The sequence below is a fragment of the Ectothiorhodospira shaposhnikovii genome, assembly GCF_022227765.1.
In the GTDB taxonomy this organism is placed as follows: Bacteria; Pseudomonadota; Gammaproteobacteria; order Ectothiorhodospirales; family Ectothiorhodospiraceae; genus Ectothiorhodospira.
In genome coordinates this window covers 1-112,700 of sequence record NZ_JAJMLZ010000001.1, presented here as the reverse complement: position 1 = coordinate 112,700, position 112,700 = coordinate 1, and the positions used below count along the sequence as shown (strand labels likewise).

At 65.5% G+C, this 112,700-nt stretch carries 102 protein-coding genes, 1 tRNA gene, 1 other RNA gene and 2 riboswitches (1 of these 106 running past the window's edge); of the genes, 32 read left to right on the top strand and 72 right to left on the bottom strand.

The window, feature by feature from the left end; translation table 11 throughout:
* From LQD11_RS00520 to LQD11_RS00510, 3 genes are all read right to left on the bottom strand, one after another.
* Positions 1-1,198, bottom strand: the 5' portion of a protein-coding gene (locus tag LQD11_RS00520) for a glycosyltransferase family 4 protein (RefSeq protein WP_238615774.1). It extends 41 nt beyond the left edge of the window; the window shows 1,198 of its 1,239 coding nt (coding positions 1-1,198); its start codon is at positions 1,196-1,198; its stop codon lies beyond the left edge, outside the window.
* A gap of 331 nt (positions 1,199-1,529) precedes the next feature.
* Positions 1,530-2,300 (bottom strand): lysophospholipid acyltransferase family protein, encoded by a 771-nt coding sequence (locus tag LQD11_RS00515; RefSeq protein ID WP_238615773.1) that lies wholly within the window; start codon positions 2,298-2,300, stop codon positions 1,530-1,532.
* The gene (locus tag LQD11_RS00510; RefSeq protein WP_238615772.1) at positions 2,275-3,108 is read right to left on the bottom strand and encodes a GNAT family N-acetyltransferase; all 834 of its coding nucleotides are present in this window, start codon (positions 3,106-3,108) and stop codon (positions 2,275-2,277) included. Before LQD11_RS00510 ends, LQD11_RS00515 begins: the two co-directional genes overlap by 26 nt.
* A 121-nt stretch (positions 3,109-3,229) precedes the next feature.
* Between LQD11_RS00510 and LQD11_RS00505 the strand changes: the two genes are divergently transcribed.
* Genes LQD11_RS00505 through LQD11_RS00485 form a run of 5 tightly spaced genes read left to right on the top strand, consistent with a single transcriptional unit; the run spans position 3,230 to position 7,097 of the window.
* Positions 3,230-3,709 carry a protease complex subunit PrcB family protein gene (locus LQD11_RS00505; protein WP_238615771.1) on the top strand — a complete coding sequence of 160 codons (480 nt, stop codon included), beginning with the start codon at positions 3,230-3,232 and terminating at the stop codon, positions 3,707-3,709.
* 44 nt (positions 3,710-3,753) lie between these two features.
* A complete protein-coding gene (locus LQD11_RS00500) occupies positions 3,754-4,956 on the top strand; it encodes a class I SAM-dependent rRNA methyltransferase (protein WP_238615770.1) in 1,203 nt (400 codons plus the stop codon).
* Positions 4,957-4,976: 20 nt separating this feature from the next.
* Positions 4,977-5,774, top strand: a complete 798-nt coding sequence (gene lgt / locus LQD11_RS00495; RefSeq protein WP_238615769.1) for a prolipoprotein diacylglyceryl transferase — start codon at positions 4,977-4,979, stop codon at positions 5,772-5,774.
* Positions 5,767-6,600, top strand: coding sequence for a thymidylate synthase (locus LQD11_RS00490; RefSeq protein WP_238615768.1), 834 nt, complete (start codon positions 5,767-5,769; stop codon positions 6,598-6,600). Before lgt ends, LQD11_RS00490 begins: the two co-directional genes overlap by 8 nt.
* Positions 6,597-7,097, top strand: a complete 501-nt coding sequence (locus tag LQD11_RS00485) for a dihydrofolate reductase (RefSeq protein ID WP_276315640.1) — start codon at positions 6,597-6,599, stop codon at positions 7,095-7,097. Before LQD11_RS00490 ends, LQD11_RS00485 begins: the two co-directional genes overlap by 4 nt.
* 4 nt (positions 7,098-7,101) lie before the next feature.
* Here the strand turns inward: LQD11_RS00485 and znuB are convergent, their stop codons facing one another.
* Both znuB and znuC read right to left on the bottom strand, forming a co-directional pair.
* The gene (gene znuB / locus LQD11_RS00480; RefSeq protein ID WP_090202843.1) at positions 7,102-7,914 is read right to left on the bottom strand and encodes a zinc ABC transporter permease subunit ZnuB; all 813 of its coding nucleotides are present in this window, start codon (positions 7,912-7,914) and stop codon (positions 7,102-7,104) included.
* Positions 7,907-8,755, bottom strand: a complete 849-nt coding sequence (gene znuC, locus LQD11_RS00475; protein WP_008931124.1) for a zinc ABC transporter ATP-binding protein ZnuC — start codon at positions 8,753-8,755, stop codon at positions 7,907-7,909. The genes znuB and znuC overlap by 8 nt, the downstream gene beginning before the upstream one ends.
* Positions 8,756-8,852: 97 nt before the next feature.
* Here znuC and znuA point away from each other — a divergent pair, with 97 nt between their 5' ends.
* The gene (znuA, locus tag LQD11_RS00470) at positions 8,853-9,824 is read left to right on the top strand and encodes a zinc ABC transporter substrate-binding protein ZnuA (RefSeq protein ID WP_238615767.1); all 972 of its coding nucleotides are present in this window, start codon (positions 8,853-8,855) and stop codon (positions 9,822-9,824) included.
* A gap of 12 nt (positions 9,825-9,836) precedes the next feature.
* Here the strand turns inward: znuA and LQD11_RS00465 are convergent, their stop codons facing one another.
* From LQD11_RS00465 to LQD11_RS00405, 13 genes are all read right to left on the bottom strand, one after another.
* Positions 9,837-10,664, bottom strand: a complete 828-nt coding sequence (locus LQD11_RS00465; RefSeq protein WP_238615766.1) for a UDP-2,3-diacylglucosamine diphosphatase — start codon at positions 10,662-10,664, stop codon at positions 9,837-9,839.
* Positions 10,665-10,777: 113 nt separating this feature from the next.
* Positions 10,778-11,293, bottom strand: a complete 516-nt coding sequence (locus tag LQD11_RS00460) for a GlcG/HbpS family heme-binding protein (RefSeq protein ID WP_050814189.1) — start codon at positions 11,291-11,293, stop codon at positions 10,778-10,780.
* Between the two features lie 133 nt (positions 11,294-11,426).
* Positions 11,427-11,786: a diacylglycerol kinase gene (locus LQD11_RS00455; protein ID WP_238615765.1), complete on the bottom strand. Its 360-nt coding sequence runs from the start codon at positions 11,784-11,786 to the stop codon at positions 11,427-11,429.
* Positions 11,786-13,240: an aminomethyl-transferring glycine dehydrogenase subunit GcvPB gene (gene gcvPB / locus LQD11_RS00450; RefSeq protein WP_238615764.1), complete on the bottom strand. Its 1,455-nt coding sequence runs from the start codon at positions 13,238-13,240 to the stop codon at positions 11,786-11,788. Before gcvPB ends, LQD11_RS00455 begins: the two co-directional genes overlap by 1 nt.
* A 313-nt stretch (positions 13,241-13,553) precedes the next feature.
* Positions 13,554-14,054 (bottom strand): thiol peroxidase, encoded by a 501-nt coding sequence (tpx, locus tag LQD11_RS00445; protein WP_238615763.1) that lies wholly within the window; start codon positions 14,052-14,054, stop codon positions 13,554-13,556.
* 127 nt (positions 14,055-14,181) lie between these two features.
* Positions 14,182-15,549: an aminomethyl-transferring glycine dehydrogenase subunit GcvPA gene (gene gcvPA, locus LQD11_RS00440; protein WP_200173107.1), complete on the bottom strand. Its 1,368-nt coding sequence runs from the start codon at positions 15,547-15,549 to the stop codon at positions 14,182-14,184.
* 47 nt (positions 15,550-15,596) lie between these two features.
* Positions 15,597-15,989, bottom strand: a complete 393-nt coding sequence (gene gcvH / locus LQD11_RS00435; RefSeq protein WP_238615762.1) for a glycine cleavage system protein GcvH — start codon at positions 15,987-15,989, stop codon at positions 15,597-15,599.
* Positions 15,990-16,058: 69 nt separating this feature from the next.
* A complete protein-coding gene (gene gcvT, locus LQD11_RS00430) occupies positions 16,059-17,165 on the bottom strand; it encodes a glycine cleavage system aminomethyltransferase GcvT (protein WP_238615761.1) in 1,107 nt (368 codons plus the stop codon).
* A gap of 55 nt (positions 17,166-17,220) precedes the next feature.
* Positions 17,221-17,310: riboswitch (glycine riboswitch) on the bottom strand.
* Position 17,311: 1 nt separating this feature from the next.
* A riboswitch (glycine riboswitch) is annotated at positions 17,312-17,403 on the bottom strand.
* Positions 17,404-17,483: 80 nt separating this feature from the next.
* Positions 17,484-18,089: a class I SAM-dependent methyltransferase gene (locus LQD11_RS00425; RefSeq protein ID WP_008931133.1), complete on the bottom strand. Its 606-nt coding sequence runs from the start codon at positions 18,087-18,089 to the stop codon at positions 17,484-17,486.
* Positions 18,090-18,155: 66 nt separating this feature from the next.
* Positions 18,156-19,361, bottom strand: coding sequence for a UbiH/UbiF/VisC/COQ6 family ubiquinone biosynthesis hydroxylase (locus tag LQD11_RS00420; RefSeq protein WP_238615760.1), 1,206 nt, complete (start codon positions 19,359-19,361; stop codon positions 18,156-18,158).
* Between the two features lie 30 nt (positions 19,362-19,391).
* Positions 19,392-20,582: a 2-octaprenyl-6-methoxyphenyl hydroxylase gene (gene ubiH / locus LQD11_RS00415; protein ID WP_238615759.1), complete on the bottom strand. Its 1,191-nt coding sequence runs from the start codon at positions 20,580-20,582 to the stop codon at positions 19,392-19,394.
* Between the two features lie 37 nt (positions 20,583-20,619).
* Positions 20,620-21,924, bottom strand: coding sequence for a Xaa-Pro aminopeptidase (pepP, locus tag LQD11_RS00410; protein WP_238615758.1), 1,305 nt, complete (start codon positions 21,922-21,924; stop codon positions 20,620-20,622).
* 37 nt (positions 21,925-21,961) lie between these two features.
* Positions 21,962-22,510 carry a UPF0149 family protein gene (locus tag LQD11_RS00405; protein WP_008931137.1) on the bottom strand — a complete coding sequence of 183 codons (549 nt, stop codon included), beginning with the start codon at positions 22,508-22,510 and terminating at the stop codon, positions 21,962-21,964.
* A 146-nt stretch (positions 22,511-22,656) separates the two neighbouring features.
* Here LQD11_RS00405 and LQD11_RS00400 point away from each other — a divergent pair, with 146 nt between their 5' ends.
* The 6 genes from LQD11_RS00400 to LQD11_RS00375 all read left to right on the top strand — a co-directional run bounded on the left by LQD11_RS00400 (position 22,657) and on the right by LQD11_RS00375 (position 24,946).
* Positions 22,657-22,890 (top strand): TIGR02449 family protein, encoded by a 234-nt coding sequence (locus tag LQD11_RS00400; RefSeq protein WP_008931138.1) that lies wholly within the window; start codon positions 22,657-22,659, stop codon positions 22,888-22,890.
* Positions 22,887-23,192: a cell division protein ZapA gene (locus tag LQD11_RS00395; protein ID WP_008931139.1), complete on the top strand. Its 306-nt coding sequence runs from the start codon at positions 22,887-22,889 to the stop codon at positions 23,190-23,192. Before LQD11_RS00400 ends, LQD11_RS00395 begins: the two co-directional genes overlap by 4 nt.
* Before the next feature lie 48 nt (positions 23,193-23,240).
* A non-coding RNA gene (gene ssrS / locus LQD11_RS00390) (6S RNA) lies at positions 23,241-23,428 on the top strand.
* A 13-nt stretch (positions 23,429-23,441) separates the two neighbouring features.
* Positions 23,442-24,074 (top strand): 5-formyltetrahydrofolate cyclo-ligase, encoded by a 633-nt coding sequence (locus LQD11_RS00385; protein ID WP_238615757.1) that lies wholly within the window; start codon positions 23,442-23,444, stop codon positions 24,072-24,074.
* A complete protein-coding gene (locus LQD11_RS00380) occupies positions 24,059-24,514 on the top strand; it encodes an EVE domain-containing protein (protein ID WP_008931141.1) in 456 nt (151 codons plus the stop codon). The genes LQD11_RS00385 and LQD11_RS00380 overlap by 16 nt, the downstream gene beginning before the upstream one ends.
* A gap of 102 nt (positions 24,515-24,616) precedes the next feature.
* Positions 24,617-24,946: a hypothetical protein gene (locus tag LQD11_RS00375; RefSeq protein WP_238615756.1), complete on the top strand. Its 330-nt coding sequence runs from the start codon at positions 24,617-24,619 to the stop codon at positions 24,944-24,946.
* Positions 24,947-24,961: 15 nt separating this feature from the next.
* Here LQD11_RS00375 and ilvA read toward each other — a convergent pair whose 3' ends face one another.
* Positions 24,962-26,479 (bottom strand): threonine ammonia-lyase, biosynthetic, encoded by a 1,518-nt coding sequence (ilvA, locus tag LQD11_RS00370; RefSeq protein WP_238616134.1) that lies wholly within the window; start codon positions 26,477-26,479, stop codon positions 24,962-24,964.
* Positions 26,480-26,651: 172 nt separating this feature from the next.
* Between ilvA and rpiA the strand changes: the two genes are divergently transcribed.
* Entirely contained in the window at positions 26,652-27,311 is a 660-nt protein-coding gene (rpiA, locus tag LQD11_RS00365) for a ribose-5-phosphate isomerase RpiA (protein ID WP_008931144.1), read from the top strand.
* A 61-nt stretch (positions 27,312-27,372) separates the two neighbouring features.
* On the opposite strand, the gene LQD11_RS00360 is transcribed toward rpiA, so the two are convergent.
* From LQD11_RS00360 to LQD11_RS00350, 3 genes are all read right to left on the bottom strand, one after another.
* On the bottom strand, positions 27,373-31,215 hold the full coding sequence (locus LQD11_RS00360) for a DUF3683 domain-containing protein (RefSeq protein ID WP_238615755.1): 3,843 nt from the start codon (positions 31,213-31,215) through the stop codon (positions 27,373-27,375).
* A 175-nt stretch (positions 31,216-31,390) separates the two neighbouring features.
* Positions 31,391-32,515, bottom strand: a complete 1,125-nt coding sequence (locus LQD11_RS00355) for a porin (RefSeq protein WP_238615754.1) — start codon at positions 32,513-32,515, stop codon at positions 31,391-31,393.
* 238 nt (positions 32,516-32,753) lie between these two features.
* A complete protein-coding gene (locus LQD11_RS00350) occupies positions 32,754-34,073 on the bottom strand; it encodes a sigma-54 interaction domain-containing protein (protein ID WP_238615753.1) in 1,320 nt (439 codons plus the stop codon).
* A gap of 253 nt (positions 34,074-34,326) precedes the next feature.
* Between LQD11_RS00350 and LQD11_RS00345 the strand changes: the two genes are divergently transcribed.
* A complete protein-coding gene (locus LQD11_RS00345) occupies positions 34,327-35,349 on the top strand; it encodes a porin (protein ID WP_238615752.1) in 1,023 nt (340 codons plus the stop codon).
* 159 nt (positions 35,350-35,508) lie between these two features.
* Here the strand turns inward: LQD11_RS00345 and LQD11_RS00340 are convergent.
* From LQD11_RS00340 to LQD11_RS00320, 5 genes are all read right to left on the bottom strand, one after another.
* Positions 35,509-35,582, bottom strand: a tRNA-Gln gene (locus LQD11_RS00340).
* Positions 35,583-35,719: 137 nt separating this feature from the next.
* A complete protein-coding gene (gene rpsI, locus LQD11_RS00335) occupies positions 35,720-36,112 on the bottom strand; it encodes a 30S ribosomal protein S9 (protein WP_008931148.1) in 393 nt (130 codons plus the stop codon).
* 58 nt (positions 36,113-36,170) lie between these two features.
* A complete protein-coding gene (gene rplM, locus LQD11_RS00330) occupies positions 36,171-36,599 on the bottom strand; it encodes a 50S ribosomal protein L13 (RefSeq protein ID WP_008931149.1) in 429 nt (142 codons plus the stop codon).
* A gap of 83 nt (positions 36,600-36,682) precedes the next feature.
* On the bottom strand, positions 36,683-37,324 hold the full coding sequence (gene coq7 / locus LQD11_RS00325) for a 2-polyprenyl-3-methyl-6-methoxy-1,4-benzoquinone monooxygenase (protein ID WP_238615751.1): 642 nt from the start codon (positions 37,322-37,324) through the stop codon (positions 36,683-36,685).
* Positions 37,325-37,542: 218 nt separating this feature from the next.
* Positions 37,543-38,772 (bottom strand): (Fe-S)-binding protein, encoded by a 1,230-nt coding sequence (locus LQD11_RS00320; RefSeq protein ID WP_238615750.1) that lies wholly within the window; start codon positions 38,770-38,772, stop codon positions 37,543-37,545.
* A gap of 107 nt (positions 38,773-38,879) precedes the next feature.
* Between LQD11_RS00320 and LQD11_RS00315 the strand changes: the two genes are divergently transcribed.
* From LQD11_RS00315 to LQD11_RS00295, 5 genes are all read left to right on the top strand, one after another.
* Positions 38,880-39,605, top strand: coding sequence for a DUF481 domain-containing protein (locus LQD11_RS00315; protein WP_238615749.1), 726 nt, complete (start codon positions 38,880-38,882; stop codon positions 39,603-39,605).
* Between the two features lie 44 nt (positions 39,606-39,649).
* A complete protein-coding gene (locus LQD11_RS00310) occupies positions 39,650-39,955 on the top strand; it encodes a (2Fe-2S) ferredoxin domain-containing protein (RefSeq protein ID WP_040404944.1) in 306 nt (101 codons plus the stop codon).
* Between the two features lie 285 nt (positions 39,956-40,240).
* Positions 40,241-41,818: a bifunctional phosphoribosylaminoimidazolecarboxamide formyltransferase/IMP cyclohydrolase gene (gene purH, locus LQD11_RS00305; RefSeq protein ID WP_238615748.1), complete on the top strand. Its 1,578-nt coding sequence runs from the start codon at positions 40,241-40,243 to the stop codon at positions 41,816-41,818.
* Between the two features lie 26 nt (positions 41,819-41,844).
* On the top strand, positions 41,845-43,125 hold the full coding sequence (gene purD, locus LQD11_RS00300; RefSeq protein ID WP_238615747.1) for a phosphoribosylamine--glycine ligase: 1,281 nt from the start codon (positions 41,845-41,847) through the stop codon (positions 43,123-43,125).
* A 163-nt stretch (positions 43,126-43,288) separates the two neighbouring features.
* The gene (locus LQD11_RS00295; protein ID WP_238615746.1) at positions 43,289-45,760 is read left to right on the top strand and encodes a glycogen/starch/alpha-glucan phosphorylase; all 2,472 of its coding nucleotides are present in this window, start codon (positions 43,289-43,291) and stop codon (positions 45,758-45,760) included.
* 122 nt (positions 45,761-45,882) lie between these two features.
* Here LQD11_RS00295 and rho read toward each other — a convergent pair whose 3' ends face one another.
* Together rho and trxA are read right to left on the bottom strand one after the other, a co-directional pair.
* Positions 45,883-47,142: a transcription termination factor Rho gene (gene rho, locus LQD11_RS00290; RefSeq protein ID WP_238615745.1), complete on the bottom strand. Its 1,260-nt coding sequence runs from the start codon at positions 47,140-47,142 to the stop codon at positions 45,883-45,885.
* A 230-nt stretch (positions 47,143-47,372) separates the two neighbouring features.
* Positions 47,373-47,699, bottom strand: a complete 327-nt coding sequence (trxA, locus tag LQD11_RS00285) for a thioredoxin TrxA (RefSeq protein WP_008931158.1) — start codon at positions 47,697-47,699, stop codon at positions 47,373-47,375.
* Positions 47,700-47,843: 144 nt separating this feature from the next.
* Between trxA and rhlB the strand changes: the two genes are divergently transcribed.
* Positions 47,844-49,295: an ATP-dependent RNA helicase RhlB gene (gene rhlB / locus LQD11_RS00280; protein WP_238615744.1), complete on the top strand. Its 1,452-nt coding sequence runs from the start codon at positions 47,844-47,846 to the stop codon at positions 49,293-49,295.
* Positions 49,296-49,338: 43 nt separating this feature from the next.
* On the opposite strand, the gene LQD11_RS00275 is transcribed toward rhlB, so the two are convergent.
* The 6 genes from LQD11_RS00275 to LQD11_RS00250 all read right to left on the bottom strand — a co-directional run bounded on the left by LQD11_RS00275 (position 49,339) and on the right by LQD11_RS00250 (position 56,874).
* Entirely contained in the window at positions 49,339-50,277 is a 939-nt protein-coding gene (locus tag LQD11_RS00275; RefSeq protein WP_238615743.1) for a dimethyl sulfoxide reductase anchor subunit family protein, read from the bottom strand.
* A gap of 6 nt (positions 50,278-50,283) precedes the next feature.
* Positions 50,284-50,979, bottom strand: coding sequence for a 4Fe-4S dicluster domain-containing protein (locus tag LQD11_RS00270; protein WP_008931161.1), 696 nt, complete (start codon positions 50,977-50,979; stop codon positions 50,284-50,286).
* Positions 50,980-51,015: 36 nt separating this feature from the next.
* Complete coding sequence (locus LQD11_RS00265; RefSeq protein ID WP_238615742.1) at positions 51,016-53,916, bottom strand: molybdopterin oxidoreductase family protein; 2,901 nt, start codon at positions 53,914-53,916, stop codon at positions 51,016-51,018.
* Positions 53,917-54,065: 149 nt separating this feature from the next.
* Positions 54,066-55,844: an aspartate--tRNA ligase gene (gene aspS / locus LQD11_RS00260; RefSeq protein ID WP_238615741.1), complete on the bottom strand. Its 1,779-nt coding sequence runs from the start codon at positions 55,842-55,844 to the stop codon at positions 54,066-54,068.
* 91 nt (positions 55,845-55,935) lie between these two features.
* Complete coding sequence (locus tag LQD11_RS00255; protein WP_238615740.1) at positions 55,936-56,580, bottom strand: DUF502 domain-containing protein; 645 nt, start codon at positions 56,578-56,580, stop codon at positions 55,936-55,938.
* Between the two features lie 6 nt (positions 56,581-56,586).
* Positions 56,587-56,874 carry an FmdB family zinc ribbon protein gene (locus LQD11_RS00250; protein WP_008931165.1) on the bottom strand — a complete coding sequence of 96 codons (288 nt, stop codon included), beginning with the start codon at positions 56,872-56,874 and terminating at the stop codon, positions 56,587-56,589.
* A gap of 143 nt (positions 56,875-57,017) precedes the next feature.
* On the opposite strand from LQD11_RS00250, the gene LQD11_RS00245 reads away from it, so the two are divergent.
* Positions 57,018-57,395: a DsrE family protein gene (locus tag LQD11_RS00245; RefSeq protein ID WP_238615739.1), complete on the top strand. Its 378-nt coding sequence runs from the start codon at positions 57,018-57,020 to the stop codon at positions 57,393-57,395.
* Positions 57,396-57,405: 10 nt separating this feature from the next.
* Positions 57,406-58,257 carry an SDR family oxidoreductase gene (locus tag LQD11_RS00240; protein WP_276315639.1) on the top strand — a complete coding sequence of 284 codons (852 nt, stop codon included), beginning with the start codon at positions 57,406-57,408 and terminating at the stop codon, positions 58,255-58,257.
* Positions 58,258-58,286: 29 nt separating this feature from the next.
* Here the strand turns inward: LQD11_RS00240 and LQD11_RS00235 are convergent, their stop codons facing one another.
* Together LQD11_RS00235 and LQD11_RS00230 are read right to left on the bottom strand one after the other, a co-directional pair.
* Positions 58,287-61,556, bottom strand: a complete 3,270-nt coding sequence (locus LQD11_RS00235) for an efflux RND transporter permease subunit (protein ID WP_238615738.1) — start codon at positions 61,554-61,556, stop codon at positions 58,287-58,289.
* Positions 61,553-62,602, bottom strand: a complete 1,050-nt coding sequence (locus LQD11_RS00230) for an efflux RND transporter periplasmic adaptor subunit (protein ID WP_238615737.1) — start codon at positions 62,600-62,602, stop codon at positions 61,553-61,555. The genes LQD11_RS00235 and LQD11_RS00230 overlap by 4 nt, the downstream gene beginning before the upstream one ends.
* A gap of 209 nt (positions 62,603-62,811) precedes the next feature.
* On the opposite strand from LQD11_RS00230, the gene LQD11_RS00225 reads away from it, so the two are divergent.
* The gene (locus LQD11_RS00225) at positions 62,812-64,530 is read left to right on the top strand and encodes a proline--tRNA ligase (protein ID WP_238615736.1); all 1,719 of its coding nucleotides are present in this window, start codon (positions 62,812-62,814) and stop codon (positions 64,528-64,530) included.
* 253 nt (positions 64,531-64,783) lie between these two features.
* Here the strand turns inward: LQD11_RS00225 and LQD11_RS15795 are convergent, their stop codons facing one another.
* The 6 genes from LQD11_RS15795 to LQD11_RS00195 form a co-directional block, all read right to left on the bottom strand.
* Complete coding sequence (locus LQD11_RS15795) at positions 64,784-66,130, bottom strand: ATP-binding cassette domain-containing protein (protein WP_238615735.1); 1,347 nt, start codon at positions 66,128-66,130, stop codon at positions 64,784-64,786.
* A gap of 37 nt (positions 66,131-66,167) precedes the next feature.
* A complete protein-coding gene (locus LQD11_RS00215; protein WP_238615734.1) occupies positions 66,168-66,977 on the bottom strand; it encodes an ABC transporter ATP-binding protein in 810 nt (269 codons plus the stop codon).
* A 4-nt stretch (positions 66,978-66,981) separates the two neighbouring features.
* Positions 66,982-67,998: a branched-chain amino acid ABC transporter permease gene (locus LQD11_RS00210; RefSeq protein ID WP_238615733.1), complete on the bottom strand. Its 1,017-nt coding sequence runs from the start codon at positions 67,996-67,998 to the stop codon at positions 66,982-66,984.
* Complete coding sequence (locus LQD11_RS00205) at positions 67,998-68,873, bottom strand: branched-chain amino acid ABC transporter permease (protein ID WP_008931174.1); 876 nt, start codon at positions 68,871-68,873, stop codon at positions 67,998-68,000. Before LQD11_RS00205 ends, LQD11_RS00210 begins: the two co-directional genes overlap by 1 nt.
* Positions 68,874-68,948: 75 nt before the next feature.
* The gene (locus LQD11_RS00200) at positions 68,949-70,109 is read right to left on the bottom strand and encodes an ABC transporter substrate-binding protein (RefSeq protein WP_008931175.1); all 1,161 of its coding nucleotides are present in this window, start codon (positions 70,107-70,109) and stop codon (positions 68,949-68,951) included.
* Between the two features lie 98 nt (positions 70,110-70,207).
* Positions 70,208-72,565 (bottom strand): DUF1631 domain-containing protein, encoded by a 2,358-nt coding sequence (locus LQD11_RS00195; protein WP_238615732.1) that lies wholly within the window; start codon positions 72,563-72,565, stop codon positions 70,208-70,210.
* Between the two features lie 133 nt (positions 72,566-72,698).
* On the opposite strand from LQD11_RS00195, the gene LQD11_RS00190 reads away from it, so the two are divergent.
* The gene (locus tag LQD11_RS00190) at positions 72,699-73,580 is read left to right on the top strand and encodes an HDOD domain-containing protein (protein ID WP_238615731.1); all 882 of its coding nucleotides are present in this window, start codon (positions 72,699-72,701) and stop codon (positions 73,578-73,580) included.
* Positions 73,581-73,594: 14 nt separating this feature from the next.
* On the opposite strand, the gene LQD11_RS00185 is transcribed toward LQD11_RS00190, so the two are convergent.
* The 3 genes from LQD11_RS00185 to LQD11_RS00175 all read right to left on the bottom strand — a co-directional run bounded on the left by LQD11_RS00185 (position 73,595) and on the right by LQD11_RS00175 (position 74,981).
* A complete protein-coding gene (locus LQD11_RS00185; protein ID WP_238615730.1) occupies positions 73,595-73,882 on the bottom strand; it encodes an acylphosphatase in 288 nt (95 codons plus the stop codon).
* A gap of 76 nt (positions 73,883-73,958) precedes the next feature.
* Positions 73,959-74,546, bottom strand: coding sequence for a LysM peptidoglycan-binding domain-containing protein (locus LQD11_RS00180; RefSeq protein WP_008931179.1), 588 nt, complete (start codon positions 74,544-74,546; stop codon positions 73,959-73,961).
* A 129-nt stretch (positions 74,547-74,675) separates the two neighbouring features.
* A complete protein-coding gene (locus tag LQD11_RS00175; protein ID WP_238615729.1) occupies positions 74,676-74,981 on the bottom strand; it encodes a DUF4398 domain-containing protein in 306 nt (101 codons plus the stop codon).
* A 142-nt stretch (positions 74,982-75,123) separates the two neighbouring features.
* Between LQD11_RS00175 and wrbA the strand changes: the two genes are divergently transcribed.
* Entirely contained in the window at positions 75,124-75,744 is a 621-nt protein-coding gene (gene wrbA, locus LQD11_RS00170) for an NAD(P)H:quinone oxidoreductase (protein ID WP_008931181.1), read from the top strand.
* Positions 75,741-76,082 carry a DUF2069 domain-containing protein gene (locus tag LQD11_RS00165; protein WP_238615728.1) on the top strand — a complete coding sequence of 114 codons (342 nt, stop codon included), beginning with the start codon at positions 75,741-75,743 and terminating at the stop codon, positions 76,080-76,082. Before wrbA ends, LQD11_RS00165 begins: the two co-directional genes overlap by 4 nt.
* Before the next feature lie 9 nt (positions 76,083-76,091).
* On the opposite strand, the gene hda is transcribed toward LQD11_RS00165, so the two are convergent.
* Genes hda through LQD11_RS00150 form a run of 3 tightly spaced genes read right to left on the bottom strand, consistent with a single transcriptional unit; the run spans position 76,092 to position 78,419 of the window.
* Complete coding sequence (gene hda, locus LQD11_RS00160; protein ID WP_238615727.1) at positions 76,092-76,787, bottom strand: DnaA regulatory inactivator Hda; 696 nt, start codon at positions 76,785-76,787, stop codon at positions 76,092-76,094.
* A 34-nt stretch (positions 76,788-76,821) separates the two neighbouring features.
* Positions 76,822-77,379 (bottom strand): CDP-alcohol phosphatidyltransferase family protein, encoded by a 558-nt coding sequence (locus tag LQD11_RS00155; protein ID WP_008931184.1) that lies wholly within the window; start codon positions 77,377-77,379, stop codon positions 76,822-76,824.
* Positions 77,376-78,419 (bottom strand): DUF2066 domain-containing protein, encoded by a 1,044-nt coding sequence (locus tag LQD11_RS00150; RefSeq protein ID WP_238615726.1) that lies wholly within the window; start codon positions 78,417-78,419, stop codon positions 77,376-77,378. The genes LQD11_RS00155 and LQD11_RS00150 overlap by 4 nt, the downstream gene beginning before the upstream one ends.
* Before the next feature lie 281 nt (positions 78,420-78,700).
* Here LQD11_RS00150 and purM point away from each other — a divergent pair, with 281 nt between their 5' ends.
* Genes purM through LQD11_RS00130 form a run of 4 tightly spaced genes read left to right on the top strand, consistent with a single transcriptional unit; the run spans position 78,701 to position 82,586 of the window.
* Entirely contained in the window at positions 78,701-79,756 is a 1,056-nt protein-coding gene (gene purM / locus LQD11_RS00145; protein ID WP_238615725.1) for a phosphoribosylformylglycinamidine cyclo-ligase, read from the top strand.
* Positions 79,756-80,418: a phosphoribosylglycinamide formyltransferase gene (gene purN / locus LQD11_RS00140; protein ID WP_238615724.1), complete on the top strand. Its 663-nt coding sequence runs from the start codon at positions 79,756-79,758 to the stop codon at positions 80,416-80,418. Before purM ends, purN begins: the two co-directional genes overlap by 1 nt.
* On the top strand, positions 80,369-81,175 hold the full coding sequence (locus LQD11_RS00135; RefSeq protein WP_238615723.1) for a DUF3108 domain-containing protein: 807 nt from the start codon (positions 80,369-80,371) through the stop codon (positions 81,173-81,175). Before purN ends, LQD11_RS00135 begins: the two co-directional genes overlap by 50 nt.
* Positions 81,162-82,586, top strand: coding sequence for a dihydrolipoyl dehydrogenase family protein (locus LQD11_RS00130; protein WP_238615722.1), 1,425 nt, complete (start codon positions 81,162-81,164; stop codon positions 82,584-82,586). Before LQD11_RS00135 ends, LQD11_RS00130 begins: the two co-directional genes overlap by 14 nt.
* Positions 82,587-82,608: 22 nt before the next feature.
* Here LQD11_RS00130 and LQD11_RS00125 read toward each other — a convergent pair whose 3' ends face one another.
* The 3 genes from LQD11_RS00125 to pmbA all read right to left on the bottom strand — a co-directional run bounded on the left by LQD11_RS00125 (position 82,609) and on the right by pmbA (position 86,318).
* On the bottom strand, positions 82,609-83,625 hold the full coding sequence (locus tag LQD11_RS00125; protein ID WP_008931190.1) for a peptidoglycan -binding protein: 1,017 nt from the start codon (positions 83,623-83,625) through the stop codon (positions 82,609-82,611).
* 44 nt (positions 83,626-83,669) lie between these two features.
* A complete protein-coding gene (locus tag LQD11_RS00120; RefSeq protein WP_238615721.1) occupies positions 83,670-84,821 on the bottom strand; it encodes a flagellar motor protein MotA in 1,152 nt (383 codons plus the stop codon).
* Between the two features lie 153 nt (positions 84,822-84,974).
* Positions 84,975-86,318: a metalloprotease PmbA gene (gene pmbA / locus LQD11_RS00115; RefSeq protein ID WP_238615720.1), complete on the bottom strand. Its 1,344-nt coding sequence runs from the start codon at positions 86,316-86,318 to the stop codon at positions 84,975-84,977.
* A gap of 68 nt (positions 86,319-86,386) precedes the next feature.
* On the opposite strand from pmbA, the gene yjgA reads away from it, so the two are divergent.
* Complete coding sequence (gene yjgA / locus LQD11_RS00110; protein WP_238615719.1) at positions 86,387-86,902, top strand: ribosome biogenesis factor YjgA; 516 nt, start codon at positions 86,387-86,389, stop codon at positions 86,900-86,902.
* On the opposite strand, the gene tldD is transcribed toward yjgA, so the two are convergent.
* From tldD to leuS, 13 genes are read right to left on the bottom strand one after another with little or no spacing between them, the layout of a single operon-like run.
* Positions 86,896-88,341, bottom strand: coding sequence for a metalloprotease TldD (gene tldD / locus LQD11_RS00105; RefSeq protein WP_238615718.1), 1,446 nt, complete (start codon positions 88,339-88,341; stop codon positions 86,896-86,898). The two genes, yjgA and tldD, sit on opposite strands and share 7 nt — an antisense overlap.
* Before the next feature lie 26 nt (positions 88,342-88,367).
* Positions 88,368-89,189: a carbon-nitrogen hydrolase family protein gene (locus tag LQD11_RS00100; RefSeq protein ID WP_040404900.1), complete on the bottom strand. Its 822-nt coding sequence runs from the start codon at positions 89,187-89,189 to the stop codon at positions 88,368-88,370.
* A 24-nt stretch (positions 89,190-89,213) separates the two neighbouring features.
* Positions 89,214-89,561, bottom strand: a complete 348-nt coding sequence (locus tag LQD11_RS00095) for a hypothetical protein (RefSeq protein ID WP_008931196.1) — start codon at positions 89,559-89,561, stop codon at positions 89,214-89,216.
* 43 nt (positions 89,562-89,604) lie between these two features.
* Entirely contained in the window at positions 89,605-93,438 is a 3,834-nt protein-coding gene (locus LQD11_RS00090) for a YhdP family protein (RefSeq protein WP_238615717.1), read from the bottom strand.
* A gap of 37 nt (positions 93,439-93,475) precedes the next feature.
* Entirely contained in the window at positions 93,476-94,954 is a 1,479-nt protein-coding gene (rng, locus tag LQD11_RS00085; protein WP_238615716.1) for a ribonuclease G, read from the bottom strand.
* A 10-nt stretch (positions 94,955-94,964) separates the two neighbouring features.
* On the bottom strand, positions 94,965-95,546 hold the full coding sequence (locus LQD11_RS00080) for a Maf family protein (protein WP_238615715.1): 582 nt from the start codon (positions 95,544-95,546) through the stop codon (positions 94,965-94,967).
* A 59-nt stretch (positions 95,547-95,605) separates the two neighbouring features.
* On the bottom strand, positions 95,606-96,076 hold the full coding sequence (rlmH, locus tag LQD11_RS00075) for a 23S rRNA (pseudouridine(1915)-N(3))-methyltransferase RlmH (RefSeq protein WP_238615714.1): 471 nt from the start codon (positions 96,074-96,076) through the stop codon (positions 95,606-95,608).
* Between the two features lie 6 nt (positions 96,077-96,082).
* Positions 96,083-96,481: a ribosome silencing factor gene (gene rsfS / locus LQD11_RS00070; protein WP_008931201.1), complete on the bottom strand. Its 399-nt coding sequence runs from the start codon at positions 96,479-96,481 to the stop codon at positions 96,083-96,085.
* The gene (gene nadD / locus LQD11_RS00065) at positions 96,463-97,125 is read right to left on the bottom strand and encodes a nicotinate-nucleotide adenylyltransferase (protein WP_238615713.1); all 663 of its coding nucleotides are present in this window, start codon (positions 97,123-97,125) and stop codon (positions 96,463-96,465) included. Before nadD ends, rsfS begins: the two co-directional genes overlap by 19 nt.
* 18 nt (positions 97,126-97,143) lie before the next feature.
* Positions 97,144-98,418, bottom strand: coding sequence for a glutamate-5-semialdehyde dehydrogenase (locus tag LQD11_RS00060; RefSeq protein ID WP_238615712.1), 1,275 nt, complete (start codon positions 98,416-98,418; stop codon positions 97,144-97,146).
* Positions 98,419-98,423: 5 nt separating this feature from the next.
* The gene (gene holA, locus LQD11_RS00055; RefSeq protein WP_238615711.1) at positions 98,424-99,455 is read right to left on the bottom strand and encodes a DNA polymerase III subunit delta; all 1,032 of its coding nucleotides are present in this window, start codon (positions 99,453-99,455) and stop codon (positions 98,424-98,426) included.
* Positions 99,452-99,928, bottom strand: coding sequence for an LPS-assembly lipoprotein LptE (locus LQD11_RS00050; protein ID WP_141565247.1), 477 nt, complete (start codon positions 99,926-99,928; stop codon positions 99,452-99,454). The genes holA and LQD11_RS00050 overlap by 4 nt, the downstream gene beginning before the upstream one ends.
* A gap of 59 nt (positions 99,929-99,987) precedes the next feature.
* Entirely contained in the window at positions 99,988-102,444 is a 2,457-nt protein-coding gene (gene leuS / locus LQD11_RS00045) for a leucine--tRNA ligase (RefSeq protein ID WP_238615710.1), read from the bottom strand.
* A gap of 354 nt (positions 102,445-102,798) precedes the next feature.
* Here leuS and LQD11_RS00040 point away from each other — a divergent pair, with 354 nt between their 5' ends.
* Positions 102,799-103,323, top strand: a complete 525-nt coding sequence (locus tag LQD11_RS00040; protein WP_008931207.1) for a zinc ribbon-containing protein — start codon at positions 102,799-102,801, stop codon at positions 103,321-103,323.
* On the opposite strand, the gene lnt is transcribed toward LQD11_RS00040, so the two are convergent.
* From lnt to uvrA, 7 genes are all read right to left on the bottom strand, one after another.
* Positions 103,320-104,882, bottom strand: coding sequence for an apolipoprotein N-acyltransferase (gene lnt / locus LQD11_RS00035; protein ID WP_238615709.1), 1,563 nt, complete (start codon positions 104,880-104,882; stop codon positions 103,320-103,322). The genes LQD11_RS00040 and lnt overlap by 4 nt on opposite strands.
* A gap of 4 nt (positions 104,883-104,886) precedes the next feature.
* Positions 104,887-105,765: an HlyC/CorC family transporter gene (locus tag LQD11_RS00030; RefSeq protein WP_008931209.1), complete on the bottom strand. Its 879-nt coding sequence runs from the start codon at positions 105,763-105,765 to the stop codon at positions 104,887-104,889.
* Positions 105,766-105,786: 21 nt separating this feature from the next.
* Complete coding sequence (ybeY, locus tag LQD11_RS00025) at positions 105,787-106,233, bottom strand: rRNA maturation RNase YbeY (protein WP_238615708.1); 447 nt, start codon at positions 106,231-106,233, stop codon at positions 105,787-105,789.
* On the bottom strand, positions 106,233-107,219 hold the full coding sequence (locus LQD11_RS00020) for a PhoH family protein (RefSeq protein WP_238616132.1): 987 nt from the start codon (positions 107,217-107,219) through the stop codon (positions 106,233-106,235). The genes ybeY and LQD11_RS00020 overlap by 1 nt, the downstream gene beginning before the upstream one ends.
* Before the next feature lie 78 nt (positions 107,220-107,297).
* Positions 107,298-108,668, bottom strand: coding sequence for a tRNA (N6-isopentenyl adenosine(37)-C2)-methylthiotransferase MiaB (gene miaB / locus LQD11_RS00015; protein WP_238615707.1), 1,371 nt, complete (start codon positions 108,666-108,668; stop codon positions 107,298-107,300).
* 180 nt (positions 108,669-108,848) lie between these two features.
* Positions 108,849-109,334: a single-stranded DNA-binding protein gene (gene ssb / locus LQD11_RS00010; protein WP_238615706.1), complete on the bottom strand. Its 486-nt coding sequence runs from the start codon at positions 109,332-109,334 to the stop codon at positions 108,849-108,851.
* Between the two features lie 313 nt (positions 109,335-109,647).
* Positions 109,648-112,485, bottom strand: coding sequence for an excinuclease ABC subunit UvrA (gene uvrA / locus LQD11_RS00005; protein ID WP_238615705.1), 2,838 nt, complete (start codon positions 112,483-112,485; stop codon positions 109,648-109,650).
* Positions 112,486-112,700: the final 215 nt, after the last annotated feature.

Here is a 112,700-nt window from a genome sequence, read left to right as displayed (position 1 = left end):
GCGCTTCCAGCCGATCATGGATACAGCGCCAGTCCAACGACTCGGCCACGGATCGGGCCTGTTGGCCCAGGTCCCGGATCCGCGCGGGATCGGTGATCAGCTCCCGTGCCAGACCAACGAACCGATCCCGGTCCCCCAGGGGCGGCAACAGTCCGCTCTCACCGTGGCGCAGATGCTCCCGCGGCGCCGCATAATCGAAAGCCACCACCGCCAGTCCCGAGGCCATGGCCTCCAGGACCACGTTGCCGAAGGTGTCGGAGGTGGAGGGAAACAGAAAGATATCGCCGCTGGCGTAGTGACGGGCCAGGTCTTCCCCGGTCCGGGACCCCACCAGGATCAGGTCCGGATGCAGGCGCCCCAGCTCCCCGGCCTCGGGGCCGTCACCCACCAGGATGAAGCGCGCCCGGGGCTGATGGGACTGCATGGCCCGAAAGGCCTCCACCGCCAGGGAAAGATTCTTCTCCGCCGCCAGGCGCCCCACATGGATCACTGCCGGATCCCCCTCCTCCAACCCCCACTCCCGGCGTAGCGCCGGATCCCGACGAGCGGGATTGAAAAGCGCCGTATCCACTCCCCGGGCCAGTACCCGGCAGTTCAGATATCCCTGCGCCGTGAGATGGGTACGCAATGACTCGGTCGGCACCAGGGTGCAGTGGGTACGGTTATGGAAGCGGCGGAGAAAATGGCCGATGGCGGGTTCCAGAAACCCCACCCCGTAATAGCGGCTGTAACTGTGGAAGTTGGTATGAAATCCGCTGATCACCGGGATATTCAGGCGGCGGGCGGCGGCCACCGCCGAGCCTCCCAGGGGGCCCTCCGTGGCCACATAGATCACATCCGGTGGGTCCTCGCGCCAGACATCCAGGATCGCGCCGCGGGCGGGCAGGCCGAAATGCAATCCCTTGTAGCCGGGCACGGGAAGACCGGCCGTGGCCTGCTCCCGTAGCGCCCCCTGCCCGCCCCCGACATCATGCCGGTGCTGGCGAGGCCGGATGAGATGGACCTGATGTCCCCGTGCCAGCATGCCCTGCACCATGTGATGCAGGGTGTGGGCGACGCCGTTGATTTCCGGGGGATAGGTCTCGGTCACCACGGCGATGCGCAGCCGGGGCACCTCATCGTCATCGGGTGAGTCCTGGAAACCCTCGGCGAAAATCCGGTCCCAGTGCGGGGATGAGGCGCGCCCGGCGGCGTTCATAGAACCTCCGCAAGGAAACCCGCGATTTCAATCGCGGGAGGAATTGCGGTTGGGCGAAGCGCACCCTGTGGTAGAATCAAGCCACTTGCATTCAAGTCGCTGTGCATGGCTCCCAATCCAATGGTGCGCACCGGGGTTCCCGGTGGCCGGCATCCCAGGTTACCGCAAAGTGGTGGGAGTACAGGATCTGTAGCCGTTCTCCACCGAGGCGCCAATATCGGCGGATTGGCGAGACTGCCGTCTCGCCAAGGGCTGCTGTAAACCGGCCTGATGTCGGGGATAGGCATTGTCTCGTCCTACGATAAAACCTGCGACTTCAGTCGCGGGTTGTTTACGAGGGGGAATCTCTTTTAATGGGTGGCGGAAGGCTGTCATGGAACGCCTCCCTGACGGCCTCTTCGGCCGCCCGGGACAAGCCGCGACGATCCGTACCGTCGACAGGGATCGGCGGCATGAAACTAAGCGCCACATCGACCCGCGGCATGGCCAGCAGGCGCAGGGCATGGGTGAGGAAATTCTGGTTATCCACGAAGGCCGCGGCATGATCCGCGGGAGGCAGGTAGCGGATGGACACCGGCTGTACCGGACAGCCTGCGCTCTGGGCCGCCTGGAACAGCCGGGGATGAAAGCGTCGCACCTCCTTGCCCAGGGTGGTCGTCCCTTCCGGAAACACATGCGCCGAGTGGCCGCCACCCAGATGCCCGGCCATCTGATCAGACACCTGGGAGGCGGCGCCGTTGACGCCGCGATGGATGAAGAGGGTGCCGTTACGCCCGGACAGCCAGCCGATCAGCGGCCAGCGCCGCACCTCCGACTTGGACAGGAAACCCACCGGGGCATACGCCCCCAGCACCGGGATGTCCAGCCAGGAGATGTGATTGGAAACGGACAGCACCGGTCCGTCGGAGGGTTGGCCGCGCACATGGATACGGACGCCGAAAAGACGACAGAAAACCCGGTACCACCACTGAATGACGCGCCGGAACCGCTGATCGGGCATCCCGGCCTCGTTGGGCCGTCCCAGCAGCAGGGTCAGGATCACGGCAATGAACAGGTGGAGGACCAAGGGGATCAGCCTATAGATGCATCTGAAGGTTTTCATGACATTCCGCGGTTAAGGGTGTCCGCAGAAAATGCCGCTGGTAGCGGGCGGGCACAAGCCCCGCATCCAGAAAAATGAACACGTCGGCCACGTTGAAGTCCGGGTCCCAGCACGGTTCGCCACCGATGCGCGCGCCCAGCCGCAGGTAGGCCTTGAGCAGGGGCGGCATGATCACGCCCCCCTCGTACGCCGTCACCGGTTCGGGCAACCGCAGGCGAGGCCTCGCCTGCAGGGTGTCCGGCATCGAATGACGGCCCTTGAGCCTTTCCATGATGGCGTGGGCCTGATGGCCGCCATCCTGAAGCCCGATACTGGCGCAGCCGATCAGATAGCCGATGCGGTGGGTGGTCATGAACCGCCCCAGCCCCGACCAGAGCACGGCGATGGCCGTGCCGCTGCGATAATCGGGATGAACACAGGTACGACCGATCTCCATGATCCGTCCGGGCAGGCGATCCAGCCCGTCCAGTTCGAACTCATCCTGGGAGTAAAAGCCGCCGGCCAGGCGGGCCTCGGTGTCCTTGAGGATGCGGGTGGAGGCCACCACGGCCCCGGTGAGGACGTCACGGACCAGCAAATGATGGCAGTAGCGGTCATAGCGATCCTGATCCAGACCCAGGCGGGCCGCCGCTTCGGGCAAGGTGGCCCCCATCTCCCGGGCAAAGACCTGATAACGCAGACGCTGGGACGCCAGCACGTCATCATCACTGGCGGCCAGGGACACGCTCAGCCCCGGGCGTGATACATTCCAGTCATTGGTCACGAGCGTGTCGGCGGTCTGCATGGCCTTGCGGTTCTCCATCGTCATGCGGCCATGCTAGGCGGCCCGCCTTTCAGGGATGTGAAGACACGGTGACGATTCCGTGACCCGGACAGGGCACGCAACCCAGGGGATAACGCGGATGGCCGTGGAGAAGAAAACCTGCCTCATGATCCTCCTCACCCTGCCGTTCTGGATCACGGCAACCGGCTGCCGTGCCCCGTGCATCCAGGGATCAATGGAGGTCGCCGCCGTGCGGGTACTGGCTGCCGGTGCCCATTGCGGCCACGACGACCCCGCCCCGCGTGTCCGGATGGCCGATACCCTGGCCGACCTGGAGCGACTGCTGGCCGACACCGGCCTCGGACTGGCCGGCTCGCCGCCCGATCCGGCCCGGGAACGGTTCATCCTGGTTCATCAGGGGCTTCGGCCCACCCTGGGCTATCGCCTGGAACTGGCCGGGGATCATGCCCGGCTGGAAGGGGAAACATGGGTCATCCGTGTCATCCACCATGAACCACCCCCGGATGCCGTCACCGCCCAGGCCCTGAGCAGTCCCTGCCTGCTGCTGGGCATGGAACGGACGCAAGACCGGCCGGTTCGCGTCGAGGACCAGGACGGCAATCCCATGCACGGCCCGTCGAAGTGAAGTCCGCGGACAACGGCTATAATGGGCGTTTTGCCGGAGTCCCCATGGAAACCCTCGACTACGTCCCCCTGCGCCTGAAGAAAAACGAAGAACGGCGCCTGCTGGCCGGCCACGCCTGGATCTTCAGCAATGAAGTGGACGTGGAGGCCACCCCCATCCGCCCCCTGGAGCCGGGCCAGCCGGTGACCCTCCAGGACAGCCGGGGGCGCACCCTGGGCACGGGCTACGCCAACCCCAATTCCCTCATCTGTGCCCGCCTGGTGACCCGGGACGCGGATCACCCCTTCGGCCCCTCCCTGCTGGTCCACCGCCTCAAGGTGGCCCTATCCCTGCGGGAGCGTTTGTTCGAGGAACCCTTCTACCGACTGGTTCACGGCGAGAGCGACGGCCTGCCGGGTCTGGTGGTGGACCGCTACGGCGACGTGCTGGTGGCCCAGATCACCACCGCCGGCATGGAACGCCTGCGGGATGCCCTGCTGAGCGCCTTCGAGAAGGTGCTGCGCCCGAGCGCCGTGCTCTGGCGCAACGACAGCCCGGTGCGCAGCCTGGAAGGCCTGGACCTCTATGTGCAGCCCGCCACCGGTCCCATCCCGGAGACCGTGGAGATCACCGAAAACGGCGCCCGCTTCCAGGTCCCCCTGCTGGCGGGCCAGAAGACCGGCTGGTTCTATGACCAACGGGACAACCGGGTCTGGCTGCGGCGCCTCTCCACCGGGGCTCGGGTGCTGGACCTGTTCAGTTACGCGGGGGGCTGGGGCATCCAGGCGGCCATGCACGGGGCTGAACAGGTCACCTGCGTGGACGCCTCCGCCGATGCCGTCGCCCAGGTGGAAGCCAATGCCCGCCTGAACCGGGTGGATGACCGGGTGCAGGCCCTGGCGGGAGATGCCTTCGAGGTGCTGCGCCGACTGCGGGAGGAACGGGCTCGTTTCGATCTGATCATCGTCGACCCGCCGGCCTTCATCAAACGCCGCAAGGACCTCAAGGAAGGGACCGCCGCCTACCGGCGCATCAACCAGATGGCCCTGCAGGTCCTGGCCCGGGACAGCTTTCTCATCGCCTGTTCCTGCTCCCAGCACATGGCGGCCGATGCCCTGGAAAAACAGGTTCATGCCGCCGCCCGCCATGTGGACCGACAGATGCAGATCCTGTCCCGCGGCGGTCAGGCCAGTGATCACCCCATCCACCCGGCCATGCCGGAGACGGCCTATCTCAAGGCGATCCTCTGTCGCTGTATCGGACAATAACCACAGGTTAGAATCCACCGATGACGCCTACACATCCCTTCATCGATCCCGTGGCCCTGAGCCTGGGTCCCCTGCAGATCCACTGGTACGGCCTCATGTACCTGCTGGGCTTTGCCGCCTTCTGGGCCCTGGGCTGGCTGCGGGCCGGCCAGCCCTGGAGCCCCCTGAACCGGGAGCAGGTCTCCGACCTGCTCTTCTACGGCGTCATCGGCGTGATCGTGGGGGGGCGACTGGGTTATGTCCTGTTCTACAACCTGGACGCCCTGGCCGGTGATCCGCTGATGCTCATCCGGCTCTGGGAAGGGGGCATGAGCTTCCACGGCGGTCTGATCGGGGTGCTGGTCACCTGCTGGCTCTATGCCCGCAAGCTGGGTTGCCGCTTTTTGCAACTCACCGACTTCGTCGCCCCCCTCATCCCCATCGGCCTGGGGGCCGGACGCATCGGCAACTGGATCAACGGCGAACTCTGGGGCAAACCCACGGACCTGCCCTGGGGCATGATCTTCCCGGCCGCAGACCTGCTGCCCCGTCACCCCACCCAGCTCTACCAGGCGGCCCTGGAGGGGCTGGCCCTGTTCCTGATCCTGTGGTTCTTCTCCCGACGCTGGCGACCGGTGGGGGCGGTGTCCGGCCTGTTCCTGGCGGGTTACGGGGTGTTCCGCTTCCTGGTGGAATTCTGGCGCCTGCCCGACGCCCACATCGGTTATCTGGCCTTCGGCTGGCTCACCCTGGGTCAACTCCTCACCCTGCCCATGATCCTGGCCGGCGTCATCCTGCTGGCCTGGGCCTGGCGGCGGGAGAAAGCACGTCATGCATAGTTATCTTCAGCTCCTGCAACAACTGCTGGAACAGGGCACGGAGAAATCCGACCGCACCGGCACCGGCACCCGTTCCCTGTTCGGTCACCAGATGCGCTTCGACCTGGCCCGGGGCTTCCCCCTGGTGACCACCAAGAAGCTGCACCTGAAGTCCATCATCCACGAACTGCTCTGGTTCCTCAAAGGTGACACCTCCACCGCCTATCTGCAGGCCAACGGGGTGCGCATCTGGGATGAATGGGCCACGGCGGACGGCGATCTGGGGCCGGTCTACGGCCGGCAATGGCGGTCCTGGCCCCTGCCCGGCGGCGGTCACGTGGATCAGATCAGCCAGGTGGTGGAACAGATCCGCACCCGGCCCGACTCCCGGCGCCTGATCGTCAGTGCCTGGAACGTGGCGGACCTGCCGGACGAGGGAGTCTCTCCTCAGGACAATGCCCGCGCCGGACGCATGGCCCTGGCACCCTGCCACTGTCTGTTCCAGTTTTACGTGGCCGACGGGCGGCTGTCCTGCCAGCTCTATCAGCGCAGCGCCGACATCTTCCTGGGGGTGCCGTTCAACATTGCCTCCTACGCCCTGCTCACCCTCATGGTGGCCCAGGTCACGGATCTGGAACCGGGGGAGTTCATCCATACCTTCGGTGACGTGCACCTGTATCTGAACCACCTGGATCAGGCCCGTGAGCAGCTGGCCCGCGAACCCTATCCCCTGCCCCGGATGGTGCTCAATCCGGCGGTGAAATCCCTGTTCGACTTCCGTTACGAGGACTTCACCCTGCTGGATTACCAGGCCCATCCCCACATCAAGGCCCCGGTGTCCGTATGACCGATTCCCAACCGCTGCTCACCGCCGTGGTCGCCATGGACCGCAACCGGCTCATCGGCGCCGACAACCGCCTGCCCTGGCACCTGCCGGCGGATCTTGCCCACTTCAAGCGTCTGACCATGGGCGGCTGCATGCTCATGGGGCGCAAGACCTTCGAGTCCATTGGTCGCCCGCTGCCGGGCCGACGCAGTCTGGTGATGACGAGGGATCCGGATTTCCAGGCCCCCGGCTGCACGGTGGTCCACGACCTGGACCAGGCCCTGGCGGCCGCCGGGGCGGTGGAGGAGATCTTCGTCATCGGCGGGGCGGACCTGTTCCGGCATCTTTTGCCGTTGTGCCGGCGGATGCACCTGACGGTGATCGAGCATGCCTTCGAGGGAGACACCTTCCTGCCCCAGCTCAACGAGACCTGGCAGGAAGTGGCCCGGGAAGCCCATGATGCCGATGACAAAAACCCCTATCCCTACACCTTCCTGACCCTGGAGCGCCGCCTCTAGCCGGCTAGGACGGCGTACGGAGCCGACGCAGCAGGGCAGCCCCCGGCAGACTGAAGATCACGGCAAACAGCAATGCCGCCGCCACCACGATGGAAGGTCCGGCGGGGGTATCCCAGGTCAGGGACCCCCACAAACCGCCGGCCACGGCCAGACAGCCGATCAGGGCCGCGAACAGGGCCATCCGCTCCGGCGTGGACGACAACCGCCGGGCCGCCGCCGCCGGAATGATCATCAACGAGGTGATCAGCAAAATGCCCACCACCTTCATGGCCACGGCAATGACCAGGGCCATGAGCAGCATGAAACCCATGCTCACCAGGGTCACCCTCACCCCCTCCACCCGGGCCAGATCCTCATGCACCGTGATCGCCAGCAGGGGTCGCCACAGGGCCGCCAGCATCCCCAGGGCCAGCACGCCACCGAGGAAGATCCATATCAGGTCCTCATGGGACACCGCCAGGATGTCGCCGAACAGGTAGGCCATCAGATCAATCCGGACCCCTTCCAGAAAGGCCACCGCCACCAATCCCAGGGACAGACTGCTGTGGGCCAGGATGCCCAGCAGGGTGTCCGTGGCCAGCCGTCGCTGCCGCTGCAGCAACATGAGCACCAGGGCCAGGGTTACACAGAGGATGACCACGGTCAGATTCACGTTCAGACCGATGAGAAAACCCAGGGCGACTCCCAACAGGGCGGAATGGGCCAGGGTATCGCCGAAATAGGCCATCCGGCGCCAGACCACGAAGGAACCCAGCGGCCCCGCCACCAGGGCCACGGCCATGCCGCCGAGCAAGGCCCGGACAATGAAATCATCCATGGTGCCGATGGGCCTCCGACCCGGGGCAGCCGCGCCCGGGCGGCCCTTCCCCCTCAAACGCCACCACGTCGCCGTGCAGATCATGGCGGTGATCGTGATGATGGGTGTACAGGGCCATGCCCGCTGGCATGGTCTTGCCGAACAGTTTGAGATAGGCGGGATCACGGCTCACCACGTCCGGCTTGCCGGTACAGCACACATGCTGATTCAGGCAGATCACCGAATCGGCGGCGGCCATGACCAGGTGCAACTCGTGGGACACCATCAGCACCCCGCAGCCGTAGCGGTCGCGCAGGCGGGCGATGAGCTGGAACACCTCCCCCTGCCCGGCCACGTCAACCCCTTGGGCGGGCTCATCCAGCACCAGGAGATGGGGTTCCCGCAACAGGGCGCGGGCCAGCAGGATGCGCTGCATCTCCCCGCCGGACACCGACTGTACGGGCTGTTCCAGCAGATGGGCGCAGCCCACTTCCGCCAGCACCCGGGCCAGTCGGTCCCTGGGAAAGCGCCCCCCCAGCCCAAGGAAGCGACGCACGGTGATGGGCAGGATCTCATCCACCTGGATGCGCTGGGGCATGTAGCCGATACGCAGCCCCGGCCGGCGCAGGACCTGGCCGCCGGTGGGTGAGAGCAGCCCCAGCAACACCTTGAGCAAGGTGGTCTTGCCGGCGCCGTTGGGACCGATGAGGGTGACGATCCGGCCGGCTTCCACCGCCATGTCCACCCCGTCCAGAATGCGCCGCCCCCCCGCCACCAGACCCACCTGCCGCGCCGCCACCAGGGCGCCGCGAGCCGGCACGGCATCATCACGGGATCGGATCAGACGGGACAGAGGGAACATGGCAACCGGACTCGGCGCAGAGAAAGGATGGAAGTGTTTTCCGGGAAGATTGTTATAGTATTACATAACCCACATCAACCATGGAGTCCATTCACCCATGCGCAGCCGCCGATTGCTTGCGGGCCTCACGGCCCTGGTACTGGTCATGCTCCTGCCGACGGTGTTGCAGGCAGCCCCTCGGGTCGTGGTCAGCATACCCCCGATCCACAATCTGGTCAGCGGGATCATGGAAGGCGTGGCAGAGCCGGTGCTGCTGGTGCCCGGCGGGGCCTCTCCCCATGACTACGCCCTGCGTCCTTCGGACATGCGGCATCTGCAGTCGGCCCAGGTGGTGATCTGGGTGGGCCGCGACCTGGAAGGTTTTCTGGAGCGGCCTCTGGCCAGACTGCCGGAATCCGTGACAAAAGTCACCCTGCTCAAGGACGCCGACCTGGTGCGTCATGAACTACGGGAGGGAGGCATCTGGGATCGCCATGACCACGGCCACGGTCATGACCACAACCATGGTCATAGCCATAGCCATAGTCACAGCCATGGTCACGATCATCACCATGACGTGGACAGCCATGTCTGGTTATCGCCCGAGAACGCGGCCCGTATCGTCCGCCATGTGGCCGACGTCCTGGCCGACAAGGACCCCGACCATGCTGACCGCTACGGGGAAAACCGGGATCGCATCCTGGCCCGCCTGGAGACCCTGGATGCCACGCTTCAGGCCCGGCTGGAGCCGGTGCAGGGACACCCCTTCATCGTGTTCCACGATGCCTATCAGTACTTTGAAAGACACTACGGTCTGACCCCGGCGGGTTCGGTGACGGTGGATCCCGCCCGCCCGGCGGGTGCGCGCCGGATCCAGGAGATCCGTCAGCGGATTCAGGATTCCGATGCCATCTGCGTCTTCAGCGAACCCCAGTTCCGGCCGGCCATCGTGGAAACCCTGATCGACGGCACCGGGGCACGCACCGGCGTGCTGGATCCGCTGGGCGCGGACCTGCCGGCGGGCGTGGAAAGCTATTTCCACCTGCTGGAAAACCTGGGGCAGAGCCTGGTGGACTGCCTGAGTCGCTAAGCAACCCGGTCTTCAGGGGACGGCGACACCGATCCGGGCCGCCAGCGGCAGATCCGCCGCGGCGGCCTTGGACGGCACCGGGTGGATGACCTCGGTGCGGATATGGTCCGACCAGTGCAGCAGATGCAGATTGCCCTGGAAATCCTCGGTCAGGGCGGTGCAATGCTCCACCCAGTCGCCGTCGTTGCAGTAGAGCACCCCGTCGATGGACTCGATACCGGCCTTGTGGATGTGGCCGCAGATATAGCCATCGTAATCGCGATGCACCGCCTCGCGGGCCGCGGCCTCCTCGAAGTGACGCATGTAGCGCCGGGCCCTGGTCACCCGGTTCTTCACATGGGCGGACAGGGACCAGTAGGGATGCCCCATGTATCCCCGCCAGCGATTGTAATGCCGGTTCAGTCGCAGCAATACCTGATAGGCGCCGTCCCCCAGGGTCTTCACCAACCGGTTGTGCCTGACCAGGGCATCGAACTCATCCCCATGGCTGACCAGGAAGCGACGACCGTCGGCAGTCAGATGCTCCGCTTCCAGACGCACCTGGATGCCCTGGAATTCCGTCCCGGCAAAGACGCGCAGGGCGCCGTCATGGTTGCCCGGGATATAGATCACCCGGGTGCCCGCGTGGGCCTTGTCCAGGATCGCCTGGATCACGGCACTGTGCTCGGCGCTCCAGTACACCCGGCGGCGCATGCTCCACAGGTCGAAAATGTCTCCGACCAGATAGAGATGATCGCAGTGGGAGGATTCCAGAAAATCCAGCAGGTACTCGGCGCGACACTCCCGGGTACCCAGGTGGACGTCGGAAATGAAGATGCTGCGGCATTCGATGGCGGCCATGGCGGTGCTGTCCCCTGTTCTACACAGGAGACAGGGTGACCCGGCCGGATGACAGGACGATCACGGCACGGTGAAGGAAACATGGCACGGTGACTACGTGACCGGCCCCGGGCTCAGGGCTGAACCATTTCCAGATCCATCCGGATCTCGTCCAGCCCCTTGCGGGCGCACATCTCGTCAGTCTCCCCGGACGGGGCGCCGCTCACGCCGATGCCGCCAATGATCCGGCCCGCCGCATGGATCGGCAGTCCGCCGGCGGAGAACACCACACCGTCCACCTTGCCCACCTGGAAGGGCTTGGTGAAGCGGTCCTCCATCTCCGACAGGGGGCCATTGAAGGACATGGCCGTATAGGCCTTCTGTCGGCTGATCTCCAGGGTGAGATCCACCGCCAGGGTATCCCGCAGGACCACCTGGGTGTTGCCGCCACGGTCCACCACCGTGACCGCCACGTTGACGCCCGCCTCGCGGCAGGCCTCCAGGGTGGCCCAGGCCAGCCGCGAGGCGGTATCCAGGGTCATGACCTTGATGTTCATGGTCACCGGGGCCTCATCGGCCTGAAGGGGGGCGGCAACCAGGCCGAGGGTCAGGGCGGTGGCGGCCAGGGTGGCGGGCAGTTTCATCGACATCGGCTTTCACTCCATGGTGGTGGCAAGGACCGGCGGGGCCGGTCGGATGCCGGCCCCTTGTTGTGATGTCCTTGAGTGTAGACCCGAACGGCGGGAAATACCCAGTCGCCGGCAGACCGGCTCCCGTGGAGGCTTACAGGAGTACCAGCAGCCACACCACCACGGCATGGAGGATGGACAACAGCACCGCCGCCGACCCCATGTCCTTGGCCCGGGCCGAAAGATCATGGTAATCCCGACCGATGCGGTCGATGGCCGCCTCGATCCCGGAATTCAGCAACTCCACGATGAGGATCAGGAACAGGCTGCCGATCAGCAAGGCCCGCTCCACGCCGTTGTCCCCCAGCCACAGGGCCAGGGGCACCAGGACGATCATCGCCAGCAACTCCTGACGAAAGGCGGCCTCGTGGCGGAAGGTGCTGCGCAGCCCCTTCCAGGAATATCCGGCCGCCTTGATGATCCGGGTCAGGCCCCGGTTGCCGCTGTAGGCCATCAGCAGGCCTCGGGTTGCCAGGCCACATCCAGTTCCCTGGCGGCCCGTACCTCGTCAAAACGCCGGTTGGGCTGAGTATAGGGAGCACCCTTCACCTTCTCGGGCTCGGCTGCCGCCTCTTCCAGGATCTTCGCCATGGCCTCCACGTAGGCGTCCAGGGTCTCCTTGCTTTCGGTCTCGGTGGGCTCGATCAACAGGCACTCGGGCACCAGCAGGGGGAAATAGGTGGTGGGCGCATGGAAGCCGTAGTCCAGCAGACGCTTGGCCACGTCCATGGCGGTCACGCCCTGCGCCTTGGCCTGACGTCGCAGGGTGACGATGAACTCGTGGGTGGCACGACGTTCCGGGAAGGCCAGGTCATAGCCCAGTGACCGCAAACGGGCCATCACGTAGTTGGCGTTCAGGGTGGAGTAGTCCGCCACCTTGGGCATGCCCTCCCGACCCAGCAGACGCATGTAGACGTAGGCCCGCAGCAGCACCCCGGCATTGCCGGCGAAGGCGGACAGGCGGCCGATGCTCTGGGGCAGGTCCCGCTCCGTGAGCCAGCGATAGCGTTCCCCATCCCGGCCCACCACCGGGATGGGCAGGAAGGGCTTGAGCCGCTCGCTCACACCCACCGCACCGGCGCCGGGACCACCGCCCCCATGGGGGGTGGAGAAGGTCTTGTGCAGGTTCATGTGGATGACGTCGAAGCCCATGTCGCCGGGACGCACCTTGCCCAGAATGGCGTTCAGGTTGGCGCCGTCGTAGTACAGCAGGCCACCGGCGTCATGGACCACCTTGGCAATCTCGTGAATGCGGCGCTCGAACACCCCCAGGGTGGACGGGTTGGTGAGCATGATCCCCGCGGTGGCGGGCCCCACGGCGGCCTTGAGGGCCTCCATGTCCACGTCGCCGGAGGCGTCGGTGGGGATCTCGCGCACGGCGTAGCCGCACATGGTGGCGGTGGCCGGGTTGGTGCCGTGGGCGGCGTCGGGGACCAGGATCTCGGTACGACCTTCATCCCCGCGGGCCTTGTGATAGGCGTGGATCATGGCCACTCCGGCGAACTCGCCCTGGGCCCCGGCCATGGGGGTCAGGGACACAGCCTGCATGCCGGTGACGTCCTTGAGCATCTCCTGCAGTTCGAACATGCAGGACAAAAAGCCCTGACTCACCGACTCGGGGGCGTGAGGATGGCGACGCAGGAAGCCCGGCAGCATGGCCAGGCTGTTGCACACCCTGGGGTTGTACTTCATGGTGCAGGACCCCAGGGGATAGAAATGGGTGTCGATGGAGAAGTTTTTCTGGGACAGGCGGGTGTAGTGACGCACCACGTCCAGTTCGGACACCTCCGGCAGCGGCGCCGGACGACGGCGCCGGAAGCGCTCGGGCAGCGCGGCGACATCCGCGCGACCGGCCGGGGCCTGGCTGGGGGTCCGGCGACCGGGACGGGAACGTTCAAAGATCAGCATTGCCTGGCTCCTGCAAAGACATTCGATATGAGTTCAAAATTCCTTCCCCCGGGAAAACCGCCGACGGCCACCGTCTGCAGGGCACGCGTCGACAGCCCCTCCCCGAGGGAAGTTAAAAAAAGCCGATTGCCGTCATTCCCGCAAAGGCCCCCTTGGTCGTCACTCCCGCGAAAATTCCCTTAGCCGTCACTCCCGCGAAAGCGGGAGCCCAGGGGGGGGGCACCTCGCCACTGGATTCCCGCTTGCGCGGGAATGACGGGGGCAGACGCGGCAATCGCGGGTACACACGCGGGAATCACCGGCTCGGGACGAATCAGCCCAGTTTCGCGTAAGCCGCGTCGTAATCCGGTTCCTGGGCGATCTCGGGCACCAGCTCGGCATGGACCACGTGATCATGGGTGTCCAGCACCAGCAGGGCCCGGGCGGTGATGCCCGCCAGGGGACCGTCCACGATCAACACGCCGTAATCCTTGGCAAAGTTGCGGGAACGCATCATGGACAGGGTCTTCACCTTGTCCACGTCCTCGGCACCGCAGAAACGACCCTGGGCAAAGGGCAGGTCCGCGGAGACCACCAGCACCACCACGTCATCACGATCCGCCACCCAGTCGTTGAATTTCTTGGTGGACAGGGCACAAAGTCCGGTATCCAGGCTGGGGGTGATATAGAGGATCTTCTTCTTGCCGCCGAAGTCGCTCAAGTTGACGTCGTTGAGTTCCTTGTCCACCAGGGTGAACGCGGGGGCCGCACTGCCCACCGTCGGCAGATCACCGCAGGTATTGATGGGGTTGCCTTGCAAGGTAATCCGGGCCATCGTCTTGACTCCTCGTGCTGGTTGGTCACATGACTGGATTCCCGCTTTCGCGGGAATGACTGCTTTGGAACATCCAGAGTGTAGCTGTCCGACATCGACATCCGGTGAATTCCGGGCCGATGCCGAATCAGCCCGCCAGGTCCGCCCGCGCCTGCTCCAGCACCGCCACATAGCGATCCAGGTCCGCCGCGGTCTTGGTCTCGGTGACACAGACCAGGATGGCATCGGACAGTTCGGGATAGTCACGCCCCAGGGCATGACCACCAAGCACGCCGGCCGCCGCCATGCGCTCCAGCAGGGCCTCGCCGTCCACGCCCACCCGCAACACGAACTCGTGGAAGCGCTCGTCGGTGAACGGGATTTCGAAGCCCCGCTCCCTGAGCCGAGCCACCAGCGACCCACAACCCTCGACGCAGGCCCCGGCCACCCGCTCCAGCCCTTCCGGACCCAGCAGGGCCATGTGGATGGTGGCGGCGGTCACCACCAGTCCCTGGTTGGTGCAGATGTTGGAAGTGGCCTTGGAACGGCGGATATGCTGTTCACGGGCCTGGAGGGTGAGCACGAAACCAGGGCGGCCGTCCGCATCCACGGTGCGGCCGACAATACGACCGGGCATCTGGCGCACGTGCTCCTTGCGGCAGCACAAGAAGCCGAAGTAAGGCCCACCGGAGGACAGGGGCGCCCCCAGGGGCTGACCATCACCCACCACCATGTCCACGCCCTGACGTCCCCACGCCCCGGGCGGGGTGAGCAGGGCCAGACTGACGGGATTGACCACGCCGATGGCCTGGGCGCCGTTGGCATGGGCCCAGTCGGTGAGGGCATCCACCTCTTCCAGCACACCGAAGAAGTTGGGCTGGGGAATCACCAGGGCGGTGATGTCCTCACCGGCAAAGGCCTCCAGGGCGGCCGGGTCGACCCGACCGGTGGCCGGATCGAACGGGACATCCACGATCTCAATGCCCTGACTGGCCACGATGCTACGGGTCACGCTGCGGTAGGCCGGGTGCACCGTCAGGGGCATGAGCACCCGCTGGCTCTTCGAGCGGCGGTTGGCGCGCACGGCCATGAGCACCGCCTCGGACAGGGCGGAGGCACCGTCATACAGGGAGGCGTTGGAAATGGGCAGCCCCGTCAGGCCGGCCATCATGGACTGATATTCGTAGATGACCTGCAGGGTGCCCTGGCTGGCCTCGGCCTGGTAAGGGGTGTAGGCACTGTAGAACTCGCCCCGGGTGACGATCTGCCAGACCGCCGCCGGGATGTGATGTTCGTAGGCACCGGCGCCGATGAAGTTCAGACCCATGACATCCTGGGCGGCCCGCGCCTCCATGAGCCGGGTGATCTCCATCTCGCCGACGGCCGGCGGGATGGCGTTGAGTCCGTCCACCCGCAGGGCGGCGGGGATCTCGTCGAACAGTGTCTCGATGCTGTCGGCACCGATGGCCGCCAGCATCTCGCGCACGTCGGTGTCGGTGTGGGGAATGAAGGGCATGGTGATTCCGCTGCTGTCTGGGTGAAGGGGATCAGGGAAGGCCGGGATCAGCCTTCCGCTTCCAGGTGAGCGGCGTAGGCGTCGGCGTCCATGAGGGCTTCCACGGCAACGGCATCGGTAGGCTTGATGCGGAAAATCCAGCCATCACCATAGGCGTCGCCATTGACCAGTTCGGGGCTGTCGGCGAGTTGTTCATTGACGGCCACCACTTCACCGGCAACGGGGGCGTAGACGTCGGAAGCGGCCTTGACGGACTCCACCACGGCACAGGCACCGCCGGCATCCAGGTGGGCACCCACTTCCGGGGTTTCCACGAACACCAGATCACCCAGCAGTTCCTGGGCATGGTCGGAGATGCCGATGGTGAGGGTGCCGTCGGCTTCCTTGCGGACCCACTCGTGGGACGGGGCGTATCTGAGTTCTGCGGGGATGTTGCTCATGGGGACTCCTGATGAAGGGTTCGGGGGTTCGGAAAAATTGGGTTCGGGTTCGACGGAACACCGTCGGGATCAAAGATCGATCAGGGCCTTGCCGTGGCGCACGAACGGCGGCTTGACCACCTTCGCCGGGACCAGCTTGCCACGGATGTCCACCGTCACCCGCTCGCCGGCATCCGCCGGGATCCGGGCCAGGGCGATGGACACGCCCAGGGTGGGGGAAAAGCTGCCGCTGGTGGTCTCGCCCTGCCCGGCCTCGCCGGCGCTGACGCTCATGTGGCCACGCAGGACGCCCCGCCCTTCCAGCACCAGCCCCACCAGGCGCCGGTGCGCGCCGTCGGCCTGCTGCCGCTCCAGGGCCTGACGGCCGATGAAATCCCGGTCGGCGGGCGTCCAGGCCACGGTCCAGCCCAGGCCGGACTCCAGGGGACTGATCTGCTCGTCCATGTCGGTGCCGTAGAGATTCATGCCGGCTTCCAGGCGCAGGGTATCCCGGGCGCCCAGACCGATGGGACGCACACCGGCCGCGGCCAGGGCCTGCCAGAAGCTCAGGGTGGCGGTCGCGGGCAGGATGACTTCAAAGCCGTCCTCGCCGGTGTAGCCGGTCCGGGCCACGAACCAGTCCCCGTCTTCCGTGGCGGTAAAGGGAGTCAGGGCCTCGGCCGGCGCCCGCAGGGACTCCGGCAGCAGGGGCAGGCACAGATCTCGGGCCGCCGGTCCCTGCACGGCGATCATGTCCAGATCGTCCCGCTCGCGGATCTCCACCGGGGCAAGGGTGCCGGAGAGCCTGGCGGCCACGTCGCGCATCCAGGCCAGGTCCTTGTCCCGGGTGGCGGCATTGACCACGACCCGGTAGCCGTCGGCGCGACGATAGGTGATGAGATCGTCCAGCACGCCCCCTTCCGGATTGAGCATGCAGCTGTAGAGGGCGCGTCCGGCGGCCTTGAGCTTGTCCACGTCATTGGCCAGCAGGTGGCGCAGGTAATCGCGGGCACCGGGGCCGTCCACGTCGACCACGGTCATGTGGGAGACATCGAACATGCCGGCCTGGCGGCGCACGGCGTGATGCTCGTCGATCTGGGAACCGTAGTGAACGGGCATGGACCAGCCGGCAAAATCCACCATGCGGGCACCAGCGGCCTCGTGGGTGGCGTGCAATGTGGTGCGGCGTAATGTCATCTTCGACTCCCGGTCAAAATGAAAAAGGGGCGGCCGACACCCTGTCTCGGGTATCGGCCGCCCCTCTGTCCTGAAACCTGAGAGATTAAACCCGTGCCGGGTTATCCCCTTCGGTGGGTCTGTCGGACCACTCTCCAGAGTCGATATCGGGCAGCGCGGTCCTTTTGCCTGAGCGTTTCCGGGCGGAAGTTGCGCCTTCGGCGCCTCCGGTGAGGGAGGTCTCTCCCACGCTGCCGAGGATGCCGGGGGGCATCCCTATCAAGGGGTGAACTATACCCCAGGCGTGCCGGAACCGGAACTGCCTTTTCGGCCCCTGTGTCAGACATCCGGTCGCCGGATCAGGGCGCGGGTCACCGCCGCGCGGCCCCGATGCCCCGGCCCCTCGTCCAGTTCGACGGCCAACTCCGCCAGTTCCATGAACTCGCCGCCGACAAAATCCTCCCGCAGCATCACCCCGTTGTAGAGCATGCCCGGGTCTCGGGGACCGCCGCTGTGATAATCCATCTGCTCCGGGTGAAAGGCCTCCATCAGCAACAGGCCACCGGGCTTGAGGGCCTCCAGCATGGCCTGATGCACCTGGCGCCGCTGGGTCGGGGGCAGGTGCAGATAGATGGAAATGATGTGGTCGTACCGCGCCCTGGGCCACTTCCAGCCCACCAGATCGGCCCAGATCGTCTCCAGGGTCACCCCCTGGTGCTGGGCCAGGGCCTGGGCCTTGGCCAGGGCCTGCTGGGAAAAATCCACCGCCGTCACCGACAGCCCCCGACCGGCCAGCCAGACCCCGTTGCGCCCTTCCCCATCCCCCACGGCCAGCACGCTCTGGCCCGGCTGGTAGAGGGGGTGATGGGCCAGCAAATAGGCATTGGGCGCGGTGCCGTAGACATACTCCGTTCCCGAATAGCGGTTATCCCAGAATTCTCTCATGGCAGCACGCCCCTGAAGGTTGAAACAGCAAAACGGATGCTCGCGATCGGTCCACCGTAGGGTAGCCTAACCAGGCGAGTACGGCAGGTCCGGTGAATCCAGCCCCAGGGCCCGTCTGGCCAAGGTCCTTTTCAGCGGGCCGGCGCGATCCGCCAGCATCAGGCCCAGATTCCGCCCCAGGGCCAGCGGCGGCAGCGCGCTGCCGAAGCCGTAGCGGAAGCACTCCATGGCACGCATCATGATGACATTGTCTCCCCGCCGGGCGCGCTCGTAACGACGCAGCACGCGGAATTCCCCCGGATCCCCCACCGCTCCATGCAGCAGCACCCCGGCCAGGGCCCGGGCATCCTGGAACCCCAGATTCACCCCCTGTCCGGCCAGGGGATGAATGGTGTGGGCCGCATCCCCCACCAGTGCCAGCCGGGGACGCACATAGTGACGGGCCTGGGAGCCCCGCAGCGGAAAGGCCGCCCGCTGACTGCTCTCCACCACCGCCCCCAGACGATGGTCCAAACCTTCCGCCAAGGCCTCGCGGAAGGCGACGTCATCCAGATCCCGCAACTGCTCGGCCCGTTCATCATCGGCCGACCAGACGACGGAGCAGCGGCCGTCCGACAGGGGCAGGAAGGCCAGCGGGCCGGTGGGCAGGAAACGCTGCCAGGCGGTCTCCTGATGGGGTAAGGCGGTGCGCACCGTGGCCACCAGGGCCTGCTGACCGTAGCGCCGACTGTCCAGATCGATCCCTGCCATCTCGCGGATGCGGGAGCGGGCGCCGTCGGCGCCCACCACCAGCGATGTCGTGATCCGGGCCCCGCTCTCCAGCGTCACCCGGGCCTCACGAGCACCGATGTCCAGGAGGGTCACGGCATCCGGGCAGAATCGGGTCACCCCCGGCGCCGCGTCCAGGGCATCCCAGAGTGCGCGCTGAACCACCCGGTTCTCGATGATGTGTCCCAGATCCGGCTCCCCCAGCTCCCGGGCCTCGAAACGGATGCAGCCACTGCCGCCCGCATCCCAGACCTCCATGGCCTGATAGGGGCTGATCCGCATGGCCCGCATCCCTTCCCACACTCCCAGCGCCCGGAACAGGCGCTGGGAGGCGCGATTGATGGCGGATACCCGCAGGTCATGCCCGCTGTCCGGGACAAAGGGGGGCGGTGGGCGCAGTTCCACCAGGGCCACGGCAAGACCGCCGCGGGCCAGGCTCAGGGCCAGGGCGGCTCCCACCATGCCGCCGCCGGCGATGAGGACGTCACAGGAGGTTGCCGACATGGAGGCTCCTTGTTCATCGGTTCCGGACATCTACAATCCCATCCCCGCCCGCGCCACCCCGTGCCGCAGCGGGCCGCACAGGTTCAGGGCCACCAGGGCCGCTCCCCGGACATGCCCGAACCCCGGCGTGGTGAAGAGCCGGGCCAGGGCATCGGTCACGCCCGTCACCCGGTCCAGGTCCGGCCGGCGTCGGACGGCATAGCGCTGCAACAACCCCGCGTCACCGGGGTCCGAGGCCTCCCGTCCGGCCCGGCACAGCAGATCCGCCAGGGTATCCACGTCCCGCAGTGCCAGATTGAAGCCCTGACCGGCCACGGGGTGGATGGTGTGGGAAGCATTGCCCACCAACACCAGCCGGGTGTCCGTATCCCGGACGGCACGCACCCGGGTCAGGGGATAGGCAACCCGCGCGCCCACCCGGCGCAGGCGTCCGAGGCGATGACCGAAACGGTCCTGAAGGACCCGCAGAAAATGCCCGTCATCCCAGGCCAGCGTCTCATCGAGCCGATGGACCGGACGGACCCAGACCAGGGCGCAGCGGGGACTGCCGTCCTCGGCGGGCGTCAGGGGCAGCAGGGCCACCGGCCCCTCGTCGGTGAAACGCTCGAAGGCCGTTCCCCGATGATCCAGCTCGGTGGAGAGATTGGCGATGATGCCCACCTGACCATAGTCACTCTCGTGGATGTCGATGCCGGCCAGGTTGCGAACCACGGACCGGGTGCCGTCCGCGCCCACCAGCAGGCGGGTCCGTATCGGCACGAGGGCCTGGTCCAGACGGATCTGTACCCCCAGATGGTCGTCATGGCCGGTGTATCCGGTCACCCGCGCCGGCGTCATCAGGGTGACGGGCGCCGCGGCCAGGGCCGTCTGCAGGACCTGCCCCAGCACCCGGTTGACGATCACGTAACCCAGTGCCTCCACGCCTTCTTCCCGGTGGTCCAGGCGCACGTTGCCGAAATACCCCCGCTGGGAGACGTGGATGCGACGGATCGGTTCGGCATGGGGCGCCAGATCCGCCCACAGGCCCAGACGTTCCAGGATACATCGGGAACCCCAGGACAGGGCCGTGGCCCGCTCGTCATAACTGGGTTGCACCGGAGCGCCGGGAGGCTGCGCCTCGATGATGCCCACCCGGTAACCGCTGTCCGCCAGGCCCAGCCCCAGGGTGGCGCCCACCATGCCGCCGCCGGCGATCAGGATATCGAAATCGCTGTTCTGCACCGCGTCCTCCGCGTGCCGATCCCGGCACCCGATTATTTCAGTTGCCTGAACCCACCAGGGCCTGAACCTCGTCGACGCCCTTGGGGCAATCTTCGGTGAGGACCTGATGCCCGGCCCGGGTCACCGCCACGTCATCCTCGATGCGGATGCCGATATTACGGAATGGCTTGGGCACGCCCTTCTCCGTGGCCGGCAGGTACAGGCCCGGCTCGATGGTCATCACCATGCCCGGCTCCAGCAAACGCCAGGCCTCGCCCACCTTGTAGTCCCCCACGTCATGCACGTCCAGCCCCAGCCAGTGGCCGGTGCGGTGCATGTAGAAGCGACGATAGGCGCCGTCCTTGATCAGGCGGGAAGGCCGCCCCTTGAGCAATCCCAGGTGCACCAGCCCCTTGGTAAGCACCTTGACCGCCGCCCCATGGGGATCATCCCAGTGATTGCCGGGGACCACCTGGGCGATGGCCGCCGCCTGGGCCTCCAGCACCACCTCGTAGACCTGACGCTGATGCTCGGTGAAGCGTCCGTTCACCGGAAAGGTGCGGGTGATGTCCGCCGCATAACCCTGGTACTCGCAGCCAGCGTCGATCAGGACCAGATCACCGTCCCTGAGCCGCTCGTTGTTTTCGGTGTAGTGCAGGATGCAGCCGTTGACACCGCCGCCCACGATGGAGGCGTAGGCGGGTTCGGTCCCCGCCCGGCGGAACTCGTACAGCAACTCCGCTTCCAGCTGATACTCCCACAGCCCCGGCCGGCAGGCGGCCATGGCGCGCTGATGGGCACGACTGGTGACCCGGGCGGCCTCCTTCATGGCCTTGAGTTCGGTGGCCGACTTGAACAGGCGCATGTCATGGAGCAGGTATTCCAGAGCCACGAACTCATGGGGGGGGTGGACGCCGGTGCGGGCCCGTTCACGGATGCCGTTGACCCAGTCGATCAACTTGCGGTCGAACTCCGGATGGCGACCCAAAGTGGTGTAGACCCGCTCACGGTTCTCCAGCAGCCCGGGCAGGATCTCGCCGATGTCGCCGATGGGGAAGGAATCGTCGGCGCCGAAGCGCTCCACCGCCCCTTCCTGTCCGGCCCGGCGGCCATGCCAGGTCTCCTTTTCCTTGTCCCGTTCCCGGCAGAACAGGATGTACTCCCCCTGGGGTCGGCCGGGCACCAGCACCGCCACCGCCTCCGGCTCGGTAAAGCCGGTGAGATAGAGAAAATCGCTGTCCTGACGGTAGGGATATTCCACGTCATGATTGCGCACCCGGACCGGTGCGGCGGGGATGACGGCGATGCCGCCCTCCCCCATGGCACGCATGAGCTGGCGACGGCGACGGGCGAATTCTTTCATGGCGATAGCTTTGGGTTCCGGGTCATCAACAGGGGGGTCACTGCAGGCGGGAGGGGCCCTTGAGGGGCTGCAGTTCCTCGCTCACCAGCAGCACGCCCACCCGCACGTATTCCAGGATCTCCACATAGGCGGTCTCGCTGGCCTCGTCGTCGTCCACCTCGAAACCGGCGCCGGCAATATCGGAAAGATCCTTGAGGATTTCCGCCGAATCGGCGGGCAGCTTGGCCGGGTCGGTGACGCCGGCCACCGCCAGGCCATAGAGGAAGCCCTGGCACCAGTGCCCCAGGGCGTCCACCCGGGTGGAAAGGGCATCGTCCTCGTCCGGCAACAGCATCTGGAACCCGAGCAGGGCATCGGCCAGTTGGGTGCGGGTTTCGGCAAAGACTTCATCCAGCAGGCGCCGGGCCTCCCCTTCCGGCGGCGGCGTCTCGCCGGCCTCGGGAAAGATCTCCTGCAGCCAGCGCACCTCGCCGGACCCCAGATTGGCACTGAGCATGCCGCAGAGCGTGCCGTGGGCCTCGGCGGCATCGGCCGTGGCGCCCGCCCCCCGCAGGGCATCCTGTAAGGCTTGATAATCGGGCATCATGGGGCAAGGCTCTCCAGTCGTGGTGGCCGGACCTCCGGGGCCGGGATCCGATACATGGACGCAGTCTAGCAAGCCCGACGGCGCCAGCACCATGCCGCCGCCGATCCTTGTTGACGGCCCCGAGGCGGAGTCCTAGTATTGAGCCCATGACATACACCGCTCACAATGCCTCGGCGGATTCCGCCCTGAAAGACCTGGAGTCCCGGGTCGAGGCGTTGCTGCGGGTCTGCGAACTGCTGCGGGACGAGAACCTCAGGCTGCGCCGCCAGAACGAACTGCTGCTGGCGGAACGGGCCCAGCTCTCGGAACGGGGTGAGCAGGCACGCATGAAGGTGGAGTCGATGATCAACCGATTGAAGTCCATGGAGCAGGCGGTATGACGGAACCCCGCTCTGAACCGGTCACGGTTCAGATTCTGGGCAAGGAATACCGGGTGGCCTGCCCTGAAGATGAGCGCAATGCCCTGATTGCCTCGGCCAGCCTGCTGGATCGCCGGATGAAGGAAATCCGCGATGGCGGCAAGGTCGTGGGCGGAGACCGGATCGCCGTGATGGCGGCCCTGAACATTGCCCATGAACTGCTGGCCCTGAAGCGGCAGAACGCCGGCCTGGATCAGCGCATGCGCGCCCTGCAGGAACGGGTGGATTCGGTCCTGCAACACGAACGATCGACGGATTCATGATGTACGGTCCCGGCGGCGGGGCCACGAAAAAAAGGTTTTACGGTTTGGGCACCTCTGAGGTGTGCGTGAGCGGCTGGGTAATATCCTTGAGCCTAATCAACTACCCCGGGAGCCATTCTGCGATGTCTTGTTGTGCATGTCCGCCCCGTAGCGGAAAGCCTGTAGAGATCGCGTCGGCCCCCACTTGAACCCCTGGTTCAAGGTCGAAAGCTCGCCACGGCACTCTCGGAGCGTGCCCTCTTCATTTCCATGACACGCGCCGACCTACGCAGACAGCTTCGCGCCCGGCGTCTGGCGCTCTCCCCGGCCGAACGGGCCCGGCATGCCCGTGCCATGGCCAGGCACCTGATCCACCACCCCCTGTTCAGCGCCGCCCGGCGCATCGCCGTCTACCTGCCCGACCGGGGCGAGGCCGACCCCGGCCCGCTGGTCCGGGCCGCCCGCGCCGCCGGCAAGGACCTCTACCTGCCGGTGCTGGCACCACTTCACCCCCGGCTGCTCTGGTTCGTGGCCTGGGAACCCCATACGCCCCTGATCCCCAACCGCTTCGGCATTCCCGAGCCTCCCATTCACCGCCGACGCTGCCTGCCGGCCCGTCATCTGGATCTGGTCATCACGCCCCTGGTGGGCTTCGATCACCGGGGAAACCGGCTGGGCATGGGTGGCGGCTTCTATGACACCACCTTCCGCCATCTCAACCGCCACCGTCACTGGCGCCGCCCCCATTTGGTGGGAATGGCCTATGCTTTTCAGGAAGTGACGGCGCTGCCCCATGCGTCCTGGGACGTGCCCCTGCACGCGGTGGTGACCGAACAGGGCCTGATCACCTGCCGGCCCCACCCCGAATTGAACACCAAGGATTGCCCATGTCCTACTGGCTGATGAAGTCCGAACCGGATGTCTTCGGTATCGACGACCTGGAACGGGTGCGGGTGGAACCCTGGGAAGGGGTGCGCAACTACCAGGCCCGCAACATGATGCGGGACGAGATGCAAGAAGGCGACCTGGCCTTTTTCTACCATTCCAACTGCAAGGTCCCCGGCATCGTCGGCATCCTGAGGATCGTGCGGGCCGGCTATCCGGACGACAGCGCCTGGGACCCGGAACATACCTACCATGACCCGCGCAGTACCCCGGACAACCCCCGCTGGTATCGGGTGGACGTGGGCTTTGAACGCAAGTTCAGGGACGTCATTCCCCTGGCGGACCTGAAGGCGGCCCCCGCGCTGAGCGACATGCCCCTGGTCAGGCGGGGCAACCGGCTCTCCATCATGCCGGTGACCGAGGCGCAGTGGGAATTCATTCTGTCCATGGCGGACTGACATCCTGCTGTTCTCACAACCTGCTTGCCCTCTCGTCCCCGGCCCTTCTTTCTCCCCCGGGAAACAGAAGATCGACATGACCCATTCAGGAGGCCGATGCCCATGACCCTGAACGAACTCATCATCTACCTGGACGCCCACGCGGGATTCGATCTGCTGGACGGCATGCCCGAGGACACCCTGGAGCGGGCGCGGCGCGGGACGCACAGGCACGCCATCGCCGGGGAGATCATCGCCGCCCTGGGCACCCTGGACGCGGCGGGCACGGGACAGGGGGAGGTGGAACGCAGCGCCGCCGTGAAGGTGCTCAGCCCCCTGCGCCTGAAATACATGGCCGACGACGCCCCGGTGGAGGGCTTTCGCATGGTGGAGAAGATCATCACCACCATCGATGAGGCCTTCAACGAGGAGGCCCTGGGCAAGCGCGGGTAAGACCCGGCCGGCGGATCAGCCCAGGAACAGCCGGTAGACCGGGTTATCGGTTTCCTCCCAGTGGACATACCCCAACTCCTTGAGGAACCCCTCAAGCCGGGCCTTGTCCTGGTCCGGCACCTGCATGCCCACCAGCACCCGGCCGTAGGCGGCGCCATGGTTGCGGTAATGGAACAGACTGATGTTCCAGTCCTGCCCCATGTGGGCGAGGAAGTTCATCAGTGCCCCCGGGCGCTCGGGAAACTCGAAGCGGTAGACGATCTCGTCCCCTGCCCGGGCCGAGTGCCCGCCCACCATGTGGCGCAGATGGACCTTGGCCACCTCGTTGTCGCTCAGATCCTCGATGGGGTAGCCCTTGTCGCGCAGATCCTGCAGCAGGGTGCGGCGTTCCGTCTCGCCGCCGCTGAGTTGGACCCCGACGAAAATGTGGGCCTGCTCGGTATCCGCGTAGCGGTAGTTGAACTCGGTGATCCCGCGCTTGCCGATGGCCTTGCAAAAGGCCCGGAAACTGCCCGGCCGCTCCGGAATGGTGGCGGCGAACAGGGCTTCCCGCTGTTCCCCCAGTTCGGCCCGTTCGGTCACGTGACGCAGACGATCGAAGTTGATGTTGGCACCGCTGAGCACCCCGGCCAGACAGGCGTCCTTGAGCCCTTCCCGTTCCACGTATTTCTTGATGCCCGCGATGGCCAGGGCACCGGCCGGCTCGGCCATCACCCGGGTGTCATCGAAGATGTCCTTGATGGCGGCACAGATCTCGTCGGTGGACACCAGCAGCATCTCGTCCACATGGTCCCGGGCCAGGCGATAGTTCTCCTCACCCGCCTGACGCACGGCCACCCCGTCGGCGAAGATGCCCACCTGGTCCAGTATCACCCGCTGCTGTTTTTCCAGGGCCTGCTGCATGCAGGGGGCGTCGTGGGGTTCGACCCCGATCACCCGGATATCGGGGCGCAGGGCCTTGATATAGGCCGCCATGCCGGCGATCAGGCCGCCGCCGCCCACGCTGACGAACACCGCCTCCAGGGGGTCGGGATGCTGACGCAGCAGTTCCATGGCGATGGTGCCCTGGCCGGCGATCACATCGGGATCATCGAAGGGATGGACGAAGGTGTAGCCGTGCTTCTCGATCAGTTCCAGGGCATGGGCATAGGCATCGTCGTAGGAATCCCCGTGGAGGATGGCCTTGGCCCCCAGGGCGCGGACCGAGTCCACCTTGATGGAGGGGGTGGTGGCGGGCATGACGATCACCGCCTTGATGCCCAGGGTCTTGGCCGACAGGGCCACCCCCTGGGCATGGTTGCCGGCGGAGGCGGCGATGACCCCCTTGCGGCGGGCTTCCTCGGACAACTGGACGATCTTGTTATGGGCGCCGCGCAACTTGAAGGAGAAGACCGGTTGCAGGTCCTCGCGCTTGAGCAGGATGCGGTTGCCCAGGCGCCGGGAAAGCGTGGGCATCAGGTCCAGTGGGGTTTCCCGCGCCACGTCGTAGACCCGGGCGGTGAGTATCTTCTGCAGGTAGGGATAGGCTGACATCATCTGAAGATACAGGGGCGAGTCCATCCCCGGCAAGATGCATGCCTTGCAGTGGGTTTTACAGCCTCAAGGACCGCTCCCCGGGGAGTGGTTCTCGCGCCATGGCCCTGGCAGACGTGCGACACCGCCTGTCTCATGTAGAATCCCCCCCGACAACCAAGGAGGCATCCTCATGAGCAATCAAGATCAGATGAAGAAGGCCGCCGCCGAAGCGGCCCTGGAATACGTGGAAGACGGCATGGTCGTCGGCATCGGCACCGGCTCCACCGCCAATCATTTCATCGACCTGCTGGCGAAGATGAAGGGCCGCATCGACGGCACCGTGGCCTCCTCCGAGGCCAGCGCCGAGCGCCTGCGCGGTCACGGCATCCCGGTGCTGGACCTGAACGCCGTCGGCCCCATTCCCCTGTACGTGGACGGCGCCGACGAGGCCACCCGGCACCTGCACCTGATCAAGGGGGGCGGCGGCGCCCTCACCCGGGAAAAGATCGTGGCGGCCGCCAGCGAGCGCTTCGTCTGCATCGCCGACGACTCCAAACTGGTGAACGTGCTGGGCACCTTCCCCCTGCCGGTGGAGGTCATTCCCATGGCCCGCAGCCACGTGGGCCGGGCCATGCTCAAGCTGGGCGGGCAACCGGAACTGCGTCACGGCTTCACCACCGACAACGGCAACCTGATCCTGGATGTGTTCAACCTGGACATGACCGATCCGGTGGCCCTGGAGACGGAGATCAACCAGATTGCCGGCGTGGTCACCGTGGGCATCTTTGCCCGGCGCCCGGCGGATGTGCTGATTCTGGGCGGCAAGGACGGGGTGAAGACCCTGACCTGAGGGGGGTTCCGTTTTCCCCTCACCCCAACCCCTCTCCCGCAAGGGGAGAGGGGCTTTTTTGTCAGAGCAGTACCTTCTCGATACCCCCGCTGCGGGCCTGCTCGATGAAGCGGGCCTGCCACTGGTCTCCCAGCAGGGCATTGGCCATCTCCACCACGATATAGTCCACCTCCGTCCCGGTATCTTCCCGGTAGCGGGACAACCCCTGCTGACAGGCCGGGCAGGAAGTCAGCAACTTCACATTGCCGCCGGCGGCCACCGGCGCGCCGGTCAGCGACGTGATGCCCTTGTGGATTTCCTCCTGCTTGCGGAACCGCACCTGGGTGGCCACATCCGGGCGACTCACCGCAAAGGTCCCCGCCTCGCCGCAGCAGCGGTCCGACAGGGTCACCGGCCGGCCCAGCAGATTCCCCGCCACCTGCAGCGGCGCGTGGGTCTTCATGGGGGAATGGCAGGGATCGTGATACAGGTATTCCACCCCCGGCGCGGCCTCCAGCGTCACCCCCTTCTCCATCAGATACTCATGGATGTCCAGCAACCGACAACCGGGGAAGATGCGCTCGAACTCGTATTTCAGCAACTGATCCATGCAGGTGCCGCAGGACACCACCACCGTCTTGATGTCCAGATAGTTCAGGGTGTTGGCCACCCGATGGAACAGTACCCGATTCTCGGTGGTGATCGCCCTGCCCTTGGCCTCCTCGCCGGCGGATTCCTGGGGGTAGCCGCAGCACAGATACCCCGGCGGCAGCACCGTCTGGGCACCGGTGCGGTAGAGCATGGCCAGGGTGGCCAGGCTCACCTGGCTGAACAGGCGCTCCGAGCCGCAGCCGGGGAAATAGAACACCGCCTCGCTCTGCTCCGGCGCCACCGCCGGGTCCCGTACGATGGCTACGTGACTGGGGTCTTCCAGCCCCAGCATGGCCCGGGTGGTGCGCGAGGGCAGACCCGCCGGCAGGGGCTTTCTCACCATGTGGATGACCCGGGCGGGGATCGGCGCCGGTCCCGTGGTGGCGGCGGGCCGACCATCGTCCAGCAGGCCCAGGCGCTGGAACATCCGGTGCCCCAGGCGCTGTCCGGCAAAGCCCCACTGGGCCAGGGCGGTGCGCATCAGCTTGATGGTGGCCGGGTCCTTGATGTTGAGGAAGGCCATGGAGACCTTGGCCGCCAGACTGGTCCGGCGCTGGCCGCGGGCCTTGAGGATGCGTCGCATACGGGCCGTCACGTCCCCGAAATCGATATTCACCGGACAGGGCTTGAGGCAGCGGTGACAGATGGTGCAGTGGTCCGCCACGTCGTTGAGTTCATCGAAATGACGCAGGGACAGGCCGCGGCGGGTCTGCTCCTCGTAGAGGAAGGCCTCGATGATCAGTCCCGTGGCCAGGATCTTGTTGCGGGGCGAGTACAGCAGGTTGGCCCGGGGCACATGGGTGGTGCAGACGGGCTTGCACTTGCCGCAGCGCAGGCAGTCGCGGATGTCGTCGTTGAGCGCCCCCAGTTCGCTCTGCTCCAGGATCAGGGCCTCCTCCTGCACCAGGCGCAGTGAGGGGGTATAGGCCCGCGACAGCCCGGAGCCGGCCTGCAGCTTGCCCCGGTTGAAGCGGTCCATGGGGTCCACCCGGCGCTTGTAGTCGGCAAAGGCCTTCAGCTCCGGTTCGCCCAGGTACTGGATCTTGGTCAGGCCGATGCCGTGCTCCCCGGAGATGACGCCGCCCAACGCCCGGGCCAGGGCCATCACCTGGTCCACGATGCGCTCGGCCTCGTGCATCATGGCGTAGTCGTTGGAATTGACCGGGATGTTGGTGTGCACGTTGCCGTCACCGGCGTGCATGTGCAGGGCCACGAACAGGCGGCTGGTGAGCACCCGGTCGTGGATGGCCTGGATGCTCCGGCGCACCGGTTCCAGGTCGCGGCCGTCGAAGATCTCCCACAACCGGGCCTCGATCTCCCGCCGGTAGGAGATCACCAGACTGCGACGCAACAGCAGCTGGATCAGCCGGTCGCCGGGGCGGCGGTCCGCCCGGGACGGCGCGTCCAGCAGGTCGTCCATGGCCACGGCGTCGCTCTCCAGGTGGTCCAGGATGGCCTGCCAGCGCCCCCGCACCGCCTGCACATGGTCTTCCGCGGCCCGGCGCAGCCCCTCGAACCAGCCCCGGGCCTCCTCGCTGCCCAGGGCCAGGGATTCCAGCAGTGCGCGGTGATCCTTGCCCAGGCAGGCCAGGATCTCGTCGGCCATGCGCAGCTTGTTGGTGAGGGACTGGTGGATGTTGATGCGCTCGATCCCCTCGCTGTACTCCGCCAGCCGGTCCAGGGGGATCACCACGTCCTCGTTGATCTTGAAGGCGTTGGTATGGGCGGCGATGGCGGCGGTCCGGCTACGGTCGGCCCAGAACCGCTGGCGGGCCTCGGGGCTCACGGCGATGAAGCCGTCGCCGTTGCGGGCATTGGCCAAACGCACCATCTTCGAGGCGGCCAGGCCCACCGCCTCCTCGTCATCACTGGCGATGTCCGCCAGGAGCACCATCTTGGGCCGCTCCCGTCGCGCCCCCTTCGGGGTATAGCCCACGGCGCGCACATAGCGCTCGTCCAGGTGTTCAAGCCCGGCCAGCTGCACCTTGGGGTCGGCCTCCAGGGCGTCCTTGATCTCGACGATGGCGGGCACCGCCTCGTGCAGATCGGTGCCGTAGAACTCCAGGCTGATGGTGCGCATGTGGGCCGCCATGCGATGGACCACGAACACGGCGGAGGTGATCAGGCCGTCGCAGCCTTCCTTCTGAATCCCCGGCAGATCCTGCAGGCGCTTGTCGGTGACGTCCTTGCCCAGCCCCACCTTGCGGCAGGCCCGGCCCGGGAAGGAGATGACCTGGGGTTCTCCGTCGGGGGTCACGCCGTCGGCCTGGAACCGGGTGATGCGAAAGCTCACGGTCTCCTGATCGTGGATCTTGCCCAGGTTGTGATTGAGGCGTTCCACCTGGATCCAGCGGGCCTCCGGGGTGACCATGCGCCAGGACACCAGATTGTCCAGGGCCGTGCCCCAGAGCACCGCCTTCTTACCGCCGGCGTTCATGGCGATGTTGCCGCCGATGGTGCAGGCATCCTGGGAGGTGGGGTCCACGGCAAACACATGGGCGGCGCGCCCCGCGGCCTCGGACACCCGGCGGGTCACCACCCCGGCCTCGGCGCGGAGGGTGGCCACGGGGCCTTCCACCCCGGGCAGTTCCACGAACTCCACCTCGCTCAAGGCTTCGAGCTTTTCCGTGTTGATGACCGCGGCATCGGCGGTCAGGGGCACGGCGCCACCGTTGTAGCCGGTGCCGCCCCCCCGGGGAATGACGGTCAGACCCAGTTCAAAGCAGGTCTGGATGACCCCGGCCATCTCCGCCTCGGAATCCGGGGTGATGACCACGAAGGGCAGTTCCACACGCCAGTCGGTGGCATCGGTGACATGGGAGACCCGGGCCAGGCCGTCGAAGTGGATGTTGTCCTTGCGGGTGACCTTGCCCAGCAGGCGGCGGGCACGGGCGCGCAGGGCCTTTTGTTCCGGGAACCAGGCCTCGAAGCGGCGTACCGCCTGACGAGCCTGTTCCGCCAGGTCCAGGGCCAGCTGATTGCCCTCGGCCCGGGCGATGATCTGGTCCACCCGGTGATCCAGGGCGTGGATCAGGGCGGTGAGTCGCTTCTGGTTACCCAGCAGGTCGTCCTGGATATAGGGGTTGCGGGTGACCACCCACATGTCCCCCAGCACCTCGAACAGCATCCGGGCGGAGACGCCGGTCCGTCGGCGGGCGCGCAGTTCGTTGAGCACGTCCCACATGCCTTCGCCGAGGAAGCGGATGACGATCTCGCGGTCGGAGTAGGAGGTGTAGTTATAGGGGATTTCGCGGATGCGGGTACTTGCGGTCATGGCTGGCGGGGATCACTGCGGGAGGGGCACCTATTCTAGCACCCCGGCCGGGATGAGGTGAGAGGCGGGGAAAAGCAAAAAGGGTGCGGAGGTTTCCCTCCGCACCCTTTGAACTTCCAGTGCATGCCTTCCGGTCAGGCGACCCTGGGCAATGCCATCGGCATGGGACCGATGATTAGAAGTTGTGGGTCACGCCGACGGAGAAGCCAGCGGGGTTGTCGCCGAAGTCAGCACCGGCAAAACCCTTACCCTTGCCGCTACCCTGGAAGCCATAGGTGGCACCAGACTCGTTACCGCTTTCGTTCAGGATCTGAGCAAACACGGCGTAGACGGCGGTGCGACGGGACAGGTTGTAACCGGCACCCAGGGCATACATCTGGGCGTCGCTATCATCGATATCACTTTCACCGGCATAAGTGTAAGAACCCATCAGGTAGGCCTGACCCAGCTGGTACTTGGCACCCAGATGGAAGGCATCACGATCACCAACACCATTGATGCCGGAGTCAACATTTTCGTACATGGCAGCCAGAGTCAGGGCATCAATCTGGTAGGTACCACCCACTTTCCAAGCCTGGGCGTCGCCATACACGGCATCACCATTATCATCCACAAGCACAGAACCATCATTCAACTGTTCAAAAGCCACTGTGACGTACATCGGACCTTGAGTGAAAGAGGCTGCCAGAGAGAAGGCATTAGCATCATTAGCGATGCCAGAAGAACGGTCATCCCTCTTGTCGGTCGTATAGGAAGCCATGAACTGCAGGCCATCGAAATTCGGGCTCAAATACAGCAGGGTGTTGTCATTACGATTATAGAATGAACCCAGACCAGACTTGCTAGCGACCAGACCTTCAACGCCGTCATACTTGTCCAGCCCACCCATCTGACTGGTGACATGGTTCATGTCACCCAGGGTGTCGGCAAAGAAGTTCAGCGGCAGGGTGGCCAGCTTGTAGGGGGTATCGTGCTTACCAACGCGCACTTCACCGAAGGCACCGGCCAGACCCACGTAGGTGTTACGACCGGTCAGGTTGCTGCTACCGAAGGCGGAGCCGCTGTCACCCTGCAGGGCAGCCTCAATCTGGAACACACCACGCAGGCCGTTGCCCAGGTCCTCGGAACCACGCACACCCAGACGGGAGGAGTTAGAGGCCAGCTGGTGGGTGGTATCGTCACCGTTGTCCACGATATCCACGGACAGGTTCATGCGGCCGTACAGGGTGGTGTCGGCCATGGCGGCGGCGGGCAGGCCCATGGCCGCGGCTACTGCGAATACGAGCACTTTCTTTTGCATGTTTACGTTCCTCTGCAGAGCTTTGTTGTATAAGGGTCTGACCGTGTCAGCCGATTACCACTAAGCAGAAGCCGTGCCAAACACTAACCCACTGATTTTAAAAGTGTAAAAAAACAACACACCATGACATATCGCATGACAATGTCATGACGCGTCATGACAGAAATGGAGATTGTTGTTTTTTTGAAACATCCAAGCGGATGCCCCCGGTCGCGAACGCCGCCCACGGAACCTACCTCTACACCCGGATCTGGAATTTTTCCAGATAGCGATAGAGAGTGCGCTCACTGACGCCCAGGTGCCGGGCGGCTTCCGCACGGTGGCCACCAGTAGCCGCCAGCGCCGCGCGGACACCGGCTTCGGTGCAGACGCTACGGGAACCACGACGCGGGGAGGCCACCGACACCGCTTCGCCGGCCTGAGACTGGAAAGCGATGTGTTCGGGCAGCAACGGCCCGGTACCGGCCAGGATCGCCGCCCGGGTCATGATGTTCTTCAACTCGCGCACATTGCCCGGATAATGATAGGACACCAGCAGATCGGCCACCGGCACGGACAGGGGCAGATGCAGTGCCCCACCGTCCGCCTGCCGCAGGAAATGTTCCGCCAGGGCGATGACGTCTTCCCGCCGCTCCCGCAGGGGGGGAATGAAGACCGGAAAGGCGGACAGGCGGTAATAGAGGTCTTCCCGGAACCCACCCCGGGCCACCATGGCCGCCAGGTCCCGGTGGGTGGCGGCCACCACCCGGGCATCCACCGGGATGTAATCGGTGCCGCCCACCCGGCGGATACGGGAGGTTTCCAACACCCGCAATAGCTTGCTCTGCATGGACAGGGGTAACTCCCCCACCTCGTCGATGAACAGCGTCCCCCCCTGGGCCGCCTCGAACAGGCCGACCTTGCGCCGGTCCGCGCCGGTGAAGGCGCCCTTTTCATAGCCGAACAGCTCCGCCTCGATAATCTGTTCCCCCAGAGTGGAACAGTCCACCACCACCAACGGCCCCTGGGCGCGGCCGGAACAGTGGTGCAGATAATCCGCCACCCGCTCCTTGCCCACGCCGCTCTCCCCCAGCAGCAATACGGTGGCACTGGTGGGCGCCACCCGCTCCACCATCCGCATCAGCTCCAACATGGGGAGGGACTGCCCCACCAGGCGCGCCCCCTCCGGTGACGCGGGGGCCGCCTCCGGGTCGGGATGCAGCAGCAGACCGAAAAAGTCGCCGTGCTCGCCCCGCCCCCGGGAAATCCGGACGCTCAGACGCCGGCGCCCCCGTCCTCCCGGGATCTGCACCGGAAGAGGCTCCATCGCGGATCCCGCGGTGACCAGTGGACAGCCCCCCTCCCCGGCACAGTCACCCGGCACCCCCTGAAAGAATTCATGACAGCCCATCCCCCGCAGATCCTCGCGGGAGAGGGACAGACAGCGCAGGGCCGCCGCATTGGCGGCCAGCAGGCGATGGTCGCCGTCGAAGATTACGAAAGCATCGGGGATCAGTTCGACCACTTGGTCGAGGGTGGGCGCGGCAGCGGGGTTGGGGCGGTTATTCAGGGTCAGCATGCGGGGTTTTGTTCCATCGGATGCCCGGGTATCGGGCAGTCTATCATCCACGGCCAATGTTCAGACGGCATCGGCAACAGAGGACGTATCCCCTTCGCGGCTGAGGGCCGCCCCCACGTCCGTGCCCTGGACTGTTCATCACAATTTCACGGGGGTTTAACTTACCTTTAATAATCAGAAGACATAGTCGCCCCGGGTTTTGAGGCACAGGACGCTGTCTCTTTTTTACAACATCACTTGGGGAGCCTATTTCATGCAGCACAAGAAGCTTATCGCGGCGATGGTCGCCGCCGGCCTGTCCATGCCTGCCCTGGCGGTTGCCGACATCACCATCTACGGTCGCGCCCACCTGTCCGTGGACCTTCTGGATGACGGTGCCGACTATAGCGAAGTGAACATCTCCAGCAACTCCAGCCGCCTGGGTTTCAAGGGCGAAAGACAATTCACCCCTGAACTGACCGCTATTTTCCAGATTGAACAGGAAATCCAGTTCGACAGCAGCGAATCCAACGAAACTTTCACCACCCGAGACACCTTTGCCGGTCTCAAAGGCGACTGGGGGATGCTGCGAATCGGCCGCTTCGATACCTCTTTCAAGCGCGCCCGGGATCCGGCCAATTTCTTCGGCGACCAAGTGGGGGACCTTCGCAATATTGCCCGCACCTCGGATCATGGCCGTTTCGATGAGCGGTTCCGCAACGCCCTGCATTACCGCAGCCCCAGCCTGAACGGCTTTGTCTGGGATCTGGATTTTTCCACGGATCACCGCAACCAGACCACTGCCGAAGGTAGTGACAACCGGGCCTTTAGCACCTCCTTGAACTATAAAAACGGCCCCTTCACCGGCGCGGTCGCCTTTGAACGCCAGAACATCGAAAACAGTCCCAACCCCGAAGCTTGGAGACTGGCCGCGGCATACCGGATCACCCCGGAATTCACGCTTGCCGGCTTCTACCAGAAGTCGGAATCCGCCGCTGAAAATGAAGGCACGGTAGTTGGCGTAGCCGGTCAGTACAGGCTGAGCCCCAGCATGTATCTGAATGCCCACTACTTCGCTTTGGATTCGGATCTTACGGACAAAGACGCCAATCTCTTTGCCCTGGGCCTTGAATATCGCGTCGATCGTGCCCTGCGGTTCTATGGCAACTTTGCCATGATGGACAACGATGATGCATCTGCACTGACCCCCTGGAGCCAGGCCCGCACCTCCGGTCCGGGCGGTGTCGCCGGCGAGACCGCCAAGGCCTTTTCTCTTGGCATGCGGTACGACTTCTAAGGGATGATGCCTTTTCGGGCAGGGACGCCCGCCTCTGCTTCAGCGCGCATGTGACGCGCCTGCCCGGATTCCATCCGGGCTTTTTTTTGGTTCGAACCTGGTGGCTCCTTGAATCACATCCACGAAAAAGGCCCCGCAAGGGGGCCTTTTTCATGGATATGGCTGGGGGACCAGGATTCGAACCTGGGTTGACGGAGTCAGAGTCCGTAGTCCTACCGCTAGACGATCCCCCAATAAAACCGAGGCGTAAATCTACAGCATGACGGGGTGTTGAATCAAGCCCCGAAATAAAAACCGAAAAACCATCCCCCACGAGGCCATCCTGATGGATAGCCCCGGGGTGACTGCAAGCCGTCCCCGTCGTCGGGGATCAGCGCTTGCTGAACTGAGTCGCGCGACGTGCCTTGCGCAGACCGACCTTCTTACGCTCGACCTGACGGGCGTCGCGGGTCATGAAGCCGTGGGTGCGCATGGCGCCACGCAGCTTCTCGTCGTATTCCACCAGAGCGCGGGCAATACCCAGACGGATGGCACCGGCCTGACCGTTGGCACCGCCGCCCTTCACCGTGGCCACGATATCGAAACGATCCAGGCTTTCGGCCACTTCCAGCGGCTGACGGACCACCATGCGGGAGGTCTCACGCCCGAAGTAGACGTCCAGGGGCTTGTTGTTGACGGTGATCTCGCCCTTGCCGGGGCGCAGAAAAACCCGCGCAGAAGCCTCTTTGCGGCGTCCGGTTCCGTAGTTCTGGGTTGTTGCCATCTCTTGACCTGCTCTATGTGCTGCCCGGCCACGCAAGGCGGCCGGATCAGGGTGTTGTTCAGATTTCCAGCGGCTGGGGCTGCTGGGCGGCGTGGCTGTGCTCGGCTCCGGCATACACCTTGAGCTTCTTGAACATGGCCCGGCCCAGGGGGTTCTTGGGCAGCATGCCCTTCACCGCGATCTCGATGAGGCGCTCGGGGGCGTTCTCACGGATCTGCTGCGCGCTGGCGGACTTCATGTGACCGACGTAACCGGTGTGCCGGTAGTACATCTTGTCGGTTTCCTTGTTGCCGCTGAGGCGCACCTTGGAGGCATTCACGATCACGATGTAGTCACCGGTATCCACGTGCGGGGTATACACGGGCTTGTGCTTGCCGCGCAGGCGGCGAGCCACTTCGCTGGCGAGCCGGCCGAGGGTCTTGCCGGAGGCATCAACCACGTACCAGTCGCGGGTGACTTCAGCGGGCTTGGCGCTAAAGGTCTTCATTCCTGAACTCCAGGGTGCACATGAATCACGGAAAGCGCGCAATGATAACGGGGAAGTGCCCGGGTGACAAGGGGGGATTCCGTTCAAATCCACCAGGTCGTCCCGGTCATCACCTTGGCGGTCACCGGCATCACCAGCTTGCGCAGGGGCCAGGGCAGGACTTCCCCGCCCAGGGACATGGCCAGTTCGCCATGATGGGCCTCGTCGATCTTCATCTGCTCCAGTACCGCCCGGGTCGGCGCGTCCTCGGGGACGACACGGGCCAGATGTTCATCCAGATGACGGATCACCTGCTGCTCCGTCTCGTGCACGAAACCCAGGCTCCACTTGTCGCCCGCCGCTCCGGCCAGGGCGCCGATGGTGAAGGCGCCGCCATACCACAGGGGGTTGAGGAAGCTCTTGTGGGTGCCCAGGGCCGCCAGACGGCGTTCGCACCAGAGCAGATGATCGTTTTCTTCCCGGGCGGAGCGTTCCATGCGCTCGCGCACCTCGCCGCCACGGGCAGTGAGGGCCTGCCCCTGGTAGAGCCCCTGGGCGGCCACCTCCCCCGCATGATTGATGCGCATGAGGCGACCGGAGAGGACGCGGGCGTTGTCATCCAGTTCCGGTTCCACCACCGACCGGGCCGGGTCCGGGCGCTCGGTGGCGCGGGGACGGCCGAACAGGGTGCACAAACCTTCATCAATGGCAGACAGCAGGCGATCGGTGGGGCTCAGTTGGCGCATGGAGGGCTGACACGGGCTGTGGGCATGTCTATGAAGATACTGCAAGTCCAGCAGCAGGCAAACCTGCTAAAGACAGGGGTTTTCAGGACGAGTACCGACCGTCCCCAACCGTGATGAGGCAACAATCTTTCGATACCACCAATTCGCCGGCAAACCAATTCCCTCAAGGGCTTCCAACCGATGGGGAAGCACCCCCGAGCGCGAAGGAGGAACGAGTTCTATGAACCGGGCGGCAATCCACAACGACTGTCGATGAGCCGGGCCAGGCTCATGACCGATATCGCCAGCCCCCGGCGCCGGATACCGGCCGCCAGGTGCAGGCCGCAGCCCACATTGGCGGTGACGAGCACGGCCGGCGCCAGCGCCGCAAGGGCATCCAGCTTGGGAGCCAGCAGCCGGTCGGCCATCTGTGGATGGGTCAGCATGTGACTGCCGGAACCGCCGCAACAAAAGGCGTTGTCCGGCAAGGGAGTCAGTTCCACACCGGGCAGGCGCCGCAGCAGGGCCTCCATCCATCCGTGCTCGCGCAACCCGTACCGCAAGGTACAGGGCGTATGGAAGACCACCTTGAGGGGAGTCTCGATCAGTTGCAACGGCGCCAGGTCCACGTCCGCCAGCAACCGGCACAGGCCGGTCACCCGCTCACCGAATCCGTCGCCGCCGCCGGCCCGCAGATGGACACGACAGCCGCTGTTCAGACTCAGGACAGGCCCCTCACGCCCGGCGAAGACCGCCCGATTGCGGCCCGCAAGCTCCGCCGCGTCCCCGGCACGACCGGCATGATGATCCAGCGCCCCGCAGCATACCTGCCCTTCCGGCAGCACGACTCGGTAACCCAGGCGCCCGAGCAACCGGGCGGCGGCCTCCAGCGAAGGCCCGTCAAAGGTCTCCGCGGTACAGCCGGCGAACAGGAACACCGTGCCCCGCACGTCGTCCACCGCAGCATCCGCCGCGGCCGAACGCCCCACCAAAGACGGCCGCGGCGGGGGCGCCACATCCGGCAGAAAGGACGCCGCGCGGGCCGCGCCCGGTCGATCATCCGCGCCCAGGCGGGCGGCCAGCCTGCCCAGACCCAGGCGCCCGGCCACCCGCAGTCCCCCGGATGCCGCGCGTCTGGCACCCCCATGGCGCAGCAGATACCCACCCACCAGACCGGCCCCTCGCGGCGGCGGGATCAGGCTCGCCCGCGTCGCATCCATCAAACTGCCGAAGGGCACGCCGGAAGGACAGACCGCCTCGCAGGCACGACAGCCCACACACCCCTCCAGGTGTCGGCGCACTGCCGCGTCATCTCTCAGGGCACCGCTCATCAGCCCCTGCATGAGGGTGATGCGGCCACGGGGGGAGTCGCCCTCATCCCGGGTGACCCGGTACGTGGGGCAATGGGGCAGGCACAGACCGCATTTCACGCAGCGGTCGGTATCCCGCAGGATATCGTCATGGTTCATGGCGGAGCGCACTTGAAAAGCGGCGGCATCAGGGCCGTCCTCCAGTGGGTGAGGCGGGATCTGTTAGAGTGTCCGGCCAGATTCACCCGCGGACACTCCGATCAATCATGTTTTTCAGAACACTGTCGCCCTATTGTATCAGCCTGCTCCTGTTCACCCTGCCGCTCCAAGCTGGAGAATGGGGTGACAACGAGGGCTGGAGTGGACAGGCGGAACTGGGGGCGATCCTGACCAGCGGCAATACCGACTCCGACAGCTTCAACGCCCGCACCAGGATTCGTCACGAGCAAACCCTGTGGCGCCACACCCTGCAACTGGAGGGACACCTGGCCTCGGAGGACGGCACCACCACCAAGGAGCGCTATCTGGGGGCCTTCCAGAGCGATCACAAGGTCTCCGACCGGGATTACCTGTTCGGCGCCCTCAGGGCGGAACGGGACCGATTCAGCGGCTACGAGTATCAGCGCAGCCTGGCCGCCGGCTATGGTCGCCGGGTGGTGGATTCACCACGCACACGCCTGAATCTGGAGGCCGGCGCCGGTCTGCGCCAGGACAAGCTGGAGGACGGCAGGCAGGAAGACGAAGCCATCCTGCGCCTGGTGGGCGCGCTGGATCATCGCATCGGCGACAATGCCCGCTTCACCGAAGACCTGCTGATCCAGGCCGGCGACGACAATACGGAAATCGAATCCGTGGCCGCCCTGCGCATGCGCATCAATGCCAAGTTTTCCATGCGCCTGTCCCTGACGGTCAGGCACAATACGAACGTACCGGAAGACCGCAAGAATACCGACACCACCACGGCGGTGAATCTGGTCTATGACCTGTGGTAGGAATCCCGTTGACCGTCCCTCCTGATCTGGAACCGGAAAACAAGATGAGCCATTTCAAACGACACATCTTCTTTTGCACCAACTGCCGCGAAGACGGCAACTGCTGCGAACATTTCGAGGCCTCCCGACTGCGCGATCATGCCAAGAAGCGGGCCAAGGCCCTGGGCATCCATGGCCAGGGCGGCGTGCGGGTGAACGCCGCCGGCTGTCTGGATCGTTGCAATGAGGGGCCGGTGGCCGTGGTCTATCCGGAAGGAGTCTGGTACACCTTTGTCGATGAAAAGGATATCGACGAAATCGTGGACGAGCACCTGCAACATGGTCGGGTGGTGGAACGCCTGCGAATCTAGATCCCGCCGGGCGGACCGAGACTTAAACCATTGGTCCTCGATGGAACACCGCCCGTCGTCCTGCATGAAAAAAATGTCCGTCCGCCTTGACATGTGCAGTGCAGCATACGATAGTTAGAACCATATCGTCTCGCGGATCTCTCCGCATTCGGTATACTCCTCCATCCTCCTTTGGTGGTTTTGGCGCGGCCCCCTCAAGCCGCGCTTTTTTTTGCCGGTGGCCTTGGGTTCCCGCGGGCGCGTATAATTCCCAGTCTTTTTGTCATCACCAGACTGGCCGAGCCCATGACCCAAGCAATTTCCCGACCCGTGACCCGCGCGCTCATCAGCGTTTCCGACAAGACCGGCCTGCTGCCCTTTGCCCAGGCACTGGCGACGCGGGGCATCGAGATCCTTTCCACCGGCGGCACCGCGAAACTCCTCATGGAAGAAGGCATCCCGGTCAAGGAGGTCTCCGCCCATACCGGTTTTCCCGAGATGATGGACGGCCGGGTCAAGACCCTGCACCCGAAGATCCACGGCGGTATCCTGGGGCGTCGGGGCATGGACGACGAGGCCATGCAGACCCACGACATCCCCCCCATCGACCTGGTGGTGGTAAACCTCTACCCCTTTGAAGCCACCGTGGCCCGCCCCGGCTGCAGCCTGGAAGACGCCATCGAGAACATCGACATCGGCGGCCCGGCCATGGTACGTGCCTCGGCCAAGAACCATGCCCATGTGGGCATTGTGGTGGACCCATCCGACTACGACCGGGTGCTGGAAGCCCTGACCGCCGGTGACGGCAGCCTGCCCCATGCCCTGCGCTTTGAACTGGCGGCCAAGGCCTTTGCCCATACCGCCCGCTATGACGGCGCCATCGCCAACTACCTGACCGGCGTGCAGGACGAAAAGACCCAGGCCCCCTTCCCCGGCACCCTGTCCCTGCAATTTGAAAAAAGCCTGGACCTGCGCTACGGCGAGAACCCCCATCAGTCCGCCGCCTTCTACCGGGAACGTCATCCCGCCGAGGCCGGCGTGGCCACCGCCCGCCAGATCCAGGGCAAGGCCCTGTCCTTCAACAACATCGCCGACACCGACGCCGCCCTGGAATGCGTGAAGCAGTTCGAGGCCCCGGCCTGCGTCATCGTCAAGCACGCCAACCCCTGCGGCGTGGCCGTGGCCGCCGACATCCTGGCCGCCTATGACCTGGCGTTTGCCACCGACCCCACCTCCGCCTTCGGCGGCATCATCGCCTTCAACCGCCCCCTGGACGGCAAGACCGCCGAGGCCATTGTGGCGCGTCAGTTCGTGGAGGTGATCATCGCCCCCGAGGTCTCCCCGGAGGCCGTCAAGGCCGTTTCCGGCAAGCCCAACGTGCGTCTGCTGGCCTGCGGCCAGTGGGGTGAAGCCGGCGGTGGCTGGGACTTCAAGCGGGTCAACGGCGGCCTGCTGGTTCAGGACCGGGATCTGGGCCAGGTCAGCGAATCCGACCTGAAGCTGGTTTCGGAACGCGCCCCCACCGACCAGGAGAAGGCGGATCTGCTGTTCGCCTGGCGGGTGGCCAAGTTCGTCAAGTCCAACGCCATCGTCTACGCCCGGGACGGCCGTACCATCGGCGTCGGCGCCGGCCAGATGAGCCGGGTGTACTCCGCCCGCATCGCCGGCATCAAGGCCGCCGACGAGAACCTGCAGGTCTCCGGCTCGGTGATGGCCTCGGACGCCTTTTTCCCGTTCCGCGACGGCATCGACGCCGCCCACGAGGCCGGTATCACCGCCGTGATCCAGCCCGGCGGCTCCATGCGGGACGAGGAAGTGATTCAGGCGGCCAATGAGCACGGCATGGCCATGCTGTTCACGGGCATGCGACATTTTCGGCATTGATTCTTGGGGCTAACGAGGTGAACACGATGAAAATTCTCATCATCGGCGGCGGTGGCCGCGAACATGCCCTGGCCTGGAAGGCGGCCCGGTCGCCCCGGGTGGACACGGTCTTCGTGGCCCCCGGCAATGCGGGCACGGCCCGGGAAGCGGGCTGCCGCAACCTGGACATCGGCGCCGAGGACATCCCCGGTCTGCTGGCCTTTGCCCGGACGGAAGGCATCGACCTGACCATCGTCGGCCCCGAAGCCCCCCTGGTGGCCGGGGTCGTGGACGCCTTCAGGGCCGAGGGCCTGGCCATTTTCGGCCCGACGAAGGACGCCGCCCGCCTGGAAGGCTCCAAGGCCTTCTCCAAGGACTTTCTCGCCCGCCACCGGATCCCCACGGCCGCCTACGGCAGCTTCACGGATCTGGACGAGGCGCTGGCCTACCTGCGCGCCCAGGGCGCGCCCATCGTGGTCAAGGCTGATGGACTGGCCGCCGGCAAGGGCGTGATCCTGGCCCGGACCCTGGCGGAAGCGGAGGCCGCGGTGCGCGACATGCTGGCGGGCAACGCCTTCGGCGAGGCCGGTCACCGAGTGGTGATCGAGGAGTTCCTCAGCGGTGAGGAGGCCAGCTTCATCTGCATGGTGGACGGCGAGCATGTGCTGCCCATGGCCACCTCCCAGGACCACAAGGCCCGGGACAATGGCGACCAGGGTCCCAACACCGGCGGCATGGGCGCCTACTCCCCGGCCCCGGTGGTCACCCCCGAGATCCATGAGCGCATCATGAACCAGGTGATCCTGCCCACGGTGCGGGGCATGGCGGCCGAAGGCACCCCCTACACCGGCTTTCTCTATGCCGGGGTGATGATCGATGCCCAGGGCATCCCCAAGGTGCTGGAATTCAATTGCCGCTTCGGCGACCCGGAAACCCAGCCCATCATGATGCGGCTGCGTTCGGACCTGATCGAACTGGTGGAGGCCGCCCTGGCGGGTCGCCTGGACCGGACAGAGGCCGACTGGGATCCCCGCGCCGCCCTGGGCGTGGTGCTGGCGGCCGGCGGCTATCCCGCCGATTACCGCAAGGGGGACGTGATCCGAGGCCTGCCGGACACCGATGCCGAAGACGCCAAGGTGTTCCATGCGGGCACGGCCCTGAAGGACGGCCAGGTAGTCACCCAGGGCGGACGGGTACTGTGCGCCGTGGGACTGGGCGAGCGGGTCAGTGATGCCCAGGCCCGGGCCTACGCGCTGACGAAGCTGCTGAACTGGGATGACGTCTACTACCGGACCGATATCGGGTACCGGGCCGTGGCCCGGGAGTGATCCCCCGGGCGCCGCACCCCATCCGGCAACGGCGGCCGGGCTGAAGCCCGGCCGCCGCAGTGGCGCCATCGGTGGCCACTTCACCCGCGATTTTATTTTTCATTCAGGATAGGTTAGTAAGTAGACATATCCAACAGACTCACGCCTCGGGAGCAGGAGCCTCATGAAAACCCTGGAAATGGTCCACGAATACGACCCCCGCCCCCTGCCCTGCGACAAGGACTCGCTCAAGGAGTCCATTCGTGACGCCCTGATCCACATCGTCGGCAAGGATCCCCTCACCGCTACCCCCCGGGACTGGCTACACGCCGTCTCCTTCGCCGTCCGGGAACGCATCATCGAGCGGCGCATGTATACCAAGCGCCTGTTCGACCAGGAACAGGTCAAGCGGGTCTATTACCTGTCCATGGAATACCTCATCGGCCGCATGCTGGTAAACAGCCTCATGAATCTGGGTTTCTACGAAGCCTGCTGCGAGGCCCTGGAAGAGATGGGGGTGAGTCTGCACGAAATCATCGACATGGAGTCCGACGCGGCCCTGGGCAACGGCGGCCTGGGCCGGCTGGCCGCCTGCATCCTGGACTCCATGGCCAGCCAGTGCCTGCCCGGGTACGGCTACGGCATCCGCTATGAGTTCGGCATGTTCCACCAGGGCATCGAGAACGGCGAGCAGGTGGAGCATCCGGACAACTGGCTGCGCTACGGCAACCCCTGGGAATTCCCCCGGCCGGAAAAGATCTTCCCCGTGCATTTCTACGGCTACGTGGTGGAACACCGGGAACGGGGACAACCCCGCTATCACTGGGAGGACGGCGAGGAAGTCATCGCCATGGCCTATGACTACCCGACCCCCGGCTTCGGCAACAAGAACGCGAACAACCTGCGGCTCTGGGCCGCCAAGGCCACCCGGGACTTCGATCTGGATTATTTCAACGAAGGCGACTACATCCGCGCCGTGCGGGAGAAGATCGAGTCCGAGACCATCTCCATGGTGCTCTACCCCAATGATGCCACCGCCATCGGCCGGGAACTGCGCCTGAAGCAGGAGTACTTCTTCGTCTCCGCCTCCATCCAGGACATCCTGCACCGACACGTTGAACTGGGCTATCCCATCGAGTCACTGCCGGACAAGGTGGCCATTCAGCTCAACGACACCCACCCCGCCATCGCCATCGCCGAACTCATGCGACTGCTGGTGGACAGCCATCAGCTTCCCTGGCAAAAGGCCTGGGAGCTGACCCGGGGCGTGTTCTCCTACACCAACCACACCCTGATGCCCGAGGCCCTGGAAACCTGGCCGGTGACGCTCATGGAGCGGGTGCTGCCGCGCCACATGCAGATCATCTACGACATCAATTTCCACTTCCTCAACGAGGTCCGTCACAACTTCCCCGGAGACAACGACATCGTCCGTCGCTTGTCCATCATTGATGAAACCCATGGTCGCCAGGTACGCATGGCCCATCTGGCCGTCGTCGGCAGTCACATGGTCAACGGCGTGGCGGCCCTGCATACGGAACTGCTGAAAAAGCACCTGTTCAACGACTTCTACCGTCTGTGGCCGGACCGATTCGTCAACATCACCAACGGCATCACACCCCGGCTCTGGCTGAATCAGGCCAACCCGGCGCTGGCGGACCTGATCACCCGACATATCGGCAACGACTGGACCATGGATCTGGAACAGCTCAGGAGACTGGAACCCCTGGTGGACAATAGGGACTTCCGCCACGAATTCCAGCAGGTGAAACGACGCAACAAGGAACGTCTGGCGGAACTGGTGAAGCGGCAGATGGACATCACCATCAGCCCGGACGCCCTGTTTGATATCCAGATCAAGCGGATCCACGAGTACAAGCGGCAGCTGCTCAACGTGCTGCATGTGATCACCTTCTACAACCGGATACGGGAAGGGCGCGCCGAGGAGCAAGTGTCGAGGGTCACCCTGTTCGCCGGCAAGGCGGCCCCCTCCTATACCCGGGCCAAGCAGATCATCCGGCTGATCAATGACGTGGCCGACGTGGTGAATCATGACCCCATGAACCCCAAGCAGCAGGTGGTCTTCCTGCCCAATTACGATGTGAGTACCGCCGCCGTGATCATTCCGGCAGCCGATCTTTCGGAGCAGATTTCCACCGCGGGCACCGAGGCATCCGGCACCGGCAACATGAAACTGGCCCTGAACGGCGCCATGACCATCGGCACCCTGGACGGGGCCAATATCGAGATCCGGGAGGCGGTGGGCGAGGAGAACATCTTCATCTTCGGCATGAATGCCGAGGAAGTGGAACGGCTCAAGCGGGAAGGCTATCGACCCCGGGATTTCTACGAGTCCAACGACGAACTGCGTCGGGCCCTGGACATGATCCGTGACGGTTTCTTCTCACCCCAGGAGCCGGGGCGTTACCGGGATCTGGTCAATAATCTGCTGACCGAGGACCAGTACATGGTGCTGGCGGATTATGCGGACTATGTCCGCGCCCATGAGGCGGTGGATGCCCTGTACCGCGATCCGGAGGCCTGGATGCGCAAGGCGATGCTGAACACGGCACGGATGGGGCATTTCTCCATCGACCGCACGGTGATGCAGTATGCGCAGGAGGTCTGGGGCATCTCCCCGGAGGGGTGGGTCTGAGGGGGGCTTCACTGGATCCCCGCTTGCGCGGGGATAACCACATCCGTCACTCCCGCGAAAGCGGGAGTCCAGAGCGGGCCGCCCAGGAAGCATGGAGGCGGCAACAGCCCTGAAGTGCAGCCTCAGCTGCGCTTCATCATGTCGAAGAATTCGTTGTTTGTCTTGGTGGACTGCAGACGACCCAGCAGGAAATCCATCGCTTCCAGTTCGTCCATCGGGTGCAGGAACTTGCGCAGGATCCACAGCTTCTGCAACTCTTCCGGATCGGTGAGCAACTCTTCGCGACGGGTGCCGGAGCGGTTGATGTTGATGGCCGGGTAGACACGCTTCTCGGCAATCCGGCGGTCCAGATGGACTTCCATGTTGCCGGTGCCCTTGAACTCCTCGTAGATCACCTCGTCCATCTTGGAGCCGGTATCGATCAGGGCGGTGGCCAGGATGGTCAGGCTGCCCCCTTCCTCGATGTTACGGGCGGCACCGAAGAAACGCTTGGGACGATGCAGGGCATTGGCATCCACACCACCGGTGAGCACCTTGCCGGAAGACGGCACCACGGTGTTGTAGGCCCTCGCCAGACGGGTGATGGAATCCAGCAGGATTACCACATCCCGCTTGTGCTCCACCAGACGCTTGGCCTTCTCGATGACCATCTCGGCCACCTGCACATGGCGGCTGGCCGGCTCGTCGAAGGTGGAGGACACCACTTCACCCTGCACCATGCGCGACATCTCCGTCACTTCCTCGGGACGTTCGTCGATCAGCAGGACAATGAGATAACATTCGGGATGGTTGGTGGTGATGCTCTGGGCAATGTTCTGCAGCATCAGGGTCTTGCCGGCCTTGGGCGGGGAGACGATCAGACCGCGCTGACCCTTGCCGAAAGGCGCCACGATGTCGATGACCCGGGCGGTGATGTCTTCGGTGGAGCCGTTGCCCCGCTCCATGCGCATGCGCTGCGAGGCATGCAGCGGCGTGAGGTTCTCGAACAGGACCTTGTGCTTGGCGGCTTCCGGCGGCTCGAAATTGATCTTGTCCACCTTCAGCAGCGCGAAGTAGCGCTCGCCTTCCTTGGGAGGGCGAATCTTGCCGGAGATGGTGTCGCCGGTGCGCAGGCTGAAGCGGCGGATCTGACTGGGGGAGACATAGATGTCGTCCGGCCCGGCCAGGTAGGAACTGTCCGCCCCCCGCAGGAACCCGAAACCATCCTGCAGGATCTCCAGCACTCCGTCTCCGAAGATGTCCTCACCGCTCTTGGCGTGAGACTTCAGGATGGCGAAGATGATGTCCTGTTTTCGCGCCCGCGCCATCCCTTCAAGTTCCATGGACTGCGCGAGTTCTACCAGCTCGGAGGCCGATTTACGCTTGAGTTCGGTGAGGTTCATATAGAGGTTCGAGGGAGGGGTTGTCTATGAAAGTTTTCAGGCGGACAGGGCGGACCCACAAGGAATGGCCTGGGAAACCGGTTTCAGGTTCGGTCGGATCTGAATTCGAGAAGGGATGCCACCCGAGCGGGCGGCCGGCAAGACATGAATGACTTTTTATGTCCGTTACGTTAACACGCAATCCACAGGGCGTCCAGCCCGTTTTATACGGGTTGGACGCCGGGGGGCTCTCAGATATTCTGGTCGATGAAGGCGGTGAGTTGGGACTTGGACAATGCCCCCACCTTGGTCGCCTCCACATTGCCGCCCTTGAACAGCATCAGGGTCGGAATGCCACGAATGCCGAACTTGGGAGGGGTGGCCGGATTTTCGTCAATGTTCAGCTTGGCCACCTTGAGCTTGCCGTCGTACTCCGCGGCAATCTCGTCCAGAATCGGGGCGATCATCTTGCAGGGACCGCACCACTCCGCCCAGTAGTCCACAAGTACCGGCTGCTCGGACTTGAGGACATCGTCCTCGAAGCTTGCGTCCGTGACATAGGTGATGTTTTCACTCACTACAATTGACCTCCGGTTAGAATGTCGGCGTCGCCCCACGGGGTATCAGGTTCCGGACGGCACGACGCGCCGCTAAATTGAATCCCATTCGGATCGGCATTTCAAGTCTACTTCAATGATATCGCGAGGAAAGGCCCCATCTCCATGACGGACCAACATCTTTCCGAGACCAGTTTCTCAAAACTCGATCTTCCCGAGCCGGTACGCCAGGGCCTGGAAGACGCCGGGTTCTCCCATTGCACCCCCATCCAGGCCCTCGCCCTGCCCCACGCCCTGACGGGCAAGGACGTGGCCGGCCAGGCCCAGACCGGCACCGGCAAGACCGCGGCCTTCCTGATCACCGTCCTGACCCATCTGATCCGGCATCCCGCCCCGGCGGACCGACGCCCGAATCAGGTCAGGGCCCTGATCCTGGCCCCCACCCGGGAACTGGCCATCCAGATTCACAAGGATGCCCAGGTGCTGGGCGCTCATACCGGCCTGACCCTGGGACTGGCCTACGGCGGCACCGATTACGACAAGCAGCGCAAGCAGCTGGCCGACGGCGTGGACATCCTCATCGGCACCCCCGGGCGCATCATCGACTACTTCAAGCAGAAGGTCTTCGATCTCAGACGCTCCCAGGTCCTGGTGCTTGACGAGGCCGACCGCATGTTCGATCTGGGCTTCATCAAGGACGTGCGTTTCTTGCTGCGCCGCATGACCCCGGCCACCGAGCGCCAGTCCATGCTGTTTTCCGCCACCCTCTCCTGGCGGGTGATGGAACTGGCCTACGAGCACATGAACAACCCGGTGAAGGTGCAGACCCGGGATGAGCAGGTCACCGCCGAACGGGTGCGCCAAGTGATCTACTACCCCGGTAACGAGGAGAAGATCCCCCTGCTGCTGGGGATCATGAAGCGCTCCAGCCCGGACCGTTCCATGGTGTTCGTCAATACCAAGCACATGGCGGAAAAGGTCACGGCCTGGCTGCAGGGCAACGGCATCCGCGCCGCCCTGCTGTCCGGCGATGTCCCCCAGCGCAAGCGCCAACGGTTGCTGGCCCAGTTCGAGACCAGCGAATTCCAGGTCCTGGTGGCTACCGACGTGGCGGCCCGCGGGCTGCACATCCCCGATGTGTCCCATGTGTTCAATTTCGATCTGCCCCAGTCCGGCGAAGACTATGTCCACCGCATCGGCCGTACCGGCCGGGCCGGGGCGGAAGGCGACGCCGTCAGCTTTGCCTGTGAAGACTCGGCCTTCTACCTGCCGGAGATCGAATCGTATATCGGCTTCAAGATCGTCTCCGAGGCGGTGGATCCCGACCTGCTGCTCAAGGACCTGCAGCCGCCGGCGAAGATCGAGCGCAAGCGCGGCGGTCCAGGCGACCGGGGCAAGGACGGCGGCCGCGGCGAGCGCCGCCCCCGTTCCGATGCCGGCAAGTCCAGGGGTGGCGGACGCCGCAAACCCGGACCGAAAACCGAAGGCGACACACCGGCATCTTCCACGAGGACCGAGGACGCACCCGCGCCGGCCGGCCCGGCGGCGGAAGCCCCCCTCAAGCCCAGACGTCGCAGACGGCGCAAGCCGGCCGGGGAAGGCACGCCGGAGCGTTGAGAGGCTGAGGGAGGCTCGTTGCCGAGCCTCCCTCAAGCTTGCCTCAAGTCCGCTGCAACCCGTGATACAACATCACCCCATGACGGGCCTCGGCAAAGAACAGCCATCGCTCCAGCCCGATCCCGGCCAGGGCCGATACCAGCGCCAGGGCCAGCCAAAGGGATGATCCACCCGCCAGCACCATCCCCATCAGCAACAACGGCAGCAGGAAACCGAAGCCGAATACACCCAGTCGCACCCGGAAAATACGCCGCGCCCCCGGATCAAATCCGAATTCACGGGTCAGGAACGTGCCCGCCGTATGCCCCTGGTCCAGCAGCCGGACCCGCGCCTGGGTAAACCCGGTGGCGGTATTGAGGCTGGGACCGGTCACCTCCCGAATCCACAGGTAATACAGCCCCTTCATCATCCCGGCCAGCAGCAGGAGCCCCAGGGCCAGCAGCACCAGACCCTCGCTGCGCCCGCCGAAACCGGCATGGACCGCCGCCAGGGCCGTTGCCCCCAGGGCCAGCCCCAGCAGCAGGTAATTCGCCGGTGTCAGGGCGGTATTCCACTGACGGATGGTCTTGAGGCTGGCGTAGATCATGCCGGTGGTAAACACGGTGAGCAGGGCCAGGAACAGGGCCATGCCGCCGACCACTACCGTCAGGGCACTGACCTCCACGCCGGCCCGCAGGATCTGCCACAGATAGATCAGGGCAAAAGGATAGAAGCTCAGGGCGCAGACCGCCTCCCGCGACAGCCAGGAGGTGCGCACCCGCATCACCGCGCGCCAGGCGTTCTTCGGGTTGTGCAGATGCAACGTGGACGAAAACAGGCCGAAGGTGATCAGGGCCAGGGCCAGCCCCAGCTGGGTCATCAGTTCACCATGCCCCGGCACGGGATACAGACCGGTGAGGTGCAGCAGCGTCACCAGACTGAACAGGCCGTACCCGGCCCCGGAGAGAACGGTGAAGAAGATCACTGAAAGTGCGGGATGCATGGGGGTTCACCTGGCAATGGCCTTGTTGACCCAGTCCTTCACGCTGGACATGAGACTGCCGCGCCGGACATCCGCCGTGGGCACGGCCGGGGCGCTGCGGGGCGGCAGATAGGTATTGGTGGGCTCGTAGCCCAGTTCCGGCATCAGTTTGCGCCCGCCCCGCTCCCGGGACAGACGGCTCACGGTGGAGTCCGGGTCATCGAAGTCACCGAAGTGTCGGGCATGGGCCGGACAGGTGATGACGCAGGCGGGCTGACGGTCCTCCGGCGCCAGGGCGTCATCGTAGATGCGGTCGATGCACAGGGTGCACTTCTTCATCACCCCGTCCCGGGGATCCAGTTCCCGGGCGCCGTAGGGGCAGGCCCAGGCGCAGAGGCTGCAACCCATGCATTTGTCCTGATCCACCAGCACGATGCCGTCTTCCCCGCGCTTGTAGGAGGCCCCGGTGGGACAGACCGTGACGCAGGCGGCATCGTCGCAGTGCATGCAGGAGAGGGGCATGTTGACGGTCTTGGTATGGGGGTAGTCGCCCACTTCGTAGTGACGCACCCGGTTGAACCATACGCCGCTGGGGGCGGCCCCGTAGGGGGACTCATCGGTCAACGGCCCCGTGGTGCCGGAGGTGTTCCACTGCTTGCAGGCCACGGCGCAGGCATGACAGCCCACGCAGGTGTCCAGGTCAATCACCAGGCCGAGTCGCATGTATCGGGTACTCCTGAACAAAATCGCACAACACAATCACGCCCTTCCCTTCCCACGGGTCAGCACATCCCACAGACTGCGCCGCAGGTTCACCCGCCGATGGGTCTGGTATCGCACCTGATCCGGTGAATCGGGCATCCCCGGCAGCGGTCTGACCGGCTCGAACTGGGGCCAGGCACCGACCTCTCCCGGCTTGGCCGGAGTGATCCTGACCCGCAGGTCATACCAGGCGGCCTGCCCGGTGATCGGGTCCGAGTTGGTCACGTTGTCCAGCCCGTCCCCCCGCTGCGGGAGCAGCTCCGAGATCAGGTGATTGAGCAGGAAACCCTTGCGGGATTCGTCCGCATCCCGCGCCAGTCCCCAGGCCCCGGACTGCTTGCCCAGGGCGTTCCAGGTCCAGACCGTATCCGGCTCCACCCCCTCCATCAGCTTCACCTGCACCCGGATGCGCCCATGGTGGGATTCCACCCACACCCAGGACTGGTCCGCGATGCCCATGGACGCCGCCCGGCCCCGGTTCATATAGAGAAAATTCTGGGCACAGATCTGGCGCAGCCAGGCATTCTGGGAGTCCCAGGAGTGGTACATGAACATGGGACGCTGGGTGATGGCATGGAAGGGATAGGCCTCCAGGTCCACCCTGCCCTGCTCCAGCGGGGCGTACCAGATGGGCAGCGGATCGAAATGGTTCACCAGACGGGCCTTGTGCTCCGGCCGCTTCGGCATGGGGCCGTCATACAACCCCTGCCCCGCCAGCTTGAAACGCTGCTGGGTCTCGGAATAGAGCTCCAGGACGATGGGGTCGGTGGATCCCACCCAGCCCGCGTGGCGGGCCAGTTCGAGATAGTCCCGGTTGCAGAATCGGTAGTATTTCTGACTGTCTTCCAGGTGATGGACAAAGAAGCACTGATGATCCGCGTACTCCTGCCACTGGTTCGGGTTGGGGTCGCCCCGCAGGCTGTTCTGACCCTGGGCACCGCGCCAGCCGGCCAGAAAACCGATGCCCGGCTCTTTCTGGAAATTGACGATGAAGTCCTGGTAGGACGTGTAGCGGCGGGCGCCGTCCCCGGTGGTGAAGGCAGGGAAACCCAACCGACCCGCCAGTTCCACCAGCACTTCCTGCCAGGGACGCACGTCCCGGTCCGGCTCCAGGATGGGCTGGCGGATGGAATCCGCCGCCGCGTGGGGTTCGGAGATGGGCCGATCCAGCATGGAAATGGTGTCGTGGCGCTCCAGATAGGTGGTGTCCGGCAGCACCAGATCGGCGAAATTGACGATCTCCGCGTGGAAGGCGTCGGAGACCACCAGAAACGGAATCCTGTATTCCCCGTCCTCCCCCTTCTCCCGCAGCATGTCCATCACCTGGGCGGTGTTCATGGTGGAATTCCAGGACATGTTGGCCATATAGAGCATCAGGGTGTCGATGGGATAGGGATCCCCCTTCACCGCGTTGGTGATGACCATGTGCATGAGGCCGTGATTGGCCATGGGGGCGTCCCAGGAATAGGCCTTGTCCAGACGCAGGGGATTGCCCTCGGCATCGATCACCAGATCCTCGGGGCCGGTGGGAAAACCCAGGGGCGGACGCTTGAGGGGTGTGTTGGGTGCCATGTCCCGGGCCGGCTTGATGCCCGGGGGGATGTGCTTGGGATAGGGCGGTTTGGACAGATGGCCGCCGGGCACGTCGATGGTCCCCAGCAGGATCTGCAGCAGGTGGATGGCCCGGCAGGTCTGGAAGCCGTTGGAATGGGCGGAGATGCCGCGCATCGCGTGCATGGACACGGGACGACCCACGAAACGATCATGGGTGCGACCGTAGGCATCGGTCCATTCGCATTCGATCTCGATGCTCTCCCTGAAGGCCACATGGGCCATTTCCAGGGCCAGTCGCTCGATCTGCTCGGCGGGCACGCCGCAGCGTGGGGCGATGTTTTCCGGGGCGTATTCGTCGTCCAGATAGCGCTCCGCCAGCAGGCTCATGACGGTGCGCACGGGACGGCCGTCGGGCGCGATGTAGTCGCCGAACAGGGCCGGCTGGATCTCCGGCAGGGAGGCGTCCACCACATCCCCCAGTTCCAGGTCCCAGGCCAGAGGGTTGCCGTCCCGGTCCCGCAGGATCAGGCCGTGGCCCTTCTGGCCCGGGGTGTCCACCACCAGCCAGGGGGCGTTGGTGTAGCGTACCAGGTAGTCCCAGTCGAAGCGGTCATGGCGCAGCAGGACGTGGACCATGGACAGGGCCAGCAGGCCATCGGTACCGGGACGGATGGGCACCCATTCATCCGCCACCGCCTGATAGCCGGTACGCACCGGGTTGATGGAAACGAACTTGGCGCCCCGGCGCTTGAGGGTGTCGATACCGGCCTTGATGGGGTTGGAGGCATGGTCTTCGGCCACGCCCCAGAGCATGAAGTATTTGGTGCGCTCCCAGTCCGGGTCGCCGAACTCCCAGAAGGCATGGCCCATGGTATAGAGGCCGGCGGCGGCCATGTTGACGGAGCAGAAACCGCCGTGGGCGGCCCAATTGATGGTGCCGAACTGGGCCGCCCACAGGCCGGTGAGGGCCTGCATCTGATCCCGCCCGGTGAAGAAGGCCAGCTTTTTGGGATCGGTGGCGCGGATACGGGCCAGACGTTCGGTGAGCTGATCGAGGGCTTCGTCCCAGGAGATGGGTTCGAACTCGCCGCTGCCCCGCTCGCTACCCGGCTTGCGGCGCATGGGATATCGCAGGCGGGCGGGAGACTGCTGTTTCATGATGCCCGCATTGCCCTTGGCGCAGAGCACCCCCTTGTTGACCGGGTGGTTGCGGTTGCCCTGGATGAAGCGGACCTGATTATTTTCCACCGTGACCTTGATCCCGCAGCGGCAGGCGCACATATAGCAGGTGGTGTACCGGGTCTGCTGCCGGTCGTGGTCTTCGAACGCGGGTAATGCGGTCATGCCCGTCACCTGTCTTGAGTGAATCTTCATGGATTCCTTTTAGCAGGAACCCGGACAGTGTGCGGTTTTGAGGGGGTCAACTCAAAGGGAAGTTTTTGATTCAGGTATAAGCCCGTGGGAGCCGGCAGGCCGGCTCCCACGGGAAATGCTTACACCGGTTTTTCGGTCTGCCGCAACCGGATACCCAGTTCCCGCAGTTGGGCTTCGCTGACCGGGGCCGGGGCCTGGGTCAGGGGGCAGGCGGCGGTCTGGGTCTTGGGGAAGGCCATGACGTCACGGATGGACTGGGCACCGGTCATGAGCATGACCAGACGGTCCAGACCGAAGGCGATGCCGCCGTGGGGCGGGCAGCCGTACTTGAGGGCATCCAGCAGGAAGCCGAACTTCTCCCGGGCCTCGTCTTCGCCGATGCCCAGCAGACCGAACACCGCCTGCTGCATGGCCATGTTGTGGATACGCACGGAACCGCCGCCCACCTCGGTGCCGTTGAGCACCATGTCGTAGGCGCGGGAGACCAGCTGGCCCGGATTCTCGGACAGGGCCGCCATATCGTCGGTGCGCGGCGCGGTGAAGGGATGATGCAGGGCCACCCAGCGGCCTTCCTTCTCGTCCAGCTCGAACATGGGGAAATCCACCACCCACAGGGGCCGCCAGCCCCGCTCCACCAGGCCCCGGTCGTGGCCCAGCTTGACCCGCAGCGCCCCCAGGGACTCATTCACCACCCGGGCCTTGTCGGCGCCGAAGAAGATCAGGTCGCCGTCCTCGGCAGCGGTGCGGTTGAGGATCTCCACCACCACCGTATCCGGCAGGAACTTGAGGATGGGGGACTGCAACCCCTCGCGCCCGGCGTTGATGTCGTTGACCTTGATATAGGCCAGACCCTTGGCACCGTAACGACCGACGAAGCTGGTGTAGTCGTCGATCTCCTTGCGGGATACCTCGCCGCCCTTGGGCAGGCGCAGGGCGGCCACCCGACCGTTGGGATCCTTGGCCGGGCCGGAGAAAACCTTGAACTCCACCTCGGCCATCACGTCGGTGAGATCCACCAGCTCCAGGGGAATGCGCAGATCCGGCTTGTCGGAACCGTAGCGGTGCATGGCCTCGGCATAGGTCATACGCTGGAAGGGGGTGTGCAGGGGCACTTCCAGCACCTGGGCGAAGAGTTCGCGCACCATCTCTTCCATGAGTGTCATGATGGCCTCTTCATCCATGAAGGAGGTCTCGATATCCAGCTGGGTGAATTCCGGCTGGCGGTCGGCGCGCAGGTCTTCGTCGCGGAAGCAGCGCACGATCTGGTAGTAGCGGTCCAGGCCGGACATCATCAGCAGCTGCTTGAACAGCTGGGGCGACTGGGGCAGCGCAAAAAAGCTGCCGGGGTGGGTGCGGCTGGGCACCAGGTAGTCGCGGGCACCCTCGGGGGTGGCCTTGGTGAGCATGGGGGTCTCGATGTCCAGGAAGCCGTGGGATTCCAGGAAGCGACGCAGTACCCCGGTCACCTGGGCGCGCATGCGCAGGCGGGTCTGCATGATCGGACGGCGCAGGTCCATGTAGCGGTAGCGCAGGCGGGTTTCCTCGCCCACCTCGTCCTCGTCCAGCTGGAAGGGCGGCGTCTCGGCGGCGTTGAGCACGGTCAGTTCGGTGCCCAGCACCTCGATGGCGCCGGTGCGCAGATCGGTGTTGACCGTGCCCTCCGGACGACGGCGGACCTTGCCGCGCACCTGCAGCACGTATTCACTGCGAACCCGCTCGGCGGTCCGGAACACCTCGGCCCGATCCGGATCGAACACTACCTGCACCAGACCCTCCCGGTCCCGCAGATCGACGAAGATAACGCCCCCATGGTCACGGCGACGGTTGACCCACCCGCACAGGGTCACCTCCTGGTCGAGCAGGGATTCATCGACGGTGCCGCAATAATGAGTACGCATGTCTTGCCTTCGCTGGTTGATTCGGTTCTGGGGAAAACGGCTAATGGTAAGGGGTACGATGCGCCGGAGTAAACGCCCGGGCGGCGGGCCTTCAGCCCGACTTCCCCTTGGGAGGATAACGGGGCACCACCACCCCCAGGGACATGACGAACTTGAGGCCGTCCTCCACGCTCATGTCCAGTTCGATCACCTCGTCCCTGGGCACCAGAATGATGAAACCCGAGGTGGGGTTGGGGGTGGTGGGCACGAACACGCTCACCACCTGCCGCTCGGTGCGGGCCTGTACCTCGCCCATGCCGCTGCCGGTCTGGAAACCCAGGGTCCAGATCCCCTTGCGGGGATATTCGATCAGCAGCACCTTGCGAAAGGAGTCTCCGCCGGCGCCGAACAGGGTCTCCATCACCTGTTTCACCGCCGAGTAGATGGTGCTCACCAGGGGAATCCGGGCCAGGATGGCCTCCCAGAGATCCACCAGCTTGCGCCCCACCAGGTTCGCCACCACCAGACCGGTGAGAAAGACGATCACCAGCGCAACGACGATGCCGAAGCCCGGGATGGTGAAGCCCAGCAGGTTTTCCGGTCGCCAGGGCGGCGGCAGCAGCAGCAGGGTGCGATCCATCATGTCGACGATGAACTTGATCACCACCACGGTGGTGATCAAGGGCACCCAGACCACCAGTCCGGCGATCAGATAGCGCCGGAAGGTATGCAACGGTCCTGTGGAGATGGGGTTCAAGGCGGATCAGCTCGCGGCCTTGCAGGCGGCGCAGGCGTCGGCGCCACCGCCGGACTTGCCGTCGGCGCCGCAAGCCGGGGCCTTGCCGTCATCCTTGAGGTTCTTCTTGTTGCCGTTCTTGAAGTCGGTCTCGTACCAACCGCTGCCGCCCAGACGGAAGGCGGGGGCCGAAACCTGCTTCTGCAGGGTGGCACCGTGGCATTCGGGGCAATCCACCAGGGGGGCGTCGGAGAACTTCTGGATGGCCTCCAGGCGGTGGCCGCAGGCATTGCATTCGTATTCGTAGATCGGCATGGTCAATACCCCAGGGGCAGAAATCTGGACAGGTCCGGATTATATCCGCAAAGTGTTTCACGGCACCGGAGAAATGGTGCCTGGTTGCATATGGGGACGTCCGGGAAAATTTCCAGTCCTCATTTTCACGAGGCAAGGACACCATGGCAGACAAGGTCATCATCATGCTTCTCAACACCAGCCTCAAGGCCCCAGGGACCCTGGGGGCGCCCTTCTTCCAGGCCGCCGTGGCGGCGGCCATGGATCTGGAGGTGGAGGTCTATTTCGCGGCCGAGACCACCCAGCTGCTCAAGCAGGGAGTGGCGGAGAACCTCTACACCGGCAAGCAGCGGACGAAGTCCGTCTATGACTTCATGCGGGACGCCCACGAGGCCGGGGTGAAGTTCTATGCCTGTGCCGGCGCCATGGAGGAGCACGAGCTCAATGACGACAATGCCATCCCGGAGCTGGACGGCAGGCGCGGCGGCGGGGCCTTCATCGGCGAAGCGGTGGAGGATGGGGTCGTGGTGCTGACGTATTAGGAGATCCGCCTTGAATCCATCCCCTAAATCCGTGCTCATCACCGGCTGTTCCTCCGGCATCGGCCATTGCGCCGCCCGAATGCTGCGGGAACGAGGTTTTCGGGTGTTTGCCACCGCCCGGCGAGCGGAAGACGTGGAACGTCTGCAACAGGAGGGCTTCGAGGCCCTGCCCCTGGACCTGGATGATCCGGAGTCCATCGCCGCCGCTGTGGAGGCGGTCCTCGCCGCCACCGGCGGACGACTCTACGGTCTGTTCAACAACGGCGCCTACGGTCAACCGGGGGCGGTGGAGGATCTGTCCCGGGAGGTGTTGCGCAAACAGCTGGAGACCAACGTGCTGGGCTGGCTGGACCTGACCAACCGGGTGATCCCGGTGATGCGGGCCCAGGGCGAGGGGCGCATCGTGCAGAACAGCTCGGTGCTGGGCCTGATTGCCCTGCCCTTTCGCGGTGCCTACACCGGCTCCAAGTTTGCCCTGGAAGGACTCACCGACACCCTGCGCATGGAACTCCACGGCAGCGGCGTACACGTCTCCCTGATCGAACCCGGTCCCATCACCAGCCGCTTTCGGGCCAATGCCCATCAGGCCTTCCTGGCCCACATCGACCGGGACAACAGCGTCTTCCGGGACAAATACCAGGCGGCGGAACGGCGTCTGACCAAGCCGGGGCCGGCCGCTCCCTTCACCCTGCCCCCGGAGGCGGTGGTGAAAAAACTGATCCATGCCCTGGAAAGCCCCCGCCCCCGGGCCAGGTACTACGTGACGGTACCCACGCATTTGTTCGGCACCCTGCGGCGTATCCTGCCGACGCGCTGGCTGGACCGGATATTGATGGCAGTGTCCAGAGGCGAGAACCGTTAGGGTTCCGGGAGGGGCGGTGGGGCCCCGCTTCAGCCCGTGCGTCCTCTCAGATAGCTGTAGTACAGCACCGGGATCACCAACAGGGTGAGCACCGTGGAGACCAGTACCCCAAAGATCAGGGAGATGGCCAGGCCGTTGAAGATGGGATCGGTCAGGATGAACCCGGCGCCGATCATGGCCGCCAGACCGGTGAGCACGATGGGCTTGGTGCGGACCGCCCCCGCCCGGATCACCGCCGCCTCCAGGGCCACGCCACGGGCCACTTCCTGGTTGATGAAATCCACCAGCAAAATGGAGTTGCGCACGATGATCCCCGCCAGGGCGATCATGCCGATCATGGACGTGGCCGTGAATTTGGCGTCCATGAACAGCCCATCCAGCAGGGCGTGACCGGGCATGACACCGATCACCGTCAGCGGGATCGGCGCCATGATGATCAGCGGCACCACGTAGGAACGGAACTGGGCCACCACCAGCAGGTAGATGAGCACCAGCCCCACCGAATAGGCCAGGCCCATGTCGCGGAAGGTCTCATAGGTGATCTGCCACTCCCCGTCCCACTTCAGACTGTAGACGTAAGGGTCCTCCGGCTGACTGATGAAGTACTGATCCAGAGGACGGTCCAGGGCCAGGGGCTGGTCACGCAACTGGAAGAACAGGTCGAACATGCCGTACAAAGGACTGTCCAGACGCCCGGCCATGTCGCCGGTGACATAGACCACCGGCAGCAGGTCCTTGTGATGAATGGACCGCTCCCGGGTGGTCTCCACCACGTTGACCAGCTCCGACAGAGGCACCAGGGCACCGTCCCTGGCCCGTACCCGCAACGCCAGCAAGGTGTCCAGCTCCGCCTTGTCGGCGGCGGCGAACTCCAGCCGGATGGGCACGGCGTACTTGACCCCGGCACCGAACAGGAAGCTCACGTCCTCGCCCCGGATCACCGTGTCCACGGCGTGGGCGATCTGGTCCTGGGCCACACCCAGCCGGGCCGCCTTTTCCCGGTCCACTTCCAGGATCAGGCGCGGACCGGGATATTCCACCGAGTCGTCCACATCCACCACACCCTCGGTGGACTCGAACAGGGCCCTGACCTGACGCGCCACCCGGATCTGACCTTCGTAATCGGGGCCGTAGATCTCCGCCACGATGGGGGCACGCACCGGCGGCCCCGGCGGCACCTCCACCACCTTCAGGGCGGCGCCGTGGCGCATGGCAATCTCCTGCAGGGGACCGCGCACGCCCAGGGCGATCTCGTGACTCTGGCGACGACGCTCCTTCTGATCCACCAGATTCACCTGGATATCCCCCAGATGTCCGCCCTCCCGCAGGTAGTACTGGCGCACCAGACCATTGAAGTTGATGGGCGAGGCGGTGCCCGCATACACCTGGTAGTCCCGCACTTCCGGCACCGTGGCCAGGTATTCGCCCATTTCCCGCAGCACCCAGGCGGTGCGCTCCAAGCTGGTGCCTTCAGGCATGTCCACCACCACCTGGAATTCGGACTTGTCATCAAAGGGCAGCATCTTGAGTACCACCACCTGGAAATAGGCCAGGGAAACGGAACCCAGGATCAACAGCACCATGCTCCCGTAGAGGCCCCAACGGCGCATCCGCGCCCCCTTGCCCCGCAGGAAGGGTCCAAGGATGGCCTCGGAACCCCGCTGCATCCAGCCGGCGGCGGCCTCACCGCCGTCATGACCCTTGCCCCCGTGTGCCGGGGGTTGCTGTTCCGCCTGACGCCGCAATAGCTTGTAGGTCATCCAGGGCGTCACCACATAGGCCACCGCCAGGGACAGCAGCATGCCCATGCTGGCATTGATGGGAATCGGGCTCATGTAAGGCCCCATCAGCCCGGAGACGAAGGCCATGGGCAACAGGGCCGCGATCACCGCAAAGGTGGCCAGAATGGTGGGACCGCCCACCTCGTCCACCGCCAGGGGAATGGCCTCCAGCAGCTTCTTCTTGCCCATCTGCATGTGGCGATGGATGTTCTCCACCACCACGATGGCGTCATCCACCAGGATGCCGATGGAGAAGATGAGGGCAAACAGGGACACCCGGTTGAGGGTGAAGCCGTAGGCCCAGGAGGCGAACAGGGTCAGGGCCAGGGTGATGACCACCGCGGTGCCGACGATAAAGGCCTCCCGCCAGCCCAGGGCCAGCCACACCAGGATCACCACCGAGGCCGTGGCAAGGATCAGCTTCTGGATCAGGGTCCGGGCCTTGGCGTCGGCGGTCTCGCCGTAGTTGCGGGTGACGGTGACCTCCACCCCTTCGGGGATATGGGTACCCCGGAGTTGCTCCATGCGGGTCATGAGCCGGTCGGCGATATCCACCGCGTTGGTCCCCGGCTGCTTGGCCACGGCAATGGTCACCGCGGGTTCGGTCAGGCCCGGCACGAAGTCGTTGCCGGCGCCCACGCCCCAGCCGAAGCGCACGTAATTGTCCGGCGTGGCCGGCCCTTGACGCACCTGGGCCACGTCCGACAGGTAGACGGGACTGCCCTCGTGGACGCCCACCACCAGGGCGGCGACCTCCGCCTCGCTGGACAGGAACCGACCGGCCTGCAGGGGGATCTCCAGGTCATCCCGCACCAGCGCCCCGGCATCGCGGGAGACATTGCCGGCCCGCAGGGCATGACGCAGGTCCTCTAGGCTCAGGCCGAAACCGGCCACCCGCTGGGGGTCCAGCCGCACCTGGACCACATGGTCGGGACCGCCGATGGTGTAGATGTCCCGGGTGCCCGGCACCCGCTTGAGTTCGGTTTCCAGGCTGTGGGCCACCCGCAGCAGCTCATGGGCACCCCGAGCAGGGTCTTTGGTCCAGAGAGTGAAGGCCAGGATGGGCACATCATCGATCCCCTTGGGCTTGATGATGGGTTGCCCCACCCCCAACCCCTGGGGCAACCAGTCCTGATTGGAAAAGACCTGATTGTAGAGCCGCACGATGGCATCGGTGCGGGGTTCCCCCACCTGGTACTGGACCGTGATCACCGACAGGCCGGGCTGAGATACCGAGTAGACATGCTCCAGGCCCTCGATCTCGGACAGCACCTGCTGGGCCGGGATGCTCACCAGCTGCTCCACCTCCTCCACCGAGGCACCGGGGAAGGGAATGAACACGTTGGCCATGGTGACATTGATCTGGGGTTCTTCCTCGCGGGGGGTCACCAGAATGGCGAACAGCCCCATCAGCAACGCCACCAGCGCCAGCAGGGGCGTGATCTGGGAGGTCAGGAAGGCCTTGGCGATACGCCCGGAGATCCCCATGGCGCCGGCGTCCTTTGCAGCCTGGTTCATCGTGCCGCCTCCCGCTGCCGGGTCTTGAGGGCCACGCCGGCGGCGACGGGATCCAGGGCCACCTGCTCGCCTTCGGAGAGGCCGGCCAGGATGGCCACCTGCCCGTCACCTTCCGTTCTCCCCGTGCGCACCTGGCGCAGGCTGATACGGCCCTGATCATCCACCACATAGACCGCGGAGACCTCGCTGCGCTGCACCACCGCCGAGGCGGGTACCAGCAGGGTCTCACGCTCGCCCACGGTGAAGGCCACCTTCACGAACATGCCGGGAAACAGGCCCGGTGTCCGATCGGGCAGTTCGGCCCGGACCCGGAACGCGGCCGTGGCCGGATCGGCATAGGGGAAGAAGGTGAGCTGGCTGACGGTCACCGGCGGCTGGTCCTCCAGCAGGATGCGGGCGCTCTGATACCGACGCACCGGGTTGATGAAGCGCTGGGGTACTTCCGTGGTCACCCGCAGAAACTCCAGGGAGATGCCCGACAGCAGCGGCTGACCGGGACTGACGCTCTCGCCCACTTCCACATGACGCCGGGTGACGATGCCCGCGTAGGGGGCGCGCACCTGGGTATAGTCCAGTTCCTCACGGGCGCCGTCACGGGCGGCGCGGGCGGATTCCAGGCGGGCTCGTGCCGCTTCCAGCGCGGCGGTGGCCCGGTCCATCTCGGCACGGGAGATGAGCTGGCGCTCGAAGATGCCCTGTACCCGATCAAACTCGGTCCGGGCCTCGTTGAAGCGGGCCTGGGATTCCCGCAGGCCGGCCTCGGCCTGATCCAGACGGGCACGCTGTTCGGTGTCCCGCAGACGGATGATGACCGCCCCCGCCTCCACGAAATCGTCCACGTCATACAGGACCTCCATGACCCGGCCGCTGGTCTGGGCCGATACCGTGGCCTGCCGCACCGCTTCCACCCGGCCATCGAAGACCTGCTCGGCGGGCAACAGGTGACGGGTGGCGGGGACGGTGGCCGGATCAGGGGCGGCCAGGGCGGACGCGGCCCAGATGAGAAGCATGCCGGTGAACAACCGGCGCAGGCCTGAGTGGATCATGACGCGGATCTCCGTGAGGATCGTGCCTTCGGACATCTTGCCGAGGGCCCATGGAATATTAGTTTTCGCTAATTTAGCATGGATTGCGCGTCATCAAAAGGCGGCCATCCCGGAACGGCACCCGTGGCCCGGGAAAATCATCCCCGCCCCCCGTTCATGGTAAATTTATCCCATTCCCTTTCCACAGATCATGATCCGGACACCCCCGCATGCGAGTATCCCAGTTTCCCCTGGCCACCCTGAAAGAGACCCCCGCCGACGCCGAGGTCATCAGCCACCAGCTCATGCTGCGGGCCGGCTACGTTCGCCGCCTGGCCTCCGGCCTGTATACCTGGATGCCCCTGGGGCTGCGGGTACTGCGCAAGGTGGAGGCCATCGTGCGCGAGGAGATGAACCGGGCCGGTGCCCTGGAGGTACTGATGCCGGCGGTGCAGCCGGCGGAGCTGTGGCAGGAGTCGGGGCGCTGGGAGCTGTACGGACATGAACTGCTGCGCTTGCGGGATCGCCATGACCGGGAGTTCTGCTTCGGCCCCACCCACGAAGAGGTGATCACCGACCTGGTGCGGCGTGAAGTGAACAGCTATCGTCAACTGCCGGTGAACTATTACCAGATCCAGACCAAGTTCCGGGACGAGATCCGTCCCCGCTTCGGCATCATGCGGGCGCGGGAATTCCTGATGAAGGATGCCTACTCCTTCCACGCCGATGCCGAGAGCCTGCAACAGACCTACGACCTGATGCATGCCGCCTACTCCCGAATCTTCCAGCGCTGCGGCCTGGATTTTCGGGCCGTGCATGCGGATACCGGCGCCATCGGCGGCAGCAAGTCCCACGAATTCCACGTCCTGGCCGCCTCCGGCGAGGATGCCATCGCCTTCTCCGACAGCAGCGACTATGCCGCCAACGTGGAACTGGCCGAAGCCGTGGCCCCGACCGGGGAGCGGCCCGCCCCCACCGAGGACATGCGCATGGTGGACACCCCCAACGTGCGTACCATCCAGGAACTGGTCGACGGCCATGACCTGCCCGTCGAACGGACCATCAAGACCCTGGTGGTGGCCGCCTCGGAAGAAACCGCCACTCAGCTCATCGCCCTGGTGGTGCGCGGCGACCATGAACTCAATGCCCTCAAGGCGGAAAAGCTGCCCCAAGTGGCCTCCCCCCTGCGCATGGCCGGGGAGGCGGAGATCCGCGCGGTGATCGGTGCCGGCCCCGGCTCCCTGGGTCCCGTCAACCTGCCCATCCCCTGCATCGTCGACCGGTCGGTAGCGATGATGAGCGACTTTGCCGCCGGCGCCAACCAGGACGGCAAGCATCTGTTCGGCATCAACTGGGAACGGGACGTGCCCCTGCCCACGGTGGCGGATCTGCGCAACGTGGTGGCCGGCGACCCCAGCCCGGACGGCCTGGGCACCCTGGAGATCCGCCGCGGCATCGAGGTGGGCCACATCTTCCAGCTGGGGGACAAGTACAGCAAGGCCATGAATGCCACGGTACTGGACGAGCAGGGCCGCTCCCTGGTGGTCACCATGGGCTGCTACGGCATCGGTGTCTCCCGGGTGGTGGCCGCGGCCATCGAGCAGAACCATGACGAGCGGGGCATCATCTGGCCCGCCGCCCTGGCCCCCTTCCAGGTGGCCCTGTGCCCCATCAACGCTCACAAGTCCCAGCGCCTGCGGGAAGCCGCCGAGGACCTGTACCAGCGCCTGCAGGCGGCCGGTATCGAAGTACTCATGGACGACCGCAACGCCCGGCCCGGGGTCATGTTCGCGGACATGGAGCTGATCGGCATCCCGCACCGGATCGTGCTGGGCGAACGGGGCCTGGATGCGGGCGAGGTGGAGTACAAGGGCCGCCGGGATGCGGAGGCCACCATGGTCCCCATGGCGGCGCTGGAACCGTTCCTTCTGGAGCGGCTGGGGCGGTGACATCAGCCGTCCCCCTCGCCCGGCGGGAGCCCAGGGTTTTCTGTCACGTCTCCGGATTCCCGCTTTCGCGGGAATGACTGGGGCAGGAATGACGGGCGGGAATTCACCGGGTCGTCACTCCCGCGAAAGCGGGAGTCCACGGATCAGATATCTGGATAGGTAGCAGCCTCGCCGATCATGATGACAGCCTGCTGATTCTTCACGCCTTTATGAACTTGCAGCCATGCAAGACGCGGCCTGATCCTCAACAGCATCAGATGCCCAGATACGCCGCCTTGACCTTGTCGTCCTCCAGCAGGTCGCGGCCGGCGCCTTCCAGCACCACCCTGCCCGCTTCCAGGACATAGGCCCGGTCGGAGATGGCCAGGGCCTGGGAGGCGTTCTGCTCCACCAGAAATACGGTGATCCCTTCGCCGTTGAGCTCGCGGATGATGTCGAAGATCTCTTCCACGATCAGGGGCGCCAGCCCCATGCTCGGCTCGTCCAGCAGCAGCAGCCGGGGCCGGGCCATCAGGGCCCGCCCCATGGCCAGCATCTGCTGCTGCCCGCCGGAGAGCATCCCCGCCAGCTGATGGCGCTTCTGCCGCAGGATGGGGAAGCGGTTGTAGATCCGCTCCAGATCCTCGTTCACCTCCGCCCCACCCTTGCGGGTGAAGGCCCCCAGGCGCAGGTTGTCGTGCACGCTCAGGTCCCGGAACACCTGCCGCCCCTCGGGCACCTGCACGATGCCCATGGCCACCCGCTGATGGGCCGGCAGACGGGTCAGGTCCGCCCCGGCGTAGGCCAGTCCGCCCCGGTCCACCGGCTGCAGACCGGACAGGGTCATGAGCAGGGTGCTCTTGCCCGCGCCGTTGGCCCCCACCAGGGAGACGATCTCGCCCCGGCAGATGGTCAGGTCCACTTCATGCAGCACCTCGATACGACCATAGGAGGTGACCAGGCCCCGCACCTCCAGCAGGGCCTCCCGGGCCGGTGCCGGGTCCAGGCGCCGGGGGTGATCGATACCCAGCCCGCCCACGTGCTCGGGGGCCATGTTGATGATGCGGTGGCGCAGTTCCTTGAACTCCTCCCGTACCCGCTCGCCGAACAGGGGATCGTCGTACTGATCCTTGGCCTGGGCGATCCGCTCCCAGTCCGACTCGTCCAGCAATGCCCGGGCCTGGGGGATGAGCACCCGTTCCTCCTGCAGGACGTGGCGACGCAGGGTCTGGGTGAACCGGAACATGGCCTGGATGAAGGGGTCCCTGCCCCGCGGCCAGTCGTCCAGGCTCTCGTGCAACAGGGTGCGCAGACGCTGCAGGGCGTCATGGGCGGTGAGGTAGTCCTGTTCCAGCTCGTCCAACGCGGGAATGCCCTCGGGGGCCCGTGCCCGCAGGCACTGGAACAGCAGGATCTCGTTGGGACGACTCTGCACCCGTTCAGAGAAGTGCTCGAAATAGTCCAGGATGGCGTTGATCAGGACCTCGTCCGGGGCCTGGGCCTCATCATCGATATCCTTTTGCAGACGCTCCAGCAACAGGATGATGCGCCACAGGTTCAGATGTTCCCGGGTGATGATGTGGACGGCCTGTTCGCGGGGATCGTGGCGATGCTCGGTCATGGGATTCCGGCTGGCAATGAGGGGTACGTGGTCGGAACTAGCCGCCCAGGTAGGCGGCGATCACGTCCGGGTTGTCGCGGATTTCCCGGGGCGTGCCCTCGGCCAACTTGCGGCCGTAATCCAGCACCAGCACCCGGTCGGAAATCGACATCACCAGTTTCATGTCGTGCTCCACCAGGACCACGGTGATGCCGCCGGCCGCCACCTTGCGGATGAGCTGTTCCAGGGCGGCGGTCTCGGTGGAGTTCAACCCCGCCGCCGGTTCGTCCAGCAGCAGGATGGAGGGCTGGGTGGCCAGGGCGCGGGCGATCTCCAGGCGCTTGAGGGCACCGTAGGGCATGGCGGCGGCATCGGCATCCACATAGTCGCCGCAGCCGACGAACCGGATCAGTTCCTCCGCCTGCGCCCGGCAGGTCCGCTCACTGGCCCGCAGACTGGGCCAGCGCAGCAGGGCCGCCAGGAAATTGCGCTTGAGATGCAGATGCCGGCCCAGCATGACGTTTTCCAGGGCGGTCATGTTCATGCAAATCTGCAGGTTCTGGAAGGTCCGGGACATGCCCAGCCGCGCTAGGCGCTCCGGTGGCAATCCCTGCACCGCTTCACCTTTAAGGGAGATTTCCCCCTGATCAGGCTGGTACAGGCCGGTGATGAGATTGAACAGGGTGGTCTTGCCGGCCCCGTTGGGTCCGATCACCGCATAGACTTCTCCTGGCAGGATCCGGAAGCTCAGGTCATCCACCGCATGGACGCCGCCAAAGGCCTTGCCAAGGCCCCGGACTTCCAGCAGAGGGGCCGGCCGGGCGGTGTCGTCACGGGACGTTTCGGTCTGTTGCACGCTCTGATTCATGCTCCTACTCCTGCCCGGACGCCGGGGCGGAGGCCGGCCGCGGCCGCAGACGCCTGACGGCCTCGCTCAGGGTGGGCAATAGCCCCTTGGGCATGAAGATCATGGTCAGCATCAGGATCAGGCCGAACATCATCATCTCGTAGTCCTGAAAATCCGTCAGCAACTGGGGCAGCAGCATCAGCAGCACCGCGCCCAGGATGACGCCGTAGGTGGAGGCCATGCCTCCCAGCACCACCATGGTGATGAGTTCGATGGAATGCTCGAAGGACGCCACCTGGGGGGTGATGAAACCGGTGTAATGGGCATAGAAACTGCCCATGACGCTGGCATAGACCGCGGAGATCACGAAGATCAGCAGCTTGTAATGGGAAGTATCCACCCCCACCACCCGGGCCGCCACCTCGGAACCGTGCACTGCCCGCAGGGCCCGCCCGATGGGTGAATCCACCAGGTTCTGGGCGATCCAGACCGCCAGCAGCAACAACAGGGCCGCCAGGCCGTACCAGAGCAGCGCCCCGGAGACTTCCAGACCCAGCAGGGAGTAATGATCGAAAATGCTCAGCTCGGCGCCCATCACCGTGAGGGGCTCCACCGCCAGGCCGTCAGGTCCGCCGGTGAGCCAGCCCTCGTTGTTGATGACGATGGCGATGATGATGCCCATGCCCAGGGTGGCCATGGACAGATAGTGTCCCTTGAGCCGCAGGATGGGACGTCCCAGGGTCCAGGCCAGGACAGCCACCAGCAGCGCGCCGCAAAGCAGCGCCGGGATCGAGGTCCAGCCATAGGTGCCGGTGAGAATGGCACTGGCATAGGCCCCCATGCCGAAGAAGGCCGCATGACCCAGGCTCACCTGACCGCCGTAGCCCACCAGAAGGTTCAGGCCCACCACGGTGGCGGCGATCAGGGCGATCTGGGTGGCGATGTCCAGGTGAAATTCGTTACCCAGGAACAGGGGCACCAGCAGGAGCACCAGGGCCAGCACCGGCAGGCCCGGCACGCGTTCAGGCAGTCGCAACGCCATCAGACACGCTCCGCCACACGAGCACCGAACAGACCGCGGGGCATGAAGAACAGGATCAACAGGATCAGCAGAAAGGCCACCGCATCCTTGTAGTCGGAGGAGATGTAGCCCGCGGTCATGGCCTCGGCAATCCCCAGCAAAAGACCGCCCACCACAGCCCCCACTCCGCTGCCCATGCCGCCGATGGCCGCGGCCACAAAACCCTTGAGCCCCAGCATGATGCCGATGTCATAGGCGGTCAGAGTGACGGGAGCCACCATGATCCCGGCCATGGCCCCCAGAACCGCCGCCAGCATGAAGGCCAGCATGAGCACGAACTGGGTGCGGATCCCCATCAGGCGGGCCGCCCCGGGGTTCATGGAAGTGGCCAGGATGGCCTTGCCCATCAGGGTACGGGTAAAGAACAGGGCCAGCAGCAGGACCAGGACACCGGCCACCGCCAGCACCCACAGGCTCTGGGTGTACATGACGGCACCCAGCACGTTCACCGACTCCGTGGCACTGAAGCTGGGCATGGCATGAAATTCCTTGCCCCAGATGATCTGCGCCAGCCCGCGCAGGAAGATGGAAGCCCCGATGGTGATGATGATCAGGGTGATCACGTCCGCCTTGCGGGCGGGGGCGATGGCCAGCTTGTGCAACGCCACCCCCAGCACGGCCGCCAGGGCCACGGCCATGGCGATGGCCAGCGGCAGAGGCACCCCCATGGCCAGCAGGGAGACCGTGGACATGCCGCCGATCATGAGGAACTCACCCTGGGCGAAATTGATCACATGGCTGGCGTTGTAGACCAGGGTGAAACCCAGGGCCACCAGGGCATAGGTGGCGCCGATGGTGACGCCCGAAAAGAGGTACTGGAGAAACTCGGCAAACATGAATGAACCAGAGTGGATGTTGTGTCGGGAAAGTGAGTCACGGGGAGGGGCGGCACGCGTCCGCCCCCCGGACGATCAGTCAACCAGTACCCACTGTCCGTCACGGACTTCCAGCAGGCGGAAGGACTCGGGCGCCAGGCCGTTGTGGTCATCCGGTGACATGTTGAATATGCCGGTGACCCCCACATGACCCTGGATCTGCTCCAGGGCGGAACGGACCGCCTCGGGCTCGGTGGTGCCGGCGGCCTCGATGGCGGCCACCGCCAGCATCAGGGCGTCGTAGGCATAGCCGCCGAAAGTGGACACCGACAGGTTCCAGCGGGCCTCGTAGGCGGCCTTGTAATCCTGCACCACCTGCTTTTGCGGGTCATCATCGGGCAGGGCGTCGGGGACCAGCAGGGCGGAAGCCGGCAGGCGCACCCCTTCGGCGGCGGAACCGGCCAGATCCAGGAAGCGGTCGGAGGCCACGCCGTGGGACTGATAGAAGGGCAGTTCGATCCCCAGATGGGCATAGTTGCGGGTGACGATGGCGGGCCCCTGACCGAAACCGAAGTTGAATACGGCCTGCACGCCCGGGGTGTTGCGGATCCGGGTGAGCTGGGCGGTCATGTCCGTGTCCTGGGGACCATAGGTCTGATCCGCCAGCACCTGAATGCCGAAATCGGCGGCCACCGCCAGGGTCTGCTCCCGGCCGGAACGGCCGAAACCGTCGGTGCCCGAAATGAGGCCGATACCGGTGATGCCGCGGGATTGCATGTCGGCCAGCACCCGTTCGGCGGCCATGCGGTCGGACTGCGGGGTCTTGAAGATCCAGGGGCGGACCGGCTCGGTGATCACCAGGGCGCCGGCCATGGAGATCATGGGACGACCGGCCCGTTCCACCAGGGGCACGGCGGCCATGGTGGTGCCGGTGGTACTGCCGCCGATGATCAGGTCCACCCGGTCGGAACGCAGCAGGCGATTGGCGAAGTTGCGGGCCTCGTTGGCGTTGCCGCCGTCATCGTAGTGGAACAGACGCAGGGGCCTGCCGATGACGCCGCCCGACGCGTTGATGCGCTCCACATACATTTCCAGGGTCTTGAGTTCGGGGTCCCCCAGAAAGGAGGCCGGCCCGGTGGCGGACACCAGGGCGCCGATCCGGATCGGTTCGGCGGCCATCGCGGGGGCCACCATCCCGCAGATCAACACGAGGATCAGCAGTACGGCGCGGTACGGAGAACGGTTCTTGGTCACCATGATTCCGGACACCCTTGTGGTTGCGAGGGAAAAACCCGCCTATAAAACCACAATAGCGCCGGGGGCGCCACCGACGAACGGCGCCCGGGGACCGAAGATCAACCCGGGTTCTCTTTCAACTGCGCCATCAACCGACTGATGGCCCGGTCGAACACAGGCACGTCCTCGATGACGCGGGCACGACCGGCACGAAATTCCGCCGCCAGGGCATGTACCGTCATTTCCCGCACCTTGAGTCCCTGCTGATTGACGAAGAAGTACTTGCCGCTGATCAGGCTCTTCCAGGACAGTTTCATGCGCCGGGTCTTGCCCAGTTCCTCATCCTCGATCTCCAGCCAGGTGCCCTCGCTGAGTTCCCGGGCCGTGAGCAGGTGCAGATCATCCACGGTCGCGGACTCGGCATCCCCCCCGGCGGGTGATTCATCGGGAAAGACCTGGAAACACCCCTCGGCGATGCGCTGATTGATTTCCGCCACCTTGCGGGCCATGAAACTGCGCCCATCCGTGGGGACAGGATCCGCCGTGACGGGGGAAGATTCGGCGACAATTTCGGCGGAGGCCTCACCGGAGACGACGGGCACCGTCGATGCACTCCCCCCGGACATCTTCTCCTTCACCATGCGCGTATGCTCGGCGGCCAGCATCCCGAGGATCTCCTGCTGCTCGGCCTGCGGCAGGGACATCCGGTTCATGCCCTCCTGAAGGGACTTGAGCAGGGAAGGCAACAACCGGGTCAACTGCTCCCGTTCCTCCTCGCCCTGCTTGGGAATCAGGCTCCAGACCAACAGTGACGCCACGTTCAGGGCCTTCTGCCAGAGGGGACCGTGTTCCCCGTGCCTGAGATGGATCAGCACCAACAAGTCCTTCCAGGTACCCTCCAGCAGGCGGTGGACGGCCGGCGGCAAGCTCTGGCCGTCCAGAACATGCTCGATGGCTTCACCGGCCACGGCCTTGGCCACCAGTAACTGTTCACGCCCCTGGGCGACCTGAGCCGTTTCCTCCTCCCGACGGCCGGCCCGTTCGGCCTGGGAGGCACAAAAGGACTGGAAGTCCGCCAAGACCTCTTCGAACAGACCCACGTCATCCTCGAACTCATCCAGCAGACGCTCCACCACCGACTCGATCCTGGCTCGCAGCTCACCCCCCTCATCGGACGACTCGGACCAGCCCACGCCGGCTCGGGACAGCTCACTGAGGAGGCGACGGGCGGGATGGCGCTTGCGGCTGAAGAAACTCTTGTCGAGGATGGCCACTTTCAGCAGGGGGATCTGCAGGCGACCGATCAGCTCCTTGATGGGCGCGGGCAGTGCCGGGTCATCGAAGACGAACTCGAACAGCATGGAGACGATGTCGATGGCCGATTCGTCGGTCCGGTTGATGGCCACCGCCTGGCCGCCGTCGGGGTTGAGCGCGGTGATCACCGCCCCCTTGAGATCCGCAACGGGCACGGTGCGTCCCTCGACGGCAAGCTGGTTGAGAGGAATGGCGGACAATGCCGACAGCAGGGCTCCGGCGTCCGCCGTGGTGATGGCGGTCCCGGGACCCGAAACCGGTCTGCCGACCGCGGTACCGCCCGGGTGATGACCGGTCGCCGACGGGTAGCCTCCCCCACCACGGGCCAACCTTTCCAGCAGCAGCAAGAGATCTCCCTCCTCGCCGGAAGTCCCGCCGGCAGGCTCCTGCGCCGGTGCCGACCACCCGCCTCTTTCGGCCGCCTCGTCCCGCGCGGTACCACCGGTTGCGGCGGGCGCGGAAAACCGGCCCTCCGGCCGCAGATCCGGCAGGATCCCCATCTCCTGCAGATAGCGATTGACCTCCTGATACAGAGGCGGCAGATGGCCGATCACGAACTGGTCGAACAACTTGTAGATGATCAGCCTGATCCGGATATCCACATCCAGCACGTGCATCGCATCCCGAAAGGCATGACAGAAAGCCTTGGGGTCGAGGGGATTGTCGTCTTCCCCGAGGCCGGGGCGGTCCATCACCGCTCCCAGACGCCGACGCACCGCATGGAGCTCGGCCTCGCTGATGCGACGCACCTTCGCCACCATGCCCTCGATGGCCAGATTCTCCTCCAGCTCATCGGAGGCCACCAGGGAGAGTTCATCCGTGGAGGCCGGGGCCGTTTTCCAGCCACCGGGGCCTGGGCGCATGCAGGCATCGAATACCCGCGCAATCTGGGTCACATACTCGCTTTCCATGGTGGAACGCTGACGACGCAGGGCGCGCATGGCATCAAAGAAAGTGGTCTGGGAGCGATTGTCCTCGGCCTTTTCCGCCAGCCTGAACAGCGCATCGTCGGCACCGTCCAGCATTTCCTTGAGCAGAGGCTCCACGTGACGGGAGGCCAGGTTCCGGCAACGGCCGAGAATCTGGAAGGGGGCGGCCTGCTGGCCGCCGCGCCGCGCCGCGGCGTTGAAGGCGATCACATTCTCACGGGCTTTCTCATTCATGGCTGACACCTGGGCAGGCGGATCGTACCGACCGGCGGGGGCGACGGACTGCGGTTGACTTGTGAGCCTTATAGTTCATATTACTCCTGTCAGACCCGTATCCACTTCAAAATTTCCATGGATGATCAGTAACATGGGCAATCCTCCCGACAGACGGTGCGACCTGGACGACCTGCTTGAGGATGTCTCCGGACTGGTTTCGCCGCCGGAGATCATCATTCGCCTGCGCTCGGCCCTGGATGCACCCGGCAGTACCGCAAGTTCCCTGGCGGCCATTGTGGCACAGGATCCGAACCTGAGCGCACAGATCCTGCGCCTGGCCAATTCGGCCATGTACGGTCTGCCTCAGCGCGTGGAGACCGTCAGCCGGGCCATCGCCGTGATCGGCACCCGGGCCCTCTATCATCTGGCACTGGCGGTCACCGCCACCCATACCTTTTCCCGTCTGCCCTGCGAACTGGTCAACATGGCCGTGTTTTGGAGACACAGCGTGTTCACCGCCCTGATCGCCCATGATCTGGCCCAGCGCTGCAACGTGCTGCATCCGGAACGGCTGTTCGTGGCCGGATTGCTCCATGACGTGGGCAGCCTGGTCCTGTATGGGCGCCACCCCGACCTGCTGCGGGAAACCATGCTGATCACCCGGGGATGCGAGCCGCTGCTGGCAAGCCACGAAAGGGAAATCCTGGGTTTTGATCATGCCGACGTGGGGGCGGAACTGCTGACCCGATGGGGTCTGCCGGAAAGCCTGCGAACAGCCATCAGACTGCACCACCAACCCGACAGGGCACTAGGAACCGGGCTGGAGGCCACCCTGGTTTATCTGGCGGACATGCTGAGCAATCGCACCGAACAGGGTTGTTTCAGTGAATTCGGCCCCCGGAACGAGGAGATTCCCGATGCGATCTGGGAGCGCTTGGGCCTGGACCCGGAAGATGGGGAGGACTGCCGCGCCAACGTGGGCTGGCGCTTCATGGAAACCCTCACCGTCATCCTGCCCCAGGCCAGATACTGAAACGGCAGGTATGTTCAACCGGTGATGAAGCCTTCCGCCACCGGACCCGTAAAGGGCTCGCAGGACACCTGATCCACCCGCGCCTGAGCAGGCCCCTCATGCAGCCATGCCTTGAGCCGGTCCACCTTGCCCGCGGGTCCGGCAACCACGACTTCCACCCGTCCGTCAGGCAGATTGATTGCGTGGCCACGCAATCCCAACGATACGGCCTGATGCTGGGTGGAGACACGGAAATAGACACCCTGCACCTTGCCGGACACCCGGCAAAGACAGGCCACTTCGTCATGGGACTTCACGGACACGAATGATGACTCCTCTGCAAAAAAAGGCCCGCGCAAGCGGGCCTTTTCAAGGCTTTCAGCAAGACGGCGCCGGATATCAGCGCTTGGGGGTCAGACCGTACTGATCCAGGTAACGCAGGTCGGAACGCTCCACCGGACCGACGGCCCAGGCACCGCGGGTACGGGCATGGTGCACGGCGGCGTCCACATCCGCGGCGGACGGACGCAGCTCGATCTTCAGGCGCTGACCGGGGAAGATGAGGTCCGCATCACGGATCTGATCCGCATTGGCCCGGTAGATCAGCGGCCACTGATAGGGGTTGCCGTAGACGGAACTGCGACCGGAGATCTTCCAGAGGCTGTCACCGCGAACCACTTCATAGGTCATGTGGGTGGGTTCGGCCGCGGGGGCCGGTGCCGGTGCGGGGGCCGGCGCGGGAGCCGGAGCCGGCGCGGGGGCCGGTGCCCGGACGAACAGGTCCGGATCACAGACTTCGTTGGCGGCATCGCGGGTCCAGTAACCGGTGCGGACGCACTCCCCGGAGGCGGCGCTACGTGCGTAGGCCCCGCTGCCGTCCACCACATAGGCAGTGCCGACGGGAACCTCGGACACACTGGCGCAGCCCGCCATCAGAGCCGCCGAAGCCAGACCGGCGAGCAGAATCATGTTCTTTTTGGTATTCACGGCTAGAGCTCCATTTGAGACGTGTGCGAGGGGTGACCCTTCAAGGGCCTTTACCATGATTTTATACGATGAAAGCGGACATGGCGAATGGACGGTGGCCCGTCCGGCACAAGCACCCCTGTTCCAGGATCACTCGGCGGCGCGGATGCGTGCCTCGATGGCCAGTGCCCTGGCCTCCCTGGCCTGGCGGCGGGCCGCCTGGAACTCCCCGGCGGAGAGACTGCTCTCTGCCTGTTCCAGCAGACTCCGGGACCGCTCATAGGTCTCGGAGGCACGCACGGGCGCCCCCACTTCCTCAGCCGCCCTGAGGGCCTGCCGGGCATCGCTCATTTCCTGTACCGGTGCCATGGTGGCACATCCCGTGACCAGCAACGTCACGTATACTGCGATCAACAGGTGCCGGAACAAGGGTCGATGGCGGGATCTGGTGGGCACGATGCGGTGACACACTGCCTGGGTGTAAAAAAGACACTAGCACCTGACCCAAAAAACGTCAAGACAACAACTACCTACAGTCAAAACCTGTTGTAATTTCGTGAACTTCCTCAATGTACCTCCGACCCGCGAGGCCTTTTCCATGAGTCAGACTCCCGACATCGAGATCCTGGTGCTGTATTACAGTCGGTTCGGCGCCACCGCCCAGATGGCGCGCCATGTGGCCCGTGGCGTCGAAGAAGTGAAGCACTGCACCGCCCGCCTGCGCACCGTGCCGCCCGTATCGGCCACCTGCGAAGCCGTCGACGAGGACATTCCCGCCGAAGGCCCCCCCTACGCCACCCTGGACGACCTGAGGGAATGTCGGGGTCTGGCCCTGGGTTCCCCCACCCGCTTCGGCAACATGGCCGCCCCCATGAAGTACTTTCTGGACCAGAGCAGCAGCCTGTGGCTGGCGGGCACACTGGTGGGCAAGCCGGCGGGGGTGTTCACTTCCACCGCCACCCAGCATGGCGGCCAGGAGTCCACCCTGCTCAACATGATCATTCCCCTGCTCCACCACGGCATGCTGATCACCGGTATTCCGTATACCGAGCCGGCCCTGAGCGAAACCACCTCGGGCGGCACCCCTTACGGCGCCAGCCACGTGGCCGGCGCCCAAGGCAACAATCCGCTGACGGACCATGAACGAATCCTGTGCCACGCCCTGGGGCGGCGCCTGGCACGAACAGCCCTGAGCCTTGCGCAAGGAAGCCGGGAATGAAGCGGAACGGATATCACCGGCTGGCCCTGGCCGGCCACCTGGGGCTGTTCGGCCTGATCTTCCTCTGGACCCTCTGGATCGCCCCGCCGGAACAGTTCCCCCGGGCGATCCTGCTGGTGCTGCTGCTGGGGCCGCTGCTGCTGCCCCTGCGGGGGCTGCTCCATGCCCGTCCTCAAACCCATATCTGGACGAGCCTGCTGAGCCTGCCCTACGTCCTGATCGGCAGTGCCCTGGCGGCAGCCGGCGAGCAGCGCCTTTACGGGGTGCTCATGGTCCTGCTCAGCCTGGCCCTGTTCGCGGGATGCGTCGGGTTTGCACAGACCATGAAAAAACGCTGATCCGGTGCGCTAGACACCCCCCAGAATATGCTTGACGAACCGCACCGTCACCCGGCGCCGGGTGGCCAGGGACTCCCTGTCCAGTTGGTCCAGCAGGGCGATCAGGGAAGGCAGGTCCCGACGATGGTGGCGCAGCAGATAGTCACAGACCTCCGGAGACAGATCGAATCCGCGCCGCCGGGCCCGCGCCATCAGGGCCTCGCATTTATGCGCATCGCCCAGCACGCGCAACTGAAAGACCGCCCCCCACAGCAGGCGTGAACGGAGGTCCGGCAACGCGACCGGCAGGGACTGAGGCGCGGTACGCGACGCCATCAGAAGGCGCCCGCCCGTGTCGCGCACGCTGTTGATCAGATTGAACAGGGCCTGCTCCAGATCGGGCTCCCAGGGCATCCGGTCCAGGTCGTCCAGAGCGATCAGGTCCACGCCCTGCCAGCCCTCCAGCAGGTCCGGGCCGGCACCGGCGGTGATACCCATGGGCAGGTAGGCCACCCGCCCGCCCCATTCCGCCACCTCATGGCAGGCGGCATGCAGCAAGTGGGTCTTGCCCGCACCAGGGTCACCAAACAGGTACAGCTGCCGCTCTCCCGTGCCCCGCGCCAGCCCCCTGACCGCTTCGGGCACGAGGGCCTGCCCCCCCGGGTGAAAGGTATCGAAGTCCGTACCGTCACGGAGGGTGACGTCCAGGGTCAGCTGACGGGCCATGAACCCCTCGGCAATGGGGCCGGATGCGCCTGATTCATGCCGTTGAGCGCCAGTGCAGGTAGGCCTTGCGCCCCCAGGTGAAGACATAGGCCAGGCCGCTGCTGATGGTGGTGAACAGCACCAGCATCAACATGCCGTCCAGATACCAGGCCGGCAGCGCCAGTACGCCGGCATTGACGATCACCGACAGCACCAGCACGATCTGGAAAAAGGTGTTGGCCTTGCTGATGAACAGCGGCTGCATTTCCAGGCTGCGGGTCACCGCCCGAAAGGCCATGGCCCCCAGCACGATCACGGCATCCCGCGCCACCACCAGCCCGACCAGCCACCAGGGCAGCAACCCGGTCCAGGCAACGGTGAAATAGGTCCCCATCATGAGGATCTTGTCCGCCAGGGGGTCCAGATACCCCCCCAGCTTGGTATACCAGCCGTAGCGCCGGACCAGCCAGCCATCCAGGCCGTCGGACAGACCGGCGATGAGCAGCAGCCACAGCACCAGCACGTACTGATGGGTGGCGAGGGCCCAGATGATGGGTCCCGTCAACGCGATCCGCATCAGGGTGATGGCATTGGGTAGCTGGCGCAAGTTCACCGCAATAACCTGAAGCCGATGGTTTCAATACCGTCCACCGCCGCCTCCGCGGCCTCCGGTACCAGGGTGGAGCCCAGCAGGGCGGCACGTTCCAGATCGCGCACGCCACCCCGCACCTGGACCAGGAACAGGGCCCGGTCCGGCGTCAGGCCATGGGGCCGCAAACGGGACACGACGGCCATGTCACTCAGGTAGTTGACCACCCGAAGATAGTCGGCCAGGGAGTCCACACCGCCGACACTGACCATGACCCCGCCCCGCTCCACCTGCAGGCCGGCAACGGCCAGGCGCCGCCCCAGGTGATCCGCCGCCTGATGCATGACCGAGGCAATTGCGGCATCCTGATCCTCGCCCTCGCTCTGCCACTGGGCGGATTCCTCGCCGGCATAGAGCTGCATTCGAGCCAGCCAGCGGCTGCCGGAAGGCTGTACCCGGGCCACCAGAACGCCGCCGGGACCGTAACGACGGGATGCCCCCATCACGGGCTCATGGAATCCCCCCATCACGTCGGCCAGAGTCACGCGGCCCTGGTCTTCCAGGTCCATGAGCGGAAACAGCAGCGGCAACCCCCGTTCCCGGGCGGTCCGCTCCAGGGCGGATCTTGCGGGGTGATCATCGGCCGATGACACCAGGCGGCGCTCCTGTCGATCCTGAACTCCCAGCCATACCAGCAGGGCGGGTCGATCCCCGGACCAGACCGGCAGTCCCGCCTCCAGCAGATGCCGTTCCACCGCACCGACATCGAAACGCACCCAGAGCAGACTGGTGGCCTCGTCGGGACCGTCAAGATAACGATATTGCTGGACGTGACGGGGTGCCTGCTCAAGCAAGGCAAGGACCCGGGAATCATCGAGCATGTCGCGACGCCCGGTCAGCCGGACGACCACCTGGGCCAGGGCCCGGTTGAAACCTTCCATGCGTTCGGGGCGGTCCCGGGAGGCCACGCTCACCTCGGCTTCCCCAAGAACTGGAGCGGTGTCCGCAATCCCGACCACCGGGGCGGCCGCCAGGGCCGACAACAGGAACAGCGTAGCAAGCAAGCGAAGTGAAACCAGGGTTCTCATCATTGTGCTCGGGACTAGGGCTGCAGGCGTCGGACCCGTTAAAATAGCACAAATGACCTGGCGCCAAGCCCGTCGGTCGCGGTTTTCGCCCGTGTCAACCGACCCGCGAAGATGGCTTGCCCCGCCCTCCCTTGGTAACATCACCGCCCTGCGGGCCGAAAATACCGCCGGGCACATCCTGCCCGGCGATTGCCTCCCATGGCGACCCGGCCCACAATCAGCGCATTGCACCCTCCCACGCAAGGTCAGAGTTTTCCATGGTCCAGAAAAACACTCCTCCCACCCAGGGCATCAGCTACCGTGATGCCGGCGTGGACATCGACGCGGGCAACGCCCTGGTGGAACGCATCAAGCCCCATGCGCAGCGTACCCGCCGCCCCGGTGTCATGGCGGGCCTGGGCAGTTTCGGCGCCCTGTTCGAACTGCCCATCGCGGATTACAAGGAGCCGGTCCTGGTTTCCGGCACCGACGGCGTGGGCACCAAGCTCAAGCTGGCCCAGCAACTGGGCCGCCACGACACCATCGGCATCGATCTGGTGGGCATGTGCGTGAACGACATCATCGTTCAGGGCGCCGAACCCCTGTTCTTCCTCGACTACTACGCCACCGGCAGCCTGGACGTGGATACCGCGGCGGACGTGGTCAAGGGCATCGCCGATGGCTGCGCCGAGAGCGGCTGCGCCCTGGTGGGTGGCGAGACCGCGGAGATGCCCGGCATGTATGCACCCGGCGAATACGACCTGGCCGGCTTCGCCGTGGGCATCGTGGAAAAGGCCCGCATCATCGACGGCAGCCAGGTCCGCCCGGGTGACGTCCTGCTGGGCCTGGCCTCCTCCGGCCCCCACTCCAACGGCTATTCACTGATCCGCCGCCTGCTGGAAATCACCGGCGCGGACCTGGACAGCCCCTGCGGCGAGGTCACCCTGGGTGACGCCCTGATGGCCCCCACCCGCATCTATGTCAAGCCTTTGCTGGCGCTGCTGCGTCAGCAGCCCGTCCACGCCCTGGCCCATATCACCGGCGGGGGCATTTTGGAGAACCTGCCCCGGGTGATGCCCGCCGGCACCGTGGCAACAGTGGATCCCCAGGCCTGGCCAAGGCCCCCGGTGTTCCAGTGGCTGCAGCAAGCCGGCGGCATCGAGGAACGGGAGATGCTGCGCACCTTCAACTGCGGTGTGGGCATGATTCTGGTGCTGCCGGAGGCTGCCGTGGCCGCCACCGAGGCCCTGATGACCCAGGCCGGCATCGACTGCTGGCGCCTGGGCGGCATCGCGGCCGCTGAAGGCGAAGCCCGCGTGGAGCTGACCCGCTGATGCGTCGGAGTCCGTTACCCGGTATCGTCGTCCTCATCTCCGGCTCCGGCACCAATCTGCAGGCCCTCATCGATGCCGCGGCCGACGGCCGCATCCACGGCGAGATCCGGGCCGTGATCAGCAACCGTCCCGAGGTGGCCGGACTGGACCGGGCCCGTCGCGCCGACATCCCGGCCCAGGTGATCAATCACCGGGACTTCCCCGACAGGGGCACCTTCGATCAGGCCCTGATGGCGGCAATAGACCGCCATCAGCCTGACCTGGTGGTGCTCGCCGGCTTCATGCGCGTGCTCACCCCGGCCTTCGTGGCCCATTACGAAGGTCGCCTGATCAATATCCATCCCTCCCTGTTGCCGGACTTTCGTGGTCTTCACACCCATGAACGCGCCCTGGAGGCCGGTGTCCAACAGCATGGCTGCAGCATCCACTTCGTCAACACGGAACTGGACGGCGGGCCGGTCATCCTGCAGGCGAGCGTACCCGTACTGCCCGATGACACCCCGCAGACCCTGGCGGCACGGGTACAGCAACAGGAGCACCAGGCCTATCCCCAGGTGGTCCGGTGGTTCTGCCAGGGTCGGCTGACACTTCGCAACGGACAGGTATGGTTTGATGAACAACCCTTGCAGGCTCCCCTTCAATCACCCGCCGCGAACGACTGATCGGCATCGCATCCGGCGCATCCGGCGACATCGACCGCTGATCGCGCTGGTGCTGACCGCCCTGCTGGCGGCCGCGCTGGTCCCGGCGGCCCAGGCCCAGACCCTGCCCTTTGTCCCGCCCTCCTACACGGCGGAATACCGGGCGCAGAAGATGGGGCTGTCGGTGGTGGCCAGGATCACCCTGACCCGGGAGGGGGAGCGACTGCGCTATCGGGCCCGGGTCCGGCCCACCGGCATGCTGTCCTGGGTGCGCAACGACGAGATCATTGAGCAAAGCATCCTGCGACTGACCCCCGCCGGGCTACGCAGCGAGGAATACCTCTACAGTCATACCGGCGCCAGCCGGGACCGGCGCACCGAGATCCGCTTCGACTGGGAGGCCCTCAAGGCCAGCGGCACCCACAATGGCCGGGCCTTCGAGCTGGACATTCCCGACCGGGCCATCGACCGCTTCGCCCTGCAGCTCTCCATGATCCACGACGTCTGGAGCGGACAGCGTGAATTCACGGAAACCATCGTCGAGCGCAACCGCATCCGGACCTACGAATTCACGGTGGGAGCCCCCGAAACCATCGACACCCCCATGGGTGCGGTGGAGGCCATCCCGGTCACCCGCTACAACGAGGAACGGGATACCACCGTCAGTACCTGGTTCGCCCCCCGCCTCAACTATCTGCCGGTCCGCCTGGAACAGCTGGAGGACGGTGAGCGGCTGGTCCTGACCATCCAGTCGGTGGAGTGGCATGACAACCGCTGACCCGGTTCTGGCCTGTGATCTGGCCGTCATCGGCTCCGGCCCCGGCGGCTACCGGGCGGCGGTGCTGGGGGCCTTGCGGGGACTGTCCGTGGTCATCATCGAAAAGGCCGACTGGGGCGGATGCTGCCTGAACCGGGGCTGTGTGCCCAAGAAGGACTGGTATCACACCGCCCGCCTGATGGCGGCCCAGGCGCACTTTGCCGGGCGCGGCCTCGATGGGCCACTGCGGGCGGACCTGGGCCGGGCCTGGGCGCATCAGCGCCGGGTGGTCGACGGCATCCGGACCCGCTACCTGGACTACCTGCATCACCTGAAGGTGACCCGACTCGACGGCCACGCCCGCTTCCTGGATCCGCAACACCTGTCGGTGGCGCATCCCGACCGGCCGGCCCAGCGGGTCCGGGCCGACCATGTCATCATCGCCACCGGCGGACAGGCGCAGATACCGGCCCCCTTCAAGGCCATCCCCGGCAAGGTGCTCACCACGGACATGCTGTTCGACGCCCCACCGCCGCCGGGCGAGCGAGTGGCGGTGATCGGCAGCGGCGTGGTGGCCACCGAGTTTGCCTATATTTTCAGTCAATTGGGGAGACAGGTCACCTGGCTGGCCCGTTCCCCCATGCTGCGTCGCCTGCCCCTGAGCCGGCCGGCCCGGGATGCCCTGACCCAAGCCCTGGCACGGCAGGGGCTGCACCTGCGCAGCGGCATCGGATTCGAGGCGATCACGGTGACCGATGACGACGTCCGGCTACACCTGACAGGGGATGAGACCCTTGCCGTGGACTGGGTTTGCCTGGGGACGGGACGCCGCCCCCATACCGAGGGGCTGGCGCTGGAGCAGGCCGGGATTCGCACCGACGACCGGGGATTCATCCACCGCAACGGGCAGCTGCAAACCGATGTCCCTCACATCTACGCCATTGGCGACGTGGCCTGTGAATGGATGACCGCCAATCATGCCTTGGCCGAGGCCACCACCGTCATCGGCCACATCCGGGACGGGCAGGCACGACACCTGGACCCGCTGCGGGTGCCCATGGTGGTCTACAGCGCCCTGGAACTGGCCCGCCTGGGGATGGATGAAACCATGGCGGAAGACACCGGACACGAACCGGCGGTGGGTTTTGCCGCCTTCGCGACGTCCCCCAGCGCCCTGGGCCAGGATGACACCGAAGGCTTTGTGCGCCTGATCGCGGACATGGACACCGGCGCCCTGCTGGGGGGCGAGATTCTGGGTGCCCAGGCCGGAGAATTGATCCATCTGCTGTCCCTGGCCCCGGACCGGGACACGGCCCTGGCCTGGATCGCCCGGGGGGTCTTCAATCATCCCTCGCGCACGGAAGAGATACTCAATGCCGCCGAGACCCTGGCCGGCAAATGGGGGCTGGGCGACCGGGTGTTCGGGCCGTAAGGCCCTCCCCACACGCTTGGGATCACTGCTCCGGCGCGCTGGTCAGGCGCATCTCGATGCGCCGGTTGCGGGCCAGTGCCGCCGGCGTATCCGCCGGGTCCAGGGGGTGAAACTCTCCATACCCCGCCGCCGCCAGGCGCCGGGGCGCCACCCCGCGATCGATCAGGTAGTCCACGATGCGCTGCGCCCGGGCGGTGGAAAGCTGCCAGTTGGACGGAAACTGCTCGGTGCGGATGGGGCGCCGATCCGTATGCCCCTCCACCATCAGCACCCAATCGATGTCCGCGGGGATGCGCTGCTCGATCTCCCGCACCAGCACCGCCACCCGGTCCAGCCGCGCCTGCCCCGCCGCCTCCAGATCGGCGGAACCCGAGGCAAAGAACAACTCCGACTGGAACCGGAAACGGTCGCCGACGATCTGGATATCCTCCACGTCCGCCAGTGACTCCCGCAAACGCCCGAAAAATTCCGAGCGATACCGGGCCAGTTCCTGCACCCGGTCCGCCAGGGCGAGGTTCAGGCGCTCACCCAGGTTCTCCACCTGCAGCCGCTGGGCCACGATCACCGCCTCCCGCGCCTCCAGGGCCTGATTGAGGGCGGTCAGCTGCAACTGCACCTGCTCCAGCTGCCACTGCAACTGCGCCAGGTCCGTCTGGGCTTCCATCCCCAGGACCCGCTCCCGGGTCAGGTCTTCCTGGACCTGCATCAGCAGCCGACGGTCCGCATCCCGTGCCTGCAAGGCGGCCTCCCGCTCCTCGAAGGTGGTCTGCAGGGTGGCGGTGAGGGCGTGGATGCGCCCTTCCAGGCGTGCGTTGTCCGCCTCCTTCAGGGCCAGGGTCCGGGACAGCTCGCCGATGCGCTGGTGCAGGGTTTCCACGGTCTGGTCCCGCTGGAGCAGGACATCGGAGAGATGGAACTGGGATACCACGAACAGCATGAGCAGGAAGACGAAGACCAACACCACGGTGGCCAGCACGTCCACGAACCCGGGCCAGATGTCCAGGGAGGCACGACTGCGGCGGCGACTGGAGGGCAGCATGGGGGGTCAGCAGGCTCCGGAGGGTGTCGCTGGACAGTGCATCATCATTCCCGCTCCCGCCCCCCTTCCCCCAGGCGGGCCGCCGTGCGGGTCATCAGGCGGACCTCGTCACGCAGCACGCTGATGAAATGCCCTCGGTCCTCGCCCAGCTGCACCCGCAGCTCCGACAGGGTATCGGCCACCCCGGACAGGTGCCGGCTCATCTCCTGCTCACTGTCGGAACGGGCGCCGGTGGCTTCGGCCAATCGCTCCAGCACCCCCTGCAGCTCCGACTGGGTGCGGGCCAGCCCGAGCATGGCCTTCTGCTCGCCGCGTACCAACTGGGCCACCTCCGCCACTTCCTGGGTCAGGGCGATCAGCCGCTGGTCCGTGAGCCGGCGCTCCTCCTCCCCCCGAGCCATCAGGCGCTGGAGCTTGTCCAGGCTGTCGGAAGTCTGTTCCAGCAGGGCCTGGATATAGGCCGGGACCGTCCCCTCCCCCTCCGACACCAGGGCGCCGGTGGAAAGGCGGGTGAGGCCCGAAAGCCATTCCTCCAATTCGTTGTAGAAGCGATTCTGGGCATGACCCGCCTGCAGGTCCACAAAGCCCAGCACCAGGGCGCCGGCCAGCCCGAACAGGGAGGAGCTGAAGGCGGTCCCCAGCCCCGAGAGGGGTTTCTCCAGACCGCTCTGCAGGGCGGCAAAGGCCCCGTTCATGTCCTCGCCGCCGATACCCATGTCCGAGATCACCGCACCCACGCCCCGCAGGGTATCCAGCAGACCCCAGAAGGTCCCCAAAAGCCCCAGGAAAACCAGCAGACCGATGAAATAGCGGGACAGATCGCGGGACTCGTCCAGGCGCATCCGGATCCCGTCCAGCAGGGTGCGCATGGAGACGGTGGACAGGGTGAACTGGTCGCCGCGCCGCCCGGTCAGCAGGCGGGCCATGGCCCCCAGCAGCCGGGTACGGGGGAGCTGGGCGGCCTCCGGGGCATCACTGGCGCGGAAGGCCTCGATCCAGCGCACCTCGGGATTGAGGATCAGTACCTGCCGGTAGTTCACCACCAGTCCCACCAGCAGCACGAACAGGATCATGCCATTGAAGGCTGGATTGGCCAGAAAGGCTGCCAGCAGGGGACCGGACAGCAGCAACGCGGCCGCCATGACCGCGAGCAGAAAGACGCTCATCCAGATGATGCTGTCCCTGGTCTTGCGCATGCGATGGCTCCCCCGGCCGGATGATCGCGAAATGGAGAGGGTAACCCGGCAACCACGACCGCCCCTCACCCCACCCCCCTCTCCCACAAGGGGAGAAGGGCTTATGGTAACAAGACCGTGGGTGGGATTGCTGTGGAACCGGTCGGGTTCGGGTCAGTCGCCGGCGACGGTGAGCCCGTCGATCAGCAGGGAACCGGTCCGGATATTGGCGCGCAAGTCCACGTCCGAACCCACGGCCACCAGATTCATGAACATGTCCTTGAGATTGCCCGCCACGGTGATCTCCGAGACCGGGTACAGGATCTCGCCGTTTTCCACCCAGAATCCGGCCGCGCCCCGGGAATAGTCGCCGTTGACCATGTTGATGCCGTGACCGATCAGTTCGGTCACCAGCAGCCCCGTGCCCATCTCCCGCAGCAGGGCCCGGGCATCCCCGGTGCCCGGGTCAATGGTGAGATTGCGCACGCCGCCGGCGTTCCCCGTGGTTTCCATCCCCAGTTTGCGGGCAGAGTAGCTGTCCAGGGCATAGGATTCCAGACGGCCGTCACGGACCAGATCCCTGGCCCGGGTGGCCACCCCCTCGCCGTCGAAGGGGGCACTGCCCAGGGCGCGGGGGATGTGGGGCTGCTCGTGGATGTGCACGAACTCAGGAAAGATCCGCTCCCCCAGCCGGTCCACCAGGAACGAGGACTTGCGATACAGGGCGCTGCCGCGGATGGCGGCGACGAAATGCCCCAGCATGGAACGGGCCACATCCGGGGCATAGAGCACGGGAACGCGGCGGGTGGAAAGACGCCGGGCATTGAGACGGCGCACCGCCCGGCGGGCGGCCTCGACCCCCACGGACTCGGGGGTTTCCAGGGCACCGGCCTCGCGGGCCACGGTGTACCAGTAATCCCGCTCCATGGTGCCGCCGTCCCCCGCCAGCACGGAGCAACTCAGGGAATGCCGGGTGGCGGCGTAGCCGCCGACGAAGCCATGGGTGTTGCCGTAGATGGCGGTGCCCCGAAAGGTGTTCACGCTGCCGCCTTCCGAATTGACGATCCGGGCATCCTCGGCGCGGGCCGCGGCCTCGCAGCGTCGGGCGATCTCGATGGCGTCATCGGCCTCCAGGTCCCAGGGATGATCCAGATCCAGGGCGGGATAGTCCCGGGCCATGAGCCCGGCGTCGGCCAGGCCGGCACAGGGATCCTCGGCGGTATAGCGGGCGATCCGGCAGGCGGCCTCGGCCACCTCCCGCAGGGATCGGGCACGCAGATCGGAACTGCTGGCGGAACCCTTGCGCCGGCCGATGTAGACGGTGACGCCCACACCCTGGTCACGATGAAACTCCAGGGTTTCCACCTCGCCCAGGCGGACATTGACCGACAGGCCGGTATCGTGGCTGACGGCCACCTCGGCGGCCGTGGCCCCGGCGCGACGGGCCTCGTCCAGGACCTGCCCGACGAGCTGTTCCAGCGCCTGCGCATCGAGAACCGGGGTCTGGGGTTCGGACATGAGATCTCCTTTGGTCATGGGTGTGGGTGATGCTCGTTGAAGGGCGTCTTCGGGATACACTATGCCCCATGACGACCCATGATGAACTGGATGAATTCGACCGCCCCAGCCGCGGTGCCCGCAAACGGGAGGCTCAGGCCGCCAAGGACCTGGGCGAGGCCCTGCTTGAGCTTTCCGAGGCGGACCTCAAGGCCCTGGACCTGCCGGAACGCCTGCTGGACGCCCTCCGCCACTGCCGCGGCCTGCGCAAGGAGGCCCTGCGACGACAGCGCCAGTATATCGGCAAGCTGATGCGTCAGGTGGACACCGGCCCCATCCAGGCGGCCATCGAGGCCAGGGAGGCGGCACGCCGTGCCCAGGCCCGACGGTTCCACCGGATGGAGCAGTGGCGGGACCGCCTGATCACCGAGGGGGAAACGGCGCTGGCCACCTTCTGCGACGAGTATCCCCGGGTGAACCGCAAGCGCCTGGCGGCACTGGCCGCCGACGCCCGCTCGCAGCGCCCCGGGGCATCCCGGGCCCTGTTCCGCCTGGTGTCCGACACGATGCAGACATCGGACGGCCCGTCGCCAGACGGTCAGTGACTGGTACCACCCACCGTCAGACCATCCACCCGAAGGGTCGGCTGTCCGACCCCCACCGGCACGCTCTGACCTTCCTTGCCGCAGGTACCCACGCCGGTATCCAGGGCCAGGTCATTGCCCACCATGGAAATCCGGCTCATGACCTCGGGACCGTTGCCGATCAGGGTGGCACCCCGTACCGGCCGGGTCACCTTGCCGCCTTCGATCAGATAGGCCTCCGAGGCGGAGAAGACGAACTTGCCGGAGGTGATGTCCACCTGACCACCGCCGAAATTCACCGCATAGAGCCCCTTGTCCACCGAGGCGATGATCTCGCCCGGGTCATGGGCGCCCGCCAGCATGTAGGTATTGGTCATGCGGGGCATGGGCAGATGGGCATAGGACTCGCGGCGACCGTTGCCCGTGGGCGCCAGCCCCATCAGCCCGGCATTGAGCCGGTCCTGCATGTAACCCTTGAGGATGCCGTCCTCGATCAGCACCGTGGACTGGGTGGGGATGCCTTCATCATCCACGTTCAGTGAACCGCGCCGCCCGGCCAGGGTGCCGTCATCCACCACCGTCACCCCGGATGCCGCCACCTTCTGCCCCAGCCGGTTGCTGAAGGCCGAGGTACCCTTGCGGTTGAAGTCACCTTCCAGGCCGTGGCCCACGGCTTCGTGGAGCAGCACGCCGGGCCAGCCGGACCCCAGCACCACGGTCATGGTGCCCGCCGGGGCCTCGTCCGCCTCCAGATTCACCAGGGCCTGACGCACCGCCTCCCGGGCATAGCCCAGGCCCCGATCCTGATCCAGAAAGAATTCGTAACCGCTGCGCCCACCGCCGCCGCTGGTGCCCTGCTCCCGGCGCCCCTTGGCGTCCTCGGCGATGACATGGACGTTCAGGCGCACCAGGGGCCGCACATCCGCCGCCACGGTACCGTCGGTGTGCATCACCATCACCACCTCATGGACCCCGGCCAGGCTGACGATCACCTGGCTCACCCGGGGATCCTGACGCCGGGCCTCCGCGTCCAGGCGCTGCAACAGATCGATCTTGGCATTCTCGTCCAGGGTCCCCAGGGGGTCCACCGGCAGATACAGGCGGTGTCCCGCCTCCCGCCGACGCACCGGCACCGTGCCGTCACGATGATCCCGGCCGATGGCCCGAGCGGCGCGCGCCGCCTCCATCAGGGAGGGCAGCAGAATCTCGTCGGAATAGGCAAAACCGGTCTTGTCGCCGGACAGGGCGCGTACCCCCACCCCTTGCTCGATGTTGTAGCCGGCATCCTTGACGATGCCGTCCTCCAGCATCCAGGACTCATGGCGGGAAAGCTGAAAATACAGGTCGCCCCCATCCAGCCCGGGACCGCACAGGGTCCCGAGCACCCGGTCCAGGTCGGCCTCGGTGAGGCCGGCGGGTTCCAGCAGATGCAGGCGGGCGGTATCCAGGGCTTGGGTCATGAACAGGGCCTTTGGTCAGTGTCTCGTTAGAGGTTGCAGGACAGTCGGCGATGGTAGATGGACGGGAAACTGCGTCGGATGGACTGTTGCCGCTCCCGGTCCAGGGTGCCGGTCACGACCCCTGAACCGCGGGGCAGACGATCCAGCACATTGCCCCAGGGATCGACCACCATGCTGTCTCCGTGGGTCTCGCGACCGTTGACGTGATAACCACCCTGGGCCGCGGCCACCACATAGACCTGGTTCTCGATGGCCCGCGCGCGCACCAAGGCTTCCCAGTGGGCGCGGCCGGTCACGGCGGTGAAGGCCGCCGGCAGCACCACGATCTCCGCGCCCTGGTCCAGCAAACCCCGGTACAGTTCCGGGAACCGCAGGTCATAGCAGACCGACAGCCCCATCACCCCGAAGGGGGTCTCCACCACCACCACCCGGTCACCGGCGACGATGGTCTCGGATTCCTCGTAGTGCTCGTCGTTGTCCGGCAGATGCACGTCGAACAGGTGGATCTTGTCGTAACGGCCCACCACCCGTCCCTGATCGTCGTAAACCAGGCAGGCGGCGTACACCTTGCCCGGATCCGGGCATTCCATGGGGACCGTCCCCCCCACCAGCCAGATCCCGTGACGTCGGGCCTGCTCCGCCAGGAAATCCTGGATCGGCCCTTGGCCCGGTGCCTCCCGCACACCCACCTTGTCATGTTCGGACATCCCCATGAGGGCGAAGTTCTCCGGCAGGACCACCAGGCGGGCACCGGCCTGGGCGGCCTGGGCAATCAGGCGTCCGGCTTCCTGAAGATTGGCACTCAGGTTGGTCCCCGAGGCCATTTGAATGGCAGCGGCAATCGTCACGTTAATTCCCTTGGCTATTGCGGTTCAGGGTAGGGGTTGCAGAGACAGTTCCATCCGGCCGGTCAGGCCCTCCCCCGCGATCCGAATGATGTCGGCGGAAGGGATGCCCAACGCCACCAGCCAGTCCTGCAGTTCGGCGGCCCACAGCCGGCCCTGCTCCCCCGGAGGATGACGCAGGATCACCTGCCCGCCACCCCGGGACTCGTAGCGGGACAGCAGGCTGCGCAGGGCCGGTTCGGCCACCAGGGAACCGGCATCCCGGGGGCGGGTCCAGACGTCGGCATCGAGGGTAAAGACGGGCTCGCCCGCCGGCAGGAGAAGGGGAAAACACAGCAGGATCAGGGTCAGGCCCCGGCGCAGGATCGGCAACATGGCGCTACTATAGCAACAGTCGGCTCAAAATGACGACAGTCCCTCAGGAGCCCCGTCCGTCGGGGACCCGGGCCACCGCCTCCACCCGAGGTGACGACCAGTCTCCCGTCACCCGGTACTCCACCCGGGCCGCCTCGTCGATGCGCTCCCCGACCCCCAGCACCCGGTCGAAAACGAAGACCGCCAGGCCCGCCACCGGACCACCGAGCAGGGCACCGGCCAGGGGCAGCGTACTCTTCACGCTGGGGGTCACGACGATGGTCTGGTCATAATCCCTGGCCTCCACCCCGGTCCGACCCTGGATGCGGATGCGGGCCGCCGGTCCCTGGATACTCAGGTCCTGGGTATGCACATTGCCCTGTCCGATCTGGAATGCCCCTTCCAGATGATCAAAGGCAAACCCGCGCTGGAAAAAGTCCCGGAAATCCAGGGCCAATCGCCGGGGCAGCAGGTCAAGGCTGAACAGCCCCAGCAGTCGGCCCGCACCGGGGTCCACCTCGGTCAGACGTCCGTCCTCCACCCGCACCCGTCCCTCGCCTTCCAGGGTGGACCAGTCCGGATGGGCGGGCGTATCGGGCCACTGCAGCCGTGCCCGCAGCCCGGCCTTGCCGCCATGGAAGAGGGGCTGGAAACCCAGCAGACCCAGGCTGCGTCCCAGATCATCACTCTCCAACTCCATCCGCAGCAGGGTTTCGTGGGCGTCATCGTCCCGTCTGAGCCAGTGTCCCTCCGCCCACCCCCGGGTCAGGCCCTCGCCATCGACGAGTGACAGGGCGCGGATGCCAAGACCGTCGGGGCGGGGCTCGGTTTCCAGCCGTAGGTCCTTGAGCCGATGTCCCTGCAGCACCAGCCACTGGGCGGACAGGCGCAGGGGCGGCAAATTTCCCGGATCCGGCCGGACCCGATCCTCGGCGGCCTGCACGGCCGGCCCCTCCAGCCGGTCCAGATCCAGCCACTCCAGGTCCATGAGCAGGGCATCTCCATCCCGCAGGGGCCACTGAATGGTCCCCAGCACCATGGGAGACGCCACCTGCGCCTGCCAGTAGCGCGACTCACGGCGGGCATGCAGGCTCAAGTCATCGATGCGCCTCCCCGCGACCTGCAGACGGTCCAGATGCAGGTCCAGCTCCCGCAGCCCACCCTCGCCGCCGGCGGGAACCCAATCGCCGATGTCATCCAGCACCGTCATCCAGTCATCCAGGGACAACCCGGAGAGATGGCCCCTGACCCGCAAACCCTGCGCGGGCAGGGCGGCGGCCTGACCGCCCAGGCGCAACTCGCCCCGTCGCACCTGCCCCGCCTCGTCCAGGGTGAACAGGGCGCGCAGATCCTCGCCCAGCGTCACCCGAAACGGCGGCGCGCCCTCATCCCGTCCCAAGGGAATCCTTACCGCCAGGGGACGGGACGCCTCCGGCGTCTTGGCCAGCGGCAGGGGCAGGCTGGAACGGACCCCCACCAGGTCCGACGACAGGTTGAGCACGCCCCGGGACACCCCCTCGGGCGGCACGGTCAGACGCGCCTCCCAGCGGGCGCTGCCTTCCACCCAGTCCAGCCAGGGTTCGGAAACGATGCCCCCCAACAACCCCCGGATCGGCTGCGGACCGACGGCCCGAACCTCCAGGGCACCGGCGGGACTGCGATCCATCCGCATCTCGATACGGGCCTCGTTGAGCCGGGCGGACACATCCCTGGCCCGGGCGCTGCGCTCGGTGAAATCCACCACGCCCCGCACCGCGTCCAGCACCAGCGGCGGGTCCGCCAGGGACAGCCGGTTGCCGTCCAGGGTCAGGCGCCCCCGGACCGTGTCAGGCCGTACCAGGGCTTCCCGGTCCTCCAGGGGGATGTCGATGCGTATCTCCAGTCCCGCCTCGCCCCGGGCCGAAACGCCGGCCAGCAGGGTCTCCAGCCCTTCCCCCAAGGGGCTTTCGCCGACGAAACGCAGATAATCCCGAGCGGGTCCCCTCGCCTGTCCCTCGATAGTGAGCACGGGGCTTTCAAGATCCTCGATCCGCACCCGGGCATCGCGTATGCGGGCATCGAAGACCCTTGCCTCTCCGTCATGAATCCGCATGCCCTGGTTACGAAATTCCAGGGTGGCCGAAATCGCTTCCAGGCGTGGCCAGCCGTCTTCGTAGTCCAGCACCCCCTCCTCCACCCGGGCGATGACCTGGAACACCCCCTCATCCTCGCGGAAGGGAAAGTCACTGAACCGCCCCCGGAACAGCAGGCCGCCCTCGACCACACGGCCATCGAGGATGCCGCGACTCAGCCACTGATAAGTTTTCTCGGGCAGGATGCCCCGGGGCAGGTAATGTGCCGTCCGGGCACCATCACCCTCGGCAAAGGACAGCTGCAGGTCCATGCCGGGTTCTTCCCCCAGGTGGATCATCCCCTGCCCCCGGGCCTGCAGATCGGCATTGGCCAGCACCAGTCCTTCCAGATGCAGTCTGGGTACATCGGGTCCCGGCAACCAACGCACCAGCCCCTGCAGGGTATCGGCCCGCAACTCGTGGTCGAACAGGGTCGGCAGCGCCATCCCCAGACCGGCGCTGTCCAGCCAGAGCTCACCCCCCTCCTCGGTGAAGGCAAAGGCACCGTCCGCCCCCTCGATCCCCGGCAACACCGACCAGGGGGCCATGCCCGCCCCCTGGAACCGTCCGTCGGTCACGAAGCGGGGGCTGCCGTCACGGGGTAGGGTCAGGGCCAGGCGGGTTTCCGTCAACGTCCCCCTGGGGGAGAGCGACGCCAGCAGGGACTGGAAGGGATTGTCCACCCAGGGTTGATGCAGAACCAGGGGCAACAGGTCCTCCAGACGCAGGTAGTCCAGCCAGACATTCACCTGGAGGCCACCGGCATCCTCCACCAAGCTCAGGTCCAGGCCGCCATCGGGCCAGTGATCTCCCTCCTGGCGCGACAGCCTCAGCCCGTCCACCCGCAGGTCCCAGCCCCCTTCACGGGCATACCAAAGCCATCGCCCTTCCAGGGCTTCCAGCATCGGCGCGGGCAGATCGTCTTGCGCCAAGGAAGCCATCTCCAACCGGCGCAACGCCAACTCCAGGTAGGCCCGTTGCAGGTCGCCGCGACGCCAGTGCAGCCACAGCCGGCCATCCAGGTTGCCCGTGCGCAGCCCCAGGGCGCCCCGGGCGTCCTCGGGCAGGCCCGCCAGTTCCAGCCCGTCGGCCTGGATGAAGGCCTTGCCGCTCCAGTCATCCCAGTGGCCGGCATGGTTCATGTCCATGCCCACCCGAAGCGAGCGGCCCAGCTCATCGGGCAGAAAGACCTCCCCGGCCATGCGTACGCGACGGGACTCCAGCGAGATGTCCAGGTTCAGGTCGTCGAACTGATAATCGATGCCCAGTCGCCGATCCTCCCAGCGCAGACGGCTTTCACTCAGAGTGAAGGCCCGGCCCACCAGCAGGGCCAGCACGTCCGGTGACGGCGCGGATGCCGGGGTATCGGGGCGCGGGGGCAACGGGTCCACACCTCGCACCTGCACTCGCCCGTCTGCATCCCGCAGCAGGTGCAGATCGGCGCCCCGCACTTCCACATGACCCAGTACCGGTCGGCCCTGCCGCAGGCTGCGCCACAGGGCCAGGCCCAGATCCAGATGCGCCAGCACCAGGATCGGCTCAGCCGCGTCGGCACCATGGACCTGAACATCGGACACGGTGACCCGGGGTGACAGGATGCGCCATCGGGCGTGGAATGCCCCCACCGTGACCCGCTGGCCGGACTGTTCGGAGAGGAACCGCTCCAGCGGTGTGCGCAGCCCATCCAGTTGCGGCGCGATCAGCCGCAGACCCGCCACCAGGGTTGCCGCCACCAGCAGGCTGATGACCAGAATACGCAGACTGACGGCCAGGGCGGGTCTGAGCAAGCGGCGGACTCCTCAAGGTCCGGGGCGAAACGCGGGGTTACAGGAGCACGACGTCGAACTGCTCCTGGGTATAGAGACTTTCCACCTGGAAACGGATGGGGATGCCGATGAATTCCTGCAGTTGGGCAACGCTGGCGGATTCCTCGTCCAGCAGCAGGTCCACCACCGGCTGGGAGGCCAGCACCAGCAATTCCCGGGCGTCGAACTGACGGGCCTCGCGCAGGATCTCCCGGAACATCTCGTAGCAGACGGTCTCGGCGGACTTTACGTAACCGCGCCCCATGCAGGTGGGACAGGGTTCGCAAAGCAGATGTTCCAGGCTTTCGCGGGTACGCTTGCGGGTCATTTCCACCAGTCCCAGGGGCGAGACATCACAGATCTGACTCTTGGCATAGTCCTTTTCCATCGCCTTTTCCAGGGAGCGCAGCACCTGACGCTTGTGATCCTCCTGGGTCATGTCGATGAAGTCGACGATGATGATGCCCCCCAGATTGCGCAGGCGCAGTTGCCGGGCAATGGCCTGGGCCGCCTCCAGATTGGTCTTGAAGATGGTCTCTTCCAGGTTGCGATGGCCCACGAAGGCGCCGGTGTTGATGTCGATGGTGGTCATCGCCTCGGTCTGATCGAAGATCAGATAACCACCGGACTTGAGCTCCACCTTGCGTTCCAGGGCCTTCTGGATCTCGTCCTCCACGTTGTAGAGATCGAAGATGGGACGCTCGCCGGGGTAATGTTCGATCCGGTCCAGCAGCTCGGGCACATACTGGGCGGCGAACTCGCTGACCCGCTGCACCGTCTCCCGGGAATCGATGCGGATCTTTTCCAGTTCCACCCCCACCATGTCCCGCAGGATCCGCAGGGTCAGCGGCAGGTCCATGTAGACCTCGGAACCGGCCCGTGCCTTCTGTACCGCCTGCTGAATGGTCTGCCAGAGCTTGACCAGGAAGATCATGTCGTTGCGCAGGGCCTCCAGGGGCGCGGCCTCGGCTGCGGTGCGCACGATGAAACCATGACTGCACCCGAGTTCCGCCTGCAGGCCTTCCACCGTGCCCTTGAGCCGGGCGCGCTCGGTGTCCGTCTCGATGCGGGTGGAAATGCCCACGGTGGTATTGCCGGGCATGAGCACCAGATACCGGGAGGGCACGGTAATGTAGGTGGTCAGGCGTGCCCCCTTGGTGCCCAGGGGGTCCTTGATCACCTGTACCAGGATGTCCTGCCCTTCCCGCAGCAGGCGCTGGATGGGCTCGGTGCGTTCCGTCTCGCCGCCCTGCAGTTCTTCCCGTTCCACCGGGGCCACGTCGGAAGCGTGCAGAAAGGCGGCCCGCTCCAGGCCGATGTCCACGAAGGCGGCATCCATGCCCGGCAGCACCCGGCTGACCCGCCCCTTGTAGATGTTGCCCACCAGCCCCCGACGCCGGGCCCGCTCCATGCTGAGTTCCATCAGCACACCGTTTTCCACCAGGGCCACGCGGGTCTCCTGGGGGGTGACGTTCATTAGGATTTCCGTGCCCATCATCGGGGTGCCTTCAGGTTTGATTATCAATGCCGGATATTAGACCGCAGCGCCGCAGAAGTTCCCCGGTCTCGAACAGGGGCAGTCCCACCACGCCGGAATAACTGCCCTCGATATGGGCCACGAACAGGGCGCCCAGGCCCTGAATTCCGTAAGCGCCCGCCTTGTCGGCCGGTTCTCCCGACGCCCAATAGGCGCGCCTGTCATCGGGACTCAGGTCGCGAAAGCATACCCGGGTGGTGGACAGGGCCTGATGACAGTATCCCTGGTGCAGCAGGGCCACGGCGGAAAGGACCGTGTGGGTCCGGCCGGAAAGACGGCCGAGCATGTCCAAGGCATCTTCCCGGTCCCTGGGCTTGCCCAGGATATCACCGTCGATGCTGACCACGGTGTCCGCGCCCAGTACCGGGAGGTGCCCGGGAACGGCGTCATGGGCTGCCCGGGCCTTGGTAACCGCCATGCGCAGGGCAAAGTCCTCGGGGGACTCACCGGCCCGGGGGATCTCTTCCACGTCCACCGGATGCGCCCGCCAGGCCACGCCGATCTGATCCAGCAGTTCACGACGGCGGGGCGAGGCGGAGGCGAGGATGAGCATGGGCGAATCTCCGGGTGAGACATCGGGGTGGACGCCCGGCACGGAAGCCGTGCCGATGGTCACGCCCGATGATAGGGGTGATTGCGCAACAGACTCCAGCCGCGGTAGAGCTGTTCCGCCAGGATCACCCGCACCAGGGGATGGGGAAAGGTCAGCGGCGACAGGGACCACTTGAAGTCCGCCCGGGCGCGGCAGGCGTCGGACAGACCGTCGGCGCCCCCCACCAACAGGGCCACGTCCCGGCCCGACTGCATCCACTGATCCAGCTGCCGGGACAGGCCGGCGGTATCCAGACCGCGGCCCTTCTCGTCCAGGGCCACCACCCAGCAGTCCCGGGGCACCGCCGCCAGCAGACGCTCACCCTCCTCTTCCCGCAGACGCTCCACCGGGGCGTTGCGGCCCCGTCGGGGCGAAGGGATCTCCCGCAGTTCCAGACTGCATTCGGCGGGCAGACGCCCGGCATACTCACGATAGGCCTCGGTCACCCAGCCGGGCATGCGGGTGCCCACCGCCAGCAGATGGATGCGCACGCCAGCCTAGCGGCGCAGGCGGCGCAGGGCCGCGGCCGGAGAGTCCTCGTCCGATTCCTCATCCGGGGCCGCCGACAGGGATTCATCCGTCAGCCACAGCTTCTCCAGATTGTAGAAGTCGCGGACCTGGGGCAGCATCACGTGGACCACCACATCGTCCAGATCCACCAGCACCCACTCCCCTTCCCGCTCGCCCTCGGCGCCCAGGGGCTGGATACCGGCTTCCTTCGCCTTGATGATGACGTTGTCGGCCAGGGATTTCACATGGCGGTTGGAAGAGCCGGAAGCGATCACCATGGTGTCGGTGATGGCGGTCTTGCCCCGTACGTCAATGCATTTGACGTCCTGGGCTTTCATGTCTTCCAGGGCCTGGAGGACGATCTGGGTCAGTTGTTCTGTCTGCATGCATCCCTCTGGGAAAGCGTTGAAAGGTAAAGCCCGTGTCGTTGAATGTATGTCAGCACCGGTTCCGGCAACAGGAATCTCGGACTGCGCCCCCGGGCCACCAGATCACGGATGGCGGTGGCGGAAATGTCCAGCTGGGTCACCGGCATGAACAGGATACGCCCCGCCGGCGCGGCGCGCAGGTCGGCGGGGCTTGCGGCCTGCCGGGATGCCGCCCAGGCTTCCCGTGCCCGGGGAGCGTCGCTGCCCGGCCGGTGGGCCACCACGATATGGGCCAGACCGAACAGGTCCTGCCAGCGATGCCAGGAAGACAATCCGGCAAAGGCATCCATGCCCAACAGCAGGCACAGGGGCACATGGGGACCCAGCTCCCGGCGCAGGCTCTCCAGGGTATCCACGCTGTAGGAAGGTCCGTCCCGCTCCAGCTCACGACGATCCACGCTGAAACCGGGGTGGAGAGCCACCGCCTGTTCCACCATGGCCAGACGGTGCGACATGTCGGCCTGGGGCCGGCGCCGGTGCGGCGGCAGGCCGCAGGGGATGAAGCGCAGCTCATCCAGATCCAGACATTCCTGGATCTCCAGCGCCGGACGCAGGTGTCCGAAATGGATGGGATCGAAGGTGCCGCCCAGGATGCCGATCATCGCTCCCCGAGCCCGCGCTCACCCGCGCACATGACCGTCTCCCAGAACCACGTATTTCAGGGTGGTGAGACCGTCCAGCCCCACCGGGCCACGGGCATGGAGCTTGTCGGTGCTGATGCCGATCTCGGCCCCCAGGCCGTATTCGAAACCGTCGGCAAAACGGGTGGAGGCATTCACCATCACCGAGCTGGAATCCACTTCCCGCAGGAACCGCCGGGCACGGGTATAGTTTTCCGTGACGATGGTATCGGTGTGGCGGGAGCCGTAGTGATTGATGTGCTCGATGGCCTCGTCCAGGCCGGGCACCACCCGGATGCTCAGGATCGGCGCCAGGTATTCCGCCTGCCAGTCCGCCTCGGTGGCCTCGCCGATATCCGGCAGGAAGGCGCGGGTACGGGCACAGCCCCGCAGTTCCACGCCCTTGTCGTCGAACAGGGGCTTGAGGGCGGTCAGGGCCCTGGGGGCGATGGATTCGGCCACCAGCAGGGTTTCCAGGGTATTGCAGGTGCCGTAGCGCTGGGTCTTGGCATTGAGGGTGACCTTGACGGCCTTGTCCAGGTCCGCGTGATCGTCGATGTAGACATGACAGATGCCGTCCAGGTGCTTGATCACCGGAATCAGGGATTCCTCGCTGACCCGGGCAATGAGCCCCTTGCCGCCCCGGGGCACGATCACGTCCACATGATCCTTCAGGCGCAGCAGGGCGCCTACCGCGGCCCGGTCGGTGGTCCCCACCACCTGCACCGCGTCGGCGGGCAGACCGGCCCGGTCCAGACCCTCGCGGATGCAGTCGGCCAGGGCCCGGTTGGAATGGAACGCCTCGGAACCGCCGCGCAGGATGGCGGCATTGCCGGATTTGAGGCACAGGCCGGCGGCATCCACGGTCACGTTGGGCCGGGACTCGAAGATGATGCCGATGACCCCCAGAGGGACGCGCATGCGACCCACCTGAATGCCGCTGGGGCGGTAATTGAGATCGGAGATGGCGCCCACCGGATCCGGCAGGGCGGCGATCTGGCGCAGCCCCTCGGCCATGGTGCCCAGACGCTCGGGATTGAAGGCCAGACGATCCAGCATGGCGGCATCCAGGCCATTCCTTTCACCGGCCTCCAGATCCTTGCGGTTTTCCGCCATCAGGGTGTCGGCCCGGGCCTCGATCAGTTCCGCCATGGCCAGCAGGGCGGCATTCTTGGCGGCGGTGTCGGCGCGCAGCAGGACCCGGGAAGCGGCACGGGCCTGCCGGCCCAGCTGCAGCATGTAGTCGTTGATGTTCTCGATCACGGTGTCTGCCATCTTTTTCAATGTGAGTGGTTGCGGATCAAGGAAGACGGATGTCCTGCCAATCCCAGGGTCAAGTCTAACAATTCATCCCAGGGGCTGCCCGGCTTCTGCCCCTTGGCCACCTGATCCGCCCGCGCGCCCTCCCGCAGCAATTGCCCCAGGGCATGCAGGGACAGGCGTCGCAGGGCCTGGCGCACCACCGGCTGGCGCTGGGGCGGCCAGACCGACTTGAGCACCACCTGGGGCGGGGTGCCGGCGGCGGCCTGTTCCGCCAGCCGGTTGAGGGTGCGGATCTCCCGCGCCAGGGCCCAGCTCACCAGCACCGGCGCGATGCCCTCGGCCCGCAGGCCGGACAGGATCCGCACCGCCCTGCCCGCCTCCCCGGCCAGGGCGGCGTCGGTCAGGTCATAGACACTGAAACGGGCACTGTCGGCCACCGCGGCCATCACCGCGGCCTCGTCCACCGGGCCGTCCCCCTGCAACAGCATCAGCTTGTCGATCTCCTGGGCGGCCGCCAGCAGGTTGCCTTCCACCCGCTCCGCCAGTAACCGGGCCGCCCCGGCGGTGGGTTGCAGCCCGCGACGGCTCATGCGACGGGTGATCCAGGCCTCGGTCCCCGCCAGATCCAGGGGCCAGACCTGGATCATCACCCCGGCCTGCTCCAGGGCCTGACACCAGCGGGACTTCTGCTCCTGTCGTTCCAGCTTGCCGCACTGAATGATCAACACCGTATCCGCGGACGGCTGTCCGGCACAGGCCTCCAGTACCTTGCCGCCCTGGGCGCCGGGCTTGCCGGACGGCATGCGCAGTTCCAGTACCCGGCGCTGGGCGAACAGGGACAGGCTCTCGGCGGCGGTCTGGACCTGGCCCCAGTCAAACCCCTTGTCCACGGTGAAGACCTCCCGGTCCTCGAACCCCTCGGCCCGTGCCCGCGCCCTGATCGCATCGGCGGCCTCCATCAGCTGCAGCGGCTCCTCGCCGCTGAGCAGATAGATCGGCGCCAGCCCCTTTTGCAGGTGGCTCTCCAGTTGCTCCGGCTTGAGTTTCATGGCAACGCTGAATGGTTCCCCGCCGCCTGCAGTCGCAGCAGGATCAGCTGGACCAGGTCGCGGCGCATGGACTCCCGCAGGCTCTGTTCCTGCTCGGCCTGTCCCAGCACGCCTTCCGGATCGAAGAGATAGTCCCGGGTCAGGGTCAGACTCTGCTCGGGGATCTCGAAGTCATTCCCCCGCCCTCTCACCGAATAGGTCAGGCGGGTGAAGACCTCGTACTCGGAGACCTGGGCATCTCGCCCCACGGACAGGGCCCGGCGGCCGGTCCTCAGATCATGGATGCGCAGCTCGGCCGTGGCCTTGGACAGGGGCACCGGTTCCACCCCGGCGGCGCGCAGGGCCAGCTGCAGGTCGATGACCAGGGGGTCGAAGGCCCCCAGGCCGGTGATGGCGGTACGGGCCATCTCCGGCGGCAGGCCCGCCGCCCCCCGCAACTGAAAGCCGCAGGCAGCCAGCAGCAGGCACAGCATCAGCACCAGGGCTGTCCGCCCCGGTCCCGACCGCCACGGCCTGACGCCTCGACCGTGCATCACTTGGCAACCACGTTCACCAGCTTGCCCGGGACCACGATGATCTTGGCCACGGTCTTGCCGTCGATGTGTCGCCTGACGTTCTCGTCGGCCAGGGCCTGGGCCTCGATGGCGGCGCGTTCGGCACCGGTGGGCACCCGCAGATGGCCGCGCAGCTTGCCGTTCACCTGAATCACCAGTTCCTGGGTGTCACTCTCCAGGGCGGCGGGGTCCACCTGGGGCCAGGGGCGATCCACCAGGGCATCCGGATGTCCCAACTCGGCCCACAGGCGATGGGTGATGTGGGGCACGATGGGCGAGAGCATCAGCACGATGGCCTCCAGGGCCTCCTGCATCAGGGCGCGCCCCTGGGGCGTGGCATCCTCGAAACGGCTCAGGTCATTGAGCAGTTCCATGCAGGCGGCAATGGCGGTGTTGAAGGTATGGCGCCGGCCCATGTCATCGCTCACCTTGGCGATGGTCTGATGCAGCTTGCGGCGCAGATCCGCCTGAGCCTCGGTCAGCGAAGGAGCATCCAGGGCCGGTGCGGGTCCGGCACCGAGATGGTCGTGGGTCTGTTTCCACAGTCGCTTGAGGAAACGGGAAGCCCCCTCCACCCCGGAATCGGACCATTCCAGGGACATTTCCGGCGGCGCAGCGAACATCATGAACAGGCGCACGGTATCGGCACCGTACCGCTGAATCAGTTCCTGGGGGTCCACCGTGTTGCCCTTGGACTTGGACATCTTGGCCCCGTCCTTGAGCACCATGCCCTGGGTCAGCAGGTTGGCGAAGGGTTCATCCCCCGGCACCAGCCCCTCGTCCCGCATCAGCTTGTGGAAAAAGCGGGCATAGAGCAGGTGCAGCACCGCATGTTCGATGCCGCCCACATACTGATTCACGGGCAGCCAGTGACAGGCCCGCTCGTCCATCATGGCGCCGTCGTTGTCCGGGCAGGCGTAGCGGGCGTAATACCAGGAGGACTCGAAGAAGGTGTCGAAGGTGTCCGTTTCCCGCTCCGCCTCGCCGCCGCAGCGGGGACAGGGGGTGCGGTAGAATTCGGGCATTTTCTTGATCGGGGAACCCACGCCGTCGAAGGCCACCGCTTCCGGCAGCACCACCGGCAGCTGATCTTCGGGGACGGGAACCGGACCGCAGTCCGGACAGTTGATAATGGGAATCGGGCAACCCCAGTAACGCTGCCGGGAGACACCCCAGTCCCGCAGCCGGTAATTGACCCGGCGCCGCCCCCGGCCCTCGGCTTCCAGCTGATCGGCGATGGCATTGAAGGCCTGGTCGAAGTCCATGTCGTCAAACCGGCCGGAGGCCAGCAGAATGCCCTTCTCGGTGAAAGCTTCCTTGTCCAGGTCGATGGCGGCGGCCCCGTCGGCGGGACGGATCACCTGCCGGATGGGCAGGCCGTAGGCCCGGGCAAACTCCCAGTCCCGCTGGTCGTGGGCGGGCACCGCCATCACGGCGCCGGTGCCGTATTCCATGAGCACGAAGTTGGCGGCCCACACGGGCACCTTTTCCCCGGTGATGGGGTGGATGGCCTTGAGACCGGTGGCCACGCCCCGCTTCTTCATGGTGGCCATGTCGGCCTCGGACACCTTGGTGTGGCTGCATTCCTCGATGAAACCGGCCAGGGCCAGGTTGTCCTCGGCGGCCAGGGCGGTCAGGGGGTGTTCCGGCGCCACCGCCAGATAGCTCACCCCCATCAGGGTGTCGGGGCGGGTGGTATAGACGGTCAGGGGGGTGTCGTGACCGTCTACCTGGAAGACCACTTCCACCCCTTCGGAGCGGCCGATCCAGTTGCGCTGCATGGTGCGTACCTGCTCCGGCCAGCCGGTCAGGGTATCCAGGCCATTGAGCAGCTCTTCGGCGTAGTCGGTGATACGCAGGAACCACTGGGGGATCTCCCGGCGTTCCACCGGGGCACCGGAACGCCACCCCAGGCCGTCGATAACCTGTTCATTGGCCAGCACGGTCTGGTCCACCGGGTCCCAGTTGACCACGGCGGTCTTCTTGTAGACCAGTCCCTTTTCAAACAGGCGGGTGAACAGCCACTGCTCCCAGCGGTAATACTCGGGCCGGCAGGTGGCAATTTCCCGGGACCAGTCGTAGGCAAACCCCAGGCGCTTGAGCTGGCCACGCATGTAGTTGATGTTCTCGTAGGTCCACTTGGCCGGGGGCACGCCGTGCTTGAGGGCGGCATTCTCGGCGGGCAGACCGAAGGCATCCCAGCCCATGGGCTGGAGCACGTTGCGCCCCTGCATGCGCTGGTGGCGGGCGATGACGTCGCCGATGGTGTAGTTGCGCACATGGCCCATGTGGAGCCGCCCACTGGGGTACGGGAACATGGAAAGGCAGTAGAAGGGTTCCCGGCCGTCATCCTCCCGGGCACGGAAGCAGTCATTGGCTTCCCACCAGGCCTGGGCATCGGTTTCGACGACTTCGGGTTCGTAGTGTTCTTGCATGGGGTTCCACCGGCTGAATCTGGGAATGCACGGGCCAGGGGCGCGGACCGCCGCTGCGTTGTCCATGGCTCCGGGAAGACCGGCAAGGATAGCGTGACTGCCGGGGGGTCACAACTTCCGGCATATTGACCTGAGCCGGGGCATGGGTGGGACGCGTGAAACCTGGTGTACTCTTGGAAGCATGGTGGAAGACAGGGGGAGGCCGTGGTCCCGTCGGCGGGACGCCGTGAATACGTCCCTGTAGGCTTGATTGCCGCATCCCTGCGGCAAACACCCGCCTCCAGGACTACGGCCTCCCCCTTCTGCAACACCGATCCTTTTTATGACCCATGTGCAATGCTGGAGGTTGGAATCATGTCGGACAAACAGAGCGAACATCCCATCCGGGACGGACTGGTCCATGCCTACGACCGGATGCTGGAACGGGTGCGGCATGCCGTGGAAGTGGCAGAGGAAAAGACCGGCCCGACCCTGGAACATGCCATCGAGGACGCCCGTCACAAAGCCGTGGAACTGGGCGAGGCCACCCGCGAGGAGGCCCACGAGGTGGCCGAATACATCCGCCGGGATCTGCATGACATCGGCGACTACCTGAACGAGTCGAGCCGGGATTTTCGCACCTGGTTCCGCATGGACCTGCAACTCATCGAGGCCCGGATCCTGGACCTGCTGTCCTCCATCGCCGACCGCACCCGGGTGGAGCTGGCGGAACTGGAGGCCCGTGCCCGGGCGGTGGGAGTCTGGCACACCGGTGAAGTGGCGGCGCCAGGAGTGCTGGCCTGCAAGCGGTGTGACACCGAACTGCATTTCACCGAGAGCGGCCGGATCCCGCCCTGCCCGAAGTGCCACGGCACCGAATATCGAAGGGCCCGGGACTAGGAGCGAGGCACCGGTGATGAAGGGGACGCCGGGCCGCGTCGCCCGGCCAGCACCAGCCCCGCCACCAGCAATGTCAGCCCCGTGACCACCGGCCAGTTCCCCCACAGGGCATAGGGGGTGAGCCCTTCCCGGGGCTGCGCCCGGGTGGTCAGCACGTGGGTCTCGAACTGGGGCGAACGATCCCGGATCCCGCCCCGATGATCGATCACCGCCGAGATCCCCGTATTGGTGGCCCGGAGCATTTCCCGCCCCGCTTCCAGTGACCGCACCCGGGCGATTTCCAGGTGCTGATGGGGGGCGATGGAATCCCCGAACCAGGCATCGTTGGTCACGTTCACCAGCATCTGCGCCCGCGGCAGGGCACGGATGATCAGATGTCCGAAGGCATCCTCGTAGCAGATGGAGGCTCCCAGCACGATCCCGGCCGCCTCAAGGGTGAAGCCTCCGTGCCCCCTGGACAGGTCCGCCATGGGCAGCTCGATATAGCCGTCCAGCCACTCCAGCAGTCCCCGTAGCGGCAGGTATTCACCAAAGGGCACCCGCTTGCGCTTGTGATAGAACTGAGGGCGCTCGGCATCCACCTTGGCGATGCTGTTGAACATGCGCCGGGTTTCGGGTTCGTAGGTGAAGATGCCGGCCAGCAGTTCGCTGCCATGGGTGCGCGCCTCCGCCGCCAGGGGCAGGAGGAAATCCTCTTCCAGGTAGTGATAGAAACTGGGCACCGCCGTCTCGGGCCAGAGGATCAGATCGCTGCCGAAGGCCTCTTCGGTCAGGTAGGCATACAGGCCCATGGCCGTCACCAGTTCCTCCGGACGCAGCTTGTCCTCCTGGGCCATGTTCCCCTGCAACAGGCTGACCTGCAACGGCTCGCCCACGGGGCGGGTCCATTCCACCTGTTTGAGTCCCAGCCCCCCCAGCCACAGCAATCCCACCAATCCCAGCGCCGCCGCCAGCCGACGATGCCCGCTCACGACACCCCAGGCCAGGGCGCCGGCCATCATCGCCGCCACCATGCCGGTACCAAAGACTCCCAGCACCGGCATATAGCCGGCCAGGGCCGTATCCAGTTGGGCCGTCCCCAGCAGCAGCCAGGGGAATCCGGTGAGAAACCAGCCACGCCACCACTCGAACAGGACCCACAGGGCCGGCACCAGCAACACCAAATGCACGAAGGCGGTCGTCCGCCCCCGCAGGCGGGCGGCCAGATAGCCGAGCAGGGCCGGGAACAGGGCCAGCAGCATGACGAAGCCGGCCGTGATCAGGGCCGCCAGGGGGGCAATGGCCGCGCCGAACAGGTGCAGGCTGTAATACACCCAGTAGACGCCGGCCCCGAACATGCCAAGGCCGAAGGCATAGCCCCGCCAGGCCGCCTGGCGGGGTTGCGCCCCGGCCCAGAGCACGAACAGCAGGGCCGGCGCCAGCACACCCAGCACACGCAGTTCAAAGGGGGCAAAGGCCGGCACCAGGGCGGCGCCGGCCAACAGGGCCAGCCATAGGGCCCAACGGGGGTGCCGTTCCAGCGTCCGGATCAGGGGCACAGCCGCAAGCGCGTGGGTCATGGGATCAGAGCGGGGTGGGCTCCGCCTCGGCGGGCGGGGTTTCACGGTAACTGAGTTCCAGCAGATGCACCCGGCGGTTATCGGCCCGCAACACCCGGACATGGAAACGATCGAAGCTCAGTTCCTCGCCGCGCTTGGGGACATGGCCGAAGCGATGGATCACGAATCCGCCGATGGTGTCGAACTCGTCATCGCTGTAATCAGTATTGAAATAGGCGTTGAACTCCTCGATGGGCGTGAGGGCCTTCACCGTGAAGCGGCCATTGGCGTGGCGCAGGATGTGAGTGAGGAAGTCCTCGATGTCATGCTCGTCGTCGATCTCGCCGACGATCTGCTCCAGCACATCTTCGATGGTCACCAGCCCCGCCACGCCGCCGTACTCATCCACCACGATGGCCATGTGATTACGGCTGTTGCGGAACTCCTTGAGCAGCACGTTCAGGCGCTTGCTCTCGGGCACGAAGACGGCGGGACGCAGGATGTCCTGCATGTCGAAGACCTCCTGACCGTCCTTCACGAAATAACGCAGCATGTCCTTGGCCAGCAGGATGCCCACCACCTCGTCCCGGTCGTCACCGATCACCGGAAAGCGGGAATGGGCCGAATCGGCCAGGATGGCGACGATGTCGTCCAGGGCGGCATCCCGCCGCACCACATCCATCTGCGCGCGGGGGATCATGATATCCCGCACCTGCATCTCGGAGACCTGCATCACCCCCTCGATCATGCCCAGGGCATCGGGATCGATGATCTGGCGCTGATGGGCACCGCGCAGCAGTTCCACCAGTTGGGCGCGGTCCCTGGGCTCGGCCCCGGACAGGGCCAGGGTGAGACGTTCCACCCAACTACGGGCGGGAGGTTCGCTGGAGCGATCGGTATTCATGGAATGAGAGGTCGGAAGGATTCAGTACGCATAGGGGTCTGCATGGCCCAATTCTGCCATGAGCAATGTTTCAATCGTCTCCATCACCTCGGCCTCGGCCTCGGACAGGTGATCGAAGCCGCGCAGGTGCAGTACACCGTGGATCACCATGTGCGCCCAGTGGCTCTGCACCGGCTTGCCCTGCTCCGCCGCCTCCCGGGCCACCACCGGGGCGCAGATCACCAGGTCTCCCAGGTGGGCCATCGGCACACCCGCCGGGGCCTCGAAGGGGAATGACAGCACATTGGTGGGACCGGACTTGCCCCGATACTGATGATTGAGCTGCGCACTTTCCGTCTCATCGGTGATGCGGATCAGCACCGACCCCTCGCAGCCCTGGCAAGCCAGATCCACCCAGCGACGAAAGCTTGCCGGCCCGGGTATCCCCTTGCGCGGCACCGCGTATTGCAATTGCACATCCCGGGACATCAGCGGTCCTTGCGAGACGATTCGCTCGCGTCATAGGCCTCGACGATGCGCTGCACCAGGGGATGGCGCACCACGTCCCGGGAGGTGAAGAAGGTGAAGCTGATGCCCTTCACATCCTGCAGGATCTCGATCACATGGCGCAGCCCCGACTGCCGGGGATTGGGCAGGTCCGTCTGGGTCACGTCACCGTTCACCACCGCGGTGGAACCAAAGCCGATGCGTGTCAGGAACATCTTCATCTGTTCCGAGGTGGTGTTCTGGGCCTCGTCCAGTATCACGAAGGCATCATTCAGGGTGCGGCCACGCATGTAGGCCAGAGGCGCCACCTCGATGACATTGCGCTCCATCAGCTTGGCCACCTTTTCAAAACCCAGCATCTCGTAGAGGGCGTCGTACATGGGCCGCAGATAGGGGTCGATCTTCTGAGCCAGGTCCCCGGGCAAAAATCCCAGCCGCTCCCCGGCCTCCACCGCCGGACGCACCAGCACCAGGCGTCGCACCCGCTCCGTTTCCAGGGCCTCGCAGGCGGCGGCCACGGCCAGGTAGGTCTTGCCCGTGCCCGCCGGCCCGATGCCGAAGTTCAAGTCATGGGTGCGGATGTTGCGCAGGTAGCGGAGCTGGTTGGCCCCGCGACCGCGGATCACGCCCCGCTTGAGATGCAGCGGCGTTTCATCCTCGTCCGCCTTTTCCTCCCGCCGGGACAGCAGGCGGTCAATCCCCGACTCCTGCAGATGCAGGTGGACGCGGGCGGGGTTGAGGGTCTCCTTCGCGGTGGCCCGGTAAAGATCCCGCAACAGCTCGGCGCCGGCCTGGGCCGGTTGCGGGTCACCGATCACGTTGAAGCGGGCACCCCGGTTGTTGATTTCCACGCCCAGGCGCTGCTCCATGAGCCGCAGATGCTCATCGAACTGACCACAGAGATTTGCCAGGCGCAGGTTGTCGGCGGGCTCCAGGGACAGTTCCACTGTCACCGGGGAGGCCGCCACTTGAGAATCGGCAGGAGTTTCAGTCAAGGCAGGTTCAGGCCATCAAGGCGGGTTGTGTGTCCACGGAGTATAGCCTGATCAGCCGCTCGCGGCGGCCTTCGGCATCGGTTCGGGTTGTTGCTCGTCAGGCACCCGTTCGCCCCGCAGTGAATGACTCAGGGCCTCGGTAATGCGCACCGGAACGAAATGTCCGATGCAGTCCGGATCCGCCGGGAAGTTCACCACCCGGTTGTTGCCGGTGCGTCCCGCCATCCAGCGCGGATCCTTGCGGGACGGGCCTTCCACCAGTACCGACTCCACCTGCCCCACCATGGCTTCACTGATGGCCTGGGCGGAGGCATTGATGGTGTCCTGCAGGTGCTGCAGGCGTTGCTTCTTCACCGACAGGGGCACGTCATCCTCCATCACCGCCGCCGGGGTGCCGGGACGGCGACTGTAGATGAAGCTGAAGGACTGGTCAAAGCCGATATCATGAATCAGTTTCATGGTGGCCTGAAAATCCGCCTCCGTTTCACCGGGGAAGCCGACGATGAAATCCGAAGACAGGCAGATGTCCGGCCGGGCCTCACGGATGCGCCGGATCTTGGACTTGTACTCCAGGGCCGTGTGCCCACGCTTCATGGCCGCCAGTATCCGGTCCGAACCGCTTTGTACCGGCAGGTGCAGATGGCCGGCCAACTGGGGCACCTCGGCGAAGGCGCGGATCAGGCTGTCGGAAAACTCCACCGGATGGGACGTGGTGAAGCGAATGCGATCGATCCCGTCCACCGCCGCCACATAGTGGATCAGCAGGGCCAGGTCGGCGATCTCGCCATCGTGCATGCGGCCCCGGTAGGCGTTCACGTTCTGCCCCAGCAGGTTCACCTCTCGCACCCCCTGGGCCGCCAGCTGGGCCACTTCGGCCAGGACGTCGTCGAAGGGCCGGCTGATCTCCTCGCCCCGGGTATAGGGGACGACACAGTAGGTGCAGTATTTGCTGCACCCTTCCATGATGGACACAAACGCCGTGGGGCCGTCGGCCCGGGGTTCAGGCAGAGCGTCGAACTTCTCGATCTCGGGGAAGGACACGTCCACCACCGGATAGCGGCCACCCCGGGCGCTTTCCAGCATCTGGGGCAGTCGGTGCAGGGTCTGGGGACCAAAGACCATGTCCACGAAGGGGGCGCGCTCCCGCAACAGTTCCCCTTCCTGGCTGGCCACGCAACCGCCGACACCGATCACCACGCCGGGGCGCTGTTCTTTGATGGCACGCCAACGCCCCAACAGGGAAAAGACCTTTTCCTGGGCCTTTTCCCGGATGGAACAGGTGTTGAGCAGGAGCACATCCGCGTCCATGGGATCATCCGTCAGCTCGCCCCCGTGGGATTCACGCAGCACGTCCAGCATCTTGCCCGAGTCGTACTCGTTCATCTGGCAGCCGTGGGTCTGGATATAGATCTTGGTACGCATGGGGTGATTCTTGGAAGTCCGGTCAGGCAAAGCGAAAGCGATATGCATGTTGCAGAACAAGCCCCTCTCCCCCTGATGTGAGAGGGGTTGGAGTGAGGGGCAAGGTGCTCCGGCATCAAGCCGGGGTCTGGTCGCCCCTCATCCCCGGCCCTTCTCCCCCGAAGGAGAAGGAAGTGGAATCTAGAAGGGAATATCGTCCTCGAAATCATCCTGCATCGGACGACTGGAAGACGCCGCCGGGGCCGGTGCCTGCCGAGGCGCAGGTCTGCCGCCGTCACCGGCGTCATGGCTGCTGCCGCGACCACTGTCGAAATCGCCGGAACCACCGCCGCTGCGACCGCCCAGCATCTGCATTTCATTGACCACGATCTCGGTGGTATAGCGCTTGATGCCGTCCTTTTCCCATTCCCGGGTCTGCAGGCGCCCTTCCACATAGACCTGGGAGCCCTTGCGCAGGTATTCACCGGCGATCTCCGCCAGACGCCCGAAGAACACCAGGCGGTGCCACTCGGTGCGCTCGGTCCAGTCATTGGTCTGCTTGTCCTTCCAGCGTTCCGCGGTAGCCAGGCTCACGTTGGCCACGGCGGCCCCACTGGGCATGTATTTCACATCCGGGTCATTGCCCAGATTGCCGATGAGGATGACCTTGTTGATGCCTTTAGCCATGAGACCGCTCCCGAAAACAGAAATCGTCCATTGTATCGTGATTGAGGGGGCAAGGCCGGAATTTATCCGCCCGCCCACCAGAGCATAGACCGTCCATGGATCATGGGGAACAGGTCATGCCTTACTGTCCAGGCTCACCCCCCTCCCTTGCCGTGACTCAAGCAAGGAGGCTTGCCGCTACACCCGGAAAAGACTTACCGCCACTCCCGCGAGACTTTCATGGTCACTTCCGCGAAAGCGGGAGTCCAGAACTTCACAGCCCGCGACGGGATTCCCGCTTTCGCGGGAATGACATGCTGAGAGCCGTATTCGGTCATCCAGTGGGATCCAGCGCCAGCATCGGTGCCAGAAACCGTCCCGTATGTGAGCGAGGCTCGGCGGCGATCTGCTCCGGCGTCCCCGTGGCGATGATCTCGCCGCCACCGGAACCCCCTTCCGGCCCCAGATCGATGAGCCAGTCCGCCGTCTTGATCACGTCCAGGTTGTGCTCGATCACCACCACCGTGTTGCCATGGTCGCGCAGGCGGTGCAGCACCTTGAGCAATTGTTCCACATCGTGAAAATGCAGCCCGGTGGTGGGCTCGTCGAGGATATACAGGGTACGACCGGTATCCCGCTTTGACAGTTCCCGCGCGAGTTTCACCCGCTGGGCCTCGCCGCCGGACAAGGTGGTGGCATTCTGCCCCAACTGGATGTAGGACAGCCCCACATCCATCAGTGTTTCCAGCTTGCGCCGCAGGGCCGGCACCGCCTGGAAAAACTCCAGGGCGTCCTCCACGGTCATTTCCAGCACTTCATGGATGGTTTTGCCTTTGTAACGAATCTCCAGGGTCTCCCGGTTGTAGCGCTTGCCCTTGCAGACATCGCAGGGCACATAGACATCCGGCAGAAAATGCATCTCCACCTTGATGACGCCGTCGCCCTGACAGGCCTCGCAACGGCCGCCCTTCACGTTGAATGAAAATCGCCCCGGGGCATAGCCCCGCGAGCGGGCCTCCGGCACCCCGGAAAACAGTTCGCGGATGGGCGTGAACAGGCCGGTGTAGGTGGCCGGATTGGAACGGGGCGTGCGACCAATAGGGCTCTGGTCGATGTCCACCACCTTGTCGAAAAACTCCGCCCCTTCCAGCGAGGCATAAGGGGCCGGTTGTTCACCGGCACGATTGATACGCAGGGCCATGAGGCGATACAGGGTATCGTTGATCAGAGTGGACTTGCCGGAACCGGACACACCGGTGACACAGGTGAACAGCCCCACCGGGACGGACAGATCCACATCGCGCAGGTTATTGCCGCTGGCGCCCCGGATGACCAGTTGGCGCGCCGGGTCCACAGGATGCCGGCGGGCAGGCACATCGATCCGGCGGTGTCCGGACAGGTACTGGCCGGTGAGAGACTCCGCAGTATGGCTGACCGCCTCCGGGGTCCCCTGGGCCACGATGCGCCCCCCGTGACGACCGGCCCCCGGACCGATGTCCACCACATGATCCGCCCGACGGATGGCGTCTTCATCGTGCTCCACCACGATCACCGTATTGCCCAAATCCCGCAGATAGGTCAGGGTATTGAGCAGGCGTTCGTTATCCCGCTGATGCAGGCCGATGGAAGGCTCGTCCAGGATGTACATGACCCCCACCAGCCCGGCACCGATCTGAGAGGCCAACCGGATACGCTGGGCCTCGCCGCCGGAAAGGGTATCCGCTGACCGATCCAGGGTGAGGTAGTCCAGCCCCACGTTCACCAGAAAATCCAGCCTGGCGACGATTTCCTTGAGGATCTTCTCCGCAATCCTGCCCTGCTTGCCCGGCAGGGACAGATCCTGGAAAAAGTGTCGGGCCGTTCCGATGGGTAGACGGGTCAGCTCCGGCAACGTGTGGCTCCCGATGAACACATGACGGGCGGCCCGATTCAGGCGCGTTCCCTGGCAGTCCGGACAGGGATGCATGGAGCGGTACTTGGCCAACTCCTCGCGCACGGCACTGGAATCCGTCTCCCGGTAGCGTCGCTCCAGGTTGGGAATGATTCCTTCAAAGGGCTGGGTGGAGCGGGCGATCCGCCCCCGTTCATTTTGATACTCGAACTCGATCCGCGTGCGGCCGCTACCGTGGAGCACCACCTGGCGAATCGATGCATCCAGGGACTGGAAGGGCACCTCGATATCGAAATCATAATGCCGCGCCAGACTCTGGATCATCTGGAAATAATAGGCGTTGCGACGATCCCAGCCTCGCACCGCCCCACCGGCCAGACTCAGTTCCGGATGGGCCACCACCCGCTCGGGGTCGAAGAACTGCTGCACACCCAGACCGTCACAGGTGGGACAGGCGCCTACCGGATTGTTGAAGGAAAACAGCCGTGGCTCCAGTTCCTGAATGGAATAACCGCAGACAGGGCAGGCAAACCGGGAGGAAAACACCATCGGCGCCCGCTCCGGCGCATCCAGCCAGGTCACCAGGGCGATCCCCTCGGAGAGATTCAGGGCGGTTTCCAGGGATTCCGCCAGGCGCACCCGGACATCATCCCGCACCCGGAAACGGTCCACCACCACCTCGATGGTGTGCTTGCGGCGGGGTTCCAGCTTGGGTGGATCATCCAACTCCACCAGTTCGCCATCGATTCGGGCCCGCAGATAACCCTGGGCTCTCAACCCTTCAAGTACGTTCTGATGCTCCCCCTTGCGCTCCTGAATCACGGGGGCCAGCAGCATGAGCTTCTCGCCTTCTGGAAGCGCCAAGACCTGATCCACCATCTGACTCACGGTCTGGGCTTCGAGACTGGTGTCGTGATCGGGGCAGCGGGGCACTCCCGCGCGGGCAAACAGCAGGCGCAGGTAGTCATAGATCTCGGTGATCGTCCCCACGGTGGAGCGCGGGTTATGAGATGTGGTCTTCTGTTCGATGGAAATCGCGGGGGACAGTCCCTCGATATGATCCACATCCGGCTTTTCCATCACCGACAGAAACTGCCGGGCATAGGCGGACAGGGATTCCACATAGCGGCGCTGTCCTTCGGCAAAGAGGGTGTCGAAGGCCAGGGAGGATTTGCCGGAACCGGATACCCCGGTAATGACGATCAGCCGATCCCGCGGAAGCGTCAGATCCACGTTCTGCAGGTTGTGGGTGCGGGCACCGCGGATGAGGATATTTTCCATGGAACAGAGGCTCCCGAGTGGGTTGCCGGCGGGCAAACGAGCATTTTAGCACTGAAAGTAAAGCCCTTGCCGTGAAAGCAAAATCTCATCGTCACTCCCGTACTCTTTCGTCACTCCCGCGCAAGCGGGAGTCCAGGGTTTTCTGTCCTGTCACTGGATTCCCGCGTTCGCGGGAATGACGCAGGGGTGGCGGGAATGACGCGGGGCGGGAATGG

What these genes read in the sequence shown, in the direction of transcription:
- LQD11_RS00375 (WP_238615756.1), top strand. Translation starts at nt 24,617, where the DNA reads ATGACCCTGAACGAACTCATCATCTACCTGGACGCCCACGCGGGATTC.
- LQD11_RS00425 (WP_008931133.1), bottom strand. Translation starts at nt 18,089, where the DNA reads ATGAGAGAATTCTGGGATAACCGCTATTCGGGAACGGAGTATGTCTAC.
- LQD11_RS00225 (WP_238615736.1), top strand. Translation starts at nt 62,812, where the DNA reads ATGCGAGTATCCCAGTTTCCCCTGGCCACCCTGAAAGAGACCCCCGCC.
- LQD11_RS15795 (WP_238615735.1), bottom strand. Translation starts at nt 66,130, where the DNA reads ATGACCGAGCATCGCCACGATCCCCGCGAACAGGCCGTCCACATCATC.
- LQD11_RS00315 (WP_238615749.1), top strand. Translation starts at nt 38,880, where the DNA reads ATGTTTTTCAGAACACTGTCGCCCTATTGTATCAGCCTGCTCCTGTTC.
- znuB (WP_090202843.1), bottom strand. Translation starts at nt 7,914, where the DNA reads ATGGATGATTTCATTGTCCGGGCCTTGCTCGGCGGCATGGCCGTGGCC.
- LQD11_RS00345 (WP_238615752.1), top strand. Translation starts at nt 34,327, where the DNA reads ATGCAGCACAAGAAGCTTATCGCGGCGATGGTCGCCGCCGGCCTGTCC.
- purD (WP_238615747.1), top strand. Translation starts at nt 41,845, where the DNA reads ATGAAAATTCTCATCATCGGCGGCGGTGGCCGCGAACATGCCCTGGCC.
- LQD11_RS00515 (WP_238615773.1), bottom strand. Translation starts at nt 2,300, where the DNA reads ATGAAAACCTTCAGATGCATCTATAGGCTGATCCCCTTGGTCCTCCAC.
- gcvT (WP_238615761.1), bottom strand. Translation starts at nt 17,165, where the DNA reads ATGACATTACGCCGCACCACATTGCACGCCACCCACGAGGCCGCTGGT.
- LQD11_RS00460 (WP_050814189.1), bottom strand. Translation starts at nt 11,293, where the DNA reads ATGTCGATGAAACTGCCCGCCACCCTGGCCGCCACCGCCCTGACCCTC.
- LQD11_RS00125 (WP_008931190.1), bottom strand. Translation starts at nt 83,625, where the DNA reads ATGCTGCCCTCCAGTCGCCGCCGCAGTCGTGCCTCCCTGGACATCTGG.
- rplM (WP_008931149.1), bottom strand. Translation starts at nt 36,599, where the DNA reads ATGAAGACCTTTAGCGCCAAGCCCGCTGAAGTCACCCGCGACTGGTAC.
- LQD11_RS00360 (WP_238615755.1), bottom strand. Translation starts at nt 31,215, where the DNA reads ATGACCGCAAGTACCCGCATCCGCGAAATCCCCTATAACTACACCTCC.
- LQD11_RS00235 (WP_238615738.1), bottom strand. Translation starts at nt 61,556, where the DNA reads ATGAACCAGGCTGCAAAGGACGCCGGCGCCATGGGGATCTCCGGGCGT.
- rpiA (WP_008931144.1), top strand. Translation starts at nt 26,652, where the DNA reads ATGAGCAATCAAGATCAGATGAAGAAGGCCGCCGCCGAAGCGGCCCTG.
- LQD11_RS00500 (WP_238615770.1), top strand. Translation starts at nt 3,754, where the DNA reads ATGGAAACCCTCGACTACGTCCCCCTGCGCCTGAAGAAAAACGAAGAA.
- purN (WP_238615724.1), top strand. Translation starts at nt 79,756, where the DNA reads ATGCGTCGGAGTCCGTTACCCGGTATCGTCGTCCTCATCTCCGGCTCC.
- rsfS (WP_008931201.1), bottom strand. Translation starts at nt 96,481, where the DNA reads ATGCAGACAGAACAACTGACCCAGATCGTCCTCCAGGCCCTGGAAGAC.
- LQD11_RS00080 (WP_238615715.1), bottom strand. Translation starts at nt 95,546, where the DNA reads ATGCTCATCCTCGCCTCCGCCTCGCCCCGCCGTCGTGAACTGCTGGAT.
- LQD11_RS00295 (WP_238615746.1), top strand. Translation starts at nt 43,289, where the DNA reads ATGAAAACCCTGGAAATGGTCCACGAATACGACCCCCGCCCCCTGCCC.
- LQD11_RS00095 (WP_008931196.1), bottom strand. Translation starts at nt 89,561, where the DNA reads ATGTTGCCGATCCTGCGCCGGGGCCTGACCCTGATCCTGCTGTGTTTT.
- nadD (WP_238615713.1), bottom strand. Translation starts at nt 97,125, where the DNA reads ATGATCGGCATCCTGGGCGGCACCTTCGATCCCATCCATTTCGGACAC.
- LQD11_RS00200 (WP_008931175.1), bottom strand. Translation starts at nt 70,109, where the DNA reads ATGGTGACCAAGAACCGTTCTCCGTACCGCGCCGTACTGCTGATCCTC.
- LQD11_RS00265 (WP_238615742.1), bottom strand. Translation starts at nt 53,916, where the DNA reads ATGACCGCATTACCCGCGTTCGAAGACCACGACCGGCAGCAGACCCGG.
- lnt (WP_238615709.1), bottom strand. Translation starts at nt 104,882, where the DNA reads ATGACCCACGCGCTTGCGGCTGTGCCCCTGATCCGGACGCTGGAACGG.
- gcvPA (WP_200173107.1), bottom strand. Translation starts at nt 15,549, where the DNA reads ATGCCCTTCATTCCCCACACCGACACCGACGTGCGCGAGATGCTGGCG.
- LQD11_RS00215 (WP_238615734.1), bottom strand. Translation starts at nt 66,977, where the DNA reads ATGAATCAGAGCGTGCAACAGACCGAAACGTCCCGTGACGACACCGCC.
- LQD11_RS00455 (WP_238615765.1), bottom strand. Translation starts at nt 11,786, where the DNA reads ATGGCCTACAGCGGCAACCGGGGCCTGACCCGGATCATCAAGGCGGCC.
- gcvPB (WP_238615764.1), bottom strand. Translation starts at nt 13,240, where the DNA reads ATGCTGATCTTTGAACGTTCCCGTCCCGGTCGCCGGACCCCCAGCCAG.
- LQD11_RS00245 (WP_238615739.1), top strand. Translation starts at nt 57,018, where the DNA reads ATGGCAGACAAGGTCATCATCATGCTTCTCAACACCAGCCTCAAGGCC.
- znuC (WP_008931124.1), bottom strand. Translation starts at nt 8,755, where the DNA reads ATGTTCCCTCTGTCCCGTCTGATCCGATCCCGTGATGATGCCGTGCCG.
- LQD11_RS00270 (WP_008931161.1), bottom strand. Translation starts at nt 50,979, where the DNA reads ATGCGACTCGGCCTGGTGATTGACCTGGACACCTGCGTGGGCTGTCAT.
- tpx (WP_238615763.1), bottom strand. Translation starts at nt 14,054, where the DNA reads ATGGCCCGGATTACCTTGCAAGGCAACCCCATCAATACCTGCGGTGAT.
- ilvA (WP_238616134.1), bottom strand. Translation starts at nt 26,479, where the DNA reads ATGTCAGCCTATCCCTACCTGCAGAAGATACTCACCGCCCGGGTCTAC.
- LQD11_RS00490 (WP_238615768.1), top strand. Translation starts at nt 5,767, where the DNA reads ATGCATAGTTATCTTCAGCTCCTGCAACAACTGCTGGAACAGGGCACG.
- purH (WP_238615748.1), top strand. Translation starts at nt 40,241, where the DNA reads ATGACCCAAGCAATTTCCCGACCCGTGACCCGCGCGCTCATCAGCGTT.
- uvrA (WP_238615705.1), bottom strand. Translation starts at nt 112,485, where the DNA reads ATGGAAAATATCCTCATCCGCGGTGCCCGCACCCACAACCTGCAGAAC.
- gcvH (WP_238615762.1), bottom strand. Translation starts at nt 15,989, where the DNA reads ATGAGCAACATCCCCGCAGAACTCAGATACGCCCCGTCCCACGAGTGG.
- LQD11_RS00355 (WP_238615754.1), bottom strand. Translation starts at nt 32,515, where the DNA reads ATGCAAAAGAAAGTGCTCGTATTCGCAGTAGCCGCGGCCATGGGCCTG.
- ssb (WP_238615706.1), bottom strand. Translation starts at nt 109,334, where the DNA reads ATGGCTAAAGGCATCAACAAGGTCATCCTCATCGGCAATCTGGGCAAT.
- LQD11_RS00380 (WP_008931141.1), top strand. Translation starts at nt 24,059, where the DNA reads ATGTCCTACTGGCTGATGAAGTCCGAACCGGATGTCTTCGGTATCGAC.
- LQD11_RS00400 (WP_008931138.1), top strand. Translation starts at nt 22,657, where the DNA reads ATGACATACACCGCTCACAATGCCTCGGCGGATTCCGCCCTGAAAGAC.
- LQD11_RS00040 (WP_008931207.1), top strand. Translation starts at nt 102,799, where the DNA reads ATGTCGGACAAACAGAGCGAACATCCCATCCGGGACGGACTGGTCCAT.
- miaB (WP_238615707.1), bottom strand. Translation starts at nt 108,668, where the DNA reads ATGCGTACCAAGATCTATATCCAGACCCACGGCTGCCAGATGAACGAG.
- LQD11_RS00250 (WP_008931165.1), bottom strand. Translation starts at nt 56,874, where the DNA reads ATGCCGATCTACGAATACGAATGCAATGCCTGCGGCCACCGCCTGGAG.
- LQD11_RS00130 (WP_238615722.1), top strand. Translation starts at nt 81,162, where the DNA reads ATGACAACCGCTGACCCGGTTCTGGCCTGTGATCTGGCCGTCATCGGC.
- purM (WP_238615725.1), top strand. Translation starts at nt 78,701, where the DNA reads ATGGTCCAGAAAAACACTCCTCCCACCCAGGGCATCAGCTACCGTGAT.
- pepP (WP_238615758.1), bottom strand. Translation starts at nt 21,924, where the DNA reads ATGAAAGAATTCGCCCGTCGCCGTCGCCAGCTCATGCGTGCCATGGGG.
- LQD11_RS00320 (WP_238615750.1), bottom strand. Translation starts at nt 38,772, where the DNA reads ATGAACCATGACGATATCCTGCGGGATACCGACCGCTGCGTGAAATGC.
- LQD11_RS00275 (WP_238615743.1), bottom strand. Translation starts at nt 50,277, where the DNA reads ATGCATCCCGCACTTTCAGTGATCTTCTTCACCGTTCTCTCCGGGGCC.
- LQD11_RS00210 (WP_238615733.1), bottom strand. Translation starts at nt 67,998, where the DNA reads ATGGCGTTGCGACTGCCTGAACGCGTGCCGGGCCTGCCGGTGCTGGCC.
- LQD11_RS00195 (WP_238615732.1), bottom strand. Translation starts at nt 72,565, where the DNA reads ATGAATGAGAAAGCCCGTGAGAATGTGATCGCCTTCAACGCCGCGGCG.
- yjgA (WP_238615719.1), top strand. Translation starts at nt 86,387, where the DNA reads ATGACGACCCATGATGAACTGGATGAATTCGACCGCCCCAGCCGCGGT.
- LQD11_RS00030 (WP_008931209.1), bottom strand. Translation starts at nt 105,765, where the DNA reads ATGAATACCGATCGCTCCAGCGAACCTCCCGCCCGTAGTTGGGTGGAA.
- LQD11_RS00060 (WP_238615712.1), bottom strand. Translation starts at nt 98,418, where the DNA reads ATGGCAGACACCGTGATCGAGAACATCAACGACTACATGCTGCAGCTG.
- ybeY (WP_238615708.1), bottom strand. Translation starts at nt 106,233, where the DNA reads ATGTCCCGGGATGTGCAATTGCAATACGCGGTGCCGCGCAAGGGGATA.
- LQD11_RS00205 (WP_008931174.1), bottom strand. Translation starts at nt 68,873, where the DNA reads ATGTTTGCCGAGTTTCTCCAGTACCTCTTTTCGGGCGTCACCATCGGC.
- LQD11_RS00505 (WP_238615771.1), top strand. Translation starts at nt 3,230, where the DNA reads ATGATCCTCCTCACCCTGCCGTTCTGGATCACGGCAACCGGCTGCCGT.
- LQD11_RS00050 (WP_141565247.1), bottom strand. Translation starts at nt 99,928, where the DNA reads ATGCTGTGCCTGCTGCTGGCTGCCTGCGGCTTTCAGTTGCGGGGGGCG.
- rhlB (WP_238615744.1), top strand. Translation starts at nt 47,844, where the DNA reads ATGACGGACCAACATCTTTCCGAGACCAGTTTCTCAAAACTCGATCTT.
- LQD11_RS00385 (WP_238615757.1), top strand. Translation starts at nt 23,442, where the DNA reads ATGACACGCGCCGACCTACGCAGACAGCTTCGCGCCCGGCGTCTGGCG.
- LQD11_RS00395 (WP_008931139.1), top strand. Translation starts at nt 22,887, where the DNA reads ATGACGGAACCCCGCTCTGAACCGGTCACGGTTCAGATTCTGGGCAAG.
- pmbA (WP_238615720.1), bottom strand. Translation starts at nt 86,318, where the DNA reads ATGTCCGAACCCCAGACCCCGGTTCTCGATGCGCAGGCGCTGGAACAG.
- LQD11_RS00310 (WP_040404944.1), top strand. Translation starts at nt 39,650, where the DNA reads ATGAGCCATTTCAAACGACACATCTTCTTTTGCACCAACTGCCGCGAA.
- LQD11_RS00230 (WP_238615737.1), bottom strand. Translation starts at nt 62,602, where the DNA reads ATGATCCACTCAGGCCTGCGCCGGTTGTTCACCGGCATGCTTCTCATC.
- coq7 (WP_238615751.1), bottom strand. Translation starts at nt 37,324, where the DNA reads ATGCGCCAACTGAGCCCCACCGATCGCCTGCTGTCTGCCATTGATGAA.
- LQD11_RS00465 (WP_238615766.1), bottom strand. Translation starts at nt 10,664, where the DNA reads ATGGCCGCCATCGAATGCCGCAGCATCTTCATTTCCGACGTCCACCTG.
- LQD11_RS00190 (WP_238615731.1), top strand. Translation starts at nt 72,699, where the DNA reads ATGGGCAATCCTCCCGACAGACGGTGCGACCTGGACGACCTGCTTGAG.
- LQD11_RS00120 (WP_238615721.1), bottom strand. Translation starts at nt 84,821, where the DNA reads ATGCGCAAGACCAGGGACAGCATCATCTGGATGAGCGTCTTTCTGCTC.
- tldD (WP_238615718.1), bottom strand. Translation starts at nt 88,341, where the DNA reads ATGACCCAAGCCCTGGATACCGCCCGCCTGCATCTGCTGGAACCCGCC.
- LQD11_RS00485 (WP_276315640.1), top strand. Translation starts at nt 6,597, where the DNA reads ATGACCGATTCCCAACCGCTGCTCACCGCCGTGGTCGCCATGGACCGC.
- LQD11_RS00510 (WP_238615772.1), bottom strand. Translation starts at nt 3,108, where the DNA reads ATGACGATGGAGAACCGCAAGGCCATGCAGACCGCCGACACGCTCGTG.
- LQD11_RS00350 (WP_238615753.1), bottom strand. Translation starts at nt 34,073, where the DNA reads ATGCTGACCCTGAATAACCGCCCCAACCCCGCTGCCGCGCCCACCCTC.
- hda (WP_238615727.1), bottom strand. Translation starts at nt 76,787, where the DNA reads ATGGCCCGTCAGCTGACCCTGGACGTCACCCTCCGTGACGGTACGGAC.
- LQD11_RS00420 (WP_238615760.1), bottom strand. Translation starts at nt 19,361, where the DNA reads ATGTCGGCAACCTCCTGTGACGTCCTCATCGCCGGCGGCGGCATGGTG.
- rpsI (WP_008931148.1), bottom strand. Translation starts at nt 36,112, where the DNA reads ATGGCAACAACCCAGAACTACGGAACCGGACGCCGCAAAGAGGCTTCT.
- leuS (WP_238615710.1), bottom strand. Translation starts at nt 102,444, where the DNA reads ATGCAAGAACACTACGAACCCGAAGTCGTCGAAACCGATGCCCAGGCC.
- LQD11_RS00165 (WP_238615728.1), top strand. Translation starts at nt 75,741, where the DNA reads ATGAAGCGGAACGGATATCACCGGCTGGCCCTGGCCGGCCACCTGGGG.
- lgt (WP_238615769.1), top strand. Translation starts at nt 4,977, where the DNA reads ATGACGCCTACACATCCCTTCATCGATCCCGTGGCCCTGAGCCTGGGT.
- rho (WP_238615745.1), bottom strand. Translation starts at nt 47,142, where the DNA reads ATGAACCTCACCGAACTCAAGCGTAAATCGGCCTCCGAGCTGGTAGAA.
- aspS (WP_238615741.1), bottom strand. Translation starts at nt 55,844, where the DNA reads ATGCGTACTCATTATTGCGGCACCGTCGATGAATCCCTGCTCGACCAG.
- rng (WP_238615716.1), bottom strand. Translation starts at nt 94,954, where the DNA reads ATGATGGGCACGGAAATCCTAATGAACGTCACCCCCCAGGAGACCCGC.
- LQD11_RS00405 (WP_008931137.1), bottom strand. Translation starts at nt 22,510, where the DNA reads ATGATGCCCGATTATCAAGCCTTACAGGATGCCCTGCGGGGGGCGGGC.
- holA (WP_238615711.1), bottom strand. Translation starts at nt 99,455, where the DNA reads ATGAAACTCAAGCCGGAGCAACTGGAGAGCCACCTGCAAAAGGGGCTG.
- LQD11_RS00135 (WP_238615723.1), top strand. Translation starts at nt 80,369, where the DNA reads ATGAACAACCCTTGCAGGCTCCCCTTCAATCACCCGCCGCGAACGACT.
- wrbA (WP_008931181.1), top strand. Translation starts at nt 75,124, where the DNA reads ATGAGTCAGACTCCCGACATCGAGATCCTGGTGCTGTATTACAGTCGG.
- znuA (WP_238615767.1), top strand. Translation starts at nt 8,853, where the DNA reads ATGCGCAGCCGCCGATTGCTTGCGGGCCTCACGGCCCTGGTACTGGTC.